This is a genomic window from Mesorhizobium sp. M0954, from assembly GCF_040319155.1.
Taxonomy (GTDB): Bacteria; Pseudomonadota; Alphaproteobacteria; order Rhizobiales; family Rhizobiaceae; genus Mesorhizobium.
The window spans coordinates 106,741-219,106 of record NZ_JAMYNR010000008.1; the positions used below are offsets into that span (position 1 = coordinate 106,741).

Below are 112,366 nucleotides of genomic sequence, written 5' to 3' on the forward strand. Positions count from 1 at the left end.
TAAAGCAACAAAGAATGCCGGGCAACTTCATTGGATTGAAAATTGAAAATATGGTTTCTTGCGCAGGTCTGAGGTTCGTTGCTTCTGCCTGTCAAACCTATCGTTTCAGCAGGAATACCGCTTGCTGGCCGAAAAAGTTCCAGAACCACCAAGGCATGGAGAAGCCGATCCGCTGGCCGTTGGCGTCGAGCGCGGTTGCCTTTTCCACCGTCGCGCCAAGCTCGTCGCACAGATTGACGAAGTCGCGAATGGTGCAGAAATGGATGTTGGGCGTGTCGTACCAGGAATAGGGCAGGTCCTTGGTCACCGGCATGCGGCCGTTGAAGAGCAGCGAAAGGCGCACCCGCCAGTGGCCGAAATTCGGGAATGAGACGATGGCGCGGTTGCCGATCCGGAGCAGTTCGTCGAGCACCAGCTTCGGATTGCGGGTCGCCTGCAAGGTCTGCGACAGAACGACGAAGTCGAAACCCTTGTCGGGATAGAATTGGAGATCCTTGTCGGCATCGCCTTGAATAACCGACAGGCCGCGCGCCACGCATTCGTTGACGCCGCGCTGCGACAGTTCCAGCCCGCGGCCATCGACCTTCTTGGTCTCCTGCAGCAATTCGAGCAGCAGGCCGTCGCCGGAACCGACGTCCAGCACCCGCGACTGCGGCGGGATGAGATCGGCGACGACTTCGAGGTCGACGCGCTGGGCGCGGTTGACGCTCATGCCTTCGGCTCCTGCCTGGCGCATGATCCTGATCCGAACGGTCCGCAACTTTTCGGGGTCATGCGCCGAGCCCTCTCGCCCGCGCGGCCGAGGCGATGAAGCCCTTGATGGCGGCGAACAGTTCCGGTTCGTCGAGCAGGAAGGCGTCGTGGCCGCGGTCGGTCTCGATCTCGACGAACGATACCGAGGCGCCGGCTGCGTTCAGCGCGTGCACGACCGAGCGGCTCTCCTCGGTCGGGAACAGCCAATCGCTGGTGAACGAAACCAGGCAGAAGCGCGTCTTGGTGCCGGCGAAGGCATCGGCCAGCCGGCCGCCATGGTCGGCGGCGAGATCGAAATAATCCATCGCCCGCGTCATGTAGAGATAGGAGTTGGCATCGAAGCGATCGACGAAGGTCATGCCCTGATGGCGCAGATAGCTCTCGATCTGGAAGTCGGCATCGAAGCCGAAGGTAAGCGCTTCGCGGTCCTGCAGGTTGCGGCCGAACTTGCGGTGCAGCGCTGCTTCCGACAGATAGGTGATGTGGGCGGCCATGCGCGCCACCGCCAGCCCCTTTTCCGGCCGCTTGCCATGCTCGAAATATTTGCCGCCATGCCAGTCCGGGTCGGCCATCACTGCCTGCCTGCCGACCTCGTGGAAAGCGATGTTCTGCGAGGAATGGCGGGCACCGGTGGCGATCGGCAGCGCCGAGAAGACGCGCTCCGGATAGCTGGAGGCCCATTGCAGCACCTGCATGCCGCCCATCGAGCCGCCAAGCACGCTGAACAGCTGTTCGATGCCGAAATGCTCGACCAGCATCAGCTGCGCCCGCACCATGTCGCGGATGGTGATGATCGGCAGGTCGAGCCCGTAGGGCTTGGCGGTGGCGGGATTGGTCGAGGCGGGGCCGGTGGAGCCGAGACAGCCGCCGATGACGTTTGACGAGATGACGAAGAAACGGTCGGTATCGATGATCTTGCCGGGACCGATCAGCACTTCCCACCAGCCCGGCTTGCCGGTCACCGGATTGGTGTTGGCGACATGCTGGTCGCCGGTCAGCGCATGGCAGACGAGGATGGCGTTGGAGCGCGCGTCGTTGAGCGTGCCATAGGTCTGGTAGGCAATCTGGAACGGCGACAGCAGCGTGCCGGCGTCGAGCTTGAGCGGCTTGTCGGCGCCGAAACGCAACACCGGGCTCGACGGCTGGTCGGCCTCGTTGTTGGTTTTTCGCGCGCGCAAAGCGACCATCACATCTCCTTGCCCGGCCTTCAGTTGTCCACCGGTCTGGGCAACAAAAAACCGGCCATGCCTTCGCAAAGCCGGTTACAAGATGCAAACGGCCCTTTAGCAAGTTGTTTAACGTGGCTGCAAGCCGACCGGCCAAATCACCACGGAACTGTAGCCGTTCTTCTATGACTCGCGCATGGCTTCGTCAACGGCAAGTTCTTGATCCCGAATTGCCGGCCCTCGACATTCCGGGCCACGGCTTGTATTTCCGCTGCGGCTTCCGGATGGAGGCACTCTCGACGGATTTCATGAAATGAGTCAGACACCGGATCAGACACGTCCAAAGCCCCGCGCCGGCATCATGGACATCGAAGCCTATGTGCCCGGCAAGAGCGCGGCGCCTGAAGGTGTCGCCAAGGTCCATAAATTGTCGGCGAACGAGAACCCGCTCGGCCCTTCGCCAAAGGCGATAGAGGCCGCGCGCGCGGTCGCCGACAAGCTCGCGGTCTATCCCGACGGCAGCGCCATGCGCCTGAGGGAAGCGATCGCCGAGGTGCACGGGCTCAACCCGGCGAACATCGTCTGCTCCAACGGCTCCGACGAGATTCTGGGCCTGCTGGCGCAGACCTACCTCGCGCCCGGCGACGAAGCCATCATCACCGAACACGGCTTCATGGTCTACAAGATCTACATACAGTCGGCCGGTGCCGTCCCGGTGACGGTCAAGGAGACCGATGAACGCGCCGATATCGATGCGATCCTCGCCGCGGTGACGCCGGCTACCCGGATCATCTTCCTTGCCAATCCAAACAATCCAACCGGCACCTACTTGCCGTTCCAGGAGGTGCGCCGCCTGCATGCCGGCCTGCCGCGAAACGTGCTTCTGGTGCTGGATGCAGCTTACGCCGAATATGTCCGGCGCAACGATTATGAAGCCGGCGTCGAGTTGGTGGGCAGCGCGGAAAACGTGGTCATGACCCGCACTTTCTCCAAATTGGGCCTGGGCGGGGCGCGGATCGGCTGGATGTATGCGCCAATGCACGTCATCGACGCGATCAACCGCGTGCGGGGACCCTTCAACGTCAATGCGACGGCAATCGAGGCCGGCATCGCGGCGATCCGCGACCGTGCCCACATCGAACGCAGCGTCGCGCACAACGAGACCTGGCTGGCCTGGCTGAGCGAGCAATTAAGCGGGCTCGGGCTGCGGGTGACACCGAGCGTCGGCAATTTCATCCTCATCCACTTTCCCGAGGACAAAAAGCATTCGGCGGCGGCCGCCGACGACTACCTCAGTGCGCGCGGCTACATATTGCGGCGCGTTTCCGGGTACGGTTTTCCCAACGCGCTGCGCATGAGCATCGGCACCGAAGAGGCCAATCGCGGCGTTGTCGCAGCACTCGCGACATTCCTGAAAAGCTAGAACACCATGACATCACCGATGTTCGAAAAAATCGCGCTGGTCGGCATCGGCCTGATCGGCTCGTCGCTGGCCCGCGTCATCCGCCGCGAGGGGCTCGCCGGCCAAATCGCGATTTCGACGCGCAGCGAAGCGACGCTGGCACGGGCGAGCCAACTCGGCCTTGGCGACACCTATACGACGGATGCGAAAGAGGCGGTTCGCGATGCTGATCTGGTTATCGTTTCGGTGCCGGTCGGTTCTTCCGGTACGGTCGCCGCGGAGATCGCGCCGGCGCTGAAGAAGGGCGCCATCCTCACCGATGTCGGCTCGACCAAGGCGTCGGTGATCGCGCAGATGCAGCCGCACGTGCCTGATGGCGTGCACTTCATCCCCGGCCATCCTTTGGCCGGCACCGAAAAATCGGGACCGGACGCCGGTTTTGCCGAACTGTTCGAGAACCGCTGGTGCATTTTCACGCCGCTGCCCGGCACCGATCCCGCAGCACTGGAAAAGCTCTCGGAATTCTGGCGCCGCTGCGGCTCCAACATCGACACGATGGACCCGCAGCATCACGACATGACGCTGGCCATCGTTTCGCACCTGCCGCATATTATCGCTTACAACATCGTCGGTACCGCCGACGATCTGGAGTCGGTGACCAAGTCCGAGGTCATCAAATACTCGGCTTCCGGCTTTCGCGACTTCACCCGTCTCGCGGCGTCCGACCCGACCATGTGGCGCGACGTCTGCCTGCACAACAAGGACGCCATTCTCGAAATGCTGGCGCGGTTTTCCGAGGATCTGTCCTCGCTGCAGCGGGCGATCCGCTGGGGCGACGGCGAAAAACTGTTCGACCTGTTCACCCGCACCCGCGCCGTCCGCCGCTCGATCATCGAGGCCGGCCAGGATATCGACGTACCGGATTTCGGCCGCCAGGCAGTCGAACACCCGCCGAAGGGATAAGCCGCGGCAGGCCGATCGCAGGCCAGCCTGGCTTAGAGCGGTTCATCGTTTCACAGAAACGCCGAACGGCTCTATCTCTTTGTTTTGCGCAATTCCGGACGGAAAACCGTTTCACACTTTTCCTGGAATTGCTCTAGTCGAGCGGCTTGATCTTGCCGAGCGGGATGAAGCCGAGCGAGGCCTTGCCCCTGACGATCTTGAGCGGCATCGACGGCTGGTTGCCGAGGAGCGCCAGTCCGGCAAAGCCGGTCTGGATCTCTTTCTTCTGCTCGGGGATGGCGGTGGCGAGGATTGCCGCCACGGCCTTTGGATCATTGAGCCTGATCGTCAGGTCGGCATTTATGAGACCGTCGTCATCGACCGACAGCGGTCCGGAAACGGTGATGCGCGCAGTTCCGGACGACAGATCGAGCTCGTGGATTTCGGCCGCCTGGCCGCGCAGGCTCTTCGGATTTGCCTTGATCAGTGTCACGCCGTTTTTCAGCGTGACGTCGCCGCTGCCGTCGAGCGGCGGCAAGACGCGCCCGCCGATGGCCGCTGCGTCGATTTCAAGATCGGTGAAATTGCCGGCAGAGTCGATGTCCGGGCCGTTTGGGCGCAATTGTCCGGTGGCGGTTCCGGCGCTGAACAGCGAGACGGGATCGGTGTCGTCTGCCGGATCGGTCTGGCCGGACAGGCCTTCTGCCTGCAGCGAGAGGCGTCTCGGCAGCGGCCAGGACAGCTTCATGTCGGCCCGCAGATCATCCCAGTCGATCCAGAGCGGGGTCATGCCGGGAACAGAGGTCCTGAGCGGCCCCCTGAGCTCGGCGGCAGGCGACAGAAGGCGGGTGATCTGCGTGGCGGCGTTGATCTTGCCTGTCGATGCCGCGACGTTGCGGCTGTCGTCCTCGTAAGCCAGGCTGTCGCAGGAAACGGTGAAGCTGAAGGGATAGCCGCTGACCGCGAGATTGGCGCAGTCGGCCTTGATGCCTTTGTCGTCGAGATCGGCGACCGCCTTTTTGGTGGCGCTCTCGACCAGGTCCGCCAGGTAGAACCAGCCCGCGCTGTAGATGCCGAACAGCACGAGGATGAAAGCGGCAAGCCACAACAGGCGGCGACGTTGGCTGGGCGGCGGGCGCTCGTCACTTGACGTCATGCTGCGGCTTTCGTTAACGCGGGGTGGCACGGGCGGGCTGTCGCTTGCGGCACCAACAGGTAGACGGACTGAAACACCACCGGTGAGGTGGTCGTCACAATCAGGCTTGGCGATATGGGCGATTTTTGGGTTTTTGGCTACGGCTCACTGATCTGGCGACCGGGATTCGCACATGTCGAGACGCGGCGCGCCCGCCTGCATGGCTACCGCCGTTCGCTCTGCGTCTATTCTTTCGTGCATCGCGGCACGCGCGAACGGCCGGGCCTGGTGCTCGGCCTCGACCGCGGCGGCTCCTGCATCGGGCTGGCGTTCCGGGTTCCAGGCGAGCTGCGCAACGAGGTCATTACCTATCTGCGCGAACGCGAGCTGGTCACCAACGTCTATCTCGAACGTGTGCTCAGCGTTCGCCTCGACAAGGGTGAAACGGATGGGGGCAAGACGGTCGACGCCGTCGCCTATGTCGTGGACCGCAGCCATGAGCAATATGCCGGTGCGCTCGACCCGGCCGAGGCGGCGGCCGTCGTTCGCGGCGCCGTCGGCCAATCGGGGAGGAATGAGGATTACGTGCTCAGCACGCTGGAGCACCTCGAAGCACTGGGTATAAGCGACCACTGGCTGGAAGACGTGACGAGACGGATCGCGACGTAGCGCCTTTTGTCGTTACCATGATGTTTTCGGTGTCGTGACGCGGGCTACATCCTGAAAATCTGTTTTCCAAGATCGGCGCGATCCAGACTGTTTGCCACGGCAAGCTTGAACTCGGTCAGCGGGTGGAGACCGCCGACAGGAACGTGGAAGCCGGGCTGGCCGAAGGTGTCGATAATCTCGCATAGGACAGGCCGGTCGGCTTCGGCAGGCGGCGAAAAGAAGTAGCGATAGATATTCGCCCTGATTTCGACGCCGCTCAGCAACACGTCGAAATTGTGCAGTTCGAAGCGCTCGGCACTCATTCCGCCATTGATCACCATCTGCCCGCCGAGCGCCAGGGTGCGGATCAATTCGCCGCTGACAGGTCCGCCGACATTGTCGATAATCCCATTCAATCCGGCGCCGCCGGTGATATCCATCACCGCTTCCCGGATACTTGCCTTCAAGTCCGAAAGGTCAAGAATGGCGGCGGCGCCAAGCGTCTTCAGATCGAAGCTTTGGTGCGAGCGCCGCACAAGCGCGATGACGTTGATGCCGCGTCGTTGGGCGAACTGCATCACCATTGTCGAAATCGACGAATAGCCGGCCGTGACAGCCAGCCACTGGCCAGGCCGCACACGGGAATCCACCAGCAGATCCCACGCGGTAATGGGGTTCACCATCTGCCCGGCGCGTTCGACAGGATAGCCGGCAGGCAACGGGATCAGCCATTCGGCGGGAATGGCGGCGTACTCGGCCCAGCTGCCATAATAGCTGAACGCGACAAGCATCCCCGGTTCCAACCCGACGTTCGCGCCAACGGCTTCGACGATGCCGGCGCCATGGTTTCCGGCGATCTGCCGGGGAAAATGCGGCTTCTTCGGTTCGGGATAGAGGTTCTGGATAAACAGGAAGTCGCCCGGATTGATCGAGGCCGAGACCATCCTGACCAGCACCTCGCCGTCGCTGATCCGTGGCATCGGCAGGTCATCCATGTAGAGCACGTCGCGCGGCGAACCGATGGCGTCAAATACAATTGCTTTCATGCCGGTCTCCATAACAAACGATCCGAGGCCAACAGTCTGAGCCCCGGCCAGACCGTGCCGAGACTTGCGTCGGCGCGGCGGAACCTATGGCCGGCCGGCAAAGGTCTGAATTGGCAGATTTGACAATCTATGTGCCAAACTTGCCAGATCGTTTCTTCAGAGGCTGCTGGTTTGGATGCCCGGGACCAGCGCCTTGGGGCCGGACACGGCGCGGCGGGTCGCGGCTTTGTGAAGCGCCGGCGGGCTGGAAAAGAGGCTATGCGTTTGACGTCGCCACGGCGCGACATAGGTTAGCCCGATCGGCGGCTCCCATCCGCCCCAGCATGAATCACCATGGAGATCAGCCTTGCAGAAACGTCGTCTCGGTCGCACCGACCTATCCATCGCGCCATTGGTTCTGGGCGGCAATGTGTTCGGCTGGACCGCCGATGAGAAAACCTCGTTCGACTTGCTCGACCGCTTTGTCGACGCCGGTTTCAACGCCATCGACACGGCCGATTCCTATTCGCGCTGGATTGCCGGCCACCAAGGCGGCGAATCCGAAACCATCATCGGCCGATGGATGAAGAGCCGTGGTAACCGCGACAAGGTTGTCGTCATCACCAAGGTCGGTTCGGATATGGGACAGGGCAAGAGGGACCTGTCCGCCGCCTATATCGAAAAGGCCATCGATGCTTCGCTGAAGAGGCTGCAGGTCGATAGCGTCGATCTCTATCTGTCGCACTGGCCCGACCCGGCGACCCCTTATGAGGAAACGCTCGGCGCTTACCAGAAACTGCTCGACAAGGGCAAAATCCGTTATGCCGGCGCTTCCAACCTCGACGCCGCCCAGTTGCGGGCCGCACTTGACGTAGCAAGCCTGCGCGGCCTGCCGCGCTACGAGGTGCTGCAGCCGGAATACAACCTTTACGACCGCTCGTCCTTCGATGGTCCGCTGCGCGATCTGTGCGCGGCCGAGGACATCGGCGTCATCACCTATTTCAGCCTCGCGAAGGGGTTTCTGAGCGGCAAGTACCGGAGCGAGGCCGACCTCGGCAAAAGCCCGCGCGGTGGCGGTGTGAAAGGCTATCTCAACACCCGCGGCATGCGCATTCTCTCAGCGCTCGACGCGGTGTCGGCCAGACATTCGGCCAAGCCGGCGGAAGTGGCGCTTGCCTGGGTCATGGCGCGGCCCGGCGTCACCGCCCCGATCGCCAGCGCGACGACGCTCGACCAGCTCGACAGCCTGATGCGTGCCGCGTCGTTGCAGCTCAGCCCGGACGATATCGCCGAGCTCGACAAGGCCAGCGCGTAGCCGCGCACGATCATTCAAGACCGGCGCCGCTGCCTTGCCCTACCGTCCCTGCCTCGTCACAGGATGCAGGGACGCCGCATGGCCGGACAGGGTCTTCTCGATCAGCAGCTATGGCAGCGATTGCTGGCGCTTGTGTTGGCGTCGGCCATCGTCATGGGCAGCCCGGGGCCGGCGACGATAAGCGTCACCGCGATCGGCGCCGCGTTCGGCCTGCGCGGTTCGCTGCGCTATGCCTCGGGAATCGTTGTCGGGACGGTTCTCATGCTTTTGGTGGTGGCGACGGGCATCATGGCCGTTCTCACCGCGCTGCCGAAGCTCGCAGTGCTGTTGGCGGTCGCGTCAGCAGCCTACATCCTCTATCTGGCGTTCAAGATAGCGACGGCGCCGCCGCTGGCGGCACGCATTGGTGGGGCGGCACCTCCCACTTTCCTGGGCGGGTTCCTTCTGGCCGTTGCCAATCCGAAAGCCTATGTGGCGATTGCCGCCGTGTTCGCCGGCGCGTCTCCTGGCGCCGGCGGTCTTGCTATTTCAGCCAAGCTGGCGGTCCTCGCCTTGATGATTGCTGCCATTCATCTCTTGTGGCTTCTCGCCGGCGCGGCTTTTGCACATTTGCTGCGCAAACCGCTGGCGTCGCGGATCATCAATCTGGTGTTTGCCGTGACGCTGGTTGCAACAGCCGCCCTGGCTGCCTTGCCGTGAGCCTTTCCGGCATGCGCGGCAGGTGTCTCAGCCTTTCAATTCAGGTTTCGCATCGAGCTCACCAAGCCGTTTCATTGCCGTCGGCGGCATCGGCGGCGGGTTCGGCGTCTGTGCCGCCTCGACGAGAAGCTGGTCGCAGGCGGCTTCCGTCTCGCCGATCAGCCGTTGCATGAATTCGTCCTTGCCGAGGCCGGGCGGGATCGGTGGCAGGAAGCGCGCCTTGATCGTGCCGGGATAGCGCAGGAATTTGCGGCGCGGCCAATAGAGACCGGCAACGTGGGCGACCGGCACCACCGGAATGCCAAGCTGGGCATAAAGTTCGACGATGCCGTATTTGTAGACCGGTTCGTCGCCCGGCGCCCGGCGGGTGCCCTCGGGGTAGATGATCAGCTGGCGCGGATTGCGCGCCAATTCCTGTTTGGTCGCGGCGATCACCGTCTTCAATGCCTTCGAGCGGCTGCCGCGGTCGACCGGAATCATCCGCATCTTCAAAATGTACCAGCCGAAGAACGGGATCCAGGTCAGCTCCCGTTTCAATATGTAAACGGGATCGTCGAGATAAGGCAGGAAAGCGATCGTGTCCCAGAAGGACTGGTGCTTCGGCGCCAGGATAAAGGAGCCGCCAGGCAGGTTTTCCCGGCCGGTGATCTCACTTCTGGTGCCGGCGATCTTGTCGTAGAGCCACATGCTGGTGCGCGACCAGAATTTCGGCACGAACCAGGCGCGATGGCGTGGCGACAGGAAATAATACGGGGTCCAGAGGATCATCTGGACGATCAAATTGAGGTAGAAGGCGAGATTGAACGCCAGCGAGCGGAAATACAGCATACAGCAAGTGCCCGGTGAGGAGGTGTGCGTTGGTTACACCAAGCGCCCGCAAAAAGGAAACGCTGCGAGGCGGGCGATCGGCCCGGCCTTGCGAGGGCCGTCTTCGTCACGTTTCCCACGCGGCCTGCAGCAGGCGCTGTCTCAGGCGCGGGGCGGCGAAGTCGAGGAATGCGCGCAGCTTCACCGGCAGTAGCCCCTGGCCGGCATGGACGAGGCTCACCGGCCATGGGTCTGGCTCAAACTCTTGCAGCACCGGGCGCAGCGTACCCGACCGGACTGCGGCGGCGATCTGATAGGAAAGCAGCCTCGTCACGCCGACGCCGGCAATCGCCGCATCGATTGCCGCCTCAGCGGTGTTGACCCGCAGCCGGGAGCGGATCGGCACGCTGAATTCGGTCTTGCCGGTGGCGAAGCTCCAGGCTGCGGCGGTGAGCCCTTCGAAGGTGATGGCACTGTGTGCTGCAAGCTCCTGCGGCGTTTTCGGTGTGCCGTGCTCGGCGAGATAGGCCGGGCTCGCGCAAACGACGCGGCGGATTGAACCCAGGCGGGTGGCGATCAGGTTCGAATCGGCAAGCTCGCCGATGCGGATGGCGAGGTCGATGTGCTCTTCGACCAACTGGGTTATCCGGTCGGCGAGTGTCAGCCGCACACCTACCTCAGGATAGACGGAGAGGAAGCCGGTGACGACCGGCAGCACATGCAGGCGGCCGAAGACGATCGGCGCAGTGACGATCAGTTCGCCGGTCGGGGCGCTGTATTCGCCGGCGGCTATTCGCTCGGCCTCGCCGACCTCATCGAGAATGCGACGACAGGCGGCGAGATAGGCGTGGCCTGCATCGGTCAGCGACAGCTGCCGCGCCGAGCGGTTCAACAGCCGTGTCTTCAGGTGCTTTTCCAGGTCCGAAACCTTGCGGCTGACCGTCGTCAGCGGAATGCCGAAGCGGCGCCCGGCAGCCGAGAGGCTGCCTGTCTCCGCCGCGGCAACGAAAAGCGACATGGACTGGAGGCGATCCATAGCTCTCCCGAAAATTTGCCCTTCCGGAAAACGGAAGGATGGATTGCAGATATGGCATCTGCATCTCGAAGATGGAAGGACGTATTTTCCTGACTAGCAATGCAGCGCAGCTCGGCGCTTGAGGAGGCTTCCATGAACGCTCACACCAGCGATGTTGCTTTCACCCCGACGGTGAAGGCGATTCAGGCGCGCAAGGGCTCGCGCCAGGCCTATGCCCGTGTCGAGGAGCGTGGCGGCTGGCAGGCGGCAATTACGCCCGATCTCGCCGCCTTCATCGAGGCGCAGACCAGCGTCTTTCTGTCGACCGCCAATGCGGACGGGCAGCCTTACATCCAGCATCGCGGCGGGCCTGCCGGTTTCCTCACGGTGCTCGACGAACGGACGATCGGCTTTGCCGATTTTTCCGGCAACAGGCAGTTCATCACCCAGGGCAACCTCAGCGACAACCCACAGGCTTTCCTATTCCTGATCGATTATGCGCACCGGCAGCGCATCAAGATCTGGGGCAAAGCGCAAGTCGTCGAGGGCGATGCCGAGCTGACGGCAAAGCTGATGCCGCAAGACTATAAGGCGCGACCCGAGCAGGTCATCCTGTTTACGGTTTCGGCTTGGGATTCAAATTGCTCGCAGCACATCCCGCAGCGTTTCGAAGCGGCCGACGTGGCGGCGGCGCTGGGCGAACGCGACAAGCGCATCGAACGGCTCGAACAGGAGATCGCACGCTTGCGATCGGATGCAGCAGCCAGGGAATAAGAGCCAGGGAATAAAAGTGCCGGTGCCGTTCAGCTTCCGCCTGCGGCGTCGGCCAGCGCGACGCTCTCGGTTTGCTTCACCGGCATGATGCCGCGCGCCAGCGCCAGCAGGTATTTGTTGTATTCGGTGAACAGCACGCGCAGCGCTTCCGGCTTGGTCAGCCAGCCGCCATTCTCAAGGTTGGTGTTGACCACCGGATAGGGCTCGAGCCTTGCGCCGTGCAGCAGCCGGCCCATTTCCAGCAGGCTGCGCGGCATATGATAATTATTGGTGACGAGAATGACGGTGCCGTAGGCATGGTCCTCGACCCATTTGGCACTTTCCTCGGCATTGCCGATCGTGTCGAGCGCGGCGCGGTCGATGTCGACGCAGCAGGAAAACAGCCTCTTGTCGCCGCCGGTCGCGGCCTGAAGCTGGCGGCGGCTGGCGGAGGGATGGACGCCGCTGATCAGCAGCCGTTCGCCCTTGCCTAAGGCAAGCAGGCCCATCGCAGCGTCGAGGCGCGATTGGCCGCCGGTCAGCACGATGATAGCGTCGGCCCTTGCCGGATTGACGGGCGTAGTCAGGCGGCTGACGGTGTTGGCGAACCAGCCGAAGCCGGCGACAAACAGCGCCATAAAGGCGAGCAGAAGGAGAGCCGAGATGCGCAAGGAGCGGCCTGCCAGCAGCCGCCCCTGTTTGGCAAACTGATCCGGCTTGGCAAATTCATCGGGCTCGGCGAATACAGGCGGGCGCGCAACCAGCACTGGCATGCATCCAGCGGTATCGGTCGAGTCCCGAACGTCCATCATGAAATGGTTAATCCCGAAATACGGCCTTTGGTAGGAAAAAAATGCAATTTTCGTGACGATGCGTTTTCATCCGTGATCGATCTTTCCTTTAGCCGGCGTCCGGCTGGCGAATGTCGATGTCGCTGAGATAGGTAACCACGGTGACATGGGAGGTTGCCGCCGTCAGCGCGCCGATCACCAGCACCATGACAGCGACCCCGAGATAACCCGCCGAGCCGATGGCGAAATTGCCGAACAGGGCGGTCGCCTGGTCGGCCTGCGGCGTTGCCATGTTGTGTGACGACCACCAGGAGAAGACGATGAAGACCAGGATCGCCGCGGCGCCGCCTGCCGCGGCGCCCTTCATGCCGGTGACCAGAAAATGCCGGCGGAATTCGCGCGCGATGAAGCGCGCCTCGGCGCCGACGAAATGCAGCACCTCGATGATGTGGCCATTGCCGGCCATGGCGCCGCGCGTCGCGAATACAACGGTCAGCACCGTCGCCGACAGCATCAGCGCCAACACTGCGATACCGATCGTTACCGTGGTGCGGGCCATGGCAACTAGCCGGTCGACCCAGGTGCGATGATCGTCGAGCGAGGCACTCGGCAGCTTCGGCGTGATTGCCGCGCGCAGTGCGGCGAAATCGGGCGGACTATTCTCGTCGATGGTGATGATGATCAAGCGCGGCACCGGCAGCTCATCGATGTTCAGGCCCGAGCCTAGCCAAGGCTCGAGCAGTCGGGCCGTTGCTTCGCGATCGATGATCCTGGCGCTTTTCACGCCAGGGAATTCGCCGGCGATCTGCGAGGCCAGCGCAAGTGCGGCCTCCATGTCGAGGCCGTCGACCGGCTTGATCTGGATGGTCGCTTCGCGCGAGATCTGGTTCTCCCAGACGGAGGCGGTGTCACGCACCAGCGTGACTGCGCCAAACGTCAGACAGGACAGAAACGTCATGATGGCAATGACCAGCACCAGCGCCCGGCCGGCGATGTTCTGCGCCGGCACGATCGGCGCCATTTTGCGCTGGACGCGGGGCTTTGCCGCCGCGGAGTCCTGACCCTCGAAATGTTCGACGGAGAGCTCAGTCATAGATGTCCAGCCTTCCGCCGGCCAGGATCATTCGCCGTGCGTCCACCTGTTCCATCAGGCCGAGGTCGTGTGTGGCGATCACCACGGCGGTGCCCAGCCGGTTGAGCTCGATGAACAACCGCAGCAAGCGTCGCGCCAGCGGCGGGTCGACATTGCCGGTCGGCTCGTCGGCGAGCAGGATCTCGGGCTGCTCGATCAACGCCCGGGCAATGGCGGCGCGCTGCTTCTCGCCGCCAGACAGCACCGGTGGCAGCACATGCATGCGCTCGCCGAGGCCGACCCATTTCAGCAGCTCGGTGACGTCAGTGCGATAGGTCGCCTCCTCGCGGCCGCGCACGCGCAGCGGCAATGCCACGTTCTCGTAGGTGGTCATATGGTCGAGCAGGCGAAAATCCTGGAACACCACGCCGATGCGACGTCTCAGATGCGGCAATTCGGTGCGCGAGATGCGCGAGCGGTCCTTGCCGAAAATGGTGATCAGGCCGCGCGTCGGCTTCAGCGACATGAACAAAAGCCGCAGCAACGTCGTCTTGCCGGCGCCTGAAGGTCCGCTCAGGAACTGAAAGGAGCGCTCCGGAATGTGCAAGGAGATGTCGCGGAGAATCTCCGGACCCATGCCATAGCGGAGGCCGACATTTTCGAAGCGGATCACTTTCGACGACCTGAAATTCTCGGCGGCAAGATGCCAGCCCTTTCTGTGGAAAGACCATCGGCCGGCATGGTTAACCGACGGTTAATTTGGGGGCTTTTCGAGCGAGTCACAGGGGTTCCGGTGGGGAAGCGTTAACCATTTCCGTTTACCCGAAAGAAACGAACAGCGAACAGGTGCGGTAGTGTTGGGCCATGATGGCTAAGGATCGAACCGCGCGCCCGGTTTCCGGCGAAATCATGACCGATCCGGCCGCCGAGCCGGAACGCATCATGCGCGACGTGACCGCCGAGGTCATCGATGCCGACTATGAGGTGCTGCCCCGCCATTTTGCACGTCAAGACTTTGCGCCGCCGCCTGCGCGCATGATTTCCATGCCTTCGATCGAAGGCATGGACATGTTGCGCAAGCCCGAAACCGCCGTCGAACGGCCGTTGTGGGTGCATGGTGGGCCGATCTTCTGGATTGTCGGCGTCGGTGCCGTCTTTGCCGCCTTCTGGATTTCGGGCGGCCATGCGCTGGTTCGTTAGAACGGCGCCAGAAAATCAACAGGTCACCAGATAAACGATTCGCGACGCGCTGGGACATCCGACCGTTCGCGGGCGCCCTGCGAAAGATTTGGCCTTGCCAGACGGCACGACATGCCTAGAAACGGGTTGAAGACCGTTTCGGTCGGCTTCGCCTACAAAGGCGATCATTTCTGGAAGGGCAGCCAATGCCAGTTGTGCGCGGCAAGGACATCGAAGTCCTGTTTTCGGCGTCCGCCATCGCGCGGCGGAACCTGGAACTTGCCAAGGAGATCGCCGGGCACGACTACCACGACCTTCTGGTAATCTCGGTGCTGAAGGGATCGTTCATCTTCGCCGCCGATCTTATCCGTGCCATGCACGATGTCGGCCTGTCGCCGGAGGTCGAGTTCATCTTCATCTCCAGCTATGGCGCCGGCACGACCAGCGGTGAGGTGAGGGTGCTGCGCGACATCGACAACGAGGTCGCCGGCCGCGATGTGCTTTTGATCGACGACATTCTGGAATCCGGCAAGACGCTGAGTTTCACCCGCGACCTCATGCTGTCGCGCGGCGCGAGGAGCTGTGCCATCGCCGTGCTGCTCGACAAGCGCATGCGCCGCCAGACCACGCTCAACGCCGACTATGTCGGCTTCGACTGCCCCGATTATTTCGTCGTCGGTTATGGCATGGACGTCGCCCACGCGTTTCGCGAATTGCCCTTCGTCGGCATCGTCAAGGGCGACGCTTGAAGTCTTTTGATAATTCTACTCCGGCGGCCACCTGCCGGTGCTCTCGGACTCGAACGTCCGCTCCGCTCCGGTTCTCGAAAACCACGCCATCTGACTCGGCGGAGCGAATTCTGAAAAGGCCTCATCGACCTTCAGCGCCTTCAGGAAACATCAACTTTTCCCCGCCAAATATCTTGCCCATGGCAAAGCTCCTGATCGTCGAGGACGATGAATCCGTCCGCACTCTCGCCGCTCGTGCGCTCGAACGTGCCGGGCATAATGTCACTGTCGCCGCCGACGGCGCACATGGCCTTTCTCTGATCCGGGCGGCGCAAGGGAGCTATGACCTTGTGCTGTCCGACATCCGCATGCCGGAGATGGACGGCATCGAGATGGCCAAGGCGGCAGCAGCGCTGTTCCCGGCGATGAAGATCATGCTGATGACGGGCTATGCCGACCAGCGCGAGCGCGCCGAGGAATTGGACGGCATTATTCTCGACGTCGTGCAAAAGCCGTTCACGCTGGCTGAAATCCGCGCCCGCGTCGAACAGGCGCTCGCCTGCTTCGCCTAAGCCCAAGGCCGACCGCCTTCAGGCGGGGTCGCAGGTCGCCGCAATGGCTGGCGCGCCGCTCAGGCGCCGGCTGGCATTGAGCGCAAACAGGCCGGCGCCGATGATGAGGGCTGCGCCTGCCGCCGTCGCTGGTCGCGGCACTTCGGCAAAGAACAGAAAACCCCATAGCGGCGACCAGATGATACCGGTGTATTCGAAGGTGGCGACGCTGTTGGCGGGCGCCAGCCGGTAGGCCTGCGACAACAGGATCATGCCGGCCGAGGCAACGAAGCCGCATGCCCCCATCTTGAGGAGATCCGGCGTCGCCGGCCAGACCCATGGCCGGACGAGGAATTCGAGACTCGGATGCACGGCGTGGTCAATGCCTGCCAGCCAAAACAATGCCGCCACCAAGGCGGCGCCGACCAGATAGGCGCCGTTCTGATAGAACGCCATGACAGTCGAGGATTCGGTGTCGCCGATCTTGCGTGCCATCAGCTGCGAGAAACCGTAGAGCAGAGCCGAACCTAGCGACAGCAGCGCTGCCCAGTCGAACAAGCCGGCGCCCGGGCGCACCATCACCAGCACGCCGAGCATGCCGACCAGGACGGTGGCGAGCGCCTGCCAGGACACGCGTTCGCCGAGATAGGGGCCGGCCAGCGCCATGATGAACAGCGGCGCCATGAAATAGAGCGCCACCGCGTCAGCCAGCGGCAGGGCGGCGATTGCCAGATAGTAGGCCGTGTAGGAGGTGAACTGGATGAAGGCGCGCATCGTCAGCATGCCGAACCGCTTCGACAGGATCGCCTGCAATCCGACATCGGCGTGGACGAGCAAAACCAGGATCGGCAGGGCGACGATCGAGCGGATCGCCATCACCTCGGTGACCGGATAGTGGCTCGACACCGCCTTGACCAGCGGGTCCTGCAGCGAAAAGACCAGCACGCCGAGACAGAGGCTGAAGATGCCGAGCACAAGCCGATTCTGCATAGGCGCTCCTGTCTCCCGCGTGCGTGGCCGAAGGCAGGCCTGCATCCGGGTAAAAAGAACCCGCCACCGTTTCGGGCAGCGGGTACGAGTGAGGACTTTTGATTGGTCCGCAGCCGATTTCGCGGCCGCATATCCAATGGGTAAGGCGACTATCGTCCGCCGTTTGACATGTTGCAAACGAATTGGAATGATGCCAGAAATCAGATTTTCTTATGGCGGGCACATGCGACCCAATCTCGACAGCGACCTGTTGCGCACCTTCGTGGCGGTCGCCGACACCGGCAATTTCACCAAAGCGGCGGAGCGGGCCGGCCGCACCCAGTCGGCAGTCTCGATGCAGATGAAGAGGCTCGAAGGCATGATCGGCGACAGCCTGTTCGAGCGCGGGTCGCGCGGTGTAGCGTTGACGCAGCGCGGCGGCGAACTCATCGCCAACGCCAGGCGTATCGTTTCACTGCTCGACGAGACGGCGGCATCGATGGTCGCGGCGCCGCTTGGCGGGCCGGTGCGCATCGGTATCCCGGAGGAATATGGCCACGCGATCCTGTCGCGGGCACTCGGCGTCTTTGCCAAGCGCCATCCTCAGGTCGACATCACCGTCCGCTACGCGCATTCCGGTGCGCAGATCGCGGCGCTCGCCGCCGGCGAGCTCGATCTGGCGGTGGTGTTCGAATGGCAGGATCTGTCAGGCGGTGAGGTGCTGATGCATGACCCAACCGTATGGGTGACGTCGGAGCTGCATCACATGCATGAGGAGCGGCCGGTGCCGATCGCGCTCTACAACCGTGCCGGTTGGTGCAAGGATTTCGCGATAAAGTCGCTGGAACAGCGCGGTCTCGCTTATCGTGTCGCCTACACCAGCGATACCAATGGCGGCCTGCGGCTCGCCGTCACCTCCGGATTGGCGATTGCGCCGATCTCGCGCAGCAACATCCCGGCCGGCTGCCGCGAGCTTACGGCCGCCGACGGGTTCGGCGACATCGATTCCTCGAACGTGGTGCTGCGGCGCAATGCGAACGCTTCCGGCGAGGCAATCGACGGCATGGAAGAGGCGATCCGCGAGGCTTTCACCAACCGTTAAAGCATGCCACTCAGCTCGGCGCTGGCGGCCACCACGGACTGCGCGCGGCGATCTTCCGAATACAGGCAGCCTTACTTCAGCTCCAGCAACCGCTCCAGATAGCTGCGCTCGATATCGGGGCTGAGTGCGTTGCCGAGCCGCTTGCGGATCGCTTCGAGGATCTGGCGGGCACGCTGCACGTCGATCTCGTCGGGCACTCTCACCGAACTTCCGTCGTCGGGACCCTCGCTGGTGCGAGGCCGCCCGAGCGGGTCACGGTCGGCATTCTGCTGGCGTCCGCCCTGGCCGTTGCCGCCCTGGTCGCCTTGCATCGCCTGCAGTTGCTTCATCATGTCCTTGGCGCCCCTGCGCAAGGCTTCCAATGCGCGGCCCTGGTGACCGACGGCCTGGTCGCCTTCGCCCTCGCCGAGCGCCTGTTCGGCATTGCCCATGGATTTGCCGGCCTCGCCAAACCCCTCATTGGGGTCGAGGCCCATGCCTTCGAGGCTCTTCCTCAATTGATCGAGCTCGCTCTGCAGCTTGCCCTGGCCCTCCTGCAATTGCTTCAGCGCGTCAGCAAATTCCTGCGGCGTCATCGGGTTCGGCCGGCCGAGCGGATCGCGGTCGTCACCTGGGCCGGGCTTGCCCTCTTCGCCCATCGGGCCTGGCTCACTGTTCTCGCCGAGCTGCTCGTCGCGGTTCTGCCCGCGCTGTTGCTGGCCGCGCTGCATCTGGTCCATGCGGAAAGTGTCGTTCATCATCTCCTGCTGGCGCCGCATGATTTCGCCCAGCTTGTCCATCTGCTGGCGCATCTCGCTGTCCTGCTGGCCGCCTTGCTGCTGGCGGCCTGCCTGCAGATTGTTCATCATATCCTGCAGCTCCGACAGCAATTGCTGCGCCTGGTCGCGATTGCCGGATTTCGCCAGGTTCTCGATCTGGTCCATCATGCGGTCGATGTCGCTCTGGCGCAGTTCCTGGCCGTTCTGCTGCATCTGTGGCGCATTCGGATTCTGCTGCGCCCGCGCCGCGAATTCCTGCAGGAACTGGTTCATCGCCTCGCGCAGTTCCTTGATCGCCTTCTCGATCTCTTGGTCGCTGGCGCCGTTCTTGATCGCGTCCTGCAGCGCCTGCTGCGCCTGGCGCAGCCGCTTCTCGGCCGCCGACAGATTGCCTTCCTCGATGCCGAGCGCGATCTCCCAGAGGTAAGCGACCTCGTCGCGCAACTGGTCGTCGCTGTCGGCCATCTTCAGCCGGGTGCGGGCGCTCATGATGGCGAGATAGTGCGTCATGTTGTCGAACGTGTCTTCGGGCCTGAGCGTGATCGCATCCATCAGGTCGAGCACGCGGTCCTTGGCATAGGCGTCGAGCGCCAGCATGCGGCGCTGCTCGACCACAGCCCGCGCCAACGGGTTGGAGAATGGCCGCTCCGGCATCACCAGCATCTTGGTTTCGCTGGTCGCCGTGTGTCCGGCACCGTCGGTGACGACAAGCGACAGCTTGACGTTGCCACCGGCCCAGACATGGTCGGTCAGATCCTTCGTCGTCTTAGCGGCATTGGCCTTGCCGCCGCGGCGCGGCAACGTCAGCGGCATTTCCGGCGGGCCATAGAGCGGATGCGCGTTGGGCACTTGCGGATCGGCCAATGCGAAAACCGCCTTGGCGGAGGCCGCGCCATAGTCGTCGTCGATCTGGTAGTTGAGTTCGAAGGCGCCGTTGACGGCGCGCTTCGGCTCGCCGACAAAGCGGATCTGCGGCGGCTTGTCGGGAATTATGGCGAAGGCCCAGCGGCCGAGCTCGCCGTCGCTGGACTGCAGCGTCAGCGTGCCGTCGGCGGTCAACTTGCCGCTGAACTGGCGCACGGTGGAAGGCGTTGCCGGACTTGCCTCAGTCTTGGCGGCTTGCGGCCCGGTCGGATCGATGGCGCGGGTGTTGCCGCCGGTATCGGCGTAGCTCAGCGTTTCCTCGCCCGAACCGCCGGTGACGCGCAGCGACACATCGCTGCCCTCCGGAACCGTGAAGGTCGGCGACGCTTTAGTGGCGTTGTTGGCCAAGACGGGGGCGTTCAGGAATACCGGCGGCCTGCCGGTATAGGCCGGCGGCGTCACCCAGGCATCAATGCGCGGCGGCACGACGTCGCGGGCGGCACGGGCAACAAAACCGTCGCTCAGCCTGCCGCCCGATGGCCCGAAGGAGAAGGCAAAGGCAGTGACCAACAAAAGCGCGGCAACGGCGCGCAGCGCCCACGGGTCGCGTTCCGGCACGCGTGTGCGCGGCACGTCGCCGCCAAGCTCGCCCAGCCGGTCCGCCATGCGCCGCTGATGCTCGCGCCACAGGGCTTGCGAAAAAATGCTTTCCTTGCCGCTCGGGCGATCGGTCTGGACCTGCACCGGGCTGTGCAGCAAACGGTTGGCCGCCTCGATGCGGCGGTCGACCTCGGCCCTGGATGGCGTGCGGAAGAAACGCAGTGGATAGAGTGCGGCAAGCGCTGCGACGCCGAATGCCGTGATAAGACCGATCCGCGCCAGATCGGGCAAAAATGGGAACAGGCCGAGCCACGAAATGCTGAGGAACAGGCTGGCGACGATGATCAGTGGCAGCAGCAATGGCCAGCCGCGTTCGACGATTATCGAGACCTGCGTCCCCAGCCGGCTCAAGGCAAGGCGCCTGGCCAGACTGCGATCGCTGGTGAAAATGGGTCGTTGTGTCATCGGCCCTTCCTGGCCGGGCGGGATAGCCCAGGCCTCACGAGTCTATCGCATGGGCCCGAAAAGTCGATTTTCGGGAAGCACGATGCGAAGACCTAAAATCTTAGCGCGTACTTCGTGCGTCCAAGCGGATGCACATCGCCCTAAGGATACCAACAAACACGGCGAAGGCGAGGCGGTTCCCCAAAACGTGAACAATAATGCCCCGGATATTGTCAGAATTTCGCCGGATTGGCGTTTGCGCCGCAGACCAGTACGGCAACGCGCTCGCCTGCAGCCGGTGCGTAGCGGCCGGACAGGAGCGCCGCGAAGGCGGCCGCACCGCCCGGCTCGGAGATGATTCGCACGCGGTCCCACAGCGCCGCCTGGGCGGCGATAATGTCGTCGTCGCCGACCAGGATCGAGCGCTCGACGAATGCCTCGGCGATAGGATACATCATTTCGCCGACACGCTTTGGCGCGAGCGAATCGGCGGCGATGCCCTCAGCCGGCGCGTCGACGGGTCGGCCCGCCTCGAAGGCGCGATGAAGCGTCGGCGCACCCTCCGGCTCGACCGCGATTATCCTGATGCGGCCGGAAAACCAGGCAGCGATGCCGCCGATCAGCCCGCCGCCGCCGACGGCGACCAGCAGGGTGTCGAGCTTCGGCAGGTCGGCCTCGATCTCGAGGCCGAGCGTGCCTTGCCCGACCAGCGTCTCCTCCTGGTTGAAGGCGTGGATCTGCAGCGCGCCGGATTTTTCGGCGAAGCTCTCGCTGGCGGCCAGCGCCTCGGCATAACGGGCGCCGCCGACGATCAGCTCGGCGCCGTAGCCGCGGATGCGGTCCAGCTTGGCCTGCGGGCTCACTTCGGGAACAAAGATGGTCGCCTTGTGGCCGAGCCGCATGGCGGCATAGGCGACGGCGGCGCCGTGATTGCCGCCCGACGCGGCGACGACGCCGGCCGCAGGAACCGGCCGTTCGAGGAGATTGGTGAACGCACCACGCGCCTTGAACGAGCCGGAATGCTGCAAGCACTCAAGCTTCAGGTCGACAGGCAGAGGCGGGCGGCCGAAATCTGCCATGTCGACGCGCAGCACCGGCGTGTGGCGCACGAAGGGCCGGATGCGGGGTTCTATCGCCGCAATGCGCTCGCGTGTGATCGTGTGGCCGTACAGCATGCTTTCGCTCCCAGAGTTGACATTAGGTAGTAACTTGGCAAAGTGCCTAAATGCAAGACGTCGACGTTTTCAAAGCGATTGCCAACGAGCGCAGGCTCCAGATCCTCGATTGGCTCAAGGACCCGCGCGCGCATTTTCCGCCGCAGACGGACGGCGATCTGGTCGAGGACGGCGTCTGCGCGCTGCTGATCGCGGAGAGGCTGGGGATCACCCAGGCTACGCTCAGCGAGCATATGCGCGTGCTCACCCAGGCAGGGCTTTTGCGCAGCAAGCGCATCAAGCAGTGGATATTCTATCGCCGGAATGAGGACAGAATCGCCGAAATCAGGGCGCTCATTCAGCACCGGCTGTAGCTGCAGAGTTCTACTCCAACCAGTCCGGCACCGAGTCCAGTCCGATCAGCTCGTCATAGGTCTGGCGCGGACGCACAACGTGGAAGCGGTCGCCGTCGACCAGCACTTCCGGTACCAGCAGCCTGGTATTGTAGGTGCCGGCCTGAACGGCGCCATAGGCGCCGGCGGTGGAGACAGCGATCAGGTCGCCGGATTTCAGCCGGGGCAGGTCACGGTCGAGCCCGAGATAGTCGCCGGTCTCGCAAACCGGGCCGACGACGTCGACCTTCATGCGTGGTGCAGCGGCCGGCTGCTGCGCCACCGGCTTGATGTCGTGAAAAGCGTCGTAAAGCGTCGGCCGGATCAGGTCGTTCATCGCGGCGTCGACGACGAGGAAGTTCTTGGCGTCGCCCTCCTTCACGAAGATTACTTCCGACACCAGGATGCCGGCATTCCCGACGATCAGCCGGCCTGGCTCGAACATTACCTTCAGCCCAAGTTTGGCAACATGTTTCCTGACGATCCGGGCATAGGCATCGGGCAAAGGCGGCGGGTTGTTGTCGACGCGGTAGGGAATGCCAAGGCCGCCGCCGACATCGATGTGCTCGATGGCATGACCGTCGGAGCGCAAGGCGCCGACCAGCTCCACCAGCAGCGCAAAGGCGTCGTCGAAGGGCTGCAATTCGGTGATCTGGCTGCCGATATGGGTGTCTATGCCGGTGACCTTGATGCCCGTCAGCTCAGCCGCGCGCGCATAGACCTTCCGCGCATGCTGCCACGGAATGCCGAACTTGTTCTCGGCCTTCCCAGTCGAAATCTTCTTGTGCGTCCTGGCGTCGACATCCGGGTTGATGCGCAGCGAGATCGGCGCGATCTTGCCCAGCGCGGTGGCGCGGGCCGACAGCAGCTCCAGCTCCGGTTCGGATTCGACGTTGAAACAGAGAATGCCGGCCGAGAGCGCAGAATCCATTTCGCGCGCGGTCTTGCCGACGCCCGAAAACAGGATCTTGCTTGCCGGGATGCCGGCCGCCAAAGCGCGGCGCAATTCGCCCTCCGAGACCACGTCGGCGCCGGCGCCGAGCCTTGCCAGCACCCTCAGCACGGCCTGGTTGGAATTCGCCTTCATGGCATAGCAGACGAGAGCATCGAGCCCGGCAAAGGCCTCGGTGAAGACGCGAAAATGCCTGGTCAGCGTCGCCGTCGAATAACAGTAGAACGGCGTGCCGACGCTGGCGGCGATGTCTGATATCGCCACGTCCTCGGCATGCAGCGCGCCGTCGCGGTAGTCGAAATGGTTCACGAGATTGGTCCGAAATCAGAGCAGCGGGTCGAGGATGAATTTCTTGTCCTCGACAGGTTTTTCCGGCTCCGGCGGCAAGGGTTGCTTGGCCTTCTCGGCGTCCTTGCGGGCCTGCACGGCTGCCGCGTACGGCGTGTCGAGCGCAGCCTTCCTGCCGCAGGCCGCAACGGTGGCCATTGCCGCCAGCAGCGTCAGCGTCACCAAAATCCTGCTTCCGGTCATCGTGCCATCCGTCCGAAACTGTTGCCCGCAGCCGCTTCTAGCCGAGTTTTGCGGCCATTGCACCCCGCGTCTTACGCCTTGGCGAGCCGCTTTTTCCAGTAGCGGATCTGCTTGCGCACCTCGGACGGCGCGGTGCCGCCGAAGCTCGTGCGGCTCTTTACAGAATTCTGCACGGCAAGAACCGAAAACACGTCGGCGCTGATACCGGGGTGAATGGACTGCAGATCCTCCAGCGAAAGCCTGTCGAGCCCGATCTTCCTGTCCTCGGCCAGCCCCACCGCCCTGCCAGTGATGTGGTGCGCCTCGCGGAACGGCAGGCCGAGCGTGCGCACCAGCCAGTCGGCGAGGTCGGTCGCAGTCGAATAGCCGGCGCCGGCCGCCTTTTTCATCGCAGCAGTGTTCACCGTCATATCGCGCACCATGCCGGTCATTGCCGCCAGCATCAGGTCGAGTGTCTCGGCCGCGTCGAAGACGGATTCCTTATCTTCCTGCATGTCCTTGCCATAGGTCAGCGGCATGCCCTTCATTACCGTCAGCAGGCCGACGAGATGGCCGGTGACGCGGCCGGTCTTGCCGCGCACCAGTTCGGCAGCGTCCGGGTTCTTCTTCTGCGGCATGATCGACGAACCCGTCGAGAAACTATCCGACAGCCTGATGAAGCCGAATTGCGGCGTCGACCAGATGATGATCTCTTCGGCCAGCCGCGACAGATGCGTCGCGCAGATCGCCGCAAAGCCCAGGAACTCGAGCGCGAAATCGCGGTCCGAAACACTGTCGAGCGAATTGCGCATCGGCTCGCGGAAGCCAAGCGCCTTCGCCGTCTGGTGCCGGTCGATGGAAAAGCTGGTGCCGGCAAGGGCGGCGGCGCCGAGCGGGCTTTCATCCATCCGCTCGATGGCGTCGCGGACACGCGACAGGTCGCGCGCAAACATCTCGACATAGGCCATGCAGTGGTGGCCGAAGGTCACCGGCTGCGCCGCCTGCATGTGGGTGAAGCCCGGCATCACCGTTGCCGCATGCTCCTCGGCCCGATCCAGGAACGCCGTGATCAGGCCCTTCAGCGCCTCGGCGACACGAAAGCATTCGTCCTTGACCCACAGCCTGAGGTCGACCGCCACCTGGTCGTTGCGCGAGCGGGCGGTATGCAGGCGGCCGGCGGCGGGGCCGATCAAATCGGCCAGACGGGCCTCGACATTCATGTGGATGTCTTCCAGCCTGGTCGAGAACTCGAATGTGCCGGCCTCGATCTCTGCGAGGATCGTGTTCAGCCCGTGAGCGATTTTTTCTTGATCGGCCGCCGAAATAATGCCCGTTTGCGCCAGCATCTGGCTATGGGCGATCGAGCCGCGAATATCCTGCGCATAGAGTTTGCGGTCGAACGAGATCGATGCGTTGATCGCTTCCATGATTGCGGCCGGACCCGAGGCAAAACGTCCGCCCCACATCTGGTTGCTGGCCTTCTTGTCGTTCATCGCTATAACCCGTGCTCCGGAGCAGTTTTTCAAAAATGGCAGACGGCAATAGATTTTTCCCGGCTTTGCGTCTCATCCTCGCCGCTTTGGTTGCGGGCGTGCTGGCCGGCGCGGTCACGGTATATGTCAGGGAAAGCAGTTCTGGCAACAAGGCGCCCGCGCAAGTGGCCGCCGGCGGCGGCAAGGACGACGTCGCCTGCGCCGCCAAGACCGACCGTGCCAAGAAGATCGCCGCCGCTGCCACCGGCCAGGTTGCCGCGCTTTTGCCGGCGGATCCGCCGCAATCGCTGAAAAGCCTTGCCTTCAACGGCCCCGACGGCAAGCCGACGACGATCGCCGATCATGCCGGCAAGACGGTGCTGCTCAATCTGTGGGCGACATGGTGCGCACCTTGCCGCGCCGAAATGCCGGCGCTCGATGCGCTGCAGAAGGAGATGGGCAGCGATGCGTTTCAGGTTGTTGCCGTCAACGTCGATGCCGGCGACGATGCCAAACCGAAGAAGTTCCTGGAGGACACCGGCGTCAAGTCGCTCGGCTACTATCGCGATGCCACGATGGCGCTGTTCAACGACGTCAAGACGCGCGGCCTGGCGCTCGGTCTGCCGGTCACCATGCTGATCGATGGGCAAGGCTGCCTGATCGCCCATATGAATGGCCCGGCCGAATGGTCGGGGCCGGATGCCAAGCGTCTGGTCGAGGCGGCGCTTCAGCCGGGATAGGCTCAGACCGTGCGCAGGCGCGGCTTGAGCACGGCAATGCTTGCGCCGCGTCGGCTGGCGGTGCGGATTGCCGGAGCGGCCACGCCCGTCAGTTCCCCGAATGTCTCGATCGGAGCCGGTTTGCCGAGGTAGTAGCCTTGCCCGATCTCGCAAGCCTCGGCGTCCAGGAACTGCAATTCACCCGGCGTCTCGATGCCTTCTGCCAGAACCGGTAAGCCGAGACCGCGTCCAAGCCCCAGCACGGCGCGAACGATCGCCGCGAACTGGGCGTTCTTGTCGACCGATTTGATGAACGACCCGTCGATCTTGATCTTGTCGAAGGGAAAGGCGCTGAGGTTGGACAGCGAAGAATAGCCGGTGCCAAAATCGTCCATCGCCACATGCACGCCAAGCGCCTTGACCTGCCTCAAGGTTGCCAGCGCGCGCGGCATGTCCTTCACCAGGGCCGTTTCGGTGATCTCCAGTTCGAGCCTGCCGGGGGCCAGGCCGGATCTCGTCAATGCGTCGTGCACCTTGCGGCTGAAGTTCGGATTGTGAAGTTGCACGGCGGAGACGTTGACGGCGACCATCAGCGGGTTTGTCCAGCGAACAGCATCGTTACAAGCCGTCGTCAGCACCCAGTCGCCGATCTGCGCGATAGCGCCACTGTCCTCGGCCACGGGGATGAAAACGGTCGGAGAAATGTCACCCCGCTCAGGGTGCTGCCAACGGACCAGGGCTTCGAAGCCGATCATCCTGCCGCCGCGGATCTCCTTCTGCGGCTGATAGACGAGGTGGAACTCCTTGCGGGCGATCGCCTGGCGCAATTCATGCTCCATCACGCGCTTGTCGCGGGCCGCGGTGCCCATGGCTATCTCGAAAAACCGATAAGTGTCCCTGCCTTGTTTTGGCGCGATGGAGTGCCGTGTCGGCATGGCTGATCAGGCCGGCCTGGTCTTCGGCATCCAGCGGAAAGAAGGCGATGCCGATGCTGGCCGAGACGAGGCCGGAGCCGACCGAAACCCTGTTTTCCTCCCGGATCGCCGCCAGCAAGTCCTCGGCTATCCGGCCTGCGGCCAGGGGGTCGGGGAGGTTCGGAGCTATGATGGCAAATTCATCGCCGCCGAGACGCGCGAGCATCTGTCCGTGGCGCGGGATGCCGGAAATGCAGTGCGCCAGCTTCTGCAGCATAGCATCGCCGGCCCCGTGGCCATAGAGGTCGTTGACTTGCTTGAACCGGTCAAGGTCAAGCAGCAGGAGCGCCAGATGTCCATCCTTGCCGCCACGATCCATCGAGGCGAATTCTGCTTCCAGCCGGGAAGAAAAGCTCCGCCGATTGGCAAGCCCGGTAAGCGGATCGAAATGCGCGAGGCGGAGGATCTCTTGTTCTGCCTTCTTGCGCTCACGGATGTCGCGAACGGCAAGCACCGTATGGGGCCTGCCGCAGTAGGTGATTTTCCTGGCGATCAGCTCGACAGGAATTCTCGCCCCGTCGCTGCCCCTTAGCTTCGCTTCCTGCGCCTGTTCGCCGAAGCCGGACATATCGGCTGCGCTCTGTCCGTCGAAAAGCTCGCCGAATTGCATCGTGTTCAGGGTGGCTGTCGCTGTTCCGGTCAGCTTCGCCATACTGTCATTGGCGCTGACAATGCGGGTGCCATCGCAAACGATCAGACCTTCCACCGCCGCATTGGCGAGATCGTGCATGCGATCGGCCTCGAGCTTCTGGCGGCGAAAGCGCAGGTCGATCCACAGCGCGGCACCCGATAGCACAAGGATTATCAGGCTGGCGACCGCTGCGGCAAAGGGCTGGGAAATGGGCTCGATGGAATGTTCGGATATTTCAATCGAGGAATCCGGAATGATCGACACCGCGGCCATCGCGATGAAATGCAAGCTGCAAATCGCCAGCGTCAAAAGCGCGGCGCCGCCGAAAGTCGCGAGCGCTGACGGACGGCGCAAGACGACAAGGAGCGCCAGTGCCGCGAGGGTCACGCCGGCCAGAAGCGATATCGCGACAAGGAGCAGGTTCCATACGACCCGGCCTTCGACCTCGAAAGCTGCCATGCCGATGTAGTGCATCGTCGCGATGGCGCCGCCCAGAATGGCGCCACCGACGAGGAAATGGTCGATGCCGCGGCGCAAGGTGGCGACCCACATCCCAAGCGCGGTCATGATAATGGCGGCGGCAAGCGAAAAGGCGGATAATCCCGGATTGTATGCGTTCGGTATTCCCGGCGTAAACGCGGTCATGGCGATGAAATGCGTCGCCCATATGCCGAACCCGGTCGAGGCCGCGGCGATCATCAGCCAGACAAGCCGGTTTCGCTCGGTCGATCGGCCGACATGCTTAAGGAGATTAACCGCTGAGAAGCAAGAAATTCCACAGATGAGTGCGGCAAGCGCAACCAGTCTCGGATCGTGCTGACTTACAATACAATTATAGACCGTCAGCATCCTGGTTCACTCGGTCTGCCAAAATTAACAGGGGAGGTGTGACTGATTAGCTCTTGGAGATTTTAACGAATGGTTAACCCGTGGGCCATGAGGCGGGTCTTTTCGGGGGAAAACCGACGCCGCTGCGCCGAAAAGACGGTGATGTGATTTCTGGCGCCCGGTTTCAGTAGCGAGTGCACTTTAGGAAGGAATGATGTTCATTGATCCGCAATAAAACCGTTGTCCGATTGTCATCAGCGCCACATATTGGCTTTGCGGAAGTGCCCCTTTCGCCAATGACAAACGGGAGATGAAACATGAAGTTCTTCGGCTTTGCGGCCGGTATCGCCGCCACCGTGACCCTGCTTTCCACCACCTCCGCCTTCGCCGTCACGCAGATCAGCTGGTGGCACGCCATGACCGGCGCCAACGCCGAGGTCGTCGCCAAGATCTCCAAGGATTTCAACGCCAGCCAGAGCGACTATGAGCTCGTTCCGGTGTTCAAGGGCACCTATCCGGAGACGCTGAATGCCGGCATCGCTGCCTTTCGTGCCGGGCAAGCGCCCGATATCCTCCAGGTGTTCGACGTCGGCACCGGCGTGATGATGGCGGCCGAGGGTGCGATAAAGCCGGTGGCCGATGTGATGACCGGCGCCGGGATGACTTTCGACAAGAGCCAGTATCTGCCCGGCATCGTCGGCTATTATTCGAAGCCGGACGGCACCATGCTATCGTTCCCCTACAACTCTTCCTCGCCGATCCTCTATTACAACAAGGACATCTTCCAGAAGGCAGGCCTCGACGTGAACAATCCGCCCAAGACGTGGAACGAGGTGTGGGAAGCTGCCAAGAAGATCAAGACGAGCGGCGCCGCCCCTTGCGGCTATACCTCGACCTGGCTGACCTGGATCCACCTGGAGAATTTCGCGGCGTGGAATGACGTGCCTTGGGCCACCCAGCAGAATGGCCTGGCTGGAGGTGATGTCGAACTCAAGATCAATGCGCCGATTTTCGTCAACCACTTCCAGGCGCTCGCTGGCCTGGCCAAGGACGGCACGTTCAAATATGGCGGACGCACCTCCGAAGCCAAGCAGATATTCCTCGCCGGCGAATGCGGCATCTTCACCGAATCGTCGGGCGGCCTCGGCGATATCGTCAAGTCCGGCATGAACTATGGCATCGGCCAGCTTCCGTATGATACCGACGCCAAGGGCGCACCACAGAACACGACGCCGGGTGGTGCCAGCCTGTGGGTGTTCGGCAACAAGTCGGACGAGGAATACAAGGGTGTCGCCGCCTTCTTTGCCTATCTGTCCAAGACCGATGTGCAGGAATATCTGCACCAGAAGTCGGGATACCTGCCTGTGACGCTCGCCGCGTATGAGGCGACGAAGAAATCAGGCTTCTATGACAAAAACCCCGGCCGCGAGACACCCATCCTGCAGATGACGGGCAAGGCGCCGACCGACAACTCGAAGGGCGTGCGCCTGCCGAATCTGCCGCAGGTGCGCGATATCCAGAACGAGGAGCTGGAGAAGATGCTGGCCGGCCAGCAAACCGCCCAGCAGGCACTCGACAATGCGGTTGCGCGCGGCAACGTCGCGATCAAGGAAGCGCTGGAGAACTGACGGGATTATCTCGGTTAGTCGGTTGGAATATCGCCCACGCGGGCTCGCGTGGGCGACACCTGGATAGCGAGGGAAATCAGCCTGTCTCCACGCGTCGTATTTCCCAACAAGATCCTGCCCTACCTGCTGGTGGCGCCACAGCTCGCCATCACCCTGGTTTTCTTCTACTGGCCGGCCGGTCAGGCGCTTTACCAGTCGATGCTCAGGCAAGACCCGTTCGGGCTGAAGAGCAGGTTCGTCTGGTTTGCCAATTTCCGGAAGGTGCTGGCCGATCCGGCCTACCTCAACTCGATCAAGGTCACCGTAGTGTTCTCTCTTGCGACCGCGATCGTTGCCATGGTTGTGGCCCTGCTGCTCGCGGTCATGGCCGAGAAGGCCGTGCGCGGCAAAGGCCTCTACCGCACACTGTTGATATGGCCTTACGCCGTGGCGCCGGCGATTGCCGGCATGCTTTGGCTTTTCCTGTTCAATCCCTCGATCGGCTCGTTGGCCTATTTGCTGAGAAGCCTCGGCGTCGTATGGGACCCGCTGCTCAACGGCACCCACGCCATGATCCTGCTGGTGTCGGCTGCTGCCTGGAAGCAGATCAGCTACAACTTCCTGTTCTTCGTCGCCGGCCTGCAGGCGGTGCCGAAAACGCTGATCGAAGCGGCGGCCATGGACGGCGCCGGCGAAACCAAGCGCTTCTGGACCATCGTCTTCCCGCTGCTTGCGCCGACAACCTTTTTCCTGCTGGTCGTCAACACCGTCTATGCCCTGTTCGACACGTTCGGCATCGTTCATGCCGTCACCGGCGGCGGGCCGGGCAAGACGACAGAGACGCTGGTCTACAAGGTCTACAATGACGGCTTCGTCAATCTGATCCTGGGCGACTCGGCGGCGCAGTCGGTCATCCTGATGGCCATCGTCATCGCGCTCACAGCAATCCAGTTCCGCTATGTGGAACGCAAAGTCCACTACGGCTGAGGGCAGCGATGATCGGCCAGTCCCCGCTCCGCACCTTCATCGCCCATGCCGTGCTCATCCTCGGCATATTGATCGTGGCTTTTCCGATCTACTACACCTTCGTTGCCTCGACGCACACGCTGCAAACGATCCTCAGGCCGCCCCTGCCGCTCTTGCCCGGCGGCCAGCTATGGAACAATTACAGCGAGGCGCTGTTCGGCGGCATCGGTCGTATCGGCGGGGTCAGCGTCGGCAGGCTGCTCCTCAACACCACGATCATGGCGCTCGGCGTTGCGGTGGGAAAGATCTTCATCTCGATCCTGTCGGCCTACGCGATCGTGTTCTTTCGCTTTCCGTTGCGCATGACCTTCTTCTGGCTGATCTTCATCACCTTGATGCTTCCAGTCGAGGTGCGCATCCTGCCGACCTACAAGGTGATGGTCGATCTCGGCATGATCGACACCTATGCCGGCCTGATCGTCCCGCTGATCGCCTCGGCCACCGCAACGCTGCTGTTTCGCCAGTTCTTCATGACCATACCGGGCGAATTGGTCGAGGCGGCGCGTGTCGACGGTGCCGGGCCATGGCGCTTCTTTTTCGATATTCTGGTGCCGCTGTCGCGGACAAACATCGCCGCGCTGTTCGTGATCCTCTTCATTTATGGCTGGACGCAGTATCTTTGGCCGCTGCTCGTCACCAACAGCAACGACATGAACACCATCGTCATCGCGCTGAGAAAGATGGTTTCCTTCGCCGATGCCGACACCCAATGGCACCTCGTGATGGTCACGGCAATGCTGGCCATCGTGCCGCCGATCCTGGTGGTCGTGCTGATGCAACGCTGGTTCGTGCGCGGTCTGGTCGAATCCGAAAAGTGAGAAGCCGATGGCGACCGTGGATCTGAAGGATGTCAGGAAAATCTATCCCAGCGGCGTTGAGGCCGTGAAGGGCGTTTCCATCGCCATTCCCGACAAGGAGCTTTGCGTGCTGGTCGGCCCCTCCGGCTGCGGCAAGTCTACGCTGCTGAGGATGATCGCCGGACTGGAGACGATTTCTGCCGGTACAGTCGCCATCGACGGCAAGGTGGTCAACGCCATTGGCCCGACCGAGCGCGACATCGCCATGGTGTTCCAGAACTACGCGCTCTACCCACATATGAAGGTCTATGACAACATGGCCTATGGCCTGCGCAACCGCGGCACGCCGAATGACGAGATCGACAGCAGGGTACGCTCGACTGCCAAGGTGCTGGAGCTTTCGGCGCTGCTCGACCGGCGCCCGCGCGAGCTTTCCGGCGGTCAGCGCCAGCGCGTCGCCATGGGTCGCGCCATCGTGCGCAACCCGAAGGTCTTCCTGTTCGACGAACCGCTGTCCAACCTCGATGCGAAATTGCGCGGGCAGATGCGCATCGAGATCAAGAATCTGCAGCGCTCGCTTGGCGTCACCTCGGTTTATGTCACGCACGACCAGCTTGAGGCGATGACGCTGGCCGACATCCTCGTCGTCATGAACGCCGGCCTGGTCGAGCAGACCGGCGCGCCGCTTGATGTGTACGAGAAACCGGCCTCGACCTTCGTCGCTTCGTTCATAGGCGCACCGCCGATGAATCTGCTGGCGCTCACAGAGGCCTCCCCAAGCTCGGTATTGGCGGACGGTACTGTGATTGGCTTGGCGCCTCGACAGGGCAAGGCAGTGACGCTAGGCTTTCGTCCGGAGGACGCCGACATCACCTTCGCGGCAGAGGCGCCGGCCGGCGCGCTCGCGCTGCCGGCAACAGTGGAAGCGGTCGAACCGGTCGGTGCCGAAAGCTTTCTCCATTGCGTGGCAGCCGGCAGCCGCATCGTCGTGCGCGTCTCAGGCCGCGCCAGCGCCAAGCCAGGCGACCAATTGCGCGTCGTGGCCAGGTCCGAAAAGCTGCATTGGTTCGATCAGGCGGGCAAACGGGTCGATTGAAGTCGGCCTTGCGCAAAACCGTTCAGGCAAACACATGCGCCTTGCCCGACACGGTCAGCCGGACGATCTCGCCGATCGCCGGCGCGTCCATGCCCGGCTTGCGCAGGATCAACGGCGTATTGCCGATAGCGGCGGCGTCGGGCGGATCGGGGCTGTTCAACAGACGCACCGCGATGGTGCACATCGAGCCGGCGAACTCCGATTCTGTCACCTCGCCGAACAGCATGTCCGGCGTGCCGGACATGCCTTCACGCGATGTGCGCTTAAGCAACACCTGCTCCGGCCGCAGCATGATGCGGGCGACGTCGCGCCGCTCCGAGCTGTCGACAGCGATGCGGCCGAGCGGCGAGATGGCGAAGCCATCGGCGATCCTTGCCGGCAGGACGATGGCGTCGCCAAGGAACTCGGCGACCATCCTGTCCTTCGGCTTGAAATAGAGCTCGCGCGGCGTGCCGACCTGCGAGAATTTGCCGTCGCGCATCACCGCGACCTGGCTGGCGAATGACAGCGCCTCGGCCTGGTCGTGGGTGACCAGGATGGTGGTGATGCCGGCGGTTTCAAGGAGCTCGGCCACGGCCTTGCGCATCGAGGCGCGCAGGCCGGTGTCGAGCGCCGAGAACGGCTCGTCGAGCAGCATCAGCCGCGGCTTCATGGCCATGGCGCGGGCGAGCGCGACGCGCTGCTGCTGGCCACCGGAGAGTTCGTGCGGACGGCGCTTCAGGATACCTTTGTCCAGCCCGACGACATAGGCGAGCTCGGCGATGCGCTCACTGCGCTTTTCCTCGTGACGCCCCATGCCGAAGCCGATATTGGCGGCGATGCTCAGATGCGGGAATAGAGCGCCGTCCTGCGCCACCAGCCCGATGCCGCGGCGATGCGCCGGCACGGCCGTGTCGCCATCGGCCAGCACCTCGTCATCAAGCACGATGCGGCCCTGGTCCGGCGCCTCGAAGCCGGCGATCAGCCGCAGCAAGGTGGTCTTGCCGCAACCGGACGGCCCGACGATTGCCGTACGGCTGCCGCTGGCCACGCTGAGGTCGACGCCGGCAAGTGCTGCCACGGGCCCGTAGTGCTTGTGGATGCCGCTCAGCTCGAGAAAGCTCATCGCCCGGCCATCCGCTTCGACTGGACGTAGAGCAACCAGGTCAAAGGCAGCGACATCGCCACCATGATCAGGGCATAAGGCGCCGCCGACGCATAGTCGATCTCGCCGCTATAGGACCAAAACGCCATGGCCAGCGTGCGGGTGCCGTTGGGCGCCAGCATCTGGGTTGCGGTCAATTCGTTCATGATACCCAGCGCGACCAACGCCATGCCGGCTGCGGCGCCCGGCGCCGACAGGCGGATGGTCGTCGACCACAGCGCCTTGAGCGGCGACCGGCCGAGGCTGGAGGCGGCGCGTTCGAGCTCGACCGGCGCCTGTGCGATCGACGCCCTGAGGCTAATCAGAGCGCGCGGCAGGAACATCAGCGCATAGGCGACCAGGATGGTGAACAGGGTCTGGTAGAGCGGCATGGCGATACGCACGGCGATGGTGACCAGCGCCAGGGCGATGACAACGCCGGGCAACGCGCCGACGATATAGTTGCAGCCCTCCAGGACGCGTTGCAGCCGCCCCGGCGCGCGGATCGAAATCCACGCCATCGGCATTGCCGCGACGGTGGCGAGCAGCGCGCCGGCAATTGCTAGGAACAGCGTTTGGCCAAGCGCCAGGCCGATCTCGTCGAGCCGCCAGACATCGGCGCCGCCGGCCATGAGCCAGCGGCCGATAGTGGCGAACGGCACGCCGAGCGCCAGCAGCGTGGTAATGGCAGGCAGCAGCAGGCAAGGAATGGTGGCGCGCCCAAGGCCCGTGCGCTGCTGCTGGCGCGCAGCACCCGAACCGACGCGGGCATAGCGCTCCTCGCCGCGCACCAGCACCTCCAGCCCGAGCAGCACAAGGCAGCAGGTCACCAGCACGCCGGCCAGCATGTTGGCGGCGGGACCGTTGAAGGTCGACTGGAACTGGTCGACGATCGCGGTGGTGAAGGTGTCGAAGCGGATGAAGACATAGAGCCCGTATTCGGCCAGGAGATGCAGGCCGACCAGCAGGGAGCCGCCGCAAATAGCGAGCCGGAGCTGCGGCAGCACGACACGCCTGAACACACGCCACGGGCCGAGACCAAGGGCTGCCGCTGCATCCTCGAGAGCGGGATCGAGCCGGCGCAATGCCGCCGCCACCGGCAGATAAAGGAAGGGGAAATAGGCGATGACCGACACAAGCACGCCGGCCCACAGGCCGTGCAGTCTGGGCACCATGGTGACCCAGGCGTAACTGTGGACGAAGGCCGGAATGGCGAGCGGCGCCACCGACAGCCAGGCCCATAGGCGGGCACCCGGCAGATCGCTGCGCTCGGTCAGCCAGGCCAGCGTGACCGACAGCACGATCGAGATCGGCACCGCCAGCACCACCAGCAGGCTGGTGTTGACCAGAAGCTCGCCGACGCGCGGCCTGAACACCAGCGCCGCCACCGTTTCCCAGCCGGTCTGCACCGCCACCCAGACGATGAAGGCAAGCGGCAGCAGCGCGAAAAGCGAGACAAAGACGGCAGCCAACGCAATCCATGAGACCGACCAACGACGTGCCCGCACGGCCGTGGCGTCGGCCGGCAAGCCTGGGCGTGCGAGATCGATCGCGGATTGCATCAGATCAGACGTTGCGCCAGCTCCGCCCGGAGGCGGAAACGATCGGCGGCGGATAATCTCGCGGGTAGCTTGTGGTCATAGGCAAATGCCATCTTGAAAACAGAGCGCTCCTGTGGAAAGCGAATTCCCACAGGAGCGCAGTCGGTTGCCCTTTTAGGACGAACGCCGGCTAAAGCAAGCCGGCCGCCGTCATCAGGTCGGTCACCTTTTTCGAGTTCAGCGTCGTCGGGTCGACTTTCGGCGCCTGCAGATCGGCCAGCGGCACCAGCTTCGGATTGGACTCGGCGCCCTTGCCGACTGCGTATTCGAACGAATCGCCTGTTTTCAGCACGTCCTGGCCGCCATTGCCGGTGACCCATTTCAGGAAAGCCTGCGCTTCCTTCGGGTGCTTGCTCGAGGCCAGCACACCACCGCCGGAAACCGAGACGAAAGCGCCGGGGTCCTGGTGCTTGAAATAGTGCAACTCGACATTCTTGCTGTTCTCGCCGGTCTTGGCCTGATCGCCGTAGTAGTAATAGTGGTAGATCACGCCGCCTTCGACCTCGCCGGCATTGACCGCCTTCATCACCGTGCTGTTGCCCTTATAGGCGGTAAAATTCTCCTTCATCGCCTTCAGCCATTCGGCCGTCGCTGCCTCGCCCTTGAGCTGCAGAAGCGCGCTGACGATCGCCTGGAAATCGGCGCCGGAGGGCGAAGCGGCCCAGCGGCCCTTCCAGCTCGGATCGGCGAGATCGAGCAGCGATTTGGGCAGCTGGTCGGCGCTCAGCTTGGTCTTGTTGTAGGCAAAGACGGTGCTGCGCGCGGCAACGCCGACCCATTTGCCGCTCGCCGGCTGGTACTCCTGCGGAACCTGGGCCAGCGTCTCGGTGTCGACCGGTGCGAACAGGCCGGCCGCCTCGACCAATGCCATGGCCGGCGAATTCTCCGTCAGGAATACATCGGCGGGCGAAGCGGTGCCTTCGGCAACAATCTGGTTGGAAAAATCGCTGTCGCCGCCATTGCGGACGGTAACCTTGATGCCGGTTTCCTTGGTGAATCCCTCCGCCCAAGCCTTGGTCAGGTTTTCGTGCTGGGCGTTGTAGACGACGATGCCCTCGTCCTCTGCCATTGCCGGGCCGGCGATCAGGCTGATTGCAAGTGCTGTCGCACCGGCAAGGGCGGAAAGAGCATATTTCATGGCGTCGTCCTCGATTTCGATTGGCTTTGGCTTGGCACGCTGCACCTATCAATACATGACTAGCGCAGTCAACATTGCTGGCCCACTCAATCGCTCAAAAGGAGCAAACTTTCGTGATGCTCAGCTAATTTGCCTTGGATATTATTTCGCCGGCCACGTAACAAATCAGCGCCGAGACGCGAATATCGGGGAGTGAACTCTTGTGAGCGGCAAGGACGAAGCCGAGCTTTCACGGCTGCTGCGGGCCGCGATCGCCGGAGACGAAAGAGCCTATGCCGACTTTCTGCACCGGATCGCCGCGCTCGTTCGTGGCTTTGCCCGGCGCAAGATCGTGCAGGGCGGGGTGGATCCCGAGGATGTAGTGCAGGAAACCTTGCTGGCCATTCATGTGAAACGACACACCTGGCGCCATGATGCGCCGGTGCTGCCTTGGGTCTATGCAATAGCCCGCTTCAAGCTGATCGATGCGTTCCGGCGGCGCGGTCGGCGGATCGAGATCGAGATCGACGAAATCGCCGAGACCTTTGCCGAGCCGGAATCGGAGACGGTGAGCGAGCGCGACGTCAACCGGGCGCTCGACAGCCTGTCGCCGGCACAGCGTTCCGTCGTCTCGGCCGTATCGGTCGAAGGCCGGTCAATCGGTGAGACCGCGGCCAAATTCGGCATCAGCGAGACGGCTGTGCGGGTGTCACTGCACCGCGGGCTTGCCGCCATTGCCAAACGGTTCAGGGCGGGGCGGGAATAAGAATAACATGAGGACCGAAGATTTCATCAGGGCGCTTGACGCCGATGCCCGCAGCAAGGCGCTGCCGCTAGGCACCGCCTGGTGGCTTGCCGCCGGCGTGGCCATCGTGATCGCGGCCGCGGTTTTCTGGCTGACGATCGGCCCGCGCCCCGACATTGCGATCGCCATGCACACGATGCGGTTCCTGTCCAAATTCGTCTTCACGATTGCTCTTGCCGTCAGCGCCTTTGTCCTGGTGCGTGGGCTGTCGACGCCCGGTGCATCGACCGGCCGGGCGGTGAGCTGGATGATCGCCGCGCCGCTGCTGGTGATTGTGGCTGTGATTTTCGAACTCTTCGCCGTGCCTGCGTCCGACTGGGGCACGCGCCTGGTCGGCACGAACAGGGTCATCTGCCTGACCTTCATTCCGTTGATCGGGATCGGCCCGCTTGCCGTCTTTCTCGCGGTGCTGCGCCATGGCGCGCCGACAAGGCCGGTGCTTGCCGGTGCGGCCGCGGGCCTGCTTGCCGGCGGGCTGGCGGCGACCTTCTATGCGGCGCATTGCTTCGACGATTCGCCGCTTTTCGTCGGCACCTGGTATACGATCGCGGTCGCCATCCTTGCCGTGCTCGGGGCGCTCGGCGGACGACTTTTTGTGCGCTGGTAGCGAGGCGATCAGCGTGTCGGAACGGGATGCTCGCCGCGATAGTCGTAGAAGCCGCGCCCGGTCTTGCGGCCGAGCCAGCCGGCCTCGACATATTTGACCAGCAGCGGGCAGGGGCGGTATTTCGAATCCGACAGCCCGTCATGCAGCACCTGCATGATCGATAGGCAGGTATCGAGCCCGATGAAGTCGGCAAGCTGCAGCGGCCCCATCGGATGGTTGGCGCCGAGCTTCATGGCGGTATCGATGGCGTCGACCGAGCCGACACCTTCATAGAGCGTGTAGATCGCCTCGTTGATCATCGGCAGCAGGATGCGGTTGACGATGAAGGCCGGGAAATCCTCCGAGACGGTGATCGTCTTGTCGAGCTGCTTCACATAGGTTTTTGCCGCCTCGAAGGTCTGGTCCTCGGTGGCGATGCCGCGCACCAGTTCGACCAGTTTCATCACCGGAACCGGATTCATGAAATGTATGCCGATGAAGCGTTCCGGCCGGTCGGTCTGCGAAGCCAGCCGTGTGATCGAGATCGATGACGTGTTCGTCGCCAGGATGGCCTCGGGGTTGAGCTGCGGGCAGAGCTGGGCGTAGATCTTGCGCTTGACCGTCTCGTCCTCCGTCGCTGCTTCGATCACCAGATCGGCGCCCGCAAGGTCGGCCATGGCCGGTGCCGCCGAAATGCGCGCCATAGCCTCATTGCGCAGCTTTTCCTCGAGTTTGCCTGAGCCGACCTGACGGGCCATGTTGCCGCTGATCGTAGCGATGCCCTTTTCGATGCGGTCGGGCGAAATATCGTAAACCAGCACCTTATAGCCCGCCAGCGCCGACACATGGGCGATGCCGCCACCCATCTGGCCCGCGCCGATGATGCCGATCGTTTCGATCTTGCTCATTACCCGATCCCGTCGAGGCCTTTGCGGCCCGTTTTTTGTGCAGTGCAAACTAAAAGGGCGGGGCGACTTCGTCTACCCCACCCCTCAGAATTTAATACGCTTTGGCAGAAGGCGTCAAAGCGCCTTTTGCAGTTCCGGCAGAATGACGAAGAGATCGCCGACGAGACCGTAGTCGGCGACCTGGAAGATCGGCGCTTCCTCGTCCTTGTTGATGGCAACGATCACCTTCGAATCCTTCATGCCGGCAAGGTGCTGGATGGCACCGGAGATGCCGACGGCAATATAAAGGTCGGGCGCTACCACCTTGCCGGTCTGGCCGACCTGCCAGTCGTTCGGCGCATAGCCGGCATCGACGGCGGCGCGAGATGCGCCAACCGCCGCACCGAGCTTGTCGGCGACCGGCAGGATGACCTCCTGGAACTTCTCGGAGGAGCCCAGCGCACGGCCGCCCGAGATGATGATCTTGGCCGAGGTCAGCTCTGGACGGTCGGTCTCGGAGAGCTTGTTCTCGACAAAGCTCGACAGGCCGGGATTGGCCGCCGCCTGGACCGTCTCGACCGGCGCGGAACCGCCCTCGGGCGCTGCCTGGAAGGAAGCGGTACGCACCGTGATGACCTTCTTGGCGTCACTGGACTGCACCGTCTGGATGGCGTTGCCGGCATAGATCGGCCGCTTGAAGGTGTCGGGCGACACGACTTCGATGATTTCAGATATCTGGGCGACATCGAGCAGCGCCGCCACGCGGGGCGCAACGTTCTTGCCCGACGAGGTCGCCGGCGCGATGATCGTCTCGTATGGCTCTGCAAGCGAAACGACGAGTGCCGCCAGCGGTTCGGCGAGACGCTCGGTCAGTTCGTCGGCGTCGGCGAGCAGTACCTTGGTGACGCCCTTGAGCTTGGCGGCGGCGTCCGCTGCCGGCTTGGCGCCTTTGCCGGCAACCAGCACATGCACGTCCGAACCGATCTGGAGCGCCGCCGAAAGCGCCTTGGCGGTCTGGTCGGAAAGCGCAGCGTTGTCGTGTTCGGCAATCAGAAGAATAGCCATGATGTTTTCCTGACTTTCGTCTTCGAGGCTCCTGAAATCCGGTCAGGCCGAGTCGAAAACGGTTGGTTTCGAGAACCGGAGCGGAGCGTACTTCAGTACGTGAGCACCGGAAGCGGAGAACCGGCCGTTTGCAGGCCGGCCTCATCGGATTTCCTTAGAGCACGCCGGCTTCGTTCTTCAGCTTGTCTACCAGTTCGGCGACGCTCTTGACCTTGACGCCCGCCTTGCGGCCGCCCGGCTCCTCGGTCTTGATCACTTTAAGCCGCGGCTTGACGTCGGCGCCGTAATCGGCAGGGCTCTTCTCGTCGAGCGGCTTCTTCTTGGCCTTCATGATATTGGGCAGAGAAGCGTAGCGTGGCTGGTTCAGCCGCAAATCGGCCGTGACGATCGCCGGCATCTTCAGTTCCAGCGTCTGCAGGCCGCCATCGACCTCGCGCGTCACCGTGGCCTTGTCACCGTCGAGCACGATCTTGGAGGCGAAGGTGCCCTGCGCCCAGCCGAGAAGTGCGGCCAGCATCTGGCCGGTCTGGTTGGAATCGTCGTCGATCGCCTGCTTGCCGAGAATGACAAGGCCGGGCTGTTCTGCCTCGACGACGCCCTTCAGCACCTTGGCGACGCCCAGCGGCTCAGTCTGCTCGTCGGTCTTGACCAGGATGGCGCGGTCAGCGCCCATGGCGAGCGCCGTGCGCAAGGTCTCCTGTGCCTGCTGCGGCCCGATCGACACGACGATGATCTCTTCGGCCTTGCCAGCTTCCTTCAGCCGGATCGCCTCTTCGACCGCGATCTCGTCGAACGGGTTCATCGCCATCTTGACGTTGGCGAGTTCCACCGCCGAACCGTCCGCCTTCACCCGGACCTTGACGTTCGCATCCACAACCCGCTTCACGGGCACAAGGATCTTCATTTGCCTGCCACCTCTTTCACGATAGTCTTTTCACGCTCGTCGGGCGCGCTATAGCAGCGTGCACCTCTTCATAGTTGTCGAAAGCCGACATTCCGGACGGAATTCTGGTCTTCGCCACGCCAGTAGGGTGGCGCTTCCGTAGTTGCGGCGACCCCGCGCGTCAATATCCGAGGCGCACTCGGATCCTCGGCGAAGCACTCAAATCGGTTCAGTCCGGACCGGAAACGCTTCCCCGGCCCCAGCGCGGCGCCGGCTGCGCAGGTTGTGGGTCGCTTGGCGCCGGCTCCCCGGCTACGGGCGCCGGACCGGCGACCACGGCCGGCTCCTCGTCTGCGCCGGCGAGTAGCGGTACGCCGCGGCTGCGCAAGACAAGCACCAGCACGGCTCCAGCGATGATGCCGCCGATATGGCAGGCCCAGGAAACCTGATCCTCGCCCCCCTGGGAGAACATGAAGATCTGGAACAGGATCCACAGGATCAGCGGGATGAAGGCCGGGATGCGCAACGGGATGCGCGCGAAGACCAGCACCCATACCTTCACCCGCGGATAAAGGATCAGATAGGCGGCGACCACACCGGCGATGGCGCCCGACGCGCCAATCAGCGGCACCCGCGAATCCCAGGCAACCAGACCCTGGAAGAAAGCGCCGGCAATGGCGCAAAGCAGATAGAAGACGAGGTAGCGGATGTGGCCGAGTGCATCCTCGACATTGTCGCCGAACACCCACAGGAACAGCATGTTGCCGCCGAGGTGGAAGATATCCGCGTGCAGGAAGGAATAGGTCAGATAGCTCAGGCTCTCCGGAATGACGACAAATTGCGGAGCGAGGTCGACGCTGTCATGCACAACCGACGGGATGAAACCGAGGCCCATCACCGTGGCGTTGGCGAAATCCTCGCCGCCTAATGTGGTGACAAAGTAGATCAGCACGTTGAGCGCGATCAGGCTGATCGTCACATATTGCAGCTTGATGTGCCGCAGCCTGTTGGTGTCGTAAAGCGGGATGAACATCAGGTCCCCAGCTCGGCAGATTTCAGCGGTTCTTGCCGGGAACCCATAGCACGTCGGCATTTCCGTTGTCATTGACCGCGCGTGCGGCGACGAACAGAAAGTCCGAGACACGGTTGATGTATCTTATCGCCTCGCGGTTGACGTGCTCGTCCGGGTCTTGCGACAGCGCCACCATGATGCGCTCGGCGCGGCGGGCCACCGTGCGGGCGAGGTGAAGGGCAGCCGCCGCCGGCGTACCGCCGTTGAGCACGAAGGATTTGAGCGGCTCAAGGTCCTTGTTGAGGAGATCGATATCCTGTTCGATGCGGTCGGTCTGCGAGGCGATGATGCGCAACGGCTCGTAGTCGAGCGGCTTGCCATTATCGGGGACCGCCAGATCGGCGCCGAGATCGAAAAGGTCGTTCTGGATGCGGCCGAGCATCGCATCGATCGCCGGATTTACTGCCGCGGTATGAATGCGGGCCATGCCGATGCAGGCATTGGCCTCGTCGACCGTGCCGTAGGCGTCGATGCGAAGGTCGGATTTCAGCCGCCGCTCGCCGGAGCCGAGACCGGTGGTGCCATCGTCGCCAGTGCGGGTGTAGATCTTGTTGAGCTTGACCACGGGGTACCTCCCGGCTGGTGCTGCGTCACTTACGGGTGAAATACACCGCCAGCATGATCAGCACCAAGGCCACGAACTGCAAGAGCACGCGCGTCTGCATCAGCTTGTTGGAGGTCATGCTGGAGCCGCCGCGCATCATGTTGATGAGGCCGCGGATCAGCACGATCACCACTGCGACCATGACAAGAACGGCGAGGATGTTGAAGACGGTTGCCATGGTGTGTTCCAGTTGAATTGCGTTCAGGCGCGATTGGCGAGCAGACGGTAGAGTGCAGAAGCCGGCAGGATGCGTTTAAGGATCACACCGATCCTGGCCGGCACTGTTACCACATAATGCGGGCGCGGGCGCCGCGACAGAAGCGCATGGTGCAAGGCGGCATAAACCACCTCCGCCCCGGGCTTCAGCCGCGATGTGCTGCCGCCGGCCCGCAGCCGTTTGAGTTGCGCCGCATAGGCGAGGCGATGAACGGAATTCTCGTGATCGATATTCGCCAGGAACCATGCGAGGCTGTTGCTGGCGATCTTCGATTTCACCGGCCCCGGCTCGATCAGCGAAACATGGATGCCGCTGCCGAGGAGTTCTTGATAGAGGGACAGCATCAGCCCTTCGATAGCGTGCTTCGATGCCGAGTAGGCGCCGCGAAAAGGCACCGGCGCGAGGCCGAGGATCGATGAGCAATGAACGAGACGACCATGGCCCTGACGGCGCATCACCGGTACGACGCGGCGAGTGAGATCATGCCAGCCAAAGACATTGGCCTCGAACTGCTGCCGTAAAGCCTCGACCGGCAGGTCCTCGACGGCGCCGGGTTGTCCGTAGGCGCCATTGTTGAAGAGCGCACCGAGCCGGCCGCCGGTCCGTTCCAGCACCGACGCCACCAGCGCCTCGATCGATCCGGGCTCGGTGTAGTCCAGATAAAAGGCCTCGATGCCGTCGGCCTCGAGCGCGGCGATATCTTCGGGCTTTCGGGCCGTTGCGAACACCCGCCAGCCTTCCCTCTTAAGAGCATAGGCGCAATAGGCGCCTATGCCGGAAGAGGCACCTGTGACAATGATGGTGCGCAACTCTTCTCCGGGAGGAATGGTGGTTTGACCTAGGGTTGTCATTTACCGCAAACCCTTCCCATATTCGCGGCGTCGGGACAATCGAAGGGAACGCGGTTCTTGTTGCGGAAGATCGTAGCCCTCAAACGCGTCCTCTACGACGCGCTCGGCCATTTCAACACCGACGACGGCTGGGCAATGGCCAGCCATCTGGCGATCACCGCGCTGATGGCGCTTTTTCCTTTCCTGATCTTCGCTACGACGCTGGCGAGTTTTTTCGGCGCGCAGGCTTTCGCCGACACCGCCGTGCACCTTGTGTTCGACACATGGCCCGAGCAGATCGCCAAACCGATCGCGCGCGAGGTGCTCAACGTGCTTACCGTCCGGCGCAGTGACCTGTTGACCTACGGTATCGTGCTTGCCGGATATTTCGCCTCGAACGGCATCGAGGCGCTGCGCACCTCGCTCAACCGGGCCTATCGTGTCTCGGAAACGCGCGGCATCATCTACCGGCGGGTGCAGAGCATCATCTTCGTGCTGATCGCGACGGCCGGGTTTTTGGCCATCAGCGTGCTGCTGGTCTTCGCGCCGTTGCTGGCACGGCTGGCCGAGTCGCATTTCGAATGGATAAAGCCCTACATGGGCACGATCACGCTGTGGCGTTACGTCATCGCCTCGGTCGTCATCATCGGCGGCCTGTTCGCCGTGCATTTCTGGTTGCCGGCCGGCAAGCGCCGCTTCGTTTCGATCGTGCCTGGCATCATCTTCACGCTGGTCGGCTGGCTCATCGGGTCGACCATCTTCGCCGCCTATCTCGATCATTTCTCGTCCTATGTGACGACCTATGCCGGCCTCGCCTCGATCATGATCGCCGTCGTCTTCCTCTACATCGTATCAGCGATCTTCATCCTCGGTGGCGAGCTCAACGCCGCGATCAGCCGCTATTTAGAGGCGCGTGCCCGCGTCGGCGGCTGAGCCGTCGCCAGCCCGACGCCGAGCGTCGCGATCGCCATGCCGGCGATCTGGAGCGGGCTCAAGTGCTCACCGAACAATGCCCAGGCGATGACCGCGGTGACGGCCGGCACGAGGTAAAACAGCGAGGCGACCTTCGACATTTCGCCGTCGCGGATCATCACCATCAACAGGAAGATGGCGCCGATCGACAGCACAAGCACGAGCCAGGCCATGGCGAAGATCAGTTCGCCATTGACGATGACCGTTCGCGTCTCGAAGGCTAGCGAGGCCAAGGCCATTACAGATGCGCCGCCGACATATTGCCAGAACGTGGCAGCCACCAGATCGCCGCCGGAAGCAAAGCGCTTCTGCCAGATCGTGCCGGCGCTCATGCCGAGCACCGAGACAAGTGAGGCGCCCAGTGTTTCGGCCGTCACCCCGCCGCCGAGCGCGCCGAGCTTCGGCCAGAGCACGATCACCACACCGATCAGCCCGAGGCCGAGACCGGCCCAGTGGCGCGGCAGGATGGCCTCGCCGAGAAGCCTGCCGGCGAGCACTGCCGTGATCAGCGGCTGCAGGCCGACGATCAGGGCTGAAAGCCCAGCGGGCATGCCCCGGTGGATGGCCCAGAACACGCCGCCGAGATAGACGCCATGCATCAGGATGCCGGCGCCGGTCGCGTGCAGCGCCTCGTCGCGGGTGGCGCGGCTCGAACCAAGTGCGGCCATCAAAGCGACAAGCAGGATTGCGGCCAGGACAAAGCGCGCGGCCAGGAAAGTAAAGGGCTCCGCCCACGGCATGGCATAGCGCGCGCCGATGAAGCCGGTCGCCCACAGGACGACGAAAGAGGCGGGGATGAACCGCTTGAGGCTGTGCATTTTTCCGGAGGCCACGCGTCGGTGAGGACTGATTGTCGCGCTTGCTCTAATGCCGTTCCGAGCGGAAGGCAAAACCAAACCGTTGATCCATAGGCTCAATTCCATTCAAGGAATGCCTTTGGCGCCGCTAGAGACCGACCAGCCGCCTCACATCGTCCGGCGATGCGCCCGTCTTACGCTGGGCGGCAAGGCCGGTATCGCCAAGACTCTTCGACAGCTTTCGTCCGTCCGGGCCGAGGATCAGGCGATGGTGAAAATAGGCCGGCTGCGGCAGGCCAAGCAGTTGCTGAAGCAGCCGCTGCACGCTGGTCGCGGAATAGAGATCCTGGCCGCGCACGACATGGCTGACGCCCTGCAGCGCGTCGTCCATGGTGACGGCGAGGTGATAGCTGGTCGGGATTTCGCGGCGCGCCACGACCACGTCGCCCCAATCCTGCGGATGGGCTTCGACACGACGCGTCGCGGAGAGCGTCTCGTCCGTGTATTCGGCCCATGACAGGTCCTTGCCGGCGCGCGCTATTGCCGCATCGACGTCCAGCCGCCAGGCAAATGGCACATTTTCGGCCTGGCGCCGCTTGCGTTCGCTCGCCGTCAACGCCTTGTCGGCGGCAGGATAGAGCGGCACGCCGTCCGGGTCGCGCGGCCAGTCGCGGCCACGCTTCTCGCTGTCGGCGATAAAGGCGCGGATCTCACTTCTGCTCATGAAGGCCGGGTAGACAAGTTCTTCCTCGATCAGCCGCTCGAGCATCGCCCGATATTCGGCAAAATGCTCGGACTGGCGGCGCACCGGTTCCTCCCAGCCAAGCCCCAGCCATTTCAGGTCGCGAAAAATGCCTGCCTCGAATTCCGGCGTGCAGCGTGTCGTGTCGATATCCTCGATGCGCAGCAGCAGGCGTCCGCCCGTCGCCTTTGCCAATTTCTGATTGAGCAGCGCCGAATAGGCATGGCCGAGATGCAGTTCGCCGTTCGGGCTCGGCGCGAAGCGGAATGTCAGCAGTGTCATTGTCCGGCGGCAATCGGGTTGTGTGGCGCTTTCGCCAATTGCTACTTTGCGCCGGTGGCGTCGTGCGTCCAGAGGGACACGTGACGAAGCGTGCGGCACTTTTGATTTTGGAACAAGCAGACATGCAACGCATCGCCAGTCTCGACGACATTGCGCAAGGGCTGGATAGGCTATGCTTACTCGACCCACGCCTGGAAAGAGTGCGCGGCATGGCCGGCGAGGTGCCGCTCAGGCTATCGGAGCCGGGGTTCAGGAGCCTTGCTTCCATCGTCGTTTCGCAACAAGTGTCCCGCGCGAGCGCCGACGCCATCTTCGGCCGGCTGACGAGACTGCTCGATCCGCTGACGCCGCAGGCGATACTTGCCGCCGACGAGGTGATCTTTCGCGAGGCCGGGCTGTCGCGACCCAAGCAGCGCGGCCTGCTTGCCGTCGCCCGGGCGGTGGCCGACGGGCTCGACCTCGATCACCTCTGTCGGCTCGATGCAAGCGAGGCGATCGCGGCCATGACCAGGGTGCCGGGGATCGGCCCGTGGACGGCTGAAGTCTACCTTTTGTTTGCCGCCGGACACCCGGACATCTTTCCGGCGCGCGACGTTGCATTGCAGAGCGCGGTCGGCCATGCACTAGGCATCGACCCGCGTCCGCCGGAGAAAATGCTGATCCGGCTTGCCGAATCATGGAGCCCGTGGCGCGGTGTCGCATCGCGGCTTTTCTGGGCTTATTATCGCGAATTGAAGGGCAGGGATGCCGCGCCTCCGGCCTGAATCCGCAAAAAAGCATTGAAATCATGCGTTTTTGAGACCCGGCATGATCGACAATCCGCTTCACATCCCTGTCATGTCGGGCTTACAGTATCCGCGTCGACCGGTTCTAGGGTGAAGGAGGTCAACGACGTGACGGTTGCCGTATCTCCGGATGGGCTTCCAGCGCTGGTGCTGAATGCGGATTACCGTCCGCTCAGCTATTACCCCCTGTCGCTCTGGTCCTGGCAGGATGCCATCAAGGCGGTGTTCCTCGAGAGGGTGAACATCGTCGCCGAATACGAACACGCCGTCTCTTCACCGACCTTTTCGATGAAGCTGCCGAGCGTCGTCAGCCTGAAGGCTTACGTGAAGCCGTCGAGGCATCCGGCGTTTACCCGTTTCAACGTCTTCCTGCGTGACCGTTTCCAATGCCAATATTGCGGCACGCCGGACGATCTGACGTTCGACCATGTCATTCCTCGCCATCGCGGCGGCGCCACGACCTGGGAGAATGTCGTCGCTGCCTGCTCGCCCTGCAATCTGAGGAAGGGCGGCATGATGCCGGCCCACGCCAAGATGTGGCCGCTGCAGAAGCCCTACCAGCCGACGGTGCATGATTTGCATAATAACGGCCGGCTGTTCCCGCCCAACCATCTACACGAAAGCTGGATGGATTATCTGTACTGGGATGTCGAACTCGAACCATAGAGTTCGGCAGAAATCCGCCATGCCGGTCGCCTGACGCAGCTTTCCGCGCTTCCGGTGCTCACGTACTTTAGTACGCTCCGCTCCGGTTCTCGAAAGCCACGTCATGCACTCCGGCCTGACGAATTTCTGGACGAACTCTGCGTTGTGCCGCTCAGTCGCGGGCGAAGGCGCTGCGGAAGGCTACGACCGTCAGGACAAAGCTGGCGATGGCGTTCCAGCCGGCCAGCGACAGGCCGAGGATGCGGAGCGCCGCCTTGTCGCAGGAGGGCGGGACGAATTTGTCGAGCGCATCGAGCACGCCCTTGCCGCCGGTGTCCACCGGCCCGGCGGCTGCGGTGCAATCGGTCGGGCCTGGCCACCACGCCCATTCGACGCCGGAGTGATAAACGCCGAGATAGACGCCGTAGAGCATCAGCAGGCCGCCAATAGCCAGCAGGCCACGGCTTACCCAGGCTGGCGCGTGAAGAGCCGACGCAAGCACCGCCAGCAGCATCAAGGGCACGCCGACGTAGTAAGGCGTGCGCTGCTCGAGGCAGAGCTTGCAGGGGATGTAGCCGCCGAGATACTGGAAGGCCAGCGCCGAGCCGACCGTGGCGGCCATGGCGACAGCGAGAAACAGGGCGGTGCGCAGCCGCTGGCGTCCGGTATCGGCATTCACGGTCGCTGTCATCGGACTCAGTCCATTCGGTTCGATGCCGTTCAGACGGCGTATTTGACGACAATATAGAGCAAAATCAGGGCAGCGGCGGCGGCGCCTGCAATCTGGCCAAGGCGCTTTTCGATGAAGTGGCGGATCGGCTCGCCATAGCGGCGCAACAGCCACGCGAGAAACAGGAAGCGAGCACCGCGCGCCACGATTGCCAGCACGATGAACAGCAGCAAAGGAACACCGATGACGCCCGACAGGATCGTCACAACCTTGATCGGCGGCAGATGGGCGAGGCCGGAGGTGACCAGCATCAGGATGATGAAGCCGACACCCGATGAGACGCGCATCGCTTCGAACTCGTCATATTTGCCATAAAATTCGAGGATCGGCCGCGCCACCGCATCATAGGCATAATGGCCGATGAACCAGCCGGCGATGCCGCCCAGCACCGAGGCGACGGTGGCGACCAGCGCGTAACGATAGGCGCGATCCGGCCGCGACAGCGCCATCGGCAGATAGAGGACGTCGGCCGGCACCAGGAACACCGAGCTCTCGACGAAGGCGATGAAGGCCAGCCACCATTCGGCGGATTTGCTCGCCGCCAGCGACAAGGTCCAGTCGTAAAGTCCGCGAAGCATCGGCACTCCTAATGCACGCCCAAACCAGAAGCGGTCTTGGGATCACGACATGTACAAACAAGACTTGGAAGCGCCCCGCATCAACCTCGTCGGACAAGGTGCGCTTCAATGACATGCGCCGCCTGTCTAGAAAGATTTTCCGCGCTGCACAATGGCAGCTGCTTCACGAAATCGAAAGGCTGAGGCTTGAGCGAGCCCAGATGTCGGGATTTGGCCAGTTGACGAACAGGCCTCCAACCGTATAGTCCGCGCCCATCCAGGCCGCCCGGCCTGAGCCCCTATGGCGGAATTGGTAGACGCGCTCGACTCAAAATCAGGATGCGTCTACCGTCAGCCCGCAGGGTAATAGGATTGGAGGTCAATGGGTTAGGAGTTAAGAGCCGCTTAATTCTCGAACTGCCACCCTCTGCGTAGGTGCAGCATGAGAGCGTTGAGAGGTAAATGAGTTAGCGCCTTGCGGGTGTGGTGAAACTGGTAGACGCGCTGGATTCAAAATCCAGTTCCGAAAGGAGTGTCGGTTCGAGCCCGACCACCCGCACCAACTATCGGCCAACAAACTTTGAGAACGGCAGTCATTTCACCTGTCGCGCCAGAGTTCGAATCGTGTCGGCCGCCCACCTCCACCAGGATACTCCGCAATGTCCGGTGATGGATGGGACAGATCAATACATAAAATCAATATGTTATGAGAGATCGTGTGCAAAAACTGCACACGAAAGGTCCGCTACTCTTCTGGTTTTCGTTCCTGCGATGGAGTAGCCGACGGGCCTCTTGGGACGCCTGTTGAGTAGCTGCGCTGTCCTATCCTGCGAGGACCGTTGCTGGTGTATCCGCGATCTGCCGTCTTTCAGATGGCGGACGTCACCCATGTCGGTCGACCAAGATCAAGCTTGATCCCGCTGACCACGCGACGCCGCTGATGTGCTCGACACCAATGCCCGACTGCGTCGGCGCATTACGCGTGAGCCGTAAGAAATAAAATGACCAGTGCGCTTGAGCCCGCTGCAATATCAAAAAGATGCCCCGGCTTCAGGGAGGCCACACGCGCCGCCCATTCGTCGGCTGTGAAAGCGCGTCGTTGCAATGCAAGTGAAAAAAACTACCGGCCAATCAAAGCGAACATTTCTGGACTGTTTGCCGACCGAGGCGGAGTTTGATGAGGCTCAACTTCAGCCGGGACCGAAATGGCCTTACCGACCGATCCAGATCACCACGCCCGGGAGACGCTCCGGCTGATCGGCCCCGATCCGCAGAACTGGGTGCCGGACCGGGAAGGCATCGACCACAATGTCTTCATCGTTGGCGGTGGGCAGACGGGGGCGACCTTTGCCTTCGCGTTGAGGCGTGCCGGCATCGGCAAGGTTACTGTCGTCGACGCGGCACCGGATGAAAGCAAGGCCGGCATCTGGTTCACTCATGCACGGATGAACCGGCTGCGAACGCCAAAGGGCTTGCCGGGGCCGGAACTCGGCTTGCCGGGCTTGAGCTTTCAGTCCTGGTACGAAGCCCGCCACGGTGCGGAAGCCTATGCCGGATTCGACCGCATCGCACGGACGGATTGGGCGAACTACCTGAAATGGTATCGCGCGTTCCTCGGTATCGGCATCCGTTACGGCACGCGTCTCATTCGCATCGAGCCGGCCGGCGGGCTTTTTCGCCTCCACCTCGAAGCCGACGGCACGCCATCGGTCGAAACGGCGCGCAAGATCATTCTGGCCAATGGCTTTGGCGGCAGCGGCGGTCCAGTGATACCGGCGGTACTTGCCGCCTTGCCGCGGGGCCTTGTCGCACACAGTTCGGCGGCAATCGATTTTGCCTCGCTCAAGGGCAAGGCAATGGCTGTCGTCGGGTCGGCGGCTTCGGCATTCGATGCGGCCGGAGCTGCCCTTGAGGCCGGCGCGAAATCGGTGCGTCTCTTTGCCCGCCGCAACAGCATTGCCAGTGTGCCGATCAACCGCGTGCGCGGCTATCCCGGCGCCTATGACAATTATCCTCGGCTGCCCGATGCGGTGCGCTGGCGCCAGGCATTGCGCTTCCGCGAGGCCGGTTCAACGCCGCCGCTCGATGCGGTGGAGCGGGCGGTGCGGCACCAGAATTTTCATCTCCATCTCGGTGCCCCCTGGACAAATGCGGATGTCGAAGACGGCAAGGTCGTCACCGATATCGCAGGCGAGACGTTTGCGTTCGACTTCGTCGTCGCCGGCACCGGCTATTTCGCCGACCCGACGCGCAAGCCTGAGTTCGCCGATTTCGCCGCCACCATCCGGCTATGGCGCGACCAGTACGCGCCGCCGGAAGCAGAGCTGGATGAATTTTTCGGCGCCCATCCTTATCTCGGCCTCGGCCATGAATTTCTCGAGAAGGCGCCGGGGGAGGCGCCATTCCTGAGGAATATCCATGTCTTCAATCCCGGCGGCTTTGTCAGTTTCGGCCTGCCGATCGGCGATGTGCCGTCGATCAGGCGCGATGTGCCGGCCGTTGTCGCGCGCATCAGCCGCGATCTCTTCCTCGCCGATCTCGACAGCCATGAGAGCCGCATAACCGGGAGCCATCCGGCCGAGTTCGGCGAAGACGCCTATGCCGCTTCCGTCTCGCGGCCGGCGCAGACCATCGCGGCGGAATAGACGCATTTCCATGGACAAACGCCGATGACCTTCAGCCCTGACCTTTCCGACCCGTTCGTCGCCACGGCGGTCGAACTGCGCGAAATCTTCGATCGGGATGCCGTGGCGCGCGACAAGGCCGGCGGCCGGCCCGTCGAACAGATCCGCCTGCTGAAGGAAAGTGGTTTGCCGTCGGCGCAGATTCCCAAGCGCTATGGCGGCAAGGGCGCACCCTGGCTGTCGGTGCTTCGCGTCGTGCGCGAATTCGCCCGCACCGACGGCTCGCTCGCCCATCTCTACGGATACCATCATCTGCCGCTCAATGGCGTGCTGTTCCGTGGCACGCAGGCGCAGAGGGACCGGCTGCTGACACGCTCGGCAAGGGAGAACTGGGTCTGGGGCAATTCCGGCAACGCCATGTCGAAGACGTCGACGGCCAGGCGCAACGGCACGGGCTGGATCCTGAGCGGCTTTCGGCCGTTCTCCTCCGGTTCCCACATCGCAGACTACATCCAGGTTGCCTGGGAGGACGGCCAGGATAGACTAGCGGCAGCGATCCCGGCTGACCGTGAGGGCATCGTCATCGAGGATGACTGGGATGGTGTCGGCCAGCGGCAGACCGGCAGCGGCAAGGTGACGTTCAAGGACGTGCATGTCGGCGACGACGAACTGATTGGCTCGCCCGCGGTGCCGCTGACGCCGTTCCAGACGCTGACGTCACTGTTCCAGCAGGCGGTCCTGCTCAACCTGTTCGTCGGCAGCGCGCAAGGAGCGCTGAGCGAAGGCCGGGACTATACGGTCTCGCAATCGCGCCCCTGGGTCTATTCCGGCTATGAGAAACATACCGACGATCCGTTCGTGCAACGCAAATATGGCGACCTCTATATCCGCACGCTCGCCGCGGCCGAACTGGCCGATATAGCAGCATGCAGCCTCGATGCCGCCTATGGCCAGGGCGAGGCGTTGACCCTGGAGCAGCGCGGGCAGACGGCGATCGATCTCGCCACCGCCAATGTCTACGCCGGACAAGTCGGCCTCGACGCGTCGAGCGAGGTTTTCGAGGTGATGGGCGCCCGCTCAGCCACCAAGGCCAACGGCTACGACAGGTTCTGGCGCAACGTGCGCACGCACACGCTGCACAATCCGGCCGAATACAAGAAGCGCACGATCGGCACCTGGTTGCTGACCGGGGAATTCCCGGCCGGCGGACTGTACCGCTGAGGAGGCGAAAAAAATGGCCAGGCGCAAGGACAAGCTCAAGCTGGGAGCGTTTCTGCTCTTCACCGGTCACCATGTGGCGGCCTGGCGCCATCCAGCGGCAGGCGAGGGGACCAGCCTCGGCGACTACGTCGAACTTGCCCGGCTGGCGGAAGCGGCCAAATTCGACGCGATCTTCTTTGCCGATGGCGTCGCGGCGCGGCTGAGCAACCTCGAGGCCGCCAGCCGCAAGGCGCATAGCGGCGTCTATCCGTTCGAGCCGATCACGCTGCTGTCGGCACTGTCGGCCGTGACCAGGAACATCGGCCTCATCGCCACGGCGTCGACCAGTTTTTCCGATCCCTACAATCTGGCCCGCCAGTTCGCGTCGCTCGACCATCTGAGCCGCGGGCGCGCAGGCTGGAATCTGGTCACCTCTTCCGATCCGGAGGCAGCGTTCAATTTCGGTCACGAGACGCATATCCAGCATGGCGAGCGCTACGACCGCGCCGAGGAATTCGCCGATGTCGTGCTCGGCCTGTGGGACAGCTGGGAGGATGACGCCTTCCCGCGCGACAGAGCAAGCGGGCGCTATTTCGACAAGGACAAACTGCATGTGCTGAACCACAAGGGCCAGCACTTCAAGGTGCGTGGTCCCCTGAACACGCCGCGAACGCCGCAAGGTCGTCCGGTCGTGGTCCAGGCCGGCGCGTCGGGTCCGGGCAAAGAGCTGGCGGCTCGTACCGCGGAAGCGATTTTCGCCGCGCAGATCACGCTCGACGAAGCCACCGCCTTCTATGCCGACGTCAAGGGCAGGCTCGGCAAATATGGCCGCTCGGAGGATGACCTGAAAGTCCTGCCAGGCATTTTCCCGGTCGTCGGCCGCACTGAAGCCGAGGCGCGGGGGAAGTTCGAACAGCTGCAGGATCTCATCCAGCCGGAAGTCGGCCTCGGTCTGGTCTCGGCGCTGGCCGGCGGCTTCGACCTCAGCGCCTATCCGCTCGACGGGCCGGTGCCGGATTTGCCGGAGACCAATGCCGGCAAGAGCCGGCAAGCGCTGGTGATCGATCTGGCGTGGCGCGAGAACCTGACGATCCGGCAGCTTTATCTGCGCATCGCCGGCGCCCGCGGCCACTGGCAGGTGGTCGGCACGCCGCAACAGATCGCCGACACCATGGAAGAGCGGTTCGAGAATTACGGCGCCGACGGCTTCAACATCATGGCGCCGATCATGCCCGGCGGCCTGAAGGATTTCATCGAGCTGGTGGTGCCGGAACTGCGCCGCCGTGGCCTGTTCCGCGACGAGTATGAGGGCAGCACCTTGCGCGACAATCTCGGCCTGAAGCGACCGGCAAACCGTTTTTCGCGGCATGCCGCGGCAGCTGCGGAATAGGCCGGCAATGGCGCGCGACACGCTCTTTCTCATCCAGCCGGGTTTCGCCGACCCAAATCAGCCGGGCCAGACGTTCGTCTGCCCCTATTGCAACCAGGTTGAGGGATTGCTCGCAGCCTTTCCCGATCTCGCCGCCAGACTCGACGTTGAGCGCGTGCCGTTTTCGAGGCCGAGAGGCAAGGTGATCGACGCGCTCGGCGAACGGCACCAGTCGCTGCCGGTGCTGATCATCGGCAGCAATCCGCCCGCCGACTTGCCGACGGCCAAGGGCAAGGTCTTCGCCGATGACACCAGGCGCATTCTTGCACTGCTTGCCGAGCGCCACGGCTTTCCGCATCTGCATGAGTGACAGCATGACCTTCGATCCTGATACCTCCAATCCATGGATCGCCAAGGCGGCCGAGCTGCGCGAGATCTTTGCCCGCGACGCGGTCGAGCGCGACCAACTTGGCGGCAGGCCCGTCGAGCAGATACGGCTGCTCAAGGAGAGCGGCCTGCTCACCATCGTCATTCCCAAGGAATTCGGCGGCGCCGGCGAACCCTATTCGACGGCGCTGAAGATCGGCCGCGAGTTCGCCAAGGTCGACGGCTCGATCGGCCATATCTATGGCTACCATTTCAGCGCATTGATCGCCGCCAGGCTCAACTCGGACGAGCCGCGTTCAGCCGATCTGCTTCGGCGTTCGGCTGCCGGCGACTGGTTCTGGGGCAACACCGGCAACAGCTTTTCCAAAACGCTGTTCGGCCGCAAGGATGGCGAGTGGACGATCGTCAATGGTTTCAAACCCTTTGCCTCCGGCTCGCATGTTGCCGATTATCTTTCGACCTCGTGGGAGGACGAGAGCAGCGGCGAGAGGAAGTTTGCAGCGATCCCCGCGGACCGTGAAGGCATCACCGTTCTCGATGACTGGGACGGCATCGGCCAGACGCAGACCGGCAGCGGCAAGGTCGCCTACAAGGACGTCAGGATCCACGACAGCGAGTTGGTGCGCGGTTGGGTCGACGCGTCGTTGCCAATCCGCACCATCGGCCCGCTGCAGCAGCAGAGCGTGTTGCTCAATGTCTTTGTCGGCACGGCCCAGGGCGCGCTGCTGGCGGCGCGAGATTATACGCTCAACAGTTCGCGGCCGTGGATGTATTCCGGCGTCGAGCGCCATATCGACGATCCATGGATCAAGCGGCAGTATGGCGAGCTGTGGGTCAAGACGCGGGCGGCGACGGCGCTGGCCGATCGCGCGGCGGCGGCGATCGATCATGCGATCGCGCGCGGCAAGGCGCTGACCGAGCAAGAACGCGGTGAGGCGGCGGTTGCCGTCGCCGCGGCCAATGTGCTGGCAGGCGATGTTGCGCTCGAAGTCACGACCGAGATATTCGAGGTCATGGGTGCCCGCTCGGCGGTGCGCAAATACGGCTTCGACCGCTTCTGGCGCAACGCACGCATTCACACCTTGCACAACCCTGCCGAATACAAGACCCGCACCGTCGGCACCTGGTATCTGACCGGCGCATATCCCGAGCCCGGCGTCTTTCGATGAGCGGCCGGCAGCTCCATCTCAACGTCAACATCCTGCATGCCGGCTTCTCGCCGGCGGCATGGCGGATGGACGGCGTCGACCCCTATGCCGCCTTCACCGTCGGCCACTATGTGCACGTGGCGAAGATCGCCGAGCGCGCCAAGCTCGACGCCATCTTTCTTGCCGATCAGGCAGCAATCTCGGACCGCATTGACTATCGGCCGATCACATCTCTGGAGCCGACGATTGTGCTGGCGACGGTAGCCGCCGCAACCGAGCGCATCGGCCTGATCGCCACCGCTTCAACCAGCTTCAACGAGCCCTACAATATCGCCAGGCGCTTCGCGACGCTCGACCATGTCAGCGACGGACGCATCGGCTGGAACATCGTCACCACGGCCGATCCCGCCTCGGCCCGCAATTTCGGCCTCAACGGTGCCATCGATCATGGCCGGCGCTACGAGCGGGCGGCGGAATTTGCTGACATCGTCAAGGCATTGTGGGACAGCTGGGAGGACGATGCCTTCATCGGCGACGTCGCCGGCGGGCGCTTCGTCGATGCCACCAAGGTTCACGCCATCGACCACAAGGGCGCACATTTCTCGGTGCACGGCCCGCACAATGTGCCGCGTTCGCCGCAAGGGCATCCGGTGGTCGTCCAGGCCGGCGGGTCCGATGACGGCAAGGACCTCGCCGCCCGCCACGCCGAAGCCGTGTTTTCCGCATCGCAATCTTTCGAGGAAGCGCTCGGCTATGCGCGGGAACTTAAGGCGCGTGCCGTCGCCTATGGCCGCACCGGCGGCGTGCCGCTCAACCTCGCCGGCCTAGCCACTATCATCGGCAGCACAGAGGGGGAAGCGGAGCGGCGGCAAGAAGAGCTGTGGGATCGCATTCCGCTCGACTACAGCCTTGGGCGGCTGTCCGGCGTGCTCGGCATCGATCGCGAGCGGCTGAAGCTCGATGAGAAGTTGCCGGAACGGATTCAACTGCCCCCCAACGGCGGCCACACCTTCTTCAAGGCCACGCTCGCGCTCGCCCGCAGCAATGATTTCACGGTTCGCCAGCTGATCCGGGCGCTGAACGGCAGCACTGGCCACCGCACCATCGTCGGCACGCCGGAGCAGATCGCCGACGATATCGAAAGATGGTTTGTCGCCGGCGCCGCCGACGGCTTCAACCTGATGCCGGACGTGCTGCCGACCGGACTGGAGGTCTTTGTCGATACGGTGGTGCCGATCCTGCGCCGGCGAGGGGTGTTCCGAACGGAATATGAAGGGCGCACGCTGCGCGACCATCTCGGCCTTATCAGGCCCGAAAGCCGCTTTGCACCGCAGCCGAGCAAGGCGCCAGGGCTGCTAGGGGCAGCCCTTTGAATGATCATCAAAATACAACGGAGCGGAAGGTCCTGCCATTGACCTCCATGCCCGGCCAAAATACAGGCCCGACAATGAGCGCTGACACCGAGTTTCTTTGGTACATCCCGAACCAGGTCGCTCCCGGTCACCGCGGCGAGCCGGCCGTCGAGAACCACAACAGCCTGGAGACGCTGACCAGCCACGCGAAGGCGCTTGAGGAATACGGCTGGAAGGGCGCGCTGATCGGTACCGGCTGGGGTCGGCCCGACACTTTTACTGTCGCGGCCTCGCTCGCCGCGCGGACCACCTCCTTCGAGCCGCTCATCGCGATCCGCCCGGGGTACTGGCGGCCGGCGCACTTCGCATCCGCCGTAGCCACGCTCGACCAGCTGACCGCCGGTCGCGTGCGTATCAACATAGTGTCAGGCAAGGACAACCTCGCTGCGTATGGCGACAGCGAAGGTGACCAGATACATCGCTATGCCCGTACCAGAGAGTTCATGCGCCTGGTTCGCAGACTTTGGACTGAAGAGAACGTGACCTTTGCGGGCGAGCACTTCCAGGTCACTGGCTCTACCGTGATGCCCCGCATCCATGTCCGTGGCGATCGTCGCCATCCCAAGCTCTACTTCGGCGGCGCGTCGGAGGCGGCGGCGCGGGTGTCGGCCAGCGAGGCGGATGTCCAGCTCTTCTGGGGCGAGCCGCTCGACGGCGTCCGGGAGCGGATCGAGCGACTCAAAGCCTTGAGCAGGGAACTCGACCGAGACCTCCCGCCTCTGGAGTTCGGGTTGCGGGTCACCACGCTGGTCCGCGACACCGCTGGGCAGGCCTGGGCGGACGCAGAAGCGAAGGTCGACGAGATGGCCAAGGGCCAGGGAGCCGGCTGGAACGATCACGGTCGAGCGGTAGCGGTGGGCCAGCAGCGTCTGCTCGATCTGCACGCGCGCGGCGAGGTGCTGGACGACAATCTCTATACTGCGCCGGGCAAATATGGCGGCGGCGGCGCTGGCACCACCTGGCTGGTCGGCTCGGCCGCCGACGTCGCCCGCTCGCTCGGCAGGTACCGGGACCTGGGCATCACACACTTCGTGCTCTCGGACACGCCGTATCTTTCCGAGATCAAGCGGCAAGGCGATCAGTTGCTTCCGCTTTTGCGCAACGGGGCCCAAGCCGCGCTTCTTGAATGACCTGGGGTCGTCAGAACACCGAATAAGCCAGATTGCCAGTAGGGAAGACGATGTCACAGCCGGCCGCCTTCAGCATCCGCCCTTCCGACGCTGACCTGCGTGGTGAAGCGGCGCTGCGGCGGCGTTATCGAGCGCCGCAAAGCGCGCATACCGGAAGCTGGAACGAAGCCCTCGAGGCGATCCTTTCGCATCGCTCGGTCCGCAATTATCTCGCCAAGCCTCTGCCCGAAGGGACGCTGGAACTGATCGTCGCCGCCGCCCAGTCGGCGCCGACTTCTTCCAATCTCCAGGCGTGGAGCGTCATCGCAGTCGAGGATCCGGCGCGCAAGGCGCGGCTTGCCGAACTGGCGGCGATCAATCGCCATATCGAGCAGGCGCCGCTGCTGCTGGTCTGGCTGGCCGACCTGTCGCGGCTGCGTGCCATTGCCGAGGCAAAAGGCCGGGTGGGCGAGGGGCTAGACTATCAGGAGAGTTTTCTGCTGGCCGTGATCGACGCCGCACTTGCCGCACAGAACGCCGTGGTGGCGACCGATGCACTCGGGCTCGGCTCCTGCTACATCGGCGCGATGCGCAATCATCCGCAGGAGGTGGCGCGCGAACTCGGCCTCCCGCCGGAAACCGTGGCGGTGTTCGGCCTGACCGTCGGCTATCCCGATCTCCTGGCTGCGACTGACATCAAGCCCAGACTGCCGCAGGCTGCGGTGCTGCACCGCGAGCGCTATCGATCAGAGCCCGATCCGGACGATCTTGCAGCCTACAACCAGAGGCTTCGTTCATTCCAGCAGGAGCAGGCGATGCCTGTGTTGGACTGGACAGAGTTGGTTTCGAACCGCATCGGCAGCAAAGCAGCGCTGAAAGGCCGTGATCGCCTGGGCGAAGTGCTCAAAGCGCTGGGCTTCAAGCTCAAATAGGCGCGCGCCTGCTCGCGAGACCGCGGCGAGGCTATTCGGCCGCGATGATGGCGATGCGCGCCGGAAGCGCCGCCGGCGGTGGGACGTCGAGAGCGCCGAGCTGGCGCGCCTCGGCCTTCAGCCAGCCATGAAAGCGCTCGACCGTCTCCAGCTTCGCCTTGTGCGGCGTCGTCGCAAAATAATAGGAAAACTCGACCGGCTGCGGTGAGCCGAATGGACTGACCAGACGCCCCGCGGCGAGGTCAGGCTCGGCCAGCCGGAATTTGCCGAGACCGATGCCCTTGCCGGCCACAGCCGCGTCGAGCACCAGTGACGATTGGCTAAGCCGTATACCGCCTTCGACAAAGCGGCCAGACAGGCCGTTGGATCTCAGCCAGCCCTTCCAGTCAGGGCAGCTTGGATCGCGTTCCGGACCGTCCTCATGCAGGATCGGTGCGTCACGCAGCCCCTCCGGCCCGCGATAGAGACCGTGCATGCGAGCAAATTCCGGGCTGCAGACGGGCAGCACCGCTTCCGAAAACAGCCGTTCCGTCAGCAGGCCGCTATAGGCGCCCGACCCGTAGCGGATGACGCAGTCGACGTCTTCGCTGGCAAAATCGGCAAGCCTGGTCGATGCGTCGACCAGCACTTCTAGGCCGGGTACCGCGTCGCGCAGTGCGTCGAGGCGCGGGATCAGCCATTTGCTGGCGAAGGAGGGCGCGACCGACACTTTGATCGGCGCATCCTCCTCGTCGCCGGAAATCCGCGCGACCGACTCGACAACGACGTCGAAAGCCTCGGTGAGGCCGGGCATCAGCGCTTGGCCGGCCGACGTCAGCAGAAGCTCGCCACGGTTGCGATGGAACAGCGGTTGACCGAGGTGATCCTCGAGCAGGCGGATCTGCTGGCCGATGGCGGCAGGCGTCACATGGAGTTCTTCGGCCGCCCGCGTAAAGCTCAGGTGGCGGGCGGTTGCGACAAAAGCGCGAAGCGACGTCAGCGGCGGAAGCCTCGCCAGCGTCGGCCGCAGCTTCCTTGATTTTGCGCGAATGAGATCGACCATGGAGCGCATTCAACACGTTCAGGCCGGGCGCGACGAGGGCGGGCTTTGCGCCAAAGTGCCCGGTGGAAAATTTCGTTTGCCGCAGCGTCGCGGCAGCGGGAACGGAAATCTAAAAAATCGTAATGTCTACAATTCTTGTAGAAATAAGATCGGAGCGCTGATTTGGGCGTCGAGCAGCTTTGCCAGATCCTGGAATGAAACGGTCGTGCGAAGCAGTGCTTTCGGCAGACGATAGAAAATCATTCTTCCGGTTTTGCGGCGTGGCAGGGATCATCGCGTCGAGGCGCCGGAGTGTGTTCGGCCGCCGGATGCCATCGTAGCCGTTTTCCGGAGCTCAAGGCCATGTCTGTCAATCGTCGTCATTTCAACCAGCTGCTGTTGCTTGGCGGTGCGAGCTTCGCATTGCCCGGGGTTTCCTTCGCTGCCGAAGGAACGCCGGTCCAGGGTGGCACGCTCAACTGGGCCTACTATCCCGACCCCACCTCGCTGATTGCCATCAACACCTCGTCGGGCACCGGCCAGGCGATCGGTCCCAAGGTGAATGAAGGTCTGCTTGATTTCGCCTATGACCTCAGCCCGAAACCGCTGCTGGCGACGGAGTGGTCGATCAGCGATGACGGCCTGCGCTACACCTTCAAGCTGCGCGAGAGCGTCAAATGGCATGACGGCAAGGACTTCACGTCGGAAGACGTTGCCTTCACCATCTTCCGGCTGAAGGAGGCGCATCCGCGCGGCCGCATCACCTACCAAAACGTGACCGCGGTCGAGACGCCCGATCCGCACACCGCCATCATCGTGCTTTCAAAGCCGGCGCCCTATCTGATCACGGCACTGAGCAGCTCGGAATCACCGATTGTGCCGAAGCACGTCTACGAAACGTTCAAGCCGGCGGAACAGCCGAAGCTCGAACAGACGATCGGCACCGGTCCCTTCATTCTCAAGGAATGGGTGCCCGGCAGCCATCTGATCTTCGACCGCAATCCGGATTATTGGGACGCGCCTCGGCCCTACCTCGACCGCATCGTCCTGCACGTCATCCTCGACCCGGCCGCGCGTTCGGCGGCTCTTGAAACCGGCGAGATCGATATCGGCGCCAATCCCGTGCCGCTGGCCGACATCGAACGGCTGAAGGCAAACCCCGCTCTGGTCGTCGACACCAACACCTACGCCTATTCCGGCCCACAGCAGCAATTGTTCTTCAATTACGAGAACGAAATCCTGACCAAGCGCGATGTGCGCCTTGCCATCGCCCACGCAATCGACCTGCAGAAGCTGGTCGACATCGCGCTCTACGGCTATGCGCAGGTATCGCCGAGCCCGATCAGCACGGCGCTGCCCAAATGGTATGACCCCAGCATCAAGGCGCGCGAGCCCGATACCAAACTGGCGGAGAAGCTGCTCGACGACGCCGGCTATCCGCGTGGCGCCGATGGGACGCGCTTCAAGCTCCGGCTTGCCTACAACGCGTTCCTGCCGGCGTCCTATGCCGATTTCATCAAGCAGTCGTTGGCGACGGTCGGCATCGATGCCGAGATCCTCAAGCTTGACCTGTCGACGTTCCTGAAGACCGTCTACACCGACCGCGCCTGGGACCTGGTCGTCGAGTCGCTGTCGAACACCTTCGATCCGACGCTCGGTGTCCAGCGCGCCTACTGGTCGAAGAACTTCAAGATCGGCCTCGTCTTCTCCAACGCCAGCCACTATGCAAACCCCGAGGTCGACCAGATCCTCGAAGCGGCGGCGATCGAGCCCGACGAGACCAAGCGGCGCGAGCTCTGGTACAAATTCCAGCACATCATCCATGACGACGTGGTGTCGGTCGATCTGGTCGCCGCCGGCGCCCAGATTGTTGCCAACAAGAAGGTCAGGGATTTCGCGCCAGGCGCTCAGGGGATCAACAACAGCTTCGCGCAGATATGGCTCGCGCCAAACGCCTAAGCGTTCTGCAAGCCCTCTGGTTGGGATCGGCACGTGAAACTCCGGTCCCGACTTTCTCCATGAAGACAAATCGCGCCAATTCGGAGTACCGACCATGACCATCAACCGACGCCTGTTCAATCAGTTCCTGCTGCTGGCCGGCGCGAGTGCTGCACTTCCCGCCGGGGCATTCGCAGAAGACGCAAAGCCGGTGGCCGGCGGCACGCTCAATTTCGTCTACTATCCCGAGCCGAACCAGATCGTTTCCATCAACACCAGCGCTGGCGGACCGGCCACCATCGGTCCGAAGATTTTCGACGGCCTGCTCGCCTACGACTACGATCTCAATCCGCGACCGCAACTGGCCACCGAATGGTCGATCAGCGACGACGGGCTCGAATACGTCTTCAAGCTGCGCCAGGGAGTGAAGTTCAGCGATGGCCATGATTTGACCTCCGAGGACGTGGCCTTTTCTATCTCCCGGCTGCGCGAAGCGCATCCGCGCGGTCGCATCACCTTCCAGAACGTCACCGACATCGACACGTCGGACCCGCATATCGTGAAGATCAAATTGTCGAAGCCGTCCGCCGCCCTGATTTCGGGGCTGGCCGCGACGGAATCGCCTGTCGTGCCCAAACACATTTACGAGAAGCTGAAGCCGGCCGACGATCCGTCCTTCGAGCAGATCATCGGCAGCGGGCCGTTCGTGCTGAAGGAATGGGTAAAGGGCAGCCACATCCTCGTCGAAAAGAATCCGACCTATTGGGATGCGCCTAAACCCTATCTCGACCGGATCATTTTCCGCTTCATCACCGATCCGGGCGCGCGCGCCGCGGCGCTCGAAACGGGCGAGGTCGACATCGGACCGAACCCGGTGGCCTTCGCCGATCTGGAGCGTTTCAAGGCGCTGCCGCAATTCGTCGTCGACAGCACGGTCTTCGCCTATAGCGGCCCGCTGCACCAACTGATCATCAACCTCGAAAACCCGATCCTGAAGGAGAAAAAAGTCCGCCAGGCAATCGCACATGCGATCGATCTCGATGCGGTCAACGCCATCGTGTTCTACGGCTATGGCCAAGTGTCGCCGACACCGATCAGCGTCGTCAACAAGAAGTATTTCGATCCCGACGTGAAGGCCGCGACCGTCGATACGGCGCTGTCGGAAAAACTGTTAGACGAGGCCGGTTTCAAGCGAGGAGCGGACGGCATCCGCTTCAAGCTAAGGCTCACCAACAATCCCTACAATCCGTGGGGCTATGCCGACTTCCTCAAGCAGGCGCTGGCCAAGATCGGTATCGACGCCGAGATCCAGAAGTTCGACTTCGGCACCTATGTCAAAACCATCTACACCGACCGCACTTGGGACCTGTCGACCGAATCTTGCGGCAACATCTTCGACCCGAGCGCCGGGGCGCAGCGGCTCTACTGGTCAAAGAACATCAAGAAAGGGCTGCCGTTCTCCAACGGCGCGCATTATGAGAACCCGGAGGTTGACCGGTTGCTGGAAGCCGCATCGGTCGAGCTAGACGAGGCCAAGCGCAAGCAGCTCTTCTTCAAGTTCCAGGAGATCATCGCCGACGAGTTGCCGATCATCAATCTGATCGCGCCACCGACCATCATCATCGCCCGCAAAACCGTCAAGAACTACGCGCCTGGCGCCGAAGGCCTGTCAGCGAATTTCGCCGACGCCTATCTCGACCCGAACGCCTAAATCTGCCGGGCAATCATGAGAGAAGGGCCGCATAGAGCTGCGGCCGTTTTCGTTTCTTCCATTTCGCAAAGCTGGTAACTTCAGGCCAAAGCACGCAGCCTTGGGCTGGCGCCGACCAGAAGGCCGGCAAGGGCTATGGCCTGCGCCAGTTGTTCGCCGATCGAGCTCGATTCCCAGGCGACGCCGCGCAGCGGATGGCCGATGGCGAACAGATTGCCATGGGTCTCGCCATCACGGGAAATCACCTGGCAGTCATGCGTCGCGTCGATGCCGAAGCCGGTCGCATGCGGCCTGACGATGCCGTTCTCGAGCAGGTTCTGGACGAATGGATCGGCGATCCGCCGCCAATCATGCTCCTGATGGCCGCGGCAGTTGACGACGCCGTCGAAGCGCAGCCGTTCGACCGCGCCGGTATCACGCCAGCGGATTTCAGCGACGATGCCATTTGCCTGCGGATGGAGTGCCAGCACCCGTCCCGCTCGACCCGTCCAACGGCCTTGGCTTCGCGCCAGTGCCACGCGCTCAAAGCTCGGTGGCGCCGCGCGGTGCGCGGTGACATCCCAGAAGGCGCGCAGATGGCGTGCGAACTTCAAGCGCTCCTTGTCGGTGGCGCCTTGCCACAAGGCCAGGATCCACGGCCGGATCGTCAGCGGCAGCCCTTGCCAGTCCAGGCCGGTGGGTTCGATTGCCCGGCGTTCGGCCTTGACCAGTGCGAGAAGCGCCCTGGTGGTTTTCGGCAGCGGCCGCCCGGCGAGGAAATCGCGCCACGCTTCCACGTTGCGCCGAGGTTCGACGATCTGTCCGCGCCGCGACACGACGCGATAACCGCCCTTGAAGCCGCGCGCTTCCATGCTGGCGACGACGTCGACCATGCTGAGGCTGGAGCCGATCAGCAGCAGTTCCTTGCTGCCAGCGAGCCGATCGAGCGCCGCCGAATCCCAGGGATTGGCGACATAACGGGGATCGCCGACGACGGCTGCTTCCGTGGTGGACGGCTGGCTCTGGAACACCCCGGTTGCCAGTACCGCCTCATCCGCCAGCAATTGCTGGCTATCGCTGGTGCCGACGCATACCCCGGACGGACCCGTCAGCATGTCGACGGCGGATGCCTTGATGTGGCGCAGCGAAGAACGCGGATCTGCTTCTCTGATCGCTCTCGTCAGTTCCGACAGGACATAGCTGCCGAACAGCCAGCGCGGCGGGCTTGAGTCCGGGACATCCTCGGGCGGTGTCCAGCCGTGCTCCGGCCCATTCGCCATAAGCCAGCGAACGAGGTGATCGGGATCGTCCGGATGCAGCGAGAAGATGCGCGCCGCGCCGTTGACGAGGTGTTGTGGATCGACGGTGCTATAGGCGACGCCGCGACCAAGCTCGGCCCGGCGCTCGATGATGGTGATTGCCAGCGGCTCAGTTGAACGGTCGAGCAGCTTGATCGCGGTAACCGCGCCGGCAAAGCCGCCGCCAACGATGATGATTGAACGAGGGATCGAGCGTAGCGGGGAGGAAGGGGTATGAAGCATCAAGAACCTTTGCGACGCCGGTGGTCGTGGCTCCAGCCCATCGCCCCGGCAACGATCATCGTGCTTTCCCGTAACCCGATGTCAAAAAACAATAATTGCCAGCTGGCGAAAGGCATTCTTTCACTCAGCGGGTTTGGCAGGCGCTAGATAGGAACGCCCTTTGCGACCAGCCCGAGAACCGCTGATGACTGAAAATCGAAAGATAAGGCTTGGAGCCTTTGTTCGCGGACCGGGCCATCATGTCGCTGCCTGGCGCCATCCCGATGTGCCTGCCAATCCGGGCCTGAGCTTCCAGCACTATGCGGACGCCGCGCGCACTGCCGAGCGTGGCCTGTTCGACATGGTGTTTCTGGCCGACAGCCTCAGCGCGCGCAATGGCGAGCAGCCGATCGAGACCTTCGAGCGCACCGGCCATGTCGTGCATTTCGAGCCGCTGACGCTTTTGTCGGCGCTCTCGACCATCACGCAAGGGATCGGGCTCGTTGCGACCGCCTCGACCACCTATTGGGAGCCGTTCCACTTGGCGCGGCTGTTCGCTTCGATCGATCATCTCAGCGGCGGCAGGACAGGCTGGAATGTCGTCACCTCAGCCGATGCGCCGGCGGCGGCGAATTTCAGCCTCGACCAGCATCCCGTTCATGCCGACCGTTACGCCCGCGCCGAGGAATTCGTCGCTGTCGCGCAGAAGCTTTGGGACAGCTGGGACGACGATGCCTTCGTCGCCGACAAGGCTTCGGGGATCGCCATCGACCGGCGCGGCATCCACGCCCCGGACCATGTCGGCCGGCATTTCCGCGTCAAAGGGCCGCTCAACGTCGCCCGCCCGCCGCAGGGCCATCCCGTCATCGTTCAGGCCGGCTCTTCCGATGCCGGCCAGCAGCTGGCGGCGCAGACGGCGGAGGTGGTTTTCACCGCCCATCCGACCATCGAATCGGCCCGAGGTTTTTACAGCGAGCTGAAAGGCCGGTTGGGCTCCTTTGGTCGCTCTGCCGATTCTTTGAAGATCATGCCCGGTGTCTTCCCGGTCGTCGCGCCGACGCGCACGGACGCCGAGGACAAGTTCGATGCGATCCAGCGCCTGGTCGATCCTGTGGTTGGTGTGGCGCTGGTTTCAGGATTGCTCGGCGGTGTCGATCTTTCCGGCCATTCACTCGACGGACCGTTGCCGGAACTGGGCAGTTCCGATGCCGTGAAGAGCCGCCTGAAAGTCGTTTCCGAATTGGCCGCGAGCCGGAACCTGACCATCCGCCAATTGTATCTCGCCGTTGCCGGCGCGCGCGGCCATTTCCAGATCGTCGGCACGCCAAAGGATGTGGCCGACATGATGGAGGAGTGGTTCGCCGGTGGCGCGGCGGACGGCTTCAACGTCATGCCGCCGATCCTGCCGACGGGCCTCACCGATTTTGTCGACCTCGTCATTCCGGAGCTGCAGCGGCGGCGTCTGTTCCGGACTGCTTACGAAGGCGGGACGTTGCGCGAGAACCTCGGCCTTGCGCGTCCGATCCGTGGCGCCGCTGAACAGCAAGAGAGGAAAGCATCATGAGCGACAGGACGATCGATTCGAAAATGTTTCGCCAATGGCTGGCGGATGGCGAAGAACTGGCGGTACTAGACATTCGCGACAGCGCGACTGTCGGATACGCATCGCCGCTGTTCGCCACCAACCTGCCCGCGGCTCAGGTCGAGGCCGAGATCGACCGCTTCATCCCGCGCAAATCGGTGCGCACCGTGCTGGCGGACGACGGCAGCGGCGTTGCCGAGCAACTTGTCGAACGACTGGTGGGGTATGGCCGTACTCAGCTGTTTTCGCTGAACGGTGGAATTCCGGAATGGACGCAAAGCGGCGTTGAAGACCTGCCGACCTTCGATACGCCGGGCGTCGATTTTTCGCTGGCGATCCGCGACGAGAAGGGAACCCCGGTCGTCAGCGTTGAAGAGCTCGCGGTGCTCAGAGGCCGAGGCGCCGACGTGGTGGTGCTCGACAGCCGCACGGTGGCGGAGTTCGAAAAGGACCATGTGCCGGGCGCCATCAGCGTGCCGGGCGCCGAGCTGGTGCTACGCTTCGCCGACCTGGTGCGTTCACCGGAGACGAAGGTTGTCGTCTCCTGCGCCGGCCTGCCGCGCGCCATCATCGGGGCGCAGACACTGATCGATGCCGGCGTGCCCAACCGGGTCGCCTATCTGCACGACGGCACCAGGGCATGGCGCGAGGCCGGTCTTGCACTCGAAACCGGCAAGACCGCAATCTATGGTCCGGCAAGCGAGGATGCCAAGCGTTTCGCCGGGGAGCACATCGCAAAGCTTGCCGAAGGCGACAGCTTTCCCCGCATCAATGCGGCCACGGCCGCAAACTGGGCGAAGGACGAAACGCGGACGACCTACCTGCTTGACGTGCGCACGCCCGACGAGTTCGCCGAAGCGCATATTCCGGGGTCGATCGCGTCTGAGGGCGGGCAGTTGCTCGGTGTCGCCTATCGCACCATCGCCGTGCGCGGCGCCCGCGTCGTGCTGATCGACGATCTGCTCGGTGTCCGCGCGGCGACGACGGCGCATTGGCTGCAGCGGCGCGGCTTCGAGATCGCGATCCTCTTGTACGACTTCCAGTCGACCAGCCTGGTGGAAGCGGCGTAGGGCAGGAGCACTGTCAGGCGATTTTTTCGGGGGCCACTATTCGGCGGCTTCCGATTGGCGGCGACGGCCCGCCAGCACGTTCTTCTGCATCGCCGTCAGCGAAGACCGCACGGCTTTGGCGCCGTGCTCCAGCATCTTGGCCTCATACTCCGACAGCGCCTGGAGAAGCGGCTTGTCGCCGCGTTTGGCGGCCACCAGCTCTGGCACCAGCAGCCCGGCGTCGTAGATCGCGGTGTTGCCGCCAAGCGCGCGAAAATAGGTCATGGCGTGGATGGCATCGCCAAGCAGCGTCACCGGTTTCGTCGGCCAGGGATCGACAGGTTCGGAGCTGTGGACATGAAGCAGCGCCACCGTCGATGGGTCGGTGTAGCGGATGAGGTTGAGGATTTCCGGGTGCCAGTGGGCGATCTTCGAGATCAGCAGGTCAATCAGTTCTGAACCGGAGAGCTTTGCCAGCGCGTCGTCTGTGGCAAGTTCGTCCTTTTCATAGGCGGTGTTCCACCAGACATAGCTGGTGGTGTTGTTGAAATGGAAGCCGGAAAAATCCTTGTGGGTGGCGTCGTCCAGCCCGATCAGTCCATGCTTTCGGAATGCGTCGACATTGACCCTGTGGCTGGTGACCATAAGCCCATGACCTTCGGTTGGCCTGACGCCGGCATTGTAGTCGAGTAGCAGCGGCGAGATCTGGTGAAGGGCTGCGGCATGCAGCGTCATCTTGCCGGCCAGACGCCTGACGCCGGTGTCGAAGCTTCGCGCATGCGGCACCAGTTGCTGGCGCACCCGCGAGCGGGCGCCGTCGGCACCGACCAGCACGTCGGCATGGATTGCCGAGCCGTCCTCGAAATGCGCGACGACCGAACCATCCGGCTGCTCGTCGTAGCGAGAGAAGACCTTGCCATAGCGCATGATGCCGTCGAGGCCGGACAACAGCACCTGGCGCAGCGTGATACGGCTTACCGATTTTTCGATATGCGTGTCGTCGGCCTCGCCCGGCGCGTTGCCGCCGCCCCAGGCATCCTCGCCCAGAATGTTGAAATTCTCGTCGAGCAGGATGTTGCGATCCGGCGCCTGGCCGAGCGTGGCGACAAAAGCGTCGTAGAGTTCCGGCGGCAAATTGGCGATCAGGGAATCGATGCCGCGCTGGCGGATGCGCAGACGAAAACCCTGGACATAGTCGGTGCGGGCGCGGTCCTTCTCGAAGACCGCGACACTGATGCCGTTCTTCTTCAGGCCTTGCGCCAGTGTCAGGCCGCCGGGGCCTCCGCCGATGATGGCGACTTCGACATGTTCTGTTGTCATGGCGCTCAACCGACCGCCGCGAGCTTGGGCTTGCCCGCGGCAATAGCCGGCGTCTCGGCCAACTGCCGGGCGATATGGCGGCTGAGCGTCGCCTTGGCGGCGATCGTGCGGATCATGTGGTTCTGCGGTGCGTGGGAACGGGCGGTCAGCGCATCACGGTGGTGGCGCTCAAGCTGGAAATCTCTGTTAAGGCCTGGATTGCCGGCAAGCTCCAGCGCCAGCGAGGTGACGGCAACGGCATTGTCGATGACGACATGCCTGACCGTCATGCCGTCGGTGCCCACAGGCCGGCCGGCGTCGACATCTTCGGCGAGTGAACGCAGCAGCCGCGCGCTGCTCGCAAGCCGAACCTCTATGTCGCCCAGCCCTGACTGGATGTGCGGCACGGTCGACAGCGGCGCACCAAGACTTGCCGGCGCGTGCGTGCTGACAAAGGAGACCAGCCGGTCACGGGCAGCACGGGCGGCACCGTGGTAGACAGCGCCGATCAGCGAAAAGAAGAACGCCGTCGCGCTTTCCTCGCGCCTCAGCGGCTCGGATGCCGGCTGCGCCTCGGTGATGTCTTCGGCAGGAACCGCAACATTATCCAGAATGATGTCGTCGCTGGCCGTCGCCCGCATGCCGGCGGCGTTCCATGTCTTTTCGACGCGAAATCCAGGCGCGTCGGTCGGCACCAGGAATGAAGCCAGACGCGGCTGCGGCTCGTCGGTCAGCGCCAGCAAGTTCACCCATTTCAGAATAGGAATGCCGGTGACGTAGTTCTTGTGGCCGGATATCCGCCAGACGTTGCCGTCCCGCCGGGCAATGGTTTCGGGCGGCTTGCCATGAGCTGGCGAGCCGATCCGGGGCTCGGCCTGGGCGGCGTTGATCAGGGCAGGGCCAAGGCGCCCGGCCTCGACAATCCGCTGAACCAGATGGCGCGGCCATTTTCCGGATTTCCGCATCGCATACTGGCTGTTGTAGTGCATGGCCAGCACCAGCGCTGTCGACGGCTCGCCACGACCGATCTCGGCGATCACCGCCTGTGCTTCCGTCAGCCCGCCACCGAAGCCGCCATGTTCGCGCGCCGTGACCAGGCCAAGCAGCCCCGCCTGGTGAAGCCGGTCGAAATTGGCGAATGGGAATTCCCCGGTCGCGTCGTGATGCGCGGCGGTCAGCGCGAAGTCGTCGGCGAGGCCGGCCACTTTCTCGAGGAGTTGCGGAAACTCGGCAATTGTCGACATCATGACGTTGGCTTTCTCTCAGGCGGCGGCCCGAATGTTCACCAGATCGAGCGGCCGGCGATCGACCCAGTGCTCGACGTCGAAATCGCCGGCGAGGAAGCCCCAGTCGCGCAGGAAATCCTTGTAGTGGGAAACCGCTGCGACGAGCTCAGGCTGCAGTCCGAGGCCGAGATGCTTATGGACATCCGGGCCATTGGCGGCCAGCACCTGTTCCTCGGTGGCCCCGGCTTCGCGGGCAACAAAGCGCTGCGTCTCTTCCGGATGCGCCTCGGCCCAGGCACTGGCGCGCAGGATGGTCTCGATCAGTCGCGCGACCAGATCGGGGCGTTGTTCCGCCAGCAGTTCATCGACGGTCAGCACGCGCGGCGAACCGGAATTGATGCGGATGTTCGGGTCGGGGTGGAAGCCGAATTCCACGACCTGGATGGCGCCGATCAGATTGGCGACATTGATGCCGGCCGTGCCCTTGACATAGATGGCGTCGACCTCGCCGCGGATCAGGGCTGCGGCTTCCTCGCCATAGGGCTGCTTGCGCTTGAGGCCGAACAGCGACGGTCCTTCCTGGCCGTCGAGCACGCTGTCGGCCAGCGCTATGTCGACGATCTCGACGTCGCCATAGCCAAGGCCCTCGAGCGAGAGCGCCGAGACCAGTCCCTTCAACGCCGTCGCTCGCATGAAGTCGACGATTCCCTCGGGGCGCCGGGCGATGCCGAAGCGACGGCCTTTCAGGTCCTGGATTGTCCTGATGCCGGAACCGGGCAGGGCGATGATTGCCTGGAATTCGTCGGTCCAGGTGATGCCGACGAGACGCGTCTTGCGCCCTTCGGACCGCGCGCGGATCGGCGGCACGTTGCCGCCGTGGCGGAACGACCAGTCGAGCGTATGGTTGAAATGGCTCTGGCGGATGTCGCGATTGGGCGAATCGATGATCGACTTCAATTCGATCCCCTCCTTGCGAAAGGTCTCGTCGAGAAGCCCGAGCTGTGCGGCGAGCCCGACAGGCGTCGGCACCGGGCAGCGTGTGTACCAGATTTCGGAGATCGCAGTCGCGGTCATGATGGCTCCTTAGGTGTTGCGCAGGCCGGCCTGCTTCATCAGCGGCAGGATGTTCTCGCCGAAGAATTCGAGGTCAGGCTTGAAATCGAAGAAGGACAGCTGCAGGCCGTCAATGCCGGCGTCCTTCAACTTGACGAACTGGTCGACGATCTGTTCGGGCGTGCCGATGAGATAGATGTTGCCGCCGACCTTGGCGTAGGGATCGTCGCGGCCCTCGCGTCCTTTCCAGGCCTGGGCATCGCTGTTGAAGGTCTGGAAGCCTTTCGGCGTGCGGCTGTCGGCATGAGCGACGATCTCATCGGCGACCGCCCAGGCCTCCTTCTCGGTCGGCCTGCTGATGACCAGCGGGTTGAGCAGCGTGCGCACGGTGCGGCCGACGCCGAGGGCTGCGTCCTTCACCTTCTTCGTATGCGCCGGCAGCGCTTCCAGCGCGCTGGCGATGTCGGAGCCGGCCGGGCTGGTGACGAAGACGATGTCGGAATAGCGGCCGGCAAAGGAAATGCCGGCGTCGGAGCCGGTGGCATTGACCAGGATCGGCCGGCCGTAATTCGGCTTGGGCGTGACGAAGCCGCCATTGAGCTTCCAGCTCGATTCTCCGGAGAATGAGAAATTCTCGTCGTCCTGCCACAGTCGCTGCAGCACTTCGACGAACTCGGCGGCGAGTTCATAGCGGCGGTCGTGCTCGATGCGGTTCCAGCCGAACATTTCATGTTCGACGGCGCGATGGCCGGTGACGACGTTGATGCCCCAGCGGCCGCCGGAGATGTGGTCGAGCGTGGCGCCGAATTTCGCCAGATGCAGCGGATGCCAGGGACCGTAGAGAACATGCATGGTCGAGATCAGCATGATCTTCTTGGTGATCGCGGCCATGGCCGCGACGGAGACGAAACTGTCCAGCGCCTGGCCGTTGAAGACACCGCCATAACCGCCCTTGGGCAGCCACTGGCTGAGCGCGAAGACGAGGTCGAAGCCAAGCTCCTCGGCCTTCAACGTCAGGTCGCGATTGTAGTCGAAGCGCCAGTCGGTCGAGCGCGGCAAGGTCGAGTTGGTCCAGCCACCGGCCTGGATCGGCAAGAATAGCCCGAGCAGCACCGGCTGCTGAAGCGCTTTCGACAGCGGGCTGTCCGGATAGTCGGTCGGCGCCTTGAAGAAGGGCGTGCCGACGATGGAACCAGGCTTGTGGGCGAGCGTCATGGCGAACTTTCTCGGGTGGAGGAAGGGAACCCGTGCGAAGGACCGCGCACGGGTCAGGCTCAGGCGACGATATGGGCGGTTGCGAGGGAGCCGGCATTGCCCTCGGCGCCCACCGTGTGACCGGCTATGCGCCTGTTGTAGAGGGTGATTTCCGGTTGGCTGACGATGCCGATATCGGGCAGGTCCTCGACAAGGATCTGCTGGATCGCGGCCCATTGCTCGAAGCGCTTTTCGTGGTCGACCTCGACGGCGGCCGCTTCAAGAAGTTCGTCGACCTTGGCATTGCTGTATTTCGAACCGTTGGAGAACGGCACGCCGGGTTTGAAATTTTTCGACCAGTAGAGGCGCTGTACGCCTACCGTCGGGTCGAACAGATTGCTCATGCCGTTGAAGGTGAAGTCGAAGTCGCGGTCGGTGTAGATGCGCTTGGTGTAGGTGGCGAAATCCTGGCTGCGCACGGTGACCTCGATCCCGACCGCGGCCAATGCCTGCTTGATGTAATCGGCGCCGCGCTTGTAGGTTTCGCCGCTCGGGACATAGTCGTGGACAAGCTTGAGCCGGGTACCGTTGGCGTCGCGCGGCAAGCCTGCTTCATCGAGCAGTTTATCGGCGGCGGCCGTGTCGACCGGATAGGTCTTCAGGTCGGCGACGAACCACTTCTTCAGATTGGGGTTGATCGGGCCTGGAATGGTTTCGCCATAGCCATAGTTGATCGTCTCGCGGATGACGTTGCGGTCGATGACATGGGCGAAGGCACGGCGGACGCGAACATCCTGGAAATAGGCTTTCTCCAGGTTGAATTCGACCCGGCTGATGCCATTGGAATATTGGTAGCCCTGCTTCTCGAAGCCGATATGCGGCAGCGTCTCAAAACGCTGCAAATCGCTGTACGGAATCGGCGTTGCCGGCGCCAGATCGATCTCGCCGGTCTCCAGCGCCAGCGCGCGCGCCGAAGCGTCCGGGATGAAGCGCACGATCAACCGGTCGAGATAGGGGCGCGGTGCGTCCCAGTAGTCAGGATTGCGTTCGTAAACGATGTGGCTGCCGCGCACCCATTCTTTGAAGACGAACGGGCCGGTGCCGACCGGAGCGACGTTGACCGGATTTTCGGCTGCCTTTGTGCCGTCATAGAGGTGCTTCGGCACGATTGGCGTTTCGGCCGCAGCCAGGGCCGTGATCAAGTAAGGCGCCGGCCTCGACAGAACCAGCGCTACGGTCAGCGGATCCGGCGTCTGGATGTCTACAAGGTTGAGGAAGGTGTTGCGGCCGCGCGGATGAACCTCTCTGATCGTGGTGATCGAATAGGCGACGTCGGCGGCGGTGAACGGCTGGCCATCATGCCACTTCACGCCTTCGCGCAGCTTGAAGGTGTATTGCAGCCCATCGCCACTGACTGACCATTGTCTGGCCAGGGATGGGCGCGGCGTGAGATCGAAATCATAGGTCAGCAGGCCCTCGGTGGTCTTTGCCGAGACGTAGACCGAATTGAATGCCGTGTGGGCGATGGTCGTCAGCACAGGCGGCTCAGCCGAGAGCACCAGCGTCGCCGTTCCACCCTGTTTCGGCTCGGCGGCGTAGGCGCTGCGCGATGCAGGCAACAGGGTCGCTCCGAGCGCGGCCGCCGAGATGCCGAGGAACCTGCGGCGGTTCGGACTGAGGAAATGAGACATAGCGTCCTGGTCCTTTTTTGCTGCCGGACCCGATCGGCCGATCGTCGGCCGCCAGGCTAAAAATCCGTCGTTCCAAGAGCGGGCCCGTTTGCGAAAAGATTTGGCCGACCTGCTCCCGCGCTTAAGATTTCATACTTCAAACAGCTAAGTTTGTAGTATGAAATAAAATTCTATTCTGCAATGAAGCCATTTGCAGGATAAAATTTCTTAAATCAGGTTTGACAATGTCTATAAATCTTGTCAACTAAAAAGCGCGGAACTTTCCGGGAAACAGCAAACCCGCATCGTCAGCCACAGCCGGGATAGCGAAAACGATGTCGACCCTGACGCGCATTGGCAGAACCTTCCGGCGCACCGCCATCCAGGCGGTGCCGACCGTTCTGGGCATCGTCATCCTGAACTTCTTCCTGCTGCAGCTCGCGCCCGGCGATGCCGCCGATGTCATGGCCGGCGAGGCTGGCTCGGCCACTGTCGAAACGATGGCGGCGCTTCGCCAGCGCTTCGGGCTCGACAATCCGCTTCTCGTCCAGCTGTTCAACTATCTCTACAATCTGGCGCATTTCAGCCTCGGCTTTTCGCCGCGCTACGGCATGCCGGTCGCCGACCTGATCGGCCAGCGGCTGCCCGGCACGCTAGTGCTGATGGCGGTGGCTCTGGCCGTCGCCATTGTGCTCGGCCTCGCCCTTGGATCGGTGATGGCGGTGTTTGCCGGGCGCCTGCCGGATCGTGTGCTCTCCGTTATTTCGCTGCTGTTCTATTCAATCCCGGGTTTCTGGATCGGCTTGATGCTGATCGTGCTGTTTTCGGTCAAGCTCGGCTGGCTGCCGAGCGGCGGCTCGGGAACCATCGGCAGCAACCTGACCGGCCTTGCCGGGCTCTGGGACAGGGCGCGCTACATGATCCTGCCGGCACTGTCGCTGGCGCTGTTCTACGTGGCGATCTATGCGCGGCTGACACGAGCGGCGATGCTGGAGGTCCAGTCGCAGGACTACGTGCGCACCGCCGCAGCCAAGGGCCTGCCGCCGGCCATCATCACCATTCGCCATGTCCTGCGCAACGCGCTGATCCCCATTACCACCATGGCCGGCATGCATGTCGGCGGCATGCTCGGCGGCGCCGTGGTTGTCGAGACTGTCTATTCCTGGCCCGGCCTCGGGCGTCTCGCCTTCGAAGCGGTCATGGGCCGCGATTTCACCGTGCTGCTCGGCATCCTTCTGTTGTCGTCGCTGCTGGTGATCATCGCCAACGCGACCGTCGATCTTCTGCACGCCTGGCTCGATCCCCGCATCGGAGTACGCTGATGGCTTCCACCGATTTCGCCGCGGGCGATGCCCGTTCCCGCCGTCTCCATGCCGATGCCCGCGGGCCCGCGGCACCGCCTGAACCCGAGGCAAAGAGTTGGAGCAATCTCCACGCGCCCGACGCACGCTCCGCTTCGGCAGCGTCGGTGCCGATAGCCGCTGGCGGGCGTGCGCTGAAGGTTTTCCTGCGCAATCCCAACGCCATGTTCGGCGTTGTGTTCCTGTCACTGGTCGTGCTGGCCGCACTGCTGGCACCAGTCCTCTATCCGGCCGATCCGCTATCGATGGTGGCGCGGCCCTTCCTGTGGCCGGGCCAGAACCCAGCCTTCCCACTGGGCACGGACTCCATGGGCCGCGATGTGCTTTCGGGCATTCTGCATGGCGCACGGATTTCGCTGTTCGTCGGCCTGGTGGCGACCGCGCTCGGCCTCAGCTTCGGCATCCTGGTCGGCGCCGCCGCCGGCTACTTCGGCGGCTGGATCAACGACCTGCTGGTGCGCCTGATCGAGATCTTTCAGACCATACCGAGCTTCGTGCTGCTGGTCGTCATGGTGGCGATCGCGCAGCCGACCGCGCCTGTCGTGACAGTGGCGATCGCCGTCATCACCTGGCCGACGGTGGCGCGGTTGACCCGCGCCGAGTTCCGGGCCATCCGCGAGAAGGATTTCGTCATGGCCGCCCGCAGCCTCGGCTACGGCCATGTCCGCATTATCTTCCGCGAGATCCTGCCCAATGCGCTGCCGCCGTTGATCGTGACCTCGTCGGTGATGGTGGCGACCGCGATCCTGATGGAATCGGCGCTGTCCTTCATGGGCCTCGGCGATCCCAACGTCGTCAGCTGGGGCTCGATGATCGGAGCGGGCAGGGAATTGATCCGCACCGCTTGGTATCTGACAGCGCTTCCGGGACTGGCGATCGTCTTTACCGTGCTGGCGCTGAACCTGATCGGTGACGGCCTCAACGACGCGCTCAACCCGCGCTTCTCACAGGAGCGATAGAGATGGCGGCTCCTTTGCTCAGGATCGACAATCTGACGGTTCGCTTCCCGACCGCCGAGCCGGTCAGCCGGCTGAGCTTCGAGGTCGGTGAGGGCGAGACGCTGGCGATCGTTGGTGAATCAGGCTCCGGCAAGTCGCTGACCGCGCTCGCCCTGATGCAGCTTCTGCCGCGCTCGGCGAAAATACCCAATGGCAGGATCGAATTCGCCGGCAAGGATCTGCTTGGTCTCGACCAGAAGGCTATGCGGAGCCTGCGCGGACGCGAGATCGCCATGATCTTCCAGGAGCCGATGACGTCGCTCAATCCGGTGCTGACCATCGGCCGGCAGATCACCGAGGTGCTGACGCTGCACGAAGGCATACGCGGCAAGGCAGCGCGGAACCGTGCCATCGAGCTTCTCAATCTGGTTCGCATTCCCGATCCGCAGCGGCGCATCGATGACTATCCGCACCAGCTTTCCGGCGGCATGCGCCAGCGCATCATGATTGCCATCGCCGTCGCCTGCCGGCCGCGCCTGCTGATTGCCGACGAACCGACGACGGCGCTCGACGTGACCATCCAGGCGCAGGTGCTCGACCTGCTCGATACGCTGCGCCGCGAACTGTCGATGGCTGTCATGCTCATCACCCACGATCTTGGTGTCGTGGCACAATGGGCCGACAAGGTCGTCGTCATGTATGCCGGCCGCAAGGTTGAACAGGCGCTGCCGGACGCACTGTTCAGAACACCCCTTCACCCCTATACGCGCGGCCTGCTGGCGGCGTCGCCGCGGCTGAAGACCAATCTCCACTACCGCGACGCCAGGCTGACGGAGATTCCCGGCAGTATCGTCTCGGCCGCCGGCGAAAAGGGCTGCCCGTTCCGCCCGCGCTGCGCGGTGGCGCGCGACAGCTGCGCCCATTTCGTACCCGACCTCGTCGAGGTGAGCGAGGATCGTCTAGTCGCCTGCCCCTACAGCTTCATTCCGGAGGTTGCGCATGGCGCTGCTCTCGGTCTCTGACCTTTCCACCCATTTCCACGCCCAGGGCGGCACGCTGCGCGCCGTCGATGGCGTATCCCTCGAAGTCGGACGCGGCGAGACGGTTGGTCTCGTCGGCGAAAGCGGTTGCGGAAAATCGACGCTAGGCAAGACCATCATGCGGCTGGTCGACCCGACTAGCGGCAGGATCGAGTTCAACGGCACCGACATCACCGTTCTCGACACGCGCCGGCTGAAGGCGGCGCGCCGTAATATCCAGATGATCTTCCAGGATCCGTTCGCATCGCTCAATCCGCGCCACACGATCGGCGACATCCTGACAGCACCACTGAAGGTCCATGGCATCGGCAACACGGCCGAGCGGCGCACCATCGTCGAGGACATCATCGAGCGTGTCGGTCTGCCGAGGGATTCGCTTGGCCGCTACCCGCATGAATTTTCCGGCGGGCAACGCCAGCGCATCGGCATCGCCCGGGCGCTGATCCTCAATCCGGAACTGGTTGTGTGCGACGAGCCGGTGTCGGCGCTCGACCTTTCGATCCAGGCGCAGATTCTGAACCTGCTGGTCGACATGAAACGTCAGCTCGGCCTGTCCTATCTCTTCATTTCGCACGATCTATCAGTCGTTCGCTATTTCGCCGACCGGGTGCTGGTGATGTATCTCGGACGCATTGTCGAAAGCGCCGACAATGCGGCGCTGTGGACCTCGCCAAAGCATCCCTACACGCGCGCGCTGATGGATGCCGTGCCGGACCCGGCGCGCCGACGTCAGGCCGCGCCGATCCATGGCGATCTGCCAAGCCCGCAGAACATCCCCAGCGGCTGCCGTTTCCATACCCGCTGCCCGCTGGCGACCGATCTGTGCCGTTCGCAGGAACCGGCGTTCCGAGCGATCGCGCCGGGACACCATGTCGCCTGCCACTACGCCGAACCAACCATCAACTGAAATTCAACGGAGCAGAAAAATGTCCGACTACCGCTATCTTGGCCGCAGCGCCCTGAAGGTTTCGCCGCTCAGCCTGGGCACGATGATGTTCGCCGGGCCGACCGAGGAGACGGTCGCGCATCGCATCATCGACAAGGCGCGCGAGCAAGGCATCAACTTCATCGACACCGCCGACGTCTACCACAACGGCAAGTCCGAGGAAGTCGTCGGTCGCGGTATCAAGGTGACGCGCGATCATTGGGTCGTGGCGACCAAGTTCGTCAACTCGCATGACAAGGGGCCTAATCTCGGCGGCCATTCGCGCAAATGGGTGATCCAGACGGTCGAGAACAGCCTGCGGCGCCTGGGAACAGACTATATCGACCTGTTCTACTTCCACCGCGCCGTCTTCGATGCGCCGCTGGAAGAGCCGGTGCGGGCGATCGCCGACCTGATCCGCCAGGGCAAGCTGCGCTATTTCGGCGTCTCCAACTTTCGTGGCTGGCGCATCGCCGAAGTCGCGCATCTGGCCGATGAACTCGGCATCGACCGGCCGGTAGCCAGCCAGCCGCTCTATAACATCGTCAACCGCACCGCCGAGGCCGAACAGCTGCCGGCGGCCGCCTACTACGGTCTTGGCGTCGTCTCCTACAGCCCGCTGGCGCGCGGCGTGCTGACCGGCAAATACGAGCCGAACCAGGCGCCTGCCGCCGACACGCGGGCCGGCCGTGGCGACAAGCGCATCGCCGAGACCGAGTGGCGCCCGGAATCGATCGAGATCGCCAGGCAGATCGCGGCGCACGCAAAGTCACGCGGCGTCTCGGCCGCCGATTTCGCGCTGGCCTGGGTGTTGAACAACCGGCTGATCACGGCGGCGATCGCCGGCCCGCGTACCGAGGAACAGTGGGACAGCTATGCGAAGGCATTGGACTTCAGGCTGAGCGCCGAGGACGAGGCCTTTGTCGACCGCCTCGTCACTGCCGGTCATGCCTCAACGCATGGGTTCAATGATCCGAGCCATCCGGTCGAAGGCCGCGTGCCGCGTTCGGAGCCGGCAGCGCCGATCCCGCTGACACGGCCTCTGCGCGCCGCCTGACGGTCGCCGACGAAATGGCGGGGCCGGCGGCCCCGCCCGCGTTTCCAATTGCTTTGGACAGATGAGAGAGCCCATGAATTTCCACGTCGAACGGCTGCGCCAGAACATCGTCGTGCTTTCGGGCAACACCCACAGGCCGTCGAAGTCGCGGACGCTGGCGCATCATCTCGGCGAGGCGCTGCGCGAAAGATTGTCTGTCACAGTAAATTTCCTCGATCTTGTCGATGCCGGCCGTGGTCTGGGTGCTGCGTTTACGCGAAGGGAATTGACGCCGGAGGCGCTGAATGTGGTAAACGCGGTCGAACAGGCCGACGCGCTGATCGTCACGACGCCGGTCTACAACGGCTCCTATGCTGGCCTGTTCAAGCATCTGTTCGACCTCATCGATCCACTGGCGCTCGTCGACCGGCCGGTCCTGATCGGCGCGACGGGTGGTGGCCAGCGCCACGCGCTGGTAGTCGAACATCAGCTTCGCCCGCTGTTTGGCTTTTACTCCGCCCTGACGGTGCCGAGCGCCGTCTATGGCAGTGACAGCGACTTTGCCGACGGCAAGCTCGTAGATTCGCTGGTTCTGGCGCGGGCCGGGCAGGCCGTGGATCAATTCGTTGCCCTGCTTTCAGCGCGCCAGCCGAAGAGCCAACCGGTCCGGGCGGCTTCGGGCTGACGGATAAAGTGCCAAGGCAAGTGCCTGATAGGCGATATATGGCCAAGGCGCGGCCCGTAAGCACTCCGCATTTTGCGCCTGAATAATCCCGCGGGCGACAGGGTGCCGTCTAAATCCGAATTCTTTTTTAAGCGCGAGCTGATTTTAAGAATTCCATTGCTATCTAAGTCTATAATATCAGTGGACTTTAATCCAACGCTCTTTGAATAGGGCGGTCGAGGGGTTTGCCCTCTGTTCAAAAGGATTAAGGCTCCATGCGAAAACTTATTTCCGCCGCCCTTGTCGGGCTTGCCATAGCGGCCACATCCGCTGCAGCGCATGCCGACGACAAGAAAGTCGTCATCGCCTACCAGACCGGTGCCAATCCCTACAACCTCGGTATTGCCAACGGCGATCTTGCCAAGAAAACCGGCTGGAACATCGAATACCGCCGCTTCAATTCCGGTGCTGACATCTTTGCTGCCATCGCATCCGGCGACGTCCAGATCGGCGATGTCGGATCAAGCCCGTTCGCCGCAGCCGTCAGCAGGGGCATCGACGTGAAGGCCTTCTACATCTCCTCGGTCTCCCGTGACGGAGAAGCCCTGGTGGTGCGGCCCGATATCAAGTCGCCGGCCGACCTGCGGGGCAAGAAGCTCGCGGCCGCGCCAGTATCGACGGACCATTACCAGCTTCTCGCCGTCCTCAAGCAGGAAGGCATTTCGGAGAAAGAAACCCAGGTCATCGCCATTCCGCAGCCCGAAATCGTCGCTGCCTGGAAGCGCGGCGACATTGACGGGGCCTTCGTCTGGGATCCGGCACTCTCTGAACTCAAAAAGGACGGCAAGGTTCTGCTCACAGCCGGCCAGGTCGCCGACCGTGGCGCGCCGACCTTCAGCGCGCTGGTCGTGACCGGCGAGTTCGCCAAGGCCAATCCCGACTTCCTCGGCCAGTATGTCCGGCTGATCGACGGCTACAACACCGCCTACCTGAGCAACCCGGCCGCATGGGGACCGGACTCAGAGAGCGCCAAGCTGATCGCCAAATTGCAGGGCGGCACGGCGGCCGAGAATTCGGAGCAGTTGAAGACGACTGTGGTTCCGCCGCTCGACGAGCAGGTGTCCGACAAATGGCTGGGCGGTGGCGACAAGAGCGCCGTTGCGAAAATCCTCAAGGACACCGCAGGCTTCCTGAAGGACCAGCACAAGATCACCGCCATCAAGGACAGCTACGCCGCGTTCGCCGATCCGGAATACGCAGACGCTGCCAAGGCCTCGAACTAGAAATCACCTGACGAAATTCAGGTTCTGGCTGGCGGAATTCTCGCCAGCCAGACTGCTTGGAGGCCCACCATGCTTCGGATCCGCGATGCCAGCGTGACCTTTCCGGCCTCGGATGGCCAGGACGTACACGCGCTTGATCACGTCTCGCTCGATATCGCTCCAGATTCCATCGTTGTCGCGGTTGGTGCTTCCGGATGCGGCAAGTCGACATTGCTCAACGCGATCGCCGGCTTCCTGCCGCTCACCGAAGGCACGATCACACTGGACGGAAAAGAAATTGTCGCGCCCGGCGGCGATCGTGGCGTCGTCTTCCAGAAAGATACCTTGCTGCCCTGGGCCAATGTGCTGGACAATGTCGCTCTCGGCCTGAAATACCGAGGCGTGCGGCGCGGCGAACGCCATGAGCGATCGAGGCGTCTGCTGGAACTGGTCGGGCTCGCCGATTTCGCCGAAAAGCCGCCCTATGAACTGTCCGGCGGCATGCGCCAGCGAGTCGGCATCGCGCGGGCGCTGGCCACCGATCCGAAGATCCTGCTGATGGACGAGCCGTTCGGCGCCCTCGACAGCCTGACGCGCGAGACGATGCAGCAGCTTCTGGCCTCGGTCTGGGCCAAGACCGGCAAGCAGATCCTGTTCATTACCCATTCGATCGAGGAAGCCCTCACGCTCGGCACCACCATCGTTGTGATGTCGCCTCGACCAGGCCGCATCGTTGCCCGGTTCGACGCCGACTTCGTTCGCGACTTCGCTGAGAGCGGCGACATCGGGCCGATCCAGTCCCACCCGCGTTTCATCGAACTGCGGCAGGAAATCCGCTCGCTCATCCACCAGCCGGAAGGCGCCCGCACAGGAACCTTGCAATGACGCTCGCCGCCAATTCCGGAACCTCTTTTTCGTCTTCGATAGCTCAACGCGCGCCGTCTCCCAAGACGCGCCGGTCCGCTTCGACAAGCACGCTCGGCATCAGCCTGGTCACCCTGGCGTCGCTCATCGCCTTGTGGTTTTTGGCCACGCGCTTCGGCTGGGCGTCGCCGCTGTTCCTGCCGTCGCCCGCCGAGGTACTGACCCAGTTCAGCGCCGTCTGGGCCGATGGCTATGCCAACGGTACGCTCCTCGAGCACACACTCGCCAGCCTCGGCCGCATCGCCGCGGCGCTCGGTGGCGGCATTTTCCTGGGCGTTCCGCTCGGCCTGCTGATGGGACTCAATCGCTGGGTCAAGGGCATCTTCAGCGTTCCGATCGATCTCTACTGGGGTCTGCCGCCTTTGGCCTACCTGCCGCTGCTGATCATCTGGCTGGGCATCGGCGAAACGTCCAAGATCGTGCTCCTGTCGCTGTCGACCTTCGCCCCGATCTGTTTTGCCGCACAGGCCGGCGTCCGGTCGGTGCCGGCCGAACGCATCAATGCCGCGCTGTCGCTCGGTGCGAGCCGGCTGCAACTTTTCACCAGCATCATCCTGCCGTCCGCGTTGCCGGAAATCATGACCGGCCTTAAGATTGCCATCGGCGCCGGATTGTCCACGCTGGTAGCGGCCGAGTTGATCGCGGCCCAGTCGGGCCTCGGCTACATGATCATGTCGGCGGCCAATTTCCTCGCCACCGACGTCGTCTTCGTCGGCCTCATCGTCATCGCCATTCTTGCCTTCGCCTTTACCAGCGGCATGCGCTGGCTGGAGCATCGCCTCATCCCCTGGAAGGGCAAGATCTGACGCTTGCCTAGACATTCCGCAATCGCTGAAGGAAACAATCCGATGTCCAGCAACACCCGTCCGCTCGACCTCTACTGGTATCTGCCGACCCATGGCGATGGACCGTATCTCGGCACGGACGAGCGGCACCGCCCGGCAACCTTCGGCTATCTCAGGGAGATCGCCCAGGCTGCGGACCGGCTTGGCTTCAAGGGTGTGCTCCTGCCGACAGGAACGCGTTGTGAGGACGCCTGGATCGTGGCGGCCGGGCTGATCCCGCTCACCGAACGGCTGAAGTTCCTCGTGGCACTTCGGCCGGGCAGCGGTACACCGGCGCTGTTTGCGCGTCATGCAGCCACTCTGGACCGCATTTCCGGTGGTCGTGTCCTGCTCAATGTCGTCACTGGAGCCGACCCGGCCGATCTCGCCGGCGACGGCAACAAGCTCAGTCATGACGAGCGCTATGCACAGACCGACGAGTTCCTGACGATCTGGCGGCGAATCCTTTCGGGTGAGCCGGCGGATTTCGACGGCAAGTACCTTTCCGCCCACGGCACCGACATTTCCTTCCCGCCGGTTCAGCGGCCGCATCCGCCACTCTGGTTCGGAGGCTCTTCGGATGCCGGCATCGCGATCGCCGCCAAGCACGTGGACACCTATCTGAGCTGGGGTGAACCGGTGGACCAGCTTGCCGAAAAGATCGCCCGCGTCAGGGAAGCCGCAGCGGCGCAAGGCCGCATGATGCGCTTCGGCCTTCGCATTCACCTGATCGTACGTGAGACGGAGGATGAGGCGTGGGCGGCGGCCGACCGGCTGATCAGCCACGTCACCGACGACCTGATCGCCGAAGCCCAGAAGGGATTTGTCCACATTTCGGAATCCGTCGGCCAAAAGCGCATGTCGGCGCTCCATCAGGGCCGCCGCGACCGGCTGGTCGTCGGCCCGAATCTATGGGCGGGACCGGGGCTGGTGCGCGGAGGTGCGGGGACGGCCCTGGTCGGCAATCCCGACAATGTTGCCGCGCGCATTCGCGAATATCAGGAGATCGGCATCGAAACCATCATCGCGTCCGGCTATCCGCATCTGGAAGAGGCGTTCAACGTCGCTGAATTGCTTTTCCCCAAACTCGGCCTGAGTGGCGAAACCGCACCCCAGGAGCGCAGCTGGGACGTCGAGTTCGGACGCCCCAAAGTCACCGCGTCCGCTTCGTGACGTCCTGCCGACAGCGTCGGCCAGAGCGATGTCATGTGGCTTCGCGACGGCGATCGGAGCGAGGCTGCGGCCAGGTCCAATGACATGGCTTTCGGGAATCGATCGAGAGCAACGAGCGTCCTGGCTAACCGCCGGATAAAGTTAGGATAAGACATATCCGGCCTCTCAAGCGAGCTCGGCTGGCGTTATCCCAGGAGCCCTCCTGGGATAACTGCTATTGGGGCCGCGGCCCGCCCCTCCGACAGCCTCAGGCGGTAACGAGGTCGCTCACATTGGTCCCGGCACCATCTTGGTCGGCTGCTCAGGCATCGGGAACGCATAATTGTCGCATTTCACGTCCGGGTTCGTCGGGCTGAACATTCCGAGCGGGTTGTCCTTGAACAGCCAGGCGTGAAGGTCGTAGTGGTGGAACTCCTTCGGGATGAGCGGATAATGCCCCTCCATAGGCCCCATGAATGTCTGGCCGAAAAGCTTCGGCGGCTCCTTGGTGTCCGGGGTCAAGGGCACGAGCCATTCCACGCCGACCAGGCGCAATTCGCCGCCGACCGGCTCGTAGATCAGCACATTGGGACGCGTCGGATCCGCGGTCGGGCCGACAGTCGTGACGTTGACGAAATGGATGCCCATCGCGCCCTTCGGGTAGTCCATCGCCCCCTCTACCTTTTCGCCGCTGTAGAAGACGCATCCTACCGTCGATAGATAAAGCTCGCGAATGGCAACCTTGTAGTCTTCATACCTGGACAGCGATTTACGCAGGGCATCGATCTCGGCTTTGTCGGGTTCGGCCGCCCGAGGAGTGGCGGCGTTCAGACACGCGCCAACGAGACCTGCCAAGGTGAGGATACCGACACGCCTGAGGTGAGTTGTTTTCATCATGCATTCCTCCCAGATTTTTTTCTTCTGGCCGTGCAGGACCGAGGCGGCAGTGATGCTGGACGCGCGGCCGTAATTGATCGCCTCATCCCGGTTGGGACTGCGTCGATGCTAATCCTTTCCGCTGATCGGGAGAATTAACCCTGACGACCTAGGCCCGAGAGAGCCGACGGTGCAGAGACGGACGGGCCGGGGCCCACTTTGGACCCTATGCACTAGCGGCGGCGCAGCAGGCTCCTCATCCGGTTGCGCAGCAGGCGCGCCATGTTGCGGGTTTCGCGGTAGAGGTGAAGCTGCGACGCCGCCTGGCGGGCGGGGCGGTCGGCGTCCGGCGTCAGCCCGATCACCAGCGTGCCCATCGGCTTGCGTTCGCTCCACAGCCGGCTCATCACCGGATGGTCGGGCACGGCGCAGGAATCGGTCATCATGATGTTGGGATCGTCGAGATGCTGCCTGGTCACCTCGATCATCAGCAGCGTGCCCGGCGAACAGGCAGCGAGCGTCTCGTCATAGGCGGTCTTCCAGGTGTAGGCGACGCCGGCCTCGACGAAGACGACCAGGCAGGCGATGGTGCGGCCGTCGAGCGTCAGCGAATGGATGCGGCAAAGATCCTGTTCGGCCAGCCGGTGCACCGCTTCGCGGGCGAAGGCGGCGCGGTAGCGGTCGATGGCCATGGCGGTGCGCTCGCGGCCTTTCCAGCCGGCAGCCTCCAGCGTCAGGAAATTTTCGATGGCGTGGCGGATCTCGTCAGGCCCGCGCGCCACGACATGCTCCAGCCGGCCGAGGTCGGCGAGGCGGCGCTTCAGGCGGCGGAACTCGCGATAATGGTGCGCGCGCAGCGAAGCCTTCAGATATTCCTCGCCGTCGAGCTCGCTTTCGAGCACCGGGCGCTCGGCCTTGCCGGTGGTGACCAGCGTCAGGCCGCGCGTTTCGGCGACGCTGGCGAGCAGGCTGGCCACCGGGCCGTCCAGCCTTATGTCGGGCAGCACGAAGACTTTCGGCAGCTTGAGATGCGGCCTGGACAGCATCGAGAAGAGATCCTCGATCACGCCGATCGGATCGTCGCGGTCGACCAGCGGCGTGCCGATCGGGCCGAACGGGCTCGACCAGGTGCGCATGACTGGAACGCCGAGCGGCACCGCCGGCCGCTCGACCGAGAACGGCACCAGCAGGCGCAGCCGGTTGCGGTACTGGTCGCCGTCGCGGATGACGGCCAGCCGCACCTCGCGGTCCTCCAGTCTGGGCATGGCCGGCGCCAGGAAGCGCGGATTGAAGAAGACGTTGGGCTCGATCGTGCGGGTGCAGAGATAGTCGAGCTCCTCGACCAGGTCGAAGCCGGCGGAGGCCGGATAGATGGCAAGCTTGCGCTCGGGCCGGTTGTTGGCGAGGATCTCGACATGGGCGGGATCGGCTTCGCGGGCAAGCCCGGCAAGGCCGGACACCATGGCGCCGGCCGGGCCGCCGCTGGTTTCCTCGAGCAAGGGGACGGCAGCCATCAGGCGGCTCCTTTGGCGGGCACGAAAATGACCATGGCGATGCCGAGCTTGCGCCAGACCGTAAAGGACAGCGCGCCGGCCTCGAAGATCATGGCGAAGACGGTGGCCATCGCCGCGCCCCACAGACCGAAGAGCGGGATCAGCACGACGCTAAGCGCGATGTTGAAGGCCAGCGTCATGGCATAGACAGCGGCACAGATATTCTGGTTGCCGCTCATGGTGAGCAGGCTTTCGCAAGGGCCGACGGCGGCCCGCGCGACGACGCCGAACACCAGCACGAACAGCAGCGGATAGCCGGCGGAAAATTCCGGGCCGAACAGGGTCAGCATCGGCTCGCCCAGGGCCAGCACGAGCAGCGCCATCGCCAGCGACGGCCAGAAGGTCCACGACACGGTTTCGCGGGCGAAGGCGGCGAGCTTTTGCGGCTCGCCATGGGTGAACTGGGCATAGCGCTGGGCGACGCCGGCCTTGACCGCGAAATAGACGAAATGCACCAGCGCCAGCGTCTTGACGGTGGCGAAATAGACGGCGACGTCGTTGGGATGGAGATAGGCGCCGACCATCAGCACGTCGGCATTGGTGAGCAGGAAGAAGAAGCTCTCGACCAGGAAGATCGGCAGCGAGACGATGAACCATTGGCCGAAATGCAATTTCATCGGTCCGGCCGGGATTCTTTTGTCGATGCGCGACGTCACGCCGATGAGCTGGCCGAGCGTGGTGGCATAGGTGGCGGCGATCGCGGCGAAGATCGCCGTCTTGGCGTCGGGCGCATAGCCCGCCAGCAGCATCAGCGCCATGAACGCCAGGATCAGCAGCGGCCGCACCAGGAATGTCGGCGACAGCGCAAACAGTGCCCAGGAATTGGCCCGCGCCAGCCCTTGCAGAAGGTCGGACATGGCAATCATCGGCAGGCAGATGATGCCGAGGATGAACGGCACGACATAGTAGTTCTCGATAAAGGGCGACAGCAGCCAGACGCCGAGCGCGCCGAGGCCGGCGATCAGCGTCGAGGCAACCAGTACGAACAGCCGGCTGGCCCGCACGATGCCGCGCAGTTCGGCCATCATGCCACGCTCGCGATATTCGGGAATGAAGCGGATGATCGAGGTGTGGAAGCCGAGGCAGGCGAGATTGCCGACGATGACCATCGTCACCCACACGAGCACGAAAATGCCGTATTCGAACGAGCCCATCCAGCGCGCCATCAAGACCTGGCTGACGAAGGCGATGACGGCGCTGACGATGCGGACTGAAAAGGCGATCAGCGACATGCGGCCGGCCTCGCCGCGCGCGCCGGCGCTGAACAGGACGGCATCGATCAGGCCAAGCAGCGGCCTTATGCGCAGCGCAAGGCGCTGCGGCAGGAACCGCCCGGCTGTCGTCGCCGCGGAAAAGCGCACCCAATACTCTCCGTTTTCCGCCAATTTACAGGGGTTGGGTGTAGCGGAGACACATTAAGAAACGGTTGGGTGGGCGGTGGAGGGGCCCGCACTCTGATCATGCCGGCCGCATGGCGATGCGAGCGGACGCCGACAAATAAAATCTGCTGGCATGGGCGAGCTTCCTAGTTATGCTCGATTCGAGTCTTGATGCGGAACAAGACTAATCACGCTCTTGCGCGGCCCGGGGGAGAAATGACGGAAAAGACTGTCGCTGATGCGGTATCCGCCTACGGCGCATCGCTTAAGCCGAAGCTTTCAAATCCGGCAATCGGAGGCGCACCAGAGGATCAGCTTCGCGGACCGCTCGAAAGGCTGGTGCACGAGCTTGCCGAACTGGCGAAATACGCCGCCGGATCGGTCCACCTCGTGGGGGAGACAAGTCTTGCTGACATCAAGACGCGTCCGGACTTCGCCGTAACAGTCAACAATGCGCTTGTCGGCTTCATCGAGGTCAAGCAGCCCGGGAAGGGCGCTGACCCTCGCCATTTCAGTGACCCGCATGACAAAGACCAGTGGAACAAGCTGAAGTCATTACCCAATCTGCTCTACACCGATGGCAATGCGTTCAGCCTTTGGCAAGATGGAGTGCTGCAGGGCAAAGTCGTCTTGCTGGATGGTGACGTTGTCTCTTCAGGCGCGAAGCTGGGTGCGCCAGCCAGTCTTCTTCCGTTGATCAATAACTTTCTGACCTGGGCTCCGATCGCGCCGCCAAATGCAAGGCGCCTGGCGGAAGTCAGCGCGCGGCTCTGCCGGCTGTTACGCGACGAGGTCGTGGAGCAGATGGCCCGTGGCAGCGAAGGATTGACGGCGCTGGCGAAAGACTGGCGCAAGCTGCTGTTTCCGGAAGCCGACGACGCCCAATTCGCTGATGGTTACGCGCAAGCGGTGACCTTCGGCCTTCTCGTTGCACGAGCCCTAGATATTCCACTCACCGGCGGCATTCACCAAGCGGCCTACGAGCTGAGAAAGACGAATTCTCTGATCGGCACCGCGCTCGGGCTTCTGACCGACGACGAGGCCAACCAGCAGGCGCTGAAGACATCGCTGCAAACGCTGACCCGCGTTCTCAATGAGGTGAACTGGCACACGATCAGCAAGGATAAACCGGAAGCGTGGCTCTATTTCTACGAAGATTTCCTTGAAGTCTATGACAACACGCTGCGGAAGAAGACCGGCTCATACTACACCCCGCCAGAAGTGGTCAGCGCGATGGTGCGACTGGTCGATGAGACGTTGCGTGGCCCTTTGTTCGAGCGCCACGCCGGGCTTGCGTCGGCCGACGTGACGATTGCCGACCCGGCGGTCGGCACCGGCACCTTTCTGCTAGGTGTATTGCGCCATATCGCTTCAACGGTGGCCAACGATCAGGGCGAAGGTGCCGTGCGCGGCTCAATCGCGGCGGCGGCGCAGAGACTGGTCGGCTTCGAGCTTCAGTTTGGCCCGTTCGCGGTGGCGCAGCTTCGTCTTATTGCCGAGATGCAGACGTTGATGAAGACGAACGATGGCGATCTGCCGCATGTCCCAGAATTGAGGTTATTCATTACCAACACGCTCGGCAATCCGTTCGTTGAGGAAGAGACGCTTGTTCAGGTTGGCGCCGTTGCAAAATCGCGGCGTGATGCCAACACGATCAAGAAGACTCAAAAGATCACTGTCGTCATCGGGAACCCGCCCTACAAGGAAAAGGCCAAGGGACGCGGCGGTTGGATCGAGGCCGGCACGAAGGGTCGGCCGTCGCCGATGAGCTGGTGGACGCCGCCGAACGGTTGGGGCGTGGGCGCGCACGCCAAGCATCTGAAAAATCTCTATGTTTATTTCTGGCGCTGGGCGACATGGAAGGTTTTTGGCTCGGGGCTCAACGCATCGACCGGTCTGCCCGACAAGGACGAGGAAGGCATTGTTTGCTTCATCAGCGTAGCCGGGTTCCTCAACGGCCCGGGCTTCGAGAAGATGCGCGACGACCTTAGGCGCAGTTGCTCGGACATTTGGGTGGTGGACTGTTCGCCGGAAGGGCACCAGCCAAATGTCCCGACGCGCGTCTTTCAAGGCGTACAGCAGCCAGTCTGTATCGTGCTCGCGGCGAAGAAACTGGCCAAGGACAACAACAAGCCGGCTCGGGTTCGTTTCCACGCATTGCCGAAAGGCCGTCGCGAGGAGAAGTTTAAGGCGCTGGAACAGCTCTCGTTCCACGGCACGGATTGGGAGGACTGTCTCACCGGCTGGCGCGACCCGTTCTCTCCGGCGGCGACGGGGGCATGGTCGAGTTTTCCCCAGCTCAGCGAATTCTTCACATACAACGGTTCCGGCGTTCAGCCGGGCAGAACATGGATCATCGCGCCGGATTCGCTTTCACTCGGAAGTCGGTGGGAGAGCTTAGCATCTGAAGCTGATCCTGATCGAAAGGAGCAGAAATTCCATCCTCACCTTCGTGACGGTGTGCCAGGCGACAAGCATATTCGCAAAATTGTGAAGGATGCCGTTAGGGGCCATGAACACCGACCAGGACCAATCATCTTCGACAGAGGCCCAGTAATAAATCCAATCCGCTATGGCTATAGGACATTGGATCGACAATGGATTATTCCCGATGTGCGGGTGATTAATCAATTGAATCCGACACTGTGGAATACACACTCGAACCACCAAGTTTACCTCACGGGGTTATATCGAGCATCACCAAGATCCGGACCGGCAATCACATTCACAGGCTATGTTCCGGATTACGACCACTATAAAGGCTCCTTCGGCGGCCGCGTGCATCCGCTATGGCGCGATGCTGCTGCCAAGGAGCCGAATGTCTCAAAGAAGCTGATCGCCCTGTTGGCGGAAACGTACGGCCATCCAATATCGGCCGAGGATGTAGTCGCCTATCTTGCAGCAGTGATGGCACATCCGGCCTTTACCAAACGCTTCCAACCTGACCTCGTGCAGCCCGGCCTGCGCGTGCCGCTGACCGCCGATCCTTCGCTGTTTTCGGAAGCCGTGACGTTGGGTCGCGAGGTAATCTGGCTGCACACTTATGGTGAGCGGTTTTTCGATCCCACCGCGGGTCGACCGAAGGCGCCGCCCCGGATGGTAAGGGACGCAGCCCCGACAGTTCCGATCGGTGGCGCAATCCCCGGCGCACCGCAGCCACTTCCGGATACTATGGAGTACGATCCCGTGAAGCGCCGGCTCCATGTAGGCAAAGGCTTCGTAGACAATGTCACGCCGGAAATGTGGGACTACGAGGTGTCGGGCAAGCAGGTGGTCTGGCATTGGTTCAGCTATCGCAAGCGCGACCGATCGCGTCCGCAGATCGGCGATAAGCGACCGCCGTCGCCCTTAGATTTTGTGCAACCAGACCACTGGCTCGCCGAATACACGACCGACCTGATCGATCTGCTCAACGTGCTTGGCCGGTTGGTGGCGCTGGAGCCGGCGCAGGGCGACCTCATGGAGCGCATCCTAGATGCTGAATTGATCAAGGTAGCACACCTGCAATCGGCGCTCGCAGCCGGCGGTGCGGAAAAGGTCAACTGACAGGCGACGTCAGGAATACGGGGATAAGCCGATCGCGGGTAGTCGCTTCACGAAACGGGATGAGGCATAGTTCGGGTCAGAATCGAACCCTTGCATCCGTGGACATGGCAAGAAATCAACTCGACCTTTTTGGCGCCGAAGAACAGTCCGAACTGTTCGATGAGGATGCGCCGACCGTTTATTATCATGGCGATCCGGACCGGGTACGCGCGCGATTGCACAGGCTTATCGCCGAGGCGCGCGGCGCCGAAACGCTGCCTTGGGATCAGGACAGCGTCCGGCTCTACCGCAAGATCGTGCCACAGATGGCGCTTTGGCTGCCGGAGGAAGAAGCGGCGCAGTTGAAGTTCGAGTTCGAGGCCGAAATGGAGCGGCTGAAAGCTGCATGAATCAGCTTTCGTTTTTCGCAACCGAACGTGCTGTCACGGAGCCTCGCGCTCCTAACGTCGCCTATATCCGCAAGCACCTCAACCGACTGCTTCGCCTTGCCGGCAAAGCTGAGCGGCTGCCGTGGAGCGAAGCCGAGACAGCTAGCTGGGAGAAGCTGGTTCCGGAGCTGACGCTGTTGCTTCCGCCGGAAGAGGGCGAGGCCTTGCGAGTTGCCTTTGAGTTGGAGTTGAAACGGCTTAAGGCGGCGTAAGGGTGGGGACCAATGAAAGCAACCGTTCCACCTTTCGCAGAGTTCTTCGTGCCGGTTCTCAGGGCGTTGGACGCACTCGGTGGCTCGGCTTCGATCGAAGAGATTGACGACAAGACGGCTGTGTTGATGAACGTTTCCGACGCGGCGCGGACGGTGCTGGTTGGCGATGGGCCAAGGTCGAAATTCGACTATCGCTGCGCCTGGGCGCGGAGTTGGCTGAAGAATGCGGGGTTTACGAATAATAGCGAGCGCGGCGTGTGGGCCCTGACTGCGGAAGGCCGTGCAGCGTTGTCACTCAATCCGGACGAGATCGTGCGGAGCGTCAGGCGGGCGGATGCCGCTTTGCGCAAGGCGAAGGTTGTCGTCACCCCTGAGCGGGTAGAGGTCGAGGCGGAAGCAGCGGAAATCTCTTTGAAGGATTGGCGCGAGCAATTGCTCGACATTCTCTTGGCGCTGGACCCAGCAGCCTTCGAGCGCTTGTGCCAGCGGCTCCTCCGAGAGGCGGGTTTCATCAAGGTCGAAGTAACCGGGAGGAGCGGCGACGGCGGCATCCACGGTACCGGCGTATTGCGGGTCAACCTGCTTTCATTCCACGTGCTGTTCCAATCCAAGCGCTGGAGAGGATCAGTCGGGGCAGGCGTTGTGCGAGACTTTCGCGGCGCCATGGTGGGGCGGGCGGACAAGGGCCTGATTATCACCACCGGTACTTTTACGGCGGATGCTCGTCGAGAGGCCGTGCGCGACGGAGCACCGGCCATCGACCTGATCGACGGCGACGGATTATGCGACCTGCTCAAGGAGCAGAAGATCGGCGTGCGCGTGAAGATGGTTGAGGAAGTAACTGTGGACGAAGCCGCCTTCGCGGGATTTTAGCTGGTCACGCTGGCGGGACAGCGCCCCCCTCTAGCCTGCCGGCCATCTCCCCCTCAAGTGGGGAGATCGGCCAATCGCGAAAGTCCGCGCTGCCCCTCATCCGCCCGTCGGGCACCTTCTCCCCGTATGACGGGGAGAAGGAAGAGGCTACATCCCCTTCATCGCATCACATGAAACATTCGGGTTCATGTCGGCGAAGGCGCCGGTCGGGTTGCCCTTCCAGGCCCAGACATGCAGCTCGTAGAACGGGCCGAGGCCATAGCGATTGGGGGCGCTGTTGAAGTTGAACAGATGCCCATCGAGCGAGGCCGGGCCTTTCGAGGTGATGTATTCGACCGCGATCAGTTTTAGCGTGCCGTCGGCCATCGGCTCGTACATCACCGCTTCCGGCTTGGCGACATCGACAGCATCGTCCTTGAGGTAGCCGGGATTGACATAGTGGATGCCCATGGCGCCGCCGGTGATGCCGCTGGCGCAGGGGATGGGCGCGTAGCCTTCGGCCGTCGCCGCCGCCACATTCTCGAAGCGGCTGTTGGCGGCTCGTACCATGTCGGCCAGCGGATTGCCGTCCTTTGCCTGGGCCGCGGTGGCGGCGATTGACAGGATGGCCAGGGCGGCAAGGCGCCCGGTGCAAAGATTGATGTTCATGTTCTCTCCGGTTGTTTGAGGACGCGCACCGATCGGGTCTGCTCAACGCTGCGGCGTCCGTTGGAATTTTGCGAAACAGGTCGCTCGTCCTGTTTTCATGTCGGCCGCAATGATGCGGCCGGTTGCGCAGCTTGTTTCAGCCCGTCCAAACGGCGCGACGGCCTAATGGTCCCACCAATAATATTCCCAGTATTCGCGCCGCTGCTCGCGTTCGGGCAGTCCCATGTCCTGTCTCAGATAATCGTCTTGCGGGGGCAGCCGGCGCCGCCTGCCCAGCAGACGCGAAGGCAGCGCCGCCGCGATCCGCCATAGACGGCCAAGCAGGGAACCGCCGGGGTTTCCCACGACAGGCGCCGGTTCGCCGACCGGCATGCCATCAGGCATGTCGCAATTGCCGCGAATGGCAGTTTGATACTCATCCTTTTGTCCGCCACTTGGGGTTTGCCTGCCATCAACGGTAAAAGTAGGGGTCAAGAACCCGCACCTCCGTGATCTTGTCGACAGGCAGCGAATTCTTCTGGGCGGTGCTGCGGATCGCCTCGGGCGAGGGCGCGTCGTAGATGCAGAAGCTGCGCTTCTTGTCCGGCGACACGTAGGACTGCAGCCAGGTGACGCCCTTTTCGGCATTGCGCATGACGACACCGCCCAGCGCGTCGGCGCCGGCTTCGTTCATCGGCACGTTGAGGCCGTCCGGGAATGTGCGTTCAATCAGATAGCGAGGCATGGAAGCCTTCCTTTCTCCAGTGGGTCACGCCCGGTTTTGAGCGCGGCTCGACATTGATCACGCCCGGCAAGAGCGCACATCGGAGCCTTTCCCCATTTTTGGCGGGACGATTCCCTATGTTGGCAGCGTTATGAGCGGGGGATATGTTGGCGGGTCCATCGCGGGTCCGCCTTTTCGGCGAACTCGATCTGCGTGAGCGAATGATGCTTCTGGAACGGCAGACACAGCTGGAGCGACTCGACGGGCTGCTGGCCGATGCCGGGCGCGGCCGTGGCTGCGTAGCGGTGCTTGCTGGCGAGGCCGGGGCCGGCAAGACCGCGCTTGTCGAGGCCTTCATCGACCGGACTGCGCAAGCCACGCGCATATTCCGCAGCGCCTGCGAGGATCTGTCGATACCCGATCCGCTCGGGCCGCTTTACGATCTGGCGCGGGACGCGCAATGGGCGCTGCCGCAGGCGATCGATCATCGGCAGGGACAGAGGCTGCCGCTGTTTTCGGATGCGCTCGACATCTTCGAGACAAAGGCGCAGCCGACCCTGCTGGTGATCGAGGACTTGCACTGGGCCGATGATGCGACGCTCGATTTCGTCCGCTTTCTCGGCCGGCGCATCGCCAACAGGCATCTCTTGCTGCTGCTAACGGCGCGCACCGATCGCAGCGAGGGACAGATGCGGGTGCGCCGCGCGCTCGGCGAGATACCGGCAGGCAGCGTCGCGCGCATCGACGTGCCGCTGCTCAGCGAGTCGGCGGTGCTGTCGCTGGCCGAGGCGGCGGGGCGCGATGGCGAGGCTATCTACCGGGCGACGGCGGGCAACGCCTTTTTCGTCACCGAACTGTTGTGCAGCGGATGCGAGGAAAAAACGGCGCTGCCGGCAAGCGTGCGCGACGCGGTTCTGGCGCGGGCCGAGCGCCTGTCGGCCGGCGCCCGCGCGATGCTCGACGCGGTGTCGGTGTTTCCACGGCGGGCCGATGCCTGGGCGTTGCAGGGCCTGTGCAGCGTCGCCAGCGCCGGCCAGCTTGCCGAATGCGTCGCCAACGGCTTGCTGGAGGATCTGGGCGATGGCTATGCGTTCCGGCACGAGATCGCCCGCCGCGCCATCGAGGCCATGTTGACGACGAGCCACCGGCGGCAGTTCAACCAGCGCGCCCTGGCCGCCCTTCTCGAAAACAGTGAGGTTTCCACCGGCCGCCTGGTGCATCACGCGGTGGAGGCGCACAATCTGCAGGCAGTGCGCGAACTGGCCCCGGTTGCGGCGCGCGAGGCCTCCCGCGTCGGCGCCCATCGCGATGCGGCCGGCTTCTATGAAGCCGTGTTGCGGCAGGCCGACAGCCTGCCGGTGGAGGAGCGCACGGCGCTCCATGAGAAATATGCCTTCGAGTGCCACCTCATCGGCAAGATCGACGAGGCCATCGCCGCGCAGAACCAGGCGCGCCGGCTGCATCAGGCCCAGGGGAATACGGCGAAGGAAGGGGATTGCCTCAGATGGCTGTCGCGCTTTGCCTACCTGCTTGGCGACCGCATGGCTGCCGATGCCCTTGGCGAGCAGGCGGTTCAGCTGCTTGAGACCGCGCCGGCCGGGCCGGAGCTCGCCATGGCCTATTCCAACCTCTCGCAACTGGCGATGCTGGCCGAAAGGCTCGACGACACGCTGCGGCTCGGCAACAAGGCGATTGCGCTCGCCGAACAACTGAACCGGCCCGACATCGTCTGCCACGCGCTCAACAATGTCGGCAGCGCCGAGCAGTGGCTGGATCTGGCAAACGGACGGCTGCACCTTGCCCGCAGCCTGGAGATCGCGCTGGAGCAGAATTTTCAGGAACATGCGGCGCGCGCCTTCACCAACAGCGCCTGCAGCGAGATGAACCAGCTCGGCTTCGCTGAGGCGCGGTCGTTCCTCGATCGCGGCATCAACTATTGCGTCGAAAACGATCTCGTCACCTGGCGCGACTATATGCGCGGCGTGCTGGCCCAGTTGCTGCTGCGCCAGGGGCAATGGGAAGAGGCTGCCGGCGAGGCGCTCGAGGTGATCGCCAACGATCAGGCGACGATGCTGGTCCGCTATCCCGCCGTGGTCGCCCTGGCAAAGCTGCGGATACGGCGCGGCGACCCGTCCGCCGAGCCGCTTTTTGCCGAAATGACGCAGTTCCTGGATAAGGGATTGGAATTGCAGCGCCTGGCGCCCTATGCGGCGCTGGTGGCCGAACGGGCGTGGCTCGGCCAGGCTGACAAGGATGAGGCGCTCGGCCTGATCGCACTGGCTGAGAGCTTGTCGACGACGCGGGCGGGTTTCGGCGAGCTGGCGACGTGGCGGCAGAAGCTGGCGCCGGACATGGATCCAGGCGACACCATCGGCATGGCCGCGCCCTACCGGCTGCTGCTCGCCGGCGACTGGCAGGCGGCGGCAGAACTATGGGCCGAGATGAACGCGCCCTACGAACGCGGGCTGGCGTTGGCAGAGGGCGACGAGACCGCGCAGCGCCTGGCGCTGGAGATTTTCGAAAGCCTCGGCGCCAGGCCGGTCGCCGTTTACCTGCGCGATATCATGCGCCGCAACGGCGTCAACGGCATTGCAAGGGGGCCGCGCCGAACCACGCGCGCCAATCGCGCGGGCCTGACCCAGCGCCAGATGGAGGTGCTGCAACTGATCGAGCGCGGCTTTTCCAACAAGCGGATCGCCGAGCACCTGACCATCTCGCCGAAGACGGTCGATCACCACGTCTCGGCGGTTCTGGGCAAGCTGGACGCGGTTTCGCGGGGTGAGGCGACGGCCGCGGCGCGCGATTCGGGGTTGATTTGAGCCTGTCTTCTTCGGGTCGCGATCCTTCGCGCCCCCCTCTGGCCTGCCGGCCATCTCCCCCTCAGGTGGGGAGATTGGCTAATCGCAAACGCTGGCTCTGCCCTTCGGGCACCTACTCCCCGTGAACGGGGCGAAGGAAAGCAGTGCCTTACGCAAACGCCCCATGACAATGCTTGTATTTTTTCCCTGACCCGCACGGGCAAGCCTCGTTGCGGCCGACCTTGCCCCAGGTGGCCGGGTTCTTCGGGTCGCGGTCTTCGGGGGCGACGACGGCGTTGGTCTCCTGGCGGACCAGCACGGCCGTCTCGCCACCTTCGAAATCGTCCTCGCCGGTGAAGCCGTCGATGTGGCTGCCGAACATGTCGGGGGCCTCGGGCGGCGGCGCTTCCGCCGCCTGGCGGACCAGCTCGACGCGCATCAATTGCGCGGTGACGGCCTGGCGCAGATTGCCCAGCATCGCCTGGAACAGCTCGAACGCTTCGCCCTTGTACTCCTGCAGCGGATCGCGCTGCGCATAGCCGCGGAAGCCGACGACCGAGCGCAGATGGTCGAGATTGACGATGTGCTCGCGCCACAGATGATCGAGCGTCTGCAGCACCACGGAGCGTTCGACATAGGTCATCACGTCGGGACCGAAGCGCTCGGCGCGTTCCTTGGCGGCGGCCTCGGCTGCCTGGCTGACGCGCTCGCGGATGTCGTCCTCGGCGATGCCTTCTTCCTTGACCCAGTCCTCGACCGGCAGATCGAGATTGAGGAATTCGGCGATCTCGGCCTTGAGGCCGGCGACGTTCCACTGCTCGGCATAGGCGTTTTCGGGAATGTTCTTGGCGACGATCTCCTCGATGACGCCTTCGCGCATCTCTGTGATGGTCTCGGACAGGCCCTCGCCGTCCATCAGCTCGATGCGCTGCTCGAACACCACCTTGCGCTGGTCGTTCGAGACGTCATCGTATTTCAAGAGGTTCTTGCGGATGTCGAAGTTGCGCGCCTCGACCTTCTTCTGCGCCTTTTCCAGCGCCTTGTTGATCCACGGATGGATGATCGCCTCGTCTTCCTTGAGGCCGAGCTTCTGCAGCATGCCGTCCATGCGCTCGGAACCGAAGATGCGCATCAGGTCGTCCTGCAGCGACAGGAAGAATTTCGACCGGCCGGGATCGCCCTGGCGGCCCGAGCGGCCGCGCAACTGGTTGTCGATGCGGCGCGATTCATGGCGTTCGGTGGCGAGCACGTAGAGGCCGCCGGCGGCGAGCGCCTTTTCCTTCAGCCGGGCGATGTCGTCGCGGATTTCCTTTTCCCTGGCTTCGCGCTCGGGGCCGGCCGGCATGTCGCCAAGCTCCTCGGCAATGCGCATGTCGGCATTGCCGCCGAGCTGGATGTCGGTGCCGCGGCCGGCCATGTTGGTGGCGATGGTGATCGCGCCGGGCTTGCCGGCCTGGGCGACGATCGCCGCCTCGCGCTCGTGGTGGCGGGCGTTCAGCACCTCGAAATCCTTAAAACCTTCCTTGCGCAGGCGTTCGGCCAGCTGCTCGGACTTCTCGATGGAAGTCGTGCCGACCAGCGTCGGCTGGCCCTTGGCGCGGGCTTCCTTGATCTCCTTGACGATCGCCTTGTATTTCTCCTCGACCGTCCGGTAGACCTCGTCGTCTTCGTCAATGCGGATGACCGGCAGGTTGGTCGGGATCTCGGTGACGTCGAGATTGTAGATGTTGGCGAATTCCTCGGCCTCGGTCAGCGCCGTGCCGGTCATGCCGGCGAGCTTCTTGTAGAGGCGGAAATAGTTCTGGAAGGTGACCGAGGCGAGCGTCTGGTTCTCCGGCTGGATCGCCACATGCTCCTTGGCTTCGAGCGCCTGGTGGAGGCCCTCCGAATAACGGCGGCCGGGCATCATGCGGCCGGTGAACTCGTCGATGATGACGATCTCGCCGTTGCGCACGATATAGTCCTTGTCCCGCTGGAACAGCCGGTGCGCCTTCAGCGCGTTGTTGACGTGGTGGACGATGGCGACGTTCTCGACGTCGTAGAGCGACTCGCCCTTGAGCAGACCCGCATCGCGCAGCATGTTCTCCAGCTTCTCGGTGCCTTCCTCGGTGAAGATCGAGGTCTTCTGCTTCTCGTCGATCTCGTAGTCCTGCGGCTGCAGCTGGATGATGAAGGTGTCGATGGTGTTGTACATTTCCGAACGGTCCTCGAGCGGACCGGAAATGATCAGCGGCGTGCGCGCTTCGTCGACCAGGATGGAATCGACCTCGTCGACGATGGCGTAGCTGTGGCCGCGCTGCACCATCTGGGCGCGCTCGTATTTCATGTTGTCGCGCAGATAGTCGAAGCCGAGCTCGTTGTTGGTGGCGTAGGTGACATCGGCGGCGTAGGCGACGCGGCGCTCCTCGTCGGACAGGCCGTGGACGATGACGCCGACCTTGAGGCCGAGGAATTTGTAGACGCGGCCCATCCATTCGGAGTCGCGCGTGGCCAGGTAATCGTTGACGGTGACGACATGGACGCCGTTGCCGGCGAGCGCGTTGAGGTAGACCGGCAACGTCGCCACCAGCGTCTTGCCTTCGCCGGTGCGCATCTCGGCGATGCCGCCATTGTGCAGCACCATGCCGCCGATCAGCTGCACGTCGAACGGCCGCATGCCGAGCACGCGGCGGGCGGCCTCACGCACGGTGGCGAAGGCCGGCACCAGGAGGTCGTCGAGACTGGCGCCGTTGGCGATGTCCTGGCGGAATTTGTCCGTGCGGGCCTGAAGCTCGGCGTCGGAAAGCGCCCGCATCTCGTTTTCCATGGCATTGATCGCCTCGACGCGCGGCCGGGTCGATTTGACCCGACGATCGTTGGAGGAGCCGAAAACCTTACGGGCGAGACCGCCGAGACTGACCATCCAATGGCCCTTTCGATAGCATTCCAAGTCGTTGCGACAGGCGCCGGCTGGCCCCATCAACTCCACGTGAACGCGGACAAACGCAAAAAGCGCCCGGAAAACGGTTCTGGACGCAAAGTCGTTGGACAGATAAGAGGGGGCTCATTCGATGTCAACGCCGCGCTCGCCCTGTCGACCGCGCCAAATTCCGCCACAATCTTGCTGGTCTGGAAGCCATTCCGCTCTAGCTACCCCGCTTTGGAGATAATCGTAATGTCAGTATTGTTCCGCCGCGCGTCGCTCGCCAGCCTTGGTCTGGCATTCGGGCTATCGGCCCTCTCGCTGTCGCCGCTGATGGCACAGGAGGCCGCCCCTGCCCAGCCGGCAGCACCCGCTCCGGCGGCCAAGCCGGTCGATCCGAACGCCGTGGTCGCCACCATCAACGGCCAGACGCTGACCGAGGCAGACCTTGGGCTTGCCGAGGGCGAGCTGTCGCAGCAATTCGCGCAGCTTCCGCCCGAGCAGCGCCGCGCCGCGGCGCTGTCGGCGGCGATCGAAATCCGCGTGATGGCGGCCCAGGCGGTGACCACCGGCCTCGACAAGGATCCCGACTTCCAGCGCCGCATGGCCTTCCTGCAGCAGCGCGCGCTGCATGGCGAAATGGTCGAGAAGGGCGTCGTCGACAAGGTTACCGATGCCGAGGTCCGCGCCCGCTACGACCAGGAAATCGCCAACACGCCGCCCACCAATGAGGTGCACGCCCGTCACATCCTCGTGAAGACGAAGGAAGAGGCAGACGCCATCATCAAGCAGCTCGACGGCGGCGCCGACTTCCAGAAGCTTGCCAACGAGCACACCAGCGATCCGAGCGGCAAGACCAGCGGCGGCGATCTCGGCTGGTTCGGACCTGGCCAGATGGTGCCGGAATTCGACAAGGCCGTGTTTGCGCTGGCGGTCGGCAAATATACCGACCAGCCGGTGCAGTCGCAGTTCGGCTGGCATGTCATCAAGGTCGAGGACAAGCGCACCAAGCAGCCGCCGGCGTTCGACCAGGTCAAGGACCAGGCGCGCCAGGCGGTCATCCGCGACAAGTATTTCGCGCTGGTCAAGTCGCTGCGCGCCAACGCCAAGGTCGACATCCCCGATGCGAACCTGAAGAAGACGGTCGACGCACTGGAAAGCGCCAAATAGGGCTAGACTAGATTGAGCTACGACAGGGCGCGCTGCCGCCCTGTCGCTTCTATTTGGTAGGGCGAGCGATGATGCGTCGACGCCGCCGCCGGACCGCCGTGGCGTCGCCGGCATCGTCAGCGACTATGCCTTTCAAGACATAGCCGACCGCCCTGCGCAGCGTTGCTTCGTCCTCGTCCAGGCGGTTCGTCAGAAGATGCGTCCAGGCGAACGAGGCAATCAGGTCGGCGACGACAGTGGCATCGACGTCGGCTGCCACCTCTCCCCTTGCCTTGGCGCGTTCGACCATCTGGCCGGTGTGGACACGACGCCCTCTTGCGTATTCGGCGAGGGCGGCGGCGGCTTTTTCGTCCGACTGCGCCTCGGCAATCAGCGATCTGAACACGCTACCCGACGACGTGTCGCGCCAATGCGCGAACAAGCTCTTCAGGAAGCCGACGAGATCCTCCGCAAGGTTCCCGGTGTCGGGATTGTCGACGCGCTTTTGCCGTTGATAAACGTCGAGCAGCAGGGCGGCCTTGCTTGGCCACCAGCGATAGATCGTCGGTTTTCCGGCGCGTGCGCGGCGCGCCACCGCCTCGATCGAGAAGCCGGAATAGCCAGCTTCGACCAGTACCGCCTCGGCGGCATCGAGAATGGCATCGGCGCTTTCCGGGCTGCGCCGTGCGCCAGCCGACTTGCGCCCGGGATCGGTGATTTCGCCCATCTTTTCTTCCTTACCCGCGATTTCAGCAGCCATCATATACAACTCTTGACGAAACGGAACGATCCGTTTTATATGTAACGGAACGTTCCGTAACGATAAGGAGAGTTTGATGAACTCGACCGCCGTGACCCGCTTTTCGCGCCTGCGCTTCGCCCTGCTTGTGCTGCTCGGCGTGTATCCGCTGATCACTGCCATTCTGTATGTGGTTTTTCCGCTGACGCAGGAATGGCAAATCTGGCAGCGTACGCTGGTCATCGCGCCGCTGATGGTCTCGATCATGATCTGGGGACTGATTCCGGGCGTGCAGCGGGCGTTTCGCGGGTTCATCAACCCAGCGGTCCGCTGATGTTCATTCCAGCGCTTGCGACGTTTCCGACGCAACGCGCCACGCGCCATCGGCCAGCACGAGTTCCAGCGTCACCCGCGCCTTGCCGGTCAGGCGCTGCGCCGATTTGTCCTTCGGCACATAGTCGTAGCGCATGGCGAAAACCGCATCGGCACGGTCCTTGCCGTGCGGCGTCACCTCAAGGCTGCCGGGCTCGAGACCGAACGACCATGACGCCCATTGCGCGAACCAGTCGGTCTTGACCTTGACGATCGCCTCGCTGTCGTAGCGCGTGCCGTAGATGGTGGCCGACGCACCGTAAAGCCGCTTGACGGTTTCGCGCATTCTCCTGGCATCAGGCGCCAGATAGTTTTCGCGCAAGAATTTTTCGATGGCACCCTCGTCGCCGACGGAGCGTTCGAGCGCAGCCACCTGCGACGCGGGAGCCGGGCTGACGGCCGGTTTCGGTTGCTGGGCAGTGTCTCCGCCCGGAACGAATTCGAAACGCTCGAGCAGCGAACCCTGCTCCCAGGGACGCTGCGCCTCGCGCGTTGCCGAAACGACGTCGCGGCGCACCGCAATCATCATGTCGTTGATGCTCTGTCCGGGTTCCGCCATATGCCGCAAAAGTGCCGCCGCAAACGGCGAGTTGCGTCCCGTCCCGTCCATTGCGACGGCGCCGGGCGCAGTCGAGAAGGCGATGAATGAGCCGCGTGTCGACTCGAACTGGGCAAGACCGGCGAGAGCCGTCGCCGAGCGCGTCGTGGCGCTGCGGCTGAGACTTCGGGCAAACGGGTTGTTGCGGCAGGCATCGAGGAAGACCAGGCTGACCTTGGTCTGCTGCTCCATGATGTCGAGAACCTCGTCGATCGGCACCGCCTCGAGCTGCAGCTTGACCGGCATGTCCAGCCGGGCGTCGACCGGCACGATGAAGTTGCGCCCGTCGACCTGCAGGCCGTGGCCGGCATAGTAGAACAGCCCGGCACCGGCACCCTGCAGCGCATCGGAGAATTCGCCGATCTTGCGTTCGAGCTCGCGCTTGCCGAGATCGTTGCCTTCGATCACCTCGAAACCGATGGCGCGCAGCTTGTCGGCGATGTCGAGCGCATCGTTGACGGGATTGGCCAGCGTGCCGGCTTCGGCGTAGCTGCCGTTGCCGACCACAAGCGCCACGCGCCGCGCCGTCTGCGCATCGGCGCGCAGCAGCAGAAAGCCCAGAAACGCCAGTGCCAAGACCACAAGCCTGCCCATGGGGCAGGATCATAGCGCTATCGGTCGCAGCGACGCCAACAAATTTGCAACAGCCTGCTTGCTGCATGAGGCGGTGTCAGGCTTCCGGCACCCGTAACGGCTGTGAAACGCCTTGCGCCAGCGCGTGCTATCGGGCAAACCGGCGTTCCTTTCGCGATTTTTCCCGCCCGGGGTCTTCCATGTCCACACAGGTTTCGCCGCTCGCGCCGAAGAAATATCCCAAGATGCCGGTGATCGAGGGCGTGCGCATCGCCACCGCCGAGGCCGGCATAAAATACAAGAACCGCACCGACTTGCTGGCCATGGTGTTCGACGCCGGCACCACCGTCGCCGGCGTGTTCACCAGGTCGAAATGCCCTTCGGCGCCGGTCGATTTCTGCCGGCAGAACCTCGTGGCTGGCAAGGCACGCGTGCTGGTGGTCAATTCCGGCAATGCCAATGCCTTTACCGGCCAGAAGGGCCGCGCCTCGACGGCACTCACGGGCGAGGTGGCGGCGAAAGCGGCCGATTGCACAGCGGGCGAGGTATTCCTGGCCTCGACCGGCGTGATCGGCGAACCGCTCGACGCCGGCAAGTTCAGCCATCTGCTGGCCGGTCTGGTCAAGGACGGCAAGCCGGAATTGTGGACCGAAGCCGCCAAGGCGATCATGACCACCGACACCTATCCCAAACTGGCGACCGCGACGGTCAAGCTCGGCGATGCCGACGTCACCATCAACGGTATCGCCAAGGGGGCCGGGATGATCGCGCCCGACATGGCGACGATGCTTTCCTTCATCGCCACCGATGCGCCGATCGCAGCACCGGTGCTGCAGGACCTCCTGTCGCGCGGCACGGCCAAGACCTTCAACGCGGTTACCGTCGACAGCGACACCTCGACCAGCGACACGCTGCTGATGTTCGCCACGGGTGCTGCCGCCAGGCGCGGCGCGCCGGCAATTTCCGACCCCAAGGATGCGCGCCTCGGCGCGTTCCGCCGTGCCCTCGGCAAGGTGCTGAAATCGCTGGCACTACAGGTGGTGCGCGACGGCGAGGGCGCCCGCAAGCAGGTCGAGGTCACCGTCACCGGAGCCAAATCGGCCCGCTCGGCCAAGCGCATCGCGCTGTCGATCGCCAATTCGCCGCTGGTCAAGACGGCAGTCGCCGGCGAGGACGCCAATTGGGGCCGCGTCGTCATGGCTGTCGGCAAGGCCGGCGAACCGGCCGACCGCGACCTTCTGTCGATCTGGTTCGGCGACAACCGCCTGGCCTATCAGGGCGAGCGCGACGCCGCCTATTCCGAGGAGGCGACTTCGGCGTATATGAAGCGCGACGAGATCCGCATCCGCGCCGACATCGGCATCGGCCGCGGCAAGGCGACGGTGTGGACCTGCGATCTCACCAAGGAATATGTCGCCATAAACGGCGATTATCGGAGCTGATGGCGTTGGCTTCCAGACATCCGGCAAGCGTGTTGGCGATCGTGCGCCGCTATGAGGCGGCCGGCTTTCGCGCCTGGCCGGCGGCCGCCGTCCATTATGACGGCACCTGGGTGGTTCGGCTGACGGCCGGCCACCCGGCCAAGCGGCTGAACTCGGTCAATCCGCTCGATCCGGGCGACATCCAGCACATTGCCGAGCGCATCGGTCGCGCCAGCCGCCGCTTCGACGCGTATGGCAGGCCGCTGACCTTTCGCATCTCACCGCTGTCGGGGCCTGATCTTTCGAAGTACCTCGACAGCGAAGGCTGGAGTACGTTCGCGGAGTCGCTGGTCATGCGGCTGCCGCTGGCGGACGCCGCGCTCGACGATGCCATGGACCAGATTCCGTTGAAGGACATCAGCCGTTTCATCGGCGCGGCGCTCAAGGTGAGCGGCTCGGATGTGTCGCTGCGTCCGGGCCTGTCGGAGATCATCGGCGCCATCCAGCCGGAGGCCGGGCTGTTTGCGCTGGAGGCCGGCAGCGAACCGCTGGCAACGTTGATCTGCGTGCATGACGGCGACCTTGCCGGCCTGTTCGAGATCGCCACTGACAGGTCGGTGCGCAACCAGGGCCATGGCCGCCATCTCATCCGGTCGGCGCTGAAATGGGCGCGGCTGCGCGGGGCGCGGGAAGCCTGGCTGCAGGTCGAGGCGGACAACGCGCCGGCGCTGGCGCTCTACCGTTCGCTCGGATTCGACGAAGTCTATCGCTATCGCTATCGCCGGCCACCCGGCGCATGAGCGGCTTGGATACGATCGGCAAACGCCTGCTCCTGGTCGCGGCCTGCGCGCTGGTCGATGCCGACGGGCGCGTGCTTTTGGCGCAGCGGCCCGAAGGCAAGCAACTCGCCGGCCTGTGGGAGTTTCCGGGCGGCAAGGTCGAGCCCGGTGAGACGCCGGAACAATGCCTGATCCGCGAATTGTACGAGGAGATCGGCATCGAAACCGACATCCCTTGCCTGGCGCCACTCACCTTCGCCAGCCATTCCTACGATGATTTTCACCTGCTGATGCCGCTGTTCGTCTGCCGTCGGTTCCGCGGCATTGCCCAGCCGAAGGAAGGCCAGGTGCTGAAATGGGTGCGGCCGCGCCAGATGCGCGATTTTCCAATGCCGCCGGCCGATGCCCCGCTGATCCAGTTCCTCATCGATCTGCTGTAGCGGCCGACCTGCCGTAAATCGGGCAGCGCCGCAACGCGCCGGCAGCAGCGTTAATGAAAGATTTATCTGACCGTGAAAAATTGACGCTAGGCGGTTTCGCCGATTCCACCGCTGGGGAGCGATTTGCATGAGCCTTGAAAAGGACTGGGACTCGCCTTGGCCCGACCGCCTTCCTGGCGCCGCCAATGCCGGCATGGGAATATTGCGCATCGCTCTCTTGTTCGGCTCGGCCGCGGTGGCTCTGGCCTTGATCGCGACGCCCTACCTCGACAGCCGGACCCGCTCGCAGTTTGCCCGCGACGGGCTGGATACGATGAGCACCGGCTCGATCGGCCAGCGCGACAGCTATACGCTACGCAAGAGCGTGCTGCAGCCGCTGCCCAGTTCGGTCTGCGTTATACGGGCCGATGGCAGAAGCAGCGGCGACTGCTGATTCCTCAACAGATCTCCAGGATTCGGCTGTTTCCTAGGGCCAAAGCCCAATCAGCCCCTTGAAGGGAGGGCGCTTTCCTGATTCACCAGCGGGTGTGGATCAGGAGGAGCAGTATGGCTTTGTTTTGGCTATCGGACGAAGCATGGGCAACGATCGAGCCGCACTTGCCCAAGAACCAGCCTGGTGCGCGTCGCGTGGACGATTGTCGGGTGATTTCGGGTATCCTGCACGTGCTGAAGGTGGGTTGCCGCTGGTGTGATTGTCCTGCCGATTATGGTCCCTCGACCACGGTTTACAATCGCTTCAACCGCTGGTCGCGACGAGGCTTCTGGCTGAAGATGCTTGATGCGCTGGTTCAGGCCGGCGCAGTGACGAAAAGCACCGCGATCGACAGCACCTACGTCAAAGCCCAGCGGGCGGCATTCGGCGCAAAAGGGGGCGCCAAGCGCAGGCCATCAGCCGTTCGCGCGGCGGTTGGACAACTAAGGTCCATGCACTCACAGACGTCGTCGGCCGCCCCTACGCGTTGATGTTGACGGCAGGAAACGTCAGCGACGTGAAGGCAGCGCCAGCCCTACTCGAACGCGCTGGCCCGATGCGCTACCTATTGGGCGACAAGGGCCACGATGCGGATCGACTGCGCCGTTCACTGCGCGAGGGAAAGACTACGCCGGTAATCCCGGGACGGCGCAATCGAAAGAGAGCAATCCGTTACGACCAAGAGCGATACCGTGGACGACACTTGATCGAGAACGCCTTCTGCCGCCTAAAGGATTTCCGCCGCATCGCCACCCGCTACGACAAACTCGCCACCAACTTCCTGTCTGGGGTGGCATTGGCTACCATGATCTCGTTCTGGCTTTGAGAGGCGACGAAATGCTCAATCCGGCGATGAACAACACAAAATGGGATGAGCTTCGGCTAGAAATGTACGCGCTCACGCCGCCACCATCTTGGAGCACGCTTTCCACAAACGGCTACCACTCACAGCCCGACCGCGAGTGGTTCTACCACTTCAGCGAGGGCGGATACGAATCCATCCTTCACTTAGACATTCAGGTCGAAACGCCCGCCCAGCGAGAACTTGTCCGCTCGGCTCTCAAGAAGGTGCATGTGCCCGGCGAGGAAATGCCTGACGGCTTTCGCGTGTTCGGTTATCTTCAGGATGGTCAGGCCGCCGAGTTTATATGAGGTCTTCGTTGCTGACCTGATCGAGTCTGGACCCTAGAATGCAGCTGGTTCCTAGAATGCAGCTGGTTCACCGCGCGTTAAGCCTGTCGCATTAACCTTTCTTAACGGGTCGGCGCTAGGTTCGGGCAAGAGGGATAGGCGCCCATGAAAATGTTGCTGCAACGATTTTTAGAAGACGAGAGGGGTGCGACGGCTATCGAATATGGTTTGATCGTCGCCGTTCTGTCGCTTGCCATTGTCGCTGGTATTGGCCAGGCTGCCGGCGCCATCCAGTGGTTGTTCAGCGACAACAGCAGCAAGCTTGCCAACGCTTTTGCACAGTGACCTGCTTAGCTTTTGCGTGGGATACGCTTAGCTTTTGCGCAAGGATGCGCTCAGGGGCCGCCGGGGTTTTCCAGGATTGTCTTCAGCGATATTTTTGCGGAGCCCGGCTTCAGCGGCTTTTGCTGAGAGGCATCGGGCGCCCAGCCTGACATCCAGACCACCGAGAAACTCGCCCTGACGCGGCCATCGGCATCCGAAAACCGCTCCGCATAGATTTCGGCGGCGCGCGCGAACAGCGCTCGCGTGCCCGGCCGCCTGCTGCGGTCGACAAGCGCGCTGGTCTCGCCCATGGCGCGCAGATCGGCGACCAGGCCAAATAGCGAATCGTAGCGCACCGTGATCGTCTCGACGTCGGCAACTGGCAGTGCCAGGCCGGCGCGCTGCAGCAGCGCGCCGGCGTCGCGGACGTCGGTGAACGGGATCACACGCGGGCTGGCGCCGCCATAGAGTTCGGTCTCGGCGGCAAGCAGGCTTTCGCGCAGTTCGGAGAGCGTGCCTGTGCCGGCGAAGGCGCCAAGGAAAAGCCCGTCCGGCTTCAGCGCCCGGCGGACCTGCACCAGCATGCCGGGAATGTCGTTCATCGCCTGCAGCGACAGCAGCGAGACTGCGAGGTCGAGGCTTTCCGGCTCGAATGGCACGGTTTCCAACGGCGCCAACAGTCCTGGCTGGCCACCCAGGAAAGCGGCGTCGGCCTCGACGCGCACGTTTTCCGTCACCTTGCCGCTTTCGGCGAGCACCTCTGCTGCTGCCGGCGTCTGGCAAAACAATGAGGCCGCCTTGCCGAACCTGCGTTCGACGGCGCCGAGCCGGTCGGCAAGATCCTCGGCCGCACGCCGCATGAGGAAATCCGCGCTGGCGATGGGGCGGGCCAGTGCCCGGCGCTTGCGCGCCAGCCAGAGCGAGGTGTCAATTACAGGCTGCAATGGGCAGGTCCTTGTGCTTCGCTCTCTGATATAGTGATGCGGAGGACCAACCACGTGGCCGATCCCATGCCAGAGATCAAGCGTATTGCGATCAAGAGCATTGCCCGCAAGGCATTGGGCTGGCCAGCGCGCCTCTTGTTCCCGCCCGTCTGTGCCGGCTGCCGCCGCCATGTCTCGCAGCCCGGCGTGTTGTGCGGCGCCTGCTGGCCGAAACTCAGGCTGCTGGAACGGCCGTGGTGCCCGGTGATGGGCACGCCGTTCACCCACAATATGGGTGAGGGTTTCCTGTCGGCGGAGGCGATAGCCGACCCGCCGCCGTTCGAGCGCGCGCGGGCGGCGGTCGCCTATTCCGGCGTTGCCCGCCAGATGGTGCAAGGGCTGAAATACCAGGACCGCACCGATCTGGCGCCGTGGATGGCGCGCTGGATGCTTCGCGCCGGTGCCGAGCTCATCGCCGAGGCCGATGTGGTCGTGCCGGTGCCGCTGCACTGGCGGCGTTTCTTCAGGCGGCAGTTCAACCAGTCGGCGGAACTGGCGCGGGCGGTGGCGCAACTCGGCGAGCGGCCTTTCGCGCCATCAGCCATCAGGCGCGTCAAACTCACGCGCCAGCAGGTCGGGCTGGAGCGGCGGGAACGCGAGGAAAATGTTCGCGCCGCATTCAAAGTGCCTGATGAGGCGGAGATCGAAATCACCGGCCGCCGGGTGCTGCTGATCGACGACGTCTACACCACCGGCGCCACCGTCCGCGCGGTCGCCAAGGCGTTGAAGAAGGGCGGCGCCGGCGCGGTCGACGTACTGACCTTTGCGCGTGTGCTGCCGGGGGACTTTCGGGCCGACGAATCGGCGCCTATATAGCCTAGGAACGAGGCAGGATTGCTGACCGATGGTCGATGTGACGATCTACACGCGGATGATGTGCGGCTATTGCACCGCGGCCAAGCGGCTGCTCGATAGGAAGGGTGTGACCTACACCGAGCACGACGCCTCCTTCTCGCCGGAGCTGCGCCGGGAGATGATCTCCCGCGCTCACGGCCGTTCCACCTTTCCGCAGATATTCATCGGCGACACGCATGTCGGCGGCTCTGACGATCTCCACGAATTGGAGGCGGAAGGACGGCTGGACACATTGCTCGCCAACGGCTCGGCCAGATAAGGACATGACTATGGGTGGTTTCAAGGCGGCGGCGATCCAGATGCGTTCGGTAACCAGCCCGGAGCGCAATGCGGTCGATCTGGAACGGCTGGTGCGCGAGGCGGCAGGCCTTGGCGCGACCTATATCCAGACGCCGGAAATGACCGGCGCGCTGATCCGCGACAGCCAGGCACGGGCCGCTTCCTTCACCTCCGAGGACAAGGACATCGTCGTCTCGACGTCGCGGCGGCTGGCCAAGGAGCTCGGCATTTTCCTGCATATCGGCTCGACCGCCATTCTGCGCGCCGACGGCAAGCTTGCCAACCGCGCCCTTCTGTTCGGGCCGGACGGCGCCACGATTGCCACCTACGACAAGATCCACATGTTCGACGTCGATCTCGACAATGGCGAGAGCTGGCGCGAATCCGCCGCCTATGAGCCTGGCACCGAGGCCGTCGTCGCCGAAGTCAATGGCGCGAAGGTCGGCTTTGCCGTCTGCTACGATCTGCGCTTTCCGCAGCTGTTCCGTGCCGAGGCGCTGGCCGGCGCCGATCTGCTTTCGGTGCCCGCCGCCTTCACCCGCCAGACCGGCGAAGCGCATTGGCACGTGCTGCTCAGGGCGCGCGCCATCGAGAACGGCGCCTATGTGGTTGCCGCCGCGCAAGGCGGCGTGCACGAGGACGGCCGCGAAACCTATGGCCATTCGCTGATCGTCGATCCCTGGGGCCGCATCGTCGCCGAAGCTGCGCATGACGAGCCGGCGGTGATCGTCGCCGAGATCGACCCGGCGCAGTCAGTCGCTGCGCGCAAAAAGATACCGAATCTCAAAAACGCACGCGATTTTGCCGTAAACGCCGGTTCGGCGGAGGCAATTCCGCTCAGGGGTGCCGCCTCTTGATCCGCTTTTCCCTGATCTGCGAGCACGAGCACGAGTTCGAGGCCTGGTTCCGCAGCAACGACGATTTCGACACCCAGAAGAGGCGCGGTTTCGTCGATTGCCCGGCCTGCGGCTCGCACAAGGTCGACAAGGCGCTGATGGCGCCTGCCGTCTCGACCGGGCGCAAGCGCGAAAGCATCGCGCTGGCCATGGGCGAGGCGCAGAAGCAGGCGCTGGCGCAGCTCAAGGCCCTGGCCGACAAGGTGCGCGAGAATGCCGACTATGTCGGCGACAAATTTGCCGAGGAAGCGCGCAAGATCCATTTCGGCGAAAGCGATCCGCGCGGCATCTATGGCGAGGCGACGCTGGACGAGGCCAAGAGCCTCGCCGAAGACGGCGTCGAGTTCATGCCTATTCCAAGCTTCCCCGACGACCGCAACTGAGGAAAGTCTTGCCCCATCCGGAGAAGACTGAAAAGCGGCGTGGTTCAGAGGTAGTGATCCGTGTTTTCAGCTGGTTGGCTATAAAGTCGATCGATAAGAGGACGATCGATGGGTTGCCAGTTTTCTATAATGGCGAGAGCGGTGGGAAAGATGCAGATAAGGTTGCCGCCGCGCTGCGGTTGATTCAAGAATTTGACCCTATTCGATACAGCCGTCTGGTCCGCGATCTCAAACGGATCTGGATTACAATCAATCTAGGTGCCGCTGCGCAATTTGTGAAATCGACTTCGACTTGCGAGCTTGATCGGCGATTTGTTCTAGGCGAGCAC

108 protein-coding genes, 1 tRNA gene, 2 pseudogenes and 1 riboswitch (2 of these 112 running past the window's edge) are annotated in these 112,366 nt (G+C 63.3%); of the genes and pseudogenes, 64 read left to right on the forward strand and 47 right to left on the reverse strand.

The annotated features are described in order from the left end of the window. Positions 1-46, forward strand: partial view of a hypothetical protein gene (locus NKH93_RS13355; RefSeq protein WP_352616055.1) — the end only. The gene continues 176 nt to the left of window position 1, outside the view; only the last 46 of its 222 coding nucleotides appear in the window; the start codon falls outside the window, past its left edge; its stop codon occupies positions 44-46. 51 nt (positions 47-97) lie between these two features. On the opposite strand, the gene metW is transcribed toward NKH93_RS13355, so the two are convergent. Both metW and metX read right to left on the reverse strand, forming a co-directional pair. Continuing rightward, the gene (gene metW, locus NKH93_RS13360) at positions 98-712 is read right to left on the reverse strand and encodes a methionine biosynthesis protein MetW (RefSeq protein ID WP_352471435.1); all 615 of its coding nucleotides are present in this window, start codon (positions 710-712) and stop codon (positions 98-100) included. A gap of 58 nt (positions 713-770) precedes the next feature. Further along, entirely contained in the window at positions 771-1,940 is a 1,170-nt protein-coding gene (metX, locus tag NKH93_RS13365; protein ID WP_292661143.1) for a homoserine O-acetyltransferase MetX, read from the reverse strand. 76 nt (positions 1,941-2,016) lie between these two features. Further along, a riboswitch (SAM riboswitch) is annotated at positions 2,017-2,094 on the reverse strand. Between the two features lie 138 nt (positions 2,095-2,232). On the opposite strand from metX, the gene hisC reads away from it, so the two are divergent. Together hisC and NKH93_RS13375 are read left to right on the forward strand one after the other, a co-directional pair. After that, positions 2,233-3,342, forward strand: coding sequence for a histidinol-phosphate transaminase (hisC, locus tag NKH93_RS13370; protein WP_352918403.1), 1,110 nt, complete (start codon positions 2,233-2,235; stop codon positions 3,340-3,342). A 6-nt stretch (positions 3,343-3,348) separates the two neighbouring features. Next, positions 3,349-4,284: a prephenate/arogenate dehydrogenase family protein gene (locus tag NKH93_RS13375; protein WP_352471433.1), complete on the forward strand. Its 936-nt coding sequence runs from the start codon at positions 3,349-3,351 to the stop codon at positions 4,282-4,284. A 133-nt stretch (positions 4,285-4,417) separates the two neighbouring features. Here the strand turns inward: NKH93_RS13375 and NKH93_RS13380 are convergent, their stop codons facing one another. After that, the gene (locus NKH93_RS13380; RefSeq protein ID WP_352683089.1) at positions 4,418-5,419 is read right to left on the reverse strand and encodes a DUF2125 domain-containing protein; all 1,002 of its coding nucleotides are present in this window, start codon (positions 5,417-5,419) and stop codon (positions 4,418-4,420) included. A gap of 114 nt (positions 5,420-5,533) precedes the next feature. Here NKH93_RS13380 and NKH93_RS13385 point away from each other — a divergent pair, with 114 nt between their 5' ends. Then, positions 5,534-6,067: a gamma-glutamylcyclotransferase gene (locus tag NKH93_RS13385; protein ID WP_352616048.1), complete on the forward strand. Its 534-nt coding sequence runs from the start codon at positions 5,534-5,536 to the stop codon at positions 6,065-6,067. Between the two features lie 44 nt (positions 6,068-6,111). Here the strand turns inward: NKH93_RS13385 and NKH93_RS13390 are convergent, their stop codons facing one another. Beyond that, on the reverse strand, positions 6,112-7,092 hold the full coding sequence (locus NKH93_RS13390) for a quinone oxidoreductase family protein (RefSeq protein WP_352820105.1): 981 nt from the start codon (positions 7,090-7,092) through the stop codon (positions 6,112-6,114). Between the two features lie 346 nt (positions 7,093-7,438). Between NKH93_RS13390 and NKH93_RS13395 the strand changes: the two genes are divergently transcribed. Both NKH93_RS13395 and NKH93_RS13400 read left to right on the forward strand, forming a co-directional pair. After that, on the forward strand, positions 7,439-8,386 hold the full coding sequence (locus NKH93_RS13395; protein WP_352918401.1) for an aldo/keto reductase: 948 nt from the start codon (positions 7,439-7,441) through the stop codon (positions 8,384-8,386). Between the two features lie 78 nt (positions 8,387-8,464). Beyond that, entirely contained in the window at positions 8,465-9,085 is a 621-nt protein-coding gene (locus NKH93_RS13400) for a LysE family translocator (protein ID WP_352918399.1), read from the forward strand. Positions 9,086-9,112: 27 nt separating this feature from the next. Here the strand turns inward: NKH93_RS13400 and NKH93_RS13405 are convergent, their stop codons facing one another. Both NKH93_RS13405 and NKH93_RS13410 read right to left on the reverse strand, forming a co-directional pair. Then, positions 9,113-9,913, reverse strand: coding sequence for a lysophospholipid acyltransferase family protein (locus NKH93_RS13405; RefSeq protein ID WP_352540198.1), 801 nt, complete (start codon positions 9,911-9,913; stop codon positions 9,113-9,115). A 106-nt stretch (positions 9,914-10,019) separates the two neighbouring features. Continuing rightward, positions 10,020-10,928 (reverse strand): LysR family transcriptional regulator, encoded by a 909-nt coding sequence (locus NKH93_RS13410; RefSeq protein ID WP_352918397.1) that lies wholly within the window; start codon positions 10,926-10,928, stop codon positions 10,020-10,022. 132 nt (positions 10,929-11,060) lie between these two features. On the opposite strand from NKH93_RS13410, the gene NKH93_RS13415 reads away from it, so the two are divergent. After that, on the forward strand, positions 11,061-11,681 hold the full coding sequence (locus NKH93_RS13415; RefSeq protein WP_352471424.1) for a pyridoxamine 5'-phosphate oxidase family protein: 621 nt from the start codon (positions 11,061-11,063) through the stop codon (positions 11,679-11,681). Between the two features lie 29 nt (positions 11,682-11,710). On the opposite strand, the gene NKH93_RS13420 is transcribed toward NKH93_RS13415, so the two are convergent. From NKH93_RS13420 to ftsE, 3 genes are all read right to left on the reverse strand, one after another. Beyond that, positions 11,711-12,298 carry a YdcF family protein gene (locus NKH93_RS13420; protein ID WP_502896449.1) on the reverse strand — a complete coding sequence of 196 codons (588 nt, stop codon included), beginning with the start codon at positions 12,296-12,298 and terminating at the stop codon, positions 11,711-11,713. A 262-nt stretch (positions 12,299-12,560) separates the two neighbouring features. Further along, the gene (locus NKH93_RS13425) at positions 12,561-13,544 is read right to left on the reverse strand and encodes a cell division protein FtsX (protein ID WP_352918394.1); all 984 of its coding nucleotides are present in this window, start codon (positions 13,542-13,544) and stop codon (positions 12,561-12,563) included. Further along, on the reverse strand, positions 13,537-14,196 hold the full coding sequence (ftsE, locus tag NKH93_RS13430; RefSeq protein ID WP_023677923.1) for a cell division ATP-binding protein FtsE: 660 nt from the start codon (positions 14,194-14,196) through the stop codon (positions 13,537-13,539). The genes NKH93_RS13425 and ftsE overlap by 8 nt, the downstream gene beginning before the upstream one ends. Positions 14,197-14,432: 236 nt before the next feature. Between ftsE and NKH93_RS13435 the strand changes: the two genes are divergently transcribed. The 3 genes from NKH93_RS13435 to NKH93_RS13445 all read left to right on the forward strand — a co-directional run bounded on the left by NKH93_RS13435 (position 14,433) and on the right by NKH93_RS13445 (position 16,002). Further along, entirely contained in the window at positions 14,433-14,723 is a 291-nt protein-coding gene (locus NKH93_RS13435; protein ID WP_352540193.1) for a hypothetical protein, read from the forward strand. 185 nt (positions 14,724-14,908) lie between these two features. Continuing rightward, positions 14,909-15,451: a hypoxanthine phosphoribosyltransferase gene (hpt, locus tag NKH93_RS13440; protein ID WP_254816654.1), complete on the forward strand. Its 543-nt coding sequence runs from the start codon at positions 14,909-14,911 to the stop codon at positions 15,449-15,451. A gap of 179 nt (positions 15,452-15,630) precedes the next feature. Further along, a complete protein-coding gene (locus NKH93_RS13445) occupies positions 15,631-16,002 on the forward strand; it encodes a response regulator (protein ID WP_352691048.1) in 372 nt (123 codons plus the stop codon). An 18-nt stretch (positions 16,003-16,020) separates the two neighbouring features. Here NKH93_RS13445 and NKH93_RS13450 read toward each other — a convergent pair whose 3' ends face one another. Next, complete coding sequence (locus NKH93_RS13450; protein WP_352918392.1) at positions 16,021-16,971, reverse strand: DMT family transporter; 951 nt, start codon at positions 16,969-16,971, stop codon at positions 16,021-16,023. A 223-nt stretch (positions 16,972-17,194) separates the two neighbouring features. On the opposite strand from NKH93_RS13450, the gene NKH93_RS13455 reads away from it, so the two are divergent. After that, the gene (locus tag NKH93_RS13455) at positions 17,195-18,052 is read left to right on the forward strand and encodes a LysR substrate-binding domain-containing protein (RefSeq protein ID WP_352471415.1); all 858 of its coding nucleotides are present in this window, start codon (positions 17,195-17,197) and stop codon (positions 18,050-18,052) included. Positions 18,053-18,123: 71 nt separating this feature from the next. On the opposite strand, the gene NKH93_RS13460 is transcribed toward NKH93_RS13455, so the two are convergent. Then, positions 18,124-20,739 carry a TIGR02302 family protein gene (locus NKH93_RS13460; protein ID WP_352918391.1) on the reverse strand — a complete coding sequence of 872 codons (2,616 nt, stop codon included), beginning with the start codon at positions 20,737-20,739 and terminating at the stop codon, positions 18,124-18,126. 212 nt (positions 20,740-20,951) lie between these two features. Beyond that, positions 20,952-21,893, reverse strand: a complete 942-nt coding sequence (locus NKH93_RS13465; RefSeq protein WP_352918390.1) for a threonine/serine dehydratase — start codon at positions 21,891-21,893, stop codon at positions 20,952-20,954. A gap of 50 nt (positions 21,894-21,943) precedes the next feature. Here NKH93_RS13465 and NKH93_RS13470 point away from each other — a divergent pair, with 50 nt between their 5' ends. Further along, positions 21,944-22,246: an ArsR/SmtB family transcription factor gene (locus NKH93_RS13470; RefSeq protein ID WP_352918389.1), complete on the forward strand. Its 303-nt coding sequence runs from the start codon at positions 21,944-21,946 to the stop codon at positions 22,244-22,246. 10 nt (positions 22,247-22,256) lie between these two features. Here the strand turns inward: NKH93_RS13470 and lysA are convergent, their stop codons facing one another. The 3 genes from lysA to argH all read right to left on the reverse strand — a co-directional run bounded on the left by lysA (position 22,257) and on the right by argH (position 25,219). Continuing rightward, entirely contained in the window at positions 22,257-23,525 is a 1,269-nt protein-coding gene (gene lysA / locus NKH93_RS13475; RefSeq protein ID WP_352489425.1) for a diaminopimelate decarboxylase, read from the reverse strand. Between the two features lie 15 nt (positions 23,526-23,540). Then, positions 23,541-23,747: a hypothetical protein gene (locus NKH93_RS13480; RefSeq protein WP_023677931.1), complete on the reverse strand. Its 207-nt coding sequence runs from the start codon at positions 23,745-23,747 to the stop codon at positions 23,541-23,543. A 71-nt stretch (positions 23,748-23,818) separates the two neighbouring features. Beyond that, entirely contained in the window at positions 23,819-25,219 is a 1,401-nt protein-coding gene (argH, locus tag NKH93_RS13485) for an argininosuccinate lyase (protein ID WP_352769965.1), read from the reverse strand. Positions 25,220-25,254: 35 nt separating this feature from the next. On the opposite strand from argH, the gene tlpA reads away from it, so the two are divergent. Then, positions 25,255-25,938 carry a thiol:disulfide interchange protein TlpA gene (tlpA, locus tag NKH93_RS13490; RefSeq protein WP_352970608.1) on the forward strand — a complete coding sequence of 228 codons (684 nt, stop codon included), beginning with the start codon at positions 25,255-25,257 and terminating at the stop codon, positions 25,936-25,938. A gap of 2 nt (positions 25,939-25,940) precedes the next feature. Here tlpA and NKH93_RS13495 read toward each other — a convergent pair. Further along, positions 25,941-28,371: pseudogene (locus NKH93_RS13495) on the reverse strand (bifunctional diguanylate cyclase/phosphodiesterase). Positions 28,372-28,667: 296 nt separating this feature from the next. Between NKH93_RS13495 and ugpB the strand changes: the two are divergent. From ugpB to ugpC, 4 genes are all read left to right on the forward strand, one after another. Beyond that, positions 28,668-29,978 carry a sn-glycerol-3-phosphate ABC transporter substrate-binding protein UgpB gene (ugpB, locus tag NKH93_RS13500; protein ID WP_352489428.1) on the forward strand — a complete coding sequence of 437 codons (1,311 nt, stop codon included), beginning with the start codon at positions 28,668-28,670 and terminating at the stop codon, positions 29,976-29,978. An 81-nt stretch (positions 29,979-30,059) separates the two neighbouring features. Next, a complete protein-coding gene (gene ugpA / locus NKH93_RS13505; RefSeq protein ID WP_352683133.1) occupies positions 30,060-30,944 on the forward strand; it encodes a sn-glycerol-3-phosphate ABC transporter permease UgpA in 885 nt (294 codons plus the stop codon). 8 nt (positions 30,945-30,952) lie between these two features. Next, positions 30,953-31,801: a sn-glycerol-3-phosphate ABC transporter permease UgpE gene (gene ugpE, locus NKH93_RS13510; RefSeq protein WP_352570555.1), complete on the forward strand. Its 849-nt coding sequence runs from the start codon at positions 30,953-30,955 to the stop codon at positions 31,799-31,801. A gap of 7 nt (positions 31,802-31,808) precedes the next feature. After that, the gene (gene ugpC, locus NKH93_RS13515; protein WP_352489430.1) at positions 31,809-32,876 is read left to right on the forward strand and encodes a sn-glycerol-3-phosphate ABC transporter ATP-binding protein UgpC; all 1,068 of its coding nucleotides are present in this window, start codon (positions 31,809-31,811) and stop codon (positions 32,874-32,876) included. Positions 32,877-32,898: 22 nt separating this feature from the next. Here the strand turns inward: ugpC and NKH93_RS13520 are convergent, their stop codons facing one another. The 3 genes from NKH93_RS13520 to NKH93_RS13530 all read right to left on the reverse strand — a co-directional run bounded on the left by NKH93_RS13520 (position 32,899) and on the right by NKH93_RS13530 (position 36,738). Then, complete coding sequence (locus NKH93_RS13520) at positions 32,899-33,981, reverse strand: ABC transporter ATP-binding protein (RefSeq protein ID WP_352615997.1); 1,083 nt, start codon at positions 33,979-33,981, stop codon at positions 32,899-32,901. Beyond that, positions 33,978-35,561 (reverse strand): ABC transporter permease, encoded by a 1,584-nt coding sequence (locus tag NKH93_RS13525; RefSeq protein WP_352820117.1) that lies wholly within the window; start codon positions 35,559-35,561, stop codon positions 33,978-33,980. Before NKH93_RS13525 ends, NKH93_RS13520 begins: the two co-directional genes overlap by 4 nt. A gap of 169 nt (positions 35,562-35,730) precedes the next feature. After that, positions 35,731-36,738 (reverse strand): iron ABC transporter substrate-binding protein, encoded by a 1,008-nt coding sequence (locus tag NKH93_RS13530; protein ID WP_352820118.1) that lies wholly within the window; start codon positions 36,736-36,738, stop codon positions 35,731-35,733. A 202-nt stretch (positions 36,739-36,940) separates the two neighbouring features. On the opposite strand from NKH93_RS13530, the gene NKH93_RS13535 reads away from it, so the two are divergent. Together NKH93_RS13535 and NKH93_RS13540 are read left to right on the forward strand one after the other, a co-directional pair. Further along, positions 36,941-37,483, forward strand: coding sequence for a sigma-70 family RNA polymerase sigma factor (locus NKH93_RS13535; RefSeq protein ID WP_352489432.1), 543 nt, complete (start codon positions 36,941-36,943; stop codon positions 37,481-37,483). Between the two features lie 7 nt (positions 37,484-37,490). Further along, the gene (locus NKH93_RS13540; protein WP_352918386.1) at positions 37,491-38,129 is read left to right on the forward strand and encodes an NrsF family protein; all 639 of its coding nucleotides are present in this window, start codon (positions 37,491-37,493) and stop codon (positions 38,127-38,129) included. An 8-nt stretch (positions 38,130-38,137) separates the two neighbouring features. Here the strand turns inward: NKH93_RS13540 and NKH93_RS13545 are convergent, their stop codons facing one another. From NKH93_RS13545 to NKH93_RS13575, 7 genes are all read right to left on the reverse strand, one after another. Next, a complete protein-coding gene (locus tag NKH93_RS13545) occupies positions 38,138-39,016 on the reverse strand; it encodes a 3-hydroxybutyryl-CoA dehydrogenase (protein WP_023677945.1) in 879 nt (292 codons plus the stop codon). A 114-nt stretch (positions 39,017-39,130) separates the two neighbouring features. Then, the gene (locus NKH93_RS13550; protein WP_023677946.1) at positions 39,131-40,060 is read right to left on the reverse strand and encodes an electron transfer flavoprotein subunit alpha/FixB family protein; all 930 of its coding nucleotides are present in this window, start codon (positions 40,058-40,060) and stop codon (positions 39,131-39,133) included. A gap of 154 nt (positions 40,061-40,214) precedes the next feature. Further along, positions 40,215-40,964, reverse strand: coding sequence for an electron transfer flavoprotein subunit beta/FixA family protein (locus NKH93_RS13555; RefSeq protein ID WP_023677947.1), 750 nt, complete (start codon positions 40,962-40,964; stop codon positions 40,215-40,217). Positions 40,965-41,172: 208 nt separating this feature from the next. After that, positions 41,173-41,976: a rhomboid family intramembrane serine protease gene (locus NKH93_RS13560; protein WP_352820119.1), complete on the reverse strand. Its 804-nt coding sequence runs from the start codon at positions 41,974-41,976 to the stop codon at positions 41,173-41,175. Positions 41,977-41,998: 22 nt separating this feature from the next. Further along, positions 41,999-42,580, reverse strand: coding sequence for a cob(I)yrinic acid a,c-diamide adenosyltransferase (locus NKH93_RS13565; protein WP_023677949.1), 582 nt, complete (start codon positions 42,578-42,580; stop codon positions 41,999-42,001). A 25-nt stretch (positions 42,581-42,605) separates the two neighbouring features. Continuing rightward, positions 42,606-42,797 (reverse strand): twin transmembrane helix small protein, encoded by a 192-nt coding sequence (locus NKH93_RS13570; RefSeq protein WP_023677950.1) that lies wholly within the window; start codon positions 42,795-42,797, stop codon positions 42,606-42,608. Between the two features lie 23 nt (positions 42,798-42,820). Next, complete coding sequence (locus NKH93_RS13575; protein WP_352820120.1) at positions 42,821-43,687, reverse strand: SDR family oxidoreductase; 867 nt, start codon at positions 43,685-43,687, stop codon at positions 42,821-42,823. A 57-nt stretch (positions 43,688-43,744) separates the two neighbouring features. Between NKH93_RS13575 and NKH93_RS13580 the strand changes: the two genes are divergently transcribed. Then, positions 43,745-44,599, forward strand: coding sequence for a YihY/virulence factor BrkB family protein (locus tag NKH93_RS13580; protein ID WP_292656768.1), 855 nt, complete (start codon positions 43,745-43,747; stop codon positions 44,597-44,599). On the opposite strand, the gene NKH93_RS13585 is transcribed toward NKH93_RS13580, so the two are convergent. Beyond that, positions 44,566-45,456, reverse strand: a complete 891-nt coding sequence (locus NKH93_RS13585) for a DMT family transporter (protein ID WP_352471389.1) — start codon at positions 45,454-45,456, stop codon at positions 44,566-44,568. The genes NKH93_RS13580 and NKH93_RS13585 overlap by 34 nt on opposite strands. A gap of 127 nt (positions 45,457-45,583) precedes the next feature. Then, on the reverse strand, positions 45,584-46,459 hold the full coding sequence (gene gluQRS, locus NKH93_RS13590) for a tRNA glutamyl-Q(34) synthetase GluQRS (RefSeq protein ID WP_352820121.1): 876 nt from the start codon (positions 46,457-46,459) through the stop codon (positions 45,584-45,586). A 122-nt stretch (positions 46,460-46,581) separates the two neighbouring features. On the opposite strand from gluQRS, the gene NKH93_RS13595 reads away from it, so the two are divergent. Next, positions 46,582-47,223 carry a DNA-3-methyladenine glycosylase family protein gene (locus NKH93_RS13595; protein WP_352471385.1) on the forward strand — a complete coding sequence of 214 codons (642 nt, stop codon included), beginning with the start codon at positions 46,582-46,584 and terminating at the stop codon, positions 47,221-47,223. Between the two features lie 129 nt (positions 47,224-47,352). After that, positions 47,353-47,910 carry an HNH endonuclease gene (locus NKH93_RS13600; RefSeq protein WP_023677956.1) on the forward strand — a complete coding sequence of 186 codons (558 nt, stop codon included), beginning with the start codon at positions 47,353-47,355 and terminating at the stop codon, positions 47,908-47,910. A 151-nt stretch (positions 47,911-48,061) separates the two neighbouring features. Here the strand turns inward: NKH93_RS13600 and NKH93_RS13605 are convergent, their stop codons facing one another. Together NKH93_RS13605 and NKH93_RS13610 are read right to left on the reverse strand one after the other, a co-directional pair. Further along, the gene (locus NKH93_RS13605) at positions 48,062-48,580 is read right to left on the reverse strand and encodes a disulfide bond formation protein B (protein ID WP_352452439.1); all 519 of its coding nucleotides are present in this window, start codon (positions 48,578-48,580) and stop codon (positions 48,062-48,064) included. Positions 48,581-48,609: 29 nt separating this feature from the next. Further along, on the reverse strand, positions 48,610-49,197 hold the full coding sequence (locus NKH93_RS13610) for a YqaA family protein (RefSeq protein WP_023677958.1): 588 nt from the start codon (positions 49,195-49,197) through the stop codon (positions 48,610-48,612). A 456-nt stretch (positions 49,198-49,653) separates the two neighbouring features. On the opposite strand from NKH93_RS13610, the gene NKH93_RS13615 reads away from it, so the two are divergent. From NKH93_RS13615 to NKH93_RS13655, 9 genes are all read left to right on the forward strand, one after another. Then, positions 49,654-49,738 (forward strand) — tRNA-Leu (locus tag NKH93_RS13615). Between the two features lie 643 nt (positions 49,739-50,381). Beyond that, on the forward strand, positions 50,382-51,821 hold the full coding sequence (locus tag NKH93_RS13620; RefSeq protein ID WP_352820122.1) for an NAD(P)-binding domain-containing protein: 1,440 nt from the start codon (positions 50,382-50,384) through the stop codon (positions 51,819-51,821). Positions 51,822-51,845: 24 nt separating this feature from the next. Further along, a complete protein-coding gene (locus NKH93_RS13625) occupies positions 51,846-53,021 on the forward strand; it encodes an acyl-CoA dehydrogenase family protein (protein ID WP_352540175.1) in 1,176 nt (391 codons plus the stop codon). A gap of 13 nt (positions 53,022-53,034) precedes the next feature. Then, complete coding sequence (locus NKH93_RS13630; protein ID WP_352918384.1) at positions 53,035-54,390, forward strand: LLM class flavin-dependent oxidoreductase; 1,356 nt, start codon at positions 53,035-53,037, stop codon at positions 54,388-54,390. Positions 54,391-54,397: 7 nt separating this feature from the next. After that, a complete protein-coding gene (locus NKH93_RS13635; RefSeq protein WP_352683052.1) occupies positions 54,398-54,739 on the forward strand; it encodes a DUF3088 domain-containing protein in 342 nt (113 codons plus the stop codon). 4 nt (positions 54,740-54,743) lie between these two features. Further along, the gene (locus tag NKH93_RS13640; protein ID WP_352471374.1) at positions 54,744-55,925 is read left to right on the forward strand and encodes an acyl-CoA dehydrogenase family protein; all 1,182 of its coding nucleotides are present in this window, start codon (positions 54,744-54,746) and stop codon (positions 55,923-55,925) included. Further along, entirely contained in the window at positions 55,922-57,277 is a 1,356-nt protein-coding gene (locus tag NKH93_RS13645) for an LLM class flavin-dependent oxidoreductase (protein WP_352918382.1), read from the forward strand. The genes NKH93_RS13640 and NKH93_RS13645 overlap by 4 nt, the downstream gene beginning before the upstream one ends. A 74-nt stretch (positions 57,278-57,351) precedes the next feature. Further along, a complete protein-coding gene (locus tag NKH93_RS13650) occupies positions 57,352-58,446 on the forward strand; it encodes an LLM class flavin-dependent oxidoreductase (RefSeq protein WP_352970614.1) in 1,095 nt (364 codons plus the stop codon). A gap of 50 nt (positions 58,447-58,496) precedes the next feature. Further along, positions 58,497-59,357, forward strand: a complete 861-nt coding sequence (locus tag NKH93_RS13655; RefSeq protein ID WP_352918379.1) for an NADPH-dependent oxidoreductase — start codon at positions 58,497-58,499, stop codon at positions 59,355-59,357. 31 nt (positions 59,358-59,388) lie between these two features. Here the strand turns inward: NKH93_RS13655 and gcvA are convergent, their stop codons facing one another. Next, complete coding sequence (gene gcvA, locus NKH93_RS13660) at positions 59,389-60,399, reverse strand: transcriptional regulator GcvA (RefSeq protein WP_352820127.1); 1,011 nt, start codon at positions 60,397-60,399, stop codon at positions 59,389-59,391. A 342-nt stretch (positions 60,400-60,741) separates the two neighbouring features. Between gcvA and NKH93_RS13665 the strand changes: the two genes are divergently transcribed. Together NKH93_RS13665 and NKH93_RS13670 are read left to right on the forward strand one after the other, a co-directional pair. Beyond that, a complete protein-coding gene (locus NKH93_RS13665) occupies positions 60,742-62,337 on the forward strand; it encodes an ABC transporter substrate-binding protein (RefSeq protein ID WP_352831688.1) in 1,596 nt (531 codons plus the stop codon). Between the two features lie 94 nt (positions 62,338-62,431). Then, positions 62,432-64,027, forward strand: coding sequence for an ABC transporter substrate-binding protein (locus NKH93_RS13670; RefSeq protein ID WP_352820129.1), 1,596 nt, complete (start codon positions 62,432-62,434; stop codon positions 64,025-64,027). An 80-nt stretch (positions 64,028-64,107) separates the two neighbouring features. Here the strand turns inward: NKH93_RS13670 and NKH93_RS13675 are convergent, their stop codons facing one another. Continuing rightward, entirely contained in the window at positions 64,108-65,547 is a 1,440-nt protein-coding gene (locus tag NKH93_RS13675; protein WP_352820130.1) for an FAD/NAD(P)-binding protein, read from the reverse strand. Between the two features lie 181 nt (positions 65,548-65,728). Here NKH93_RS13675 and NKH93_RS13680 point away from each other — a divergent pair, with 181 nt between their 5' ends. Further along, on the forward strand, positions 65,729-67,090 hold the full coding sequence (locus NKH93_RS13680; protein WP_352820146.1) for an LLM class flavin-dependent oxidoreductase: 1,362 nt from the start codon (positions 65,729-65,731) through the stop codon (positions 67,088-67,090). Further along, a complete protein-coding gene (locus NKH93_RS13685) occupies positions 67,087-68,178 on the forward strand; it encodes a rhodanese-like domain-containing protein (RefSeq protein WP_352616960.1) in 1,092 nt (363 codons plus the stop codon). Before NKH93_RS13680 ends, NKH93_RS13685 begins: the two co-directional genes overlap by 4 nt. Positions 68,179-68,214: 36 nt before the next feature. Here the strand turns inward: NKH93_RS13685 and NKH93_RS13690 are convergent, their stop codons facing one another. From NKH93_RS13690 to NKH93_RS13710, 5 genes are read right to left on the reverse strand one after another with little or no spacing between them, the layout of a single operon-like run. Beyond that, the gene (locus tag NKH93_RS13690) at positions 68,215-69,477 is read right to left on the reverse strand and encodes an FAD-dependent oxidoreductase (RefSeq protein ID WP_352616956.1); all 1,263 of its coding nucleotides are present in this window, start codon (positions 69,475-69,477) and stop codon (positions 68,215-68,217) included. Positions 69,478-69,482: 5 nt separating this feature from the next. After that, on the reverse strand, positions 69,483-70,700 hold the full coding sequence (locus tag NKH93_RS13695; protein WP_352820148.1) for an acyl-CoA dehydrogenase family protein: 1,218 nt from the start codon (positions 70,698-70,700) through the stop codon (positions 69,483-69,485). A gap of 18 nt (positions 70,701-70,718) precedes the next feature. After that, complete coding sequence (locus NKH93_RS13700) at positions 70,719-71,756, reverse strand: ABC transporter substrate-binding protein (protein ID WP_352820131.1); 1,038 nt, start codon at positions 71,754-71,756, stop codon at positions 70,719-70,721. Positions 71,757-71,765: 9 nt separating this feature from the next. Further along, a complete protein-coding gene (locus NKH93_RS13705) occupies positions 71,766-72,950 on the reverse strand; it encodes an LLM class flavin-dependent oxidoreductase (protein WP_352471360.1) in 1,185 nt (394 codons plus the stop codon). A 59-nt stretch (positions 72,951-73,009) separates the two neighbouring features. Beyond that, on the reverse strand, positions 73,010-74,620 hold the full coding sequence (locus tag NKH93_RS13710) for an ABC transporter substrate-binding protein (protein ID WP_352540160.1): 1,611 nt from the start codon (positions 74,618-74,620) through the stop codon (positions 73,010-73,012). Positions 74,621-74,934: 314 nt separating this feature from the next. Here NKH93_RS13710 and NKH93_RS13715 point away from each other — a divergent pair, with 314 nt between their 5' ends. The 10 genes from NKH93_RS13715 to ssuD all read left to right on the forward strand — a co-directional run bounded on the left by NKH93_RS13715 (position 74,935) and on the right by ssuD (position 84,746). Then, positions 74,935-75,921 (forward strand): ABC transporter permease, encoded by a 987-nt coding sequence (locus NKH93_RS13715; RefSeq protein ID WP_352449708.1) that lies wholly within the window; start codon positions 74,935-74,937, stop codon positions 75,919-75,921. Next, a complete protein-coding gene (locus tag NKH93_RS13720) occupies positions 75,921-76,919 on the forward strand; it encodes an ABC transporter permease (RefSeq protein ID WP_352970617.1) in 999 nt (332 codons plus the stop codon). Before NKH93_RS13715 ends, NKH93_RS13720 begins: the two co-directional genes overlap by 1 nt. Positions 76,920-76,921: 2 nt before the next feature. After that, the gene (locus tag NKH93_RS13725; protein ID WP_352471356.1) at positions 76,922-77,920 is read left to right on the forward strand and encodes an ABC transporter ATP-binding protein; all 999 of its coding nucleotides are present in this window, start codon (positions 76,922-76,924) and stop codon (positions 77,918-77,920) included. Next, a complete protein-coding gene (locus NKH93_RS13730; RefSeq protein WP_352471355.1) occupies positions 77,898-78,845 on the forward strand; it encodes an ABC transporter ATP-binding protein in 948 nt (315 codons plus the stop codon). Before NKH93_RS13725 ends, NKH93_RS13730 begins: the two co-directional genes overlap by 23 nt. A gap of 19 nt (positions 78,846-78,864) precedes the next feature. Further along, entirely contained in the window at positions 78,865-79,920 is a 1,056-nt protein-coding gene (locus tag NKH93_RS13735) for an aldo/keto reductase (RefSeq protein WP_352970619.1), read from the forward strand. A 73-nt stretch (positions 79,921-79,993) separates the two neighbouring features. Beyond that, the gene (gene msuE, locus NKH93_RS13740) at positions 79,994-80,584 is read left to right on the forward strand and encodes an FMN reductase (RefSeq protein ID WP_352471353.1); all 591 of its coding nucleotides are present in this window, start codon (positions 79,994-79,996) and stop codon (positions 80,582-80,584) included. Between the two features lie 254 nt (positions 80,585-80,838). Next, the gene (tauA, locus tag NKH93_RS13745) at positions 80,839-81,846 is read left to right on the forward strand and encodes a taurine ABC transporter substrate-binding protein (protein ID WP_352471352.1); all 1,008 of its coding nucleotides are present in this window, start codon (positions 80,839-80,841) and stop codon (positions 81,844-81,846) included. 69 nt (positions 81,847-81,915) lie between these two features. Continuing rightward, positions 81,916-82,710 carry a taurine ABC transporter ATP-binding protein gene (locus tag NKH93_RS13750; RefSeq protein ID WP_352471351.1) on the forward strand — a complete coding sequence of 265 codons (795 nt, stop codon included), beginning with the start codon at positions 81,916-81,918 and terminating at the stop codon, positions 82,708-82,710. Then, positions 82,707-83,555 carry an ABC transporter permease subunit gene (locus NKH93_RS13755; protein WP_352471350.1) on the forward strand — a complete coding sequence of 283 codons (849 nt, stop codon included), beginning with the start codon at positions 82,707-82,709 and terminating at the stop codon, positions 83,553-83,555. Before NKH93_RS13750 ends, NKH93_RS13755 begins: the two co-directional genes overlap by 4 nt. A 42-nt stretch (positions 83,556-83,597) precedes the next feature. Beyond that, positions 83,598-84,746 (forward strand): FMNH2-dependent alkanesulfonate monooxygenase, encoded by a 1,149-nt coding sequence (gene ssuD, locus NKH93_RS13760; protein WP_352471349.1) that lies wholly within the window; start codon positions 83,598-83,600, stop codon positions 84,744-84,746. Positions 84,747-85,013: 267 nt separating this feature from the next. On the opposite strand, the gene NKH93_RS13765 is transcribed toward ssuD, so the two are convergent. The 3 genes from NKH93_RS13765 to NKH93_RS13775 form a co-directional block, all read right to left on the reverse strand. Beyond that, positions 85,014-85,622 carry a hypothetical protein gene (locus tag NKH93_RS13765; RefSeq protein ID WP_352471348.1) on the reverse strand — a complete coding sequence of 203 codons (609 nt, stop codon included), beginning with the start codon at positions 85,620-85,622 and terminating at the stop codon, positions 85,014-85,016. Between the two features lie 212 nt (positions 85,623-85,834). Then, the gene (locus tag NKH93_RS13770) at positions 85,835-87,115 is read right to left on the reverse strand and encodes a GNAT family N-acetyltransferase (RefSeq protein WP_352471347.1); all 1,281 of its coding nucleotides are present in this window, start codon (positions 87,113-87,115) and stop codon (positions 85,835-85,837) included. After that, positions 87,115-88,515, reverse strand: a complete 1,401-nt coding sequence (locus tag NKH93_RS13775; RefSeq protein ID WP_352471346.1) for a lipopolysaccharide biosynthesis protein — start codon at positions 88,513-88,515, stop codon at positions 87,115-87,117. Before NKH93_RS13775 ends, NKH93_RS13770 begins: the two co-directional genes overlap by 1 nt. Before the next feature lie 234 nt (positions 88,516-88,749). On the opposite strand from NKH93_RS13775, the gene NKH93_RS13780 reads away from it, so the two are divergent. The 4 genes from NKH93_RS13780 to NKH93_RS13795 all read left to right on the forward strand — a co-directional run bounded on the left by NKH93_RS13780 (position 88,750) and on the right by NKH93_RS13795 (position 93,592). Next, a complete protein-coding gene (locus tag NKH93_RS13780) occupies positions 88,750-92,079 on the forward strand; it encodes a type ISP restriction/modification enzyme (protein ID WP_352970623.1) in 3,330 nt (1,109 codons plus the stop codon). Positions 92,080-92,183: 104 nt separating this feature from the next. Further along, positions 92,184-92,468: a hypothetical protein gene (locus tag NKH93_RS13785; RefSeq protein WP_352820139.1), complete on the forward strand. Its 285-nt coding sequence runs from the start codon at positions 92,184-92,186 to the stop codon at positions 92,466-92,468. Beyond that, a complete protein-coding gene (locus NKH93_RS13790; protein ID WP_352820140.1) occupies positions 92,465-92,719 on the forward strand; it encodes a hypothetical protein in 255 nt (84 codons plus the stop codon). Before NKH93_RS13785 ends, NKH93_RS13790 begins: the two co-directional genes overlap by 4 nt. Before the next feature lie 12 nt (positions 92,720-92,731). Continuing rightward, on the forward strand, positions 92,732-93,592 hold the full coding sequence (locus tag NKH93_RS13795) for a restriction endonuclease (protein ID WP_352970624.1): 861 nt from the start codon (positions 92,732-92,734) through the stop codon (positions 93,590-93,592). A 147-nt stretch (positions 93,593-93,739) separates the two neighbouring features. Here NKH93_RS13795 and NKH93_RS13800 read toward each other — a convergent pair whose 3' ends face one another. The 3 genes from NKH93_RS13800 to NKH93_RS13810 form a co-directional block, all read right to left on the reverse strand. Beyond that, a complete protein-coding gene (locus NKH93_RS13800) occupies positions 93,740-94,240 on the reverse strand; it encodes a hypothetical protein (protein WP_352619584.1) in 501 nt (166 codons plus the stop codon). 162 nt (positions 94,241-94,402) lie between these two features. After that, a complete protein-coding gene (locus tag NKH93_RS13805; protein ID WP_352821638.1) occupies positions 94,403-94,624 on the reverse strand; it encodes a hypothetical protein in 222 nt (73 codons plus the stop codon). A 67-nt stretch (positions 94,625-94,691) separates the two neighbouring features. After that, positions 94,692-94,964, reverse strand: a complete 273-nt coding sequence (locus NKH93_RS13810; RefSeq protein ID WP_023677971.1) for a DUF4242 domain-containing protein — start codon at positions 94,962-94,964, stop codon at positions 94,692-94,694. 143 nt (positions 94,965-95,107) lie between these two features. On the opposite strand from NKH93_RS13810, the gene NKH93_RS13815 reads away from it, so the two are divergent. After that, positions 95,108-97,762 (forward strand): helix-turn-helix transcriptional regulator, encoded by a 2,655-nt coding sequence (locus NKH93_RS13815; protein WP_352922434.1) that lies wholly within the window; start codon positions 95,108-95,110, stop codon positions 97,760-97,762. Positions 97,763-97,910: 148 nt separating this feature from the next. Here NKH93_RS13815 and secA read toward each other — a convergent pair whose 3' ends face one another. Beyond that, complete coding sequence (gene secA, locus NKH93_RS13820) at positions 97,911-100,643, reverse strand: preprotein translocase subunit SecA (RefSeq protein ID WP_352821644.1); 2,733 nt, start codon at positions 100,641-100,643, stop codon at positions 97,911-97,913. Between the two features lie 252 nt (positions 100,644-100,895). On the opposite strand from secA, the gene NKH93_RS13825 reads away from it, so the two are divergent. Then, entirely contained in the window at positions 100,896-101,813 is a 918-nt protein-coding gene (locus NKH93_RS13825) for a peptidylprolyl isomerase (protein WP_352456658.1), read from the forward strand. A gap of 49 nt (positions 101,814-101,862) precedes the next feature. On the opposite strand, the gene NKH93_RS13830 is transcribed toward NKH93_RS13825, so the two are convergent. Next, positions 101,863-102,519 carry a TetR/AcrR family transcriptional regulator gene (locus tag NKH93_RS13830; protein WP_352821662.1) on the reverse strand — a complete coding sequence of 219 codons (657 nt, stop codon included), beginning with the start codon at positions 102,517-102,519 and terminating at the stop codon, positions 101,863-101,865. 109 nt (positions 102,520-102,628) lie between these two features. On the opposite strand from NKH93_RS13830, the gene NKH93_RS13835 reads away from it, so the two are divergent. After that, complete coding sequence (locus tag NKH93_RS13835) at positions 102,629-102,865, forward strand: putative antibiotic biosynthesis monooxygenase (RefSeq protein ID WP_352471336.1); 237 nt, start codon at positions 102,629-102,631, stop codon at positions 102,863-102,865. Between the two features lie 3 nt (positions 102,866-102,868). Here NKH93_RS13835 and NKH93_RS13840 read toward each other — a convergent pair whose 3' ends face one another. Continuing rightward, a complete protein-coding gene (locus NKH93_RS13840) occupies positions 102,869-104,095 on the reverse strand; it encodes a caspase family protein (RefSeq protein WP_352471335.1) in 1,227 nt (408 codons plus the stop codon). Between the two features lie 179 nt (positions 104,096-104,274). Between NKH93_RS13840 and argJ the strand changes: the two genes are divergently transcribed. The 7 genes and pseudogenes from argJ to NKH93_RS13875 all read left to right on the forward strand — a co-directional run bounded on the left by argJ (position 104,275) and on the right by NKH93_RS13875 (position 108,662). After that, positions 104,275-105,516 (forward strand): bifunctional glutamate N-acetyltransferase/amino-acid acetyltransferase ArgJ, encoded by a 1,242-nt coding sequence (gene argJ / locus NKH93_RS13845; RefSeq protein WP_352471333.1) that lies wholly within the window; start codon positions 104,275-104,277, stop codon positions 105,514-105,516. After that, the gene (locus NKH93_RS13850; protein WP_352471332.1) at positions 105,516-106,295 is read left to right on the forward strand and encodes a GNAT family N-acetyltransferase; all 780 of its coding nucleotides are present in this window, start codon (positions 105,516-105,518) and stop codon (positions 106,293-106,295) included. The genes argJ and NKH93_RS13850 overlap by 1 nt, the downstream gene beginning before the upstream one ends. Further along, positions 106,292-106,714 (forward strand): (deoxy)nucleoside triphosphate pyrophosphohydrolase, encoded by a 423-nt coding sequence (locus tag NKH93_RS13855; protein WP_023677979.1) that lies wholly within the window; start codon positions 106,292-106,294, stop codon positions 106,712-106,714. Before NKH93_RS13850 ends, NKH93_RS13855 begins: the two co-directional genes overlap by 4 nt. 127 nt (positions 106,715-106,841) lie before the next feature. After that, positions 106,842-107,147: a hypothetical protein gene (locus NKH93_RS13860; protein ID WP_023677980.1), complete on the forward strand. Its 306-nt coding sequence runs from the start codon at positions 106,842-106,844 to the stop codon at positions 107,145-107,147. A 113-nt stretch (positions 107,148-107,260) separates the two neighbouring features. Then, a pseudogene (locus tag NKH93_RS13865) lies at positions 107,261-108,012 on the forward strand (IS5 family transposase). 11 nt (positions 108,013-108,023) lie between these two features. Next, positions 108,024-108,338: a DUF6678 family protein gene (locus NKH93_RS13870; protein ID WP_352471331.1), complete on the forward strand. Its 315-nt coding sequence runs from the start codon at positions 108,024-108,026 to the stop codon at positions 108,336-108,338. 144 nt (positions 108,339-108,482) lie between these two features. Then, entirely contained in the window at positions 108,483-108,662 is a 180-nt protein-coding gene (locus NKH93_RS13875) for a Flp family type IVb pilin (protein WP_023677981.1), read from the forward strand. Positions 108,663-108,712: 50 nt separating this feature from the next. Here NKH93_RS13875 and NKH93_RS13880 read toward each other — a convergent pair whose 3' ends face one another. Continuing rightward, a complete protein-coding gene (locus tag NKH93_RS13880) occupies positions 108,713-109,585 on the reverse strand; it encodes a methyltransferase domain-containing protein (RefSeq protein ID WP_352471330.1) in 873 nt (290 codons plus the stop codon). A 54-nt stretch (positions 109,586-109,639) separates the two neighbouring features. On the opposite strand from NKH93_RS13880, the gene NKH93_RS13885 reads away from it, so the two are divergent. The 5 genes in view from NKH93_RS13885 to NKH93_RS13905 are tightly spaced (at most 28 nt apart) and all read left to right on the forward strand, a layout consistent with a single transcriptional unit that may run on beyond the window. Further along, on the forward strand, positions 109,640-110,440 hold the full coding sequence (locus tag NKH93_RS13885; RefSeq protein ID WP_352471329.1) for a ComF family protein: 801 nt from the start codon (positions 109,640-109,642) through the stop codon (positions 110,438-110,440). 28 nt (positions 110,441-110,468) lie between these two features. After that, entirely contained in the window at positions 110,469-110,738 is a 270-nt protein-coding gene (grxC, locus tag NKH93_RS13890; RefSeq protein WP_352617227.1) for a glutaredoxin 3, read from the forward strand. A gap of 10 nt (positions 110,739-110,748) precedes the next feature. Then, positions 110,749-111,615, forward strand: a complete 867-nt coding sequence (locus tag NKH93_RS13895) for a carbon-nitrogen hydrolase family protein (protein ID WP_352471326.1) — start codon at positions 110,749-110,751, stop codon at positions 111,613-111,615. Continuing rightward, a complete protein-coding gene (locus NKH93_RS13900; RefSeq protein ID WP_352471325.1) occupies positions 111,612-112,037 on the forward strand; it encodes a DUF1178 family protein in 426 nt (141 codons plus the stop codon). The genes NKH93_RS13895 and NKH93_RS13900 overlap by 4 nt, the downstream gene beginning before the upstream one ends. Positions 112,038-112,045: 8 nt before the next feature. Continuing rightward, a protein-coding gene (locus tag NKH93_RS13905; RefSeq protein ID WP_352471324.1) for a hypothetical protein crosses the window boundary here: on the forward strand, positions 112,046-112,366 show its 5' portion. 375 nt of this gene lie beyond the right edge of the window; 321 of the gene's 696 nt are visible here — the first part of the coding sequence; the start codon lies at positions 112,046-112,048; the stop codon falls past the right edge of the window.

Bases quoted from the DNA above. Each gene is read 5' to 3' on its own strand.
- NKH93_RS13605 (WP_352452439.1), bottom strand. From the start codon at position 48,580: ATGACAGCGACCGTGAATGCCGATACCGGACGCCAGCGGCTGCGCACC.
- NKH93_RS13375 (WP_352471433.1), top strand. From the start codon at position 3,349: ATGACATCACCGATGTTCGAAAAAATCGCGCTGGTCGGCATCGGCCTG.
- NKH93_RS13435 (WP_352540193.1), top strand. From the start codon at position 14,433: ATGACCGATCCGGCCGCCGAGCCGGAACGCATCATGCGCGACGTGACC.
- secA (WP_352821644.1), bottom strand. From the start codon at position 100,643: ATGGTCAGTCTCGGCGGTCTCGCCCGTAAGGTTTTCGGCTCCTCCAAC.
- gluQRS (WP_352820121.1), bottom strand. From the start codon at position 46,459: ATGACACTGCTGACATTCCGCTTCGCGCCGAGCCCGAACGGCGAACTG.
- NKH93_RS13530 (WP_352820118.1), bottom strand. From the start codon at position 36,738: ATGAAATATGCTCTTTCCGCCCTTGCCGGTGCGACAGCACTTGCAATC.
- NKH93_RS13630 (WP_352918384.1), top strand. From the start codon at position 53,035: ATGGCCAGGCGCAAGGACAAGCTCAAGCTGGGAGCGTTTCTGCTCTTC.
- NKH93_RS13835 (WP_352471336.1), top strand. From the start codon at position 102,629: ATGAACTCGACCGCCGTGACCCGCTTTTCGCGCCTGCGCTTCGCCCTG.
- NKH93_RS13675 (WP_352820130.1), bottom strand. From the start codon at position 65,547: ATGCTTCATACCCCTTCCTCCCCGCTACGCTCGATCCCTCGTTCAATC.
- NKH93_RS13595 (WP_352471385.1), top strand. From the start codon at position 46,582: ATGCAACGCATCGCCAGTCTCGACGACATTGCGCAAGGGCTGGATAGG.
- NKH93_RS13870 (WP_352471331.1), top strand. From the start codon at position 108,024: ATGCTCAATCCGGCGATGAACAACACAAAATGGGATGAGCTTCGGCTA.
- NKH93_RS13875 (WP_023677981.1), top strand. From the start codon at position 108,483: ATGAAAATGTTGCTGCAACGATTTTTAGAAGACGAGAGGGGTGCGACG.
- NKH93_RS13620 (WP_352820122.1), top strand. From the start codon at position 50,382: ATGGCCTTACCGACCGATCCAGATCACCACGCCCGGGAGACGCTCCGG.
- msuE (WP_352471353.1), top strand. From the start codon at position 79,994: ATGAATTTCCACGTCGAACGGCTGCGCCAGAACATCGTCGTGCTTTCG.
- NKH93_RS13575 (WP_352820120.1), bottom strand. From the start codon at position 43,687: ATGACAACCCTAGGTCAAACCACCATTCCTCCCGGAGAAGAGTTGCGC.
- NKH93_RS13830 (WP_352821662.1), bottom strand. From the start codon at position 102,519: ATGGGCGAAATCACCGATCCCGGGCGCAAGTCGGCTGGCGCACGGCGC.
- NKH93_RS13545 (WP_023677945.1), bottom strand. From the start codon at position 39,016: ATGAGCAAGATCGAAACGATCGGCATCATCGGCGCGGGCCAGATGGGT.
- gcvA (WP_352820127.1), bottom strand. From the start codon at position 60,399: ATGGTCGATCTCATTCGCGCAAAATCAAGGAAGCTGCGGCCGACGCTG.
- NKH93_RS13610 (WP_023677958.1), bottom strand. From the start codon at position 49,197: ATGCTTCGCGGACTTTACGACTGGACCTTGTCGCTGGCGGCGAGCAAA.
- NKH93_RS13550 (WP_023677946.1), bottom strand. From the start codon at position 40,060: ATGGCTATTCTTCTGATTGCCGAACACGACAACGCTGCGCTTTCCGAC.
- NKH93_RS13730 (WP_352471355.1), top strand. From the start codon at position 77,898: ATGGCGCTGCTCTCGGTCTCTGACCTTTCCACCCATTTCCACGCCCAG.
- NKH93_RS13705 (WP_352471360.1), bottom strand. From the start codon at position 72,950: ATGACGCTCGCCCACAAGCCTGGTTCCATCGTCGGCACGCCCTTCTTC.
- NKH93_RS13860 (WP_023677980.1), top strand. From the start codon at position 106,842: ATGAGCCTTGAAAAGGACTGGGACTCGCCTTGGCCCGACCGCCTTCCT.
- tauA (WP_352471352.1), top strand. From the start codon at position 80,839: ATGCGAAAACTTATTTCCGCCGCCCTTGTCGGGCTTGCCATAGCGGCC.
- NKH93_RS13750 (WP_352471351.1), top strand. From the start codon at position 81,916: ATGCTTCGGATCCGCGATGCCAGCGTGACCTTTCCGGCCTCGGATGGC.
- NKH93_RS13665 (WP_352831688.1), top strand. From the start codon at position 60,742: ATGTCTGTCAATCGTCGTCATTTCAACCAGCTGCTGTTGCTTGGCGGT.
- NKH93_RS13455 (WP_352471415.1), top strand. From the start codon at position 17,195: ATGCGACCCAATCTCGACAGCGACCTGTTGCGCACCTTCGTGGCGGTC.
- NKH93_RS13450 (WP_352918392.1), bottom strand. From the start codon at position 16,971: ATGCAGAATCGGCTTGTGCTCGGCATCTTCAGCCTCTGTCTCGGCGTG.
- NKH93_RS13555 (WP_023677947.1), bottom strand. From the start codon at position 40,964: ATGAAGATCCTTGTGCCCGTGAAGCGGGTTGTGGATGCGAACGTCAAG.
- NKH93_RS13405 (WP_352540198.1), bottom strand. From the start codon at position 9,913: ATGCTGTATTTCCGCTCGCTGGCGTTCAATCTCGCCTTCTACCTCAAT.
- ssuD (WP_352471349.1), top strand. From the start codon at position 83,598: ATGTCCAGCAACACCCGTCCGCTCGACCTCTACTGGTATCTGCCGACC.
- NKH93_RS13380 (WP_352683089.1), bottom strand. From the start codon at position 5,419: ATGACGTCAAGTGACGAGCGCCCGCCGCCCAGCCAACGTCGCCGCCTG.
- NKH93_RS13635 (WP_352683052.1), top strand. From the start codon at position 54,398: ATGGCGCGCGACACGCTCTTTCTCATCCAGCCGGGTTTCGCCGACCCA.
- NKH93_RS13895 (WP_352471326.1), top strand. From the start codon at position 110,749: ATGGGTGGTTTCAAGGCGGCGGCGATCCAGATGCGTTCGGTAACCAGC.
- NKH93_RS13850 (WP_352471332.1), top strand. From the start codon at position 105,516: ATGGCGTTGGCTTCCAGACATCCGGCAAGCGTGTTGGCGATCGTGCGC.
- NKH93_RS13785 (WP_352820139.1), top strand. From the start codon at position 92,184: ATGGCAAGAAATCAACTCGACCTTTTTGGCGCCGAAGAACAGTCCGAA.
- NKH93_RS13770 (WP_352471347.1), bottom strand. From the start codon at position 87,115: ATGGCTGCCGTCCCCTTGCTCGAGGAAACCAGCGGCGGCCCGGCCGGC.
- NKH93_RS13825 (WP_352456658.1), top strand. From the start codon at position 100,896: ATGTCAGTATTGTTCCGCCGCGCGTCGCTCGCCAGCCTTGGTCTGGCA.
- NKH93_RS13690 (WP_352616956.1), bottom strand. From the start codon at position 69,477: ATGACAACAGAACATGTCGAAGTCGCCATCATCGGCGGAGGCCCCGGC.
- argH (WP_352769965.1), bottom strand. From the start codon at position 25,219: ATGAACGACAAGAAGGCCAGCAACCAGATGTGGGGCGGACGTTTTGCC.
- argJ (WP_352471333.1), top strand. From the start codon at position 104,275: ATGTCCACACAGGTTTCGCCGCTCGCGCCGAAGAAATATCCCAAGATG.
- hpt (WP_254816654.1), top strand. From the start codon at position 14,909: ATGCCAGTTGTGCGCGGCAAGGACATCGAAGTCCTGTTTTCGGCGTCC.
- metX (WP_292661143.1), bottom strand. From the start codon at position 1,940: ATGGTCGCTTTGCGCGCGCGAAAAACCAACAACGAGGCCGACCAGCCG.
- NKH93_RS13655 (WP_352918379.1), top strand. From the start codon at position 58,497: ATGTCACAGCCGGCCGCCTTCAGCATCCGCCCTTCCGACGCTGACCTG.
- NKH93_RS13640 (WP_352471374.1), top strand. From the start codon at position 54,744: ATGACCTTCGATCCTGATACCTCCAATCCATGGATCGCCAAGGCGGCC.
- NKH93_RS13790 (WP_352820140.1), top strand. From the start codon at position 92,465: ATGAATCAGCTTTCGTTTTTCGCAACCGAACGTGCTGTCACGGAGCCT.
- NKH93_RS13695 (WP_352820148.1), bottom strand. From the start codon at position 70,700: ATGTCGACAATTGCCGAGTTTCCGCAACTCCTCGAGAAAGTGGCCGGC.
- NKH93_RS13800 (WP_352619584.1), bottom strand. From the start codon at position 94,240: ATGAACATCAATCTTTGCACCGGGCGCCTTGCCGCCCTGGCCATCCTG.
- NKH93_RS13390 (WP_352820105.1), bottom strand. From the start codon at position 7,092: ATGAAAGCAATTGTATTTGACGCCATCGGTTCGCCGCGCGACGTGCTC.
- NKH93_RS13420 (WP_502896449.1), bottom strand. From the start codon at position 12,298: ATGGCGCTGTTTGTCGCCGGCTTCGGCTGGTTCGCCAACACCGTCAGC.
- NKH93_RS13480 (WP_023677931.1), bottom strand. From the start codon at position 23,747: ATGACCGGAAGCAGGATTTTGGTGACGCTGACGCTGCTGGCGGCAATG.
- ugpE (WP_352570555.1), top strand. From the start codon at position 30,953: ATGATCGGCCAGTCCCCGCTCCGCACCTTCATCGCCCATGCCGTGCTC.
- NKH93_RS13715 (WP_352449708.1), top strand. From the start codon at position 74,935: ATGTCGACCCTGACGCGCATTGGCAGAACCTTCCGGCGCACCGCCATC.
- NKH93_RS13810 (WP_023677971.1), bottom strand. From the start codon at position 94,964: ATGCCTCGCTATCTGATTGAACGCACATTCCCGGACGGCCTCAACGTG.
- NKH93_RS13735 (WP_352970619.1), top strand. From the start codon at position 78,865: ATGTCCGACTACCGCTATCTTGGCCGCAGCGCCCTGAAGGTTTCGCCG.
- NKH93_RS13700 (WP_352820131.1), bottom strand. From the start codon at position 71,756: ATGACCGCGACTGCGATCTCCGAAATCTGGTACACACGCTGCCCGGTG.
- NKH93_RS13765 (WP_352471348.1), bottom strand. From the start codon at position 85,622: ATGATGAAAACAACTCACCTCAGGCGTGTCGGTATCCTCACCTTGGCA.
- NKH93_RS13465 (WP_352918390.1), bottom strand. From the start codon at position 21,893: ATGCTGTACGGCCACACGATCACACGCGAGCGCATTGCGGCGATAGAA.
- ugpB (WP_352489428.1), top strand. From the start codon at position 28,668: ATGAAGTTCTTCGGCTTTGCGGCCGGTATCGCCGCCACCGTGACCCTG.
- hisC (WP_352918403.1), top strand. From the start codon at position 2,233: ATGAGTCAGACACCGGATCAGACACGTCCAAAGCCCCGCGCCGGCATC.
- grxC (WP_352617227.1), top strand. From the start codon at position 110,469: ATGGTCGATGTGACGATCTACACGCGGATGATGTGCGGCTATTGCACC.
- NKH93_RS13840 (WP_352471335.1), bottom strand. From the start codon at position 104,095: ATGGGCAGGCTTGTGGTCTTGGCACTGGCGTTTCTGGGCTTTCTGCTG.
- NKH93_RS13720 (WP_352970617.1), top strand. From the start codon at position 75,921: ATGGCTTCCACCGATTTCGCCGCGGGCGATGCCCGTTCCCGCCGTCTC.
- NKH93_RS13815 (WP_352922434.1), top strand. From the start codon at position 95,108: ATGTTGGCGGGTCCATCGCGGGTCCGCCTTTTCGGCGAACTCGATCTG.
- NKH93_RS13425 (WP_352918394.1), bottom strand. From the start codon at position 13,544: ATGACTGAGCTCTCCGTCGAACATTTCGAGGGTCAGGACTCCGCGGCG.
- NKH93_RS13645 (WP_352918382.1), top strand. From the start codon at position 55,922: ATGAGCGGCCGGCAGCTCCATCTCAACGTCAACATCCTGCATGCCGGC.
- NKH93_RS13400 (WP_352918399.1), top strand. From the start codon at position 8,465: ATGGCCGGACAGGGTCTTCTCGATCAGCAGCTATGGCAGCGATTGCTG.
- NKH93_RS13710 (WP_352540160.1), bottom strand. From the start codon at position 74,620: ATGTCTCATTTCCTCAGTCCGAACCGCCGCAGGTTCCTCGGCATCTCG.
- NKH93_RS13560 (WP_352820119.1), bottom strand. From the start codon at position 41,976: ATGTTCATCCCGCTTTACGACACCAACAGGCTGCGGCACATCAAGCTG.
- NKH93_RS13670 (WP_352820129.1), top strand. From the start codon at position 62,432: ATGACCATCAACCGACGCCTGTTCAATCAGTTCCTGCTGCTGGCCGGC.
- NKH93_RS13805 (WP_352821638.1), bottom strand. From the start codon at position 94,624: ATGCCTGATGGCATGCCGGTCGGCGAACCGGCGCCTGTCGTGGGAAAC.
- ugpC (WP_352489430.1), top strand. From the start codon at position 31,809: ATGGCGACCGTGGATCTGAAGGATGTCAGGAAAATCTATCCCAGCGGC.
- NKH93_RS13415 (WP_352471424.1), top strand. From the start codon at position 11,061: ATGAACGCTCACACCAGCGATGTTGCTTTCACCCCGACGGTGAAGGCG.
- NKH93_RS13685 (WP_352616960.1), top strand. From the start codon at position 67,087: ATGAGCGACAGGACGATCGATTCGAAAATGTTTCGCCAATGGCTGGCG.
- NKH93_RS13460 (WP_352918391.1), bottom strand. From the start codon at position 20,739: ATGACACAACGACCCATTTTCACCAGCGATCGCAGTCTGGCCAGGCGC.
- NKH93_RS13520 (WP_352615997.1), bottom strand. From the start codon at position 33,981: ATGAGCTTTCTCGAGCTGAGCGGCATCCACAAGCACTACGGGCCCGTG.
- NKH93_RS13470 (WP_352918389.1), top strand. From the start codon at position 21,944: ATGCAAGACGTCGACGTTTTCAAAGCGATTGCCAACGAGCGCAGGCTC.
- NKH93_RS13585 (WP_352471389.1), bottom strand. From the start codon at position 45,456: ATGCACAGCCTCAAGCGGTTCATCCCCGCCTCTTTCGTCGTCCTGTGG.
- NKH93_RS13855 (WP_023677979.1), top strand. From the start codon at position 106,292: ATGAGCGGCTTGGATACGATCGGCAAACGCCTGCTCCTGGTCGCGGCC.
- NKH93_RS13385 (WP_352616048.1), top strand. From the start codon at position 5,534: ATGGGCGATTTTTGGGTTTTTGGCTACGGCTCACTGATCTGGCGACCG.
- NKH93_RS13410 (WP_352918397.1), bottom strand. From the start codon at position 10,928: ATGGATCGCCTCCAGTCCATGTCGCTTTTCGTTGCCGCGGCGGAGACA.
- tlpA (WP_352970608.1), top strand. From the start codon at position 25,255: ATGGCAGACGGCAATAGATTTTTCCCGGCTTTGCGTCTCATCCTCGCC.
- NKH93_RS13525 (WP_352820117.1), bottom strand. From the start codon at position 35,561: ATGCAATCCGCGATCGATCTCGCACGCCCAGGCTTGCCGGCCGACGCC.
- NKH93_RS13540 (WP_352918386.1), top strand. From the start codon at position 37,491: ATGAGGACCGAAGATTTCATCAGGGCGCTTGACGCCGATGCCCGCAGC.
- NKH93_RS13780 (WP_352970623.1), top strand. From the start codon at position 88,750: ATGACGGAAAAGACTGTCGCTGATGCGGTATCCGCCTACGGCGCATCG.
- NKH93_RS13725 (WP_352471356.1), top strand. From the start codon at position 76,922: ATGGCGGCTCCTTTGCTCAGGATCGACAATCTGACGGTTCGCTTCCCG.
- NKH93_RS13445 (WP_352691048.1), top strand. From the start codon at position 15,631: ATGGCAAAGCTCCTGATCGTCGAGGACGATGAATCCGTCCGCACTCTC.
- NKH93_RS13625 (WP_352540175.1), top strand. From the start codon at position 51,846: ATGACCTTCAGCCCTGACCTTTCCGACCCGTTCGTCGCCACGGCGGTC.
- NKH93_RS13755 (WP_352471350.1), top strand. From the start codon at position 82,707: ATGACGCTCGCCGCCAATTCCGGAACCTCTTTTTCGTCTTCGATAGCT.
- NKH93_RS13795 (WP_352970624.1), top strand. From the start codon at position 92,732: ATGAAAGCAACCGTTCCACCTTTCGCAGAGTTCTTCGTGCCGGTTCTC.
- metW (WP_352471435.1), bottom strand. From the start codon at position 712: ATGAGCGTCAACCGCGCCCAGCGCGTCGACCTCGAAGTCGTCGCCGAT.
- NKH93_RS13570 (WP_023677950.1), bottom strand. From the start codon at position 42,797: ATGGCAACCGTCTTCAACATCCTCGCCGTTCTTGTCATGGTCGCAGTG.
- NKH93_RS13650 (WP_352970614.1), top strand. From the start codon at position 57,352: ATGAGCGCTGACACCGAGTTTCTTTGGTACATCCCGAACCAGGTCGCT.